Origin of the sequence: Streptomyces sp. NPDC017936 (genome assembly GCF_044328485.1) — a bacterium.
Lineage (GTDB): Bacteria > Actinomycetota > Actinomycetes > Streptomycetales > Streptomycetaceae > Streptomyces.
The window spans coordinates 179561-282225 of sequence record NZ_JBIRHK010000013.1 but is presented as its reverse complement, the minus strand read 5'-3'; the positions used below and the strand labels follow the sequence as shown (position 1 = coordinate 282225).

General features: G+C 73.6%; 95 protein-coding genes, 2 pseudogenes and 1 riboswitch. Of the genes and pseudogenes, 49 read left to right on the top strand and 48 right to left on the bottom strand.

Annotated features, from left to right (window positions below; all coding sequences use genetic code 11):
* Positions 1–341: 341 nt before the first annotated feature.
* Positions 342–992, bottom strand: a complete 651-nt coding sequence (locus ACH4F6_RS26745; RefSeq protein WP_397962880.1) for a DNA-3-methyladenine glycosylase — start codon at positions 990–992, stop codon at positions 342–344.
* A 147-nt stretch (positions 993–1139) separates the two neighbouring features.
* On the opposite strand from ACH4F6_RS26745, the gene ACH4F6_RS26740 reads away from it, so the two are divergent.
* From ACH4F6_RS26740 to ACH4F6_RS26730, 3 genes are all read left to right on the top strand, one after another.
* Positions 1140–1922 carry a sporulation protein gene (locus tag ACH4F6_RS26740; protein ID WP_397962879.1) on the top strand — a complete coding sequence of 261 codons (783 nt, stop codon included), beginning with the start codon at positions 1140–1142 and terminating at the stop codon, positions 1920–1922.
* A 208-nt stretch (positions 1923–2130) separates the two neighbouring features.
* Positions 2131–2670: a YbhB/YbcL family Raf kinase inhibitor-like protein gene (locus tag ACH4F6_RS26735; RefSeq protein WP_397962878.1), complete on the top strand. Its 540-nt coding sequence runs from the start codon at positions 2131–2133 to the stop codon at positions 2668–2670.
* Between the two features lie 211 nt (positions 2671–2881).
* Entirely contained in the window at positions 2882–3388 is a 507-nt protein-coding gene (locus tag ACH4F6_RS26730; RefSeq protein ID WP_397962877.1) for an HNH endonuclease, read from the top strand.
* Positions 3389–3465: 77 nt separating this feature from the next.
* Here ACH4F6_RS26730 and ACH4F6_RS26725 read toward each other — a convergent pair whose 3' ends face one another.
* From ACH4F6_RS26725 to ACH4F6_RS26715, 3 genes are all read right to left on the bottom strand, one after another.
* Positions 3466–4419 (bottom strand): SPFH domain-containing protein, encoded by a 954-nt coding sequence (locus ACH4F6_RS26725; protein ID WP_397962876.1) that lies wholly within the window; start codon positions 4417–4419, stop codon positions 3466–3468.
* Between the two features lie 142 nt (positions 4420–4561).
* The gene (locus ACH4F6_RS26720; RefSeq protein WP_397962875.1) at positions 4562–4993 is read right to left on the bottom strand and encodes an NfeD family protein; all 432 of its coding nucleotides are present in this window, start codon (positions 4991–4993) and stop codon (positions 4562–4564) included.
* 54 nt (positions 4994–5047) lie between these two features.
* Positions 5048–5845: an ABC transporter ATP-binding protein gene (locus ACH4F6_RS26715; protein WP_397962874.1), complete on the bottom strand. Its 798-nt coding sequence runs from the start codon at positions 5843–5845 to the stop codon at positions 5048–5050.
* A 154-nt stretch (positions 5846–5999) separates the two neighbouring features.
* Here ACH4F6_RS26715 and ACH4F6_RS26710 point away from each other — a divergent pair, with 154 nt between their 5' ends.
* On the top strand, positions 6000–6788 hold the full coding sequence (locus tag ACH4F6_RS26710; protein ID WP_397962873.1) for a hypothetical protein: 789 nt from the start codon (positions 6000–6002) through the stop codon (positions 6786–6788).
* A gap of 438 nt (positions 6789–7226) precedes the next feature.
* Here ACH4F6_RS26710 and ACH4F6_RS26705 read toward each other — a convergent pair whose 3' ends face one another.
* The 3 genes from ACH4F6_RS26705 to ACH4F6_RS26695 all read right to left on the bottom strand — a co-directional run bounded on the left by ACH4F6_RS26705 (position 7227) and on the right by ACH4F6_RS26695 (position 9430).
* Complete coding sequence (locus ACH4F6_RS26705; protein ID WP_397962872.1) at positions 7227–7472, bottom strand: chaplin; 246 nt, start codon at positions 7470–7472, stop codon at positions 7227–7229.
* Between the two features lie 178 nt (positions 7473–7650).
* Complete coding sequence (locus tag ACH4F6_RS26700) at positions 7651–8292, bottom strand: response regulator (RefSeq protein ID WP_397962871.1); 642 nt, start codon at positions 8290–8292, stop codon at positions 7651–7653.
* The gene (locus ACH4F6_RS26695) at positions 8285–9430 is read right to left on the bottom strand and encodes a GAF domain-containing sensor histidine kinase (protein WP_397962870.1); all 1146 of its coding nucleotides are present in this window, start codon (positions 9428–9430) and stop codon (positions 8285–8287) included. The genes ACH4F6_RS26700 and ACH4F6_RS26695 overlap by 8 nt, the downstream gene beginning before the upstream one ends.
* Before the next feature lie 572 nt (positions 9431–10002).
* Between ACH4F6_RS26695 and ACH4F6_RS26690 the strand changes: the two genes are divergently transcribed.
* Positions 10003–10737 carry a transglycosylase SLT domain-containing protein gene (locus tag ACH4F6_RS26690; protein WP_397962869.1) on the top strand — a complete coding sequence of 245 codons (735 nt, stop codon included), beginning with the start codon at positions 10003–10005 and terminating at the stop codon, positions 10735–10737.
* Between the two features lie 72 nt (positions 10738–10809).
* Here the strand turns inward: ACH4F6_RS26690 and ACH4F6_RS26685 are convergent, their stop codons facing one another.
* Entirely contained in the window at positions 10810–13353 is a 2544-nt protein-coding gene (locus ACH4F6_RS26685) for an FHA domain-containing protein (protein ID WP_397962868.1), read from the bottom strand.
* Between the two features lie 247 nt (positions 13354–13600).
* Between ACH4F6_RS26685 and ACH4F6_RS26680 the strand changes: the two genes are divergently transcribed.
* Together ACH4F6_RS26680 and serB are read left to right on the top strand one after the other, a co-directional pair.
* Positions 13601–15898: a streptophobe family protein gene (locus ACH4F6_RS26680; protein WP_397962867.1), complete on the top strand. Its 2298-nt coding sequence runs from the start codon at positions 13601–13603 to the stop codon at positions 15896–15898.
* A gap of 152 nt (positions 15899–16050) precedes the next feature.
* The gene (gene serB, locus ACH4F6_RS26675; protein ID WP_397962866.1) at positions 16051–17265 is read left to right on the top strand and encodes a phosphoserine phosphatase SerB; all 1215 of its coding nucleotides are present in this window, start codon (positions 16051–16053) and stop codon (positions 17263–17265) included.
* Positions 17266–17413: 148 nt separating this feature from the next.
* On the opposite strand, the gene ACH4F6_RS26670 is transcribed toward serB, so the two are convergent.
* The 4 genes from ACH4F6_RS26670 to ACH4F6_RS26655 form a co-directional block, all read right to left on the bottom strand.
* Positions 17414–17932 carry a SixA phosphatase family protein gene (locus tag ACH4F6_RS26670; RefSeq protein ID WP_397962865.1) on the bottom strand — a complete coding sequence of 173 codons (519 nt, stop codon included), beginning with the start codon at positions 17930–17932 and terminating at the stop codon, positions 17414–17416.
* Between the two features lie 106 nt (positions 17933–18038).
* Entirely contained in the window at positions 18039–18242 is a 204-nt protein-coding gene (locus ACH4F6_RS26665; protein ID WP_397962864.1) for a hypothetical protein, read from the bottom strand.
* 171 nt (positions 18243–18413) lie between these two features.
* On the bottom strand, positions 18414–18530 hold the full coding sequence (locus ACH4F6_RS26660) for an SGM_5486 family transporter-associated protein (protein ID WP_397962863.1): 117 nt from the start codon (positions 18528–18530) through the stop codon (positions 18414–18416).
* Between the two features lie 43 nt (positions 18531–18573).
* Complete coding sequence (locus ACH4F6_RS26655) at positions 18574–19860, bottom strand: CynX/NimT family MFS transporter (RefSeq protein ID WP_397962862.1); 1287 nt, start codon at positions 19858–19860, stop codon at positions 18574–18576.
* A gap of 70 nt (positions 19861–19930) precedes the next feature.
* On the opposite strand from ACH4F6_RS26655, the gene ACH4F6_RS26650 reads away from it, so the two are divergent.
* A complete protein-coding gene (locus ACH4F6_RS26650; RefSeq protein ID WP_397962861.1) occupies positions 19931–20620 on the top strand; it encodes a FadR/GntR family transcriptional regulator in 690 nt (229 codons plus the stop codon).
* Here the strand turns inward: ACH4F6_RS26650 and ACH4F6_RS26645 are convergent.
* The 7 genes and pseudogenes from ACH4F6_RS26645 to ACH4F6_RS26615 all read right to left on the bottom strand — a co-directional run.
* Positions 20601–20951, bottom strand: a complete 351-nt coding sequence (locus tag ACH4F6_RS26645; RefSeq protein ID WP_397962860.1) for a hypothetical protein — start codon at positions 20949–20951, stop codon at positions 20601–20603. The two genes, ACH4F6_RS26650 and ACH4F6_RS26645, sit on opposite strands and share 20 nt — an antisense overlap.
* Positions 20952–21107: 156 nt before the next feature.
* Positions 21108–21875 (bottom strand): enoyl-ACP reductase FabI, encoded by a 768-nt coding sequence (gene fabI / locus ACH4F6_RS26640; RefSeq protein ID WP_391035376.1) that lies wholly within the window; start codon positions 21873–21875, stop codon positions 21108–21110.
* Between the two features lie 5 nt (positions 21876–21880).
* Positions 21881–22585, bottom strand: a complete 705-nt coding sequence (fabG, locus tag ACH4F6_RS26635) for a 3-oxoacyl-[acyl-carrier-protein] reductase (RefSeq protein WP_397962859.1) — start codon at positions 22583–22585, stop codon at positions 21881–21883.
* Between the two features lie 160 nt (positions 22586–22745).
* The gene (locus tag ACH4F6_RS26630) at positions 22746–23132 is read right to left on the bottom strand and encodes a type II toxin-antitoxin system VapC family toxin (RefSeq protein ID WP_397962886.1); all 387 of its coding nucleotides are present in this window, start codon (positions 23130–23132) and stop codon (positions 22746–22748) included.
* A 5-nt stretch (positions 23133–23137) separates the two neighbouring features.
* A complete protein-coding gene (locus ACH4F6_RS26625; protein ID WP_397962858.1) occupies positions 23138–23422 on the bottom strand; it encodes a type II toxin-antitoxin system Phd/YefM family antitoxin in 285 nt (94 codons plus the stop codon).
* 52 nt (positions 23423–23474) lie between these two features.
* A complete protein-coding gene (locus tag ACH4F6_RS26620; RefSeq protein ID WP_397962857.1) occupies positions 23475–24164 on the bottom strand; it encodes a hypothetical protein in 690 nt (229 codons plus the stop codon).
* A gap of 56 nt (positions 24165–24220) precedes the next feature.
* A pseudogene (locus ACH4F6_RS26615) lies at positions 24221–24385 on the bottom strand (restriction endonuclease); the annotation flags it as partial.
* A gap of 497 nt (positions 24386–24882) precedes the next feature.
* On the opposite strand from ACH4F6_RS26615, the gene ACH4F6_RS26610 reads away from it, so the two are divergent.
* Positions 24883–26406: a TldD/PmbA family protein gene (locus ACH4F6_RS26610; protein WP_397962856.1), complete on the top strand. Its 1524-nt coding sequence runs from the start codon at positions 24883–24885 to the stop codon at positions 26404–26406.
* Entirely contained in the window at positions 26403–27797 is a 1395-nt protein-coding gene (locus ACH4F6_RS26605) for a metallopeptidase TldD-related protein (RefSeq protein ID WP_397962855.1), read from the top strand. The genes ACH4F6_RS26610 and ACH4F6_RS26605 overlap by 4 nt, the downstream gene beginning before the upstream one ends.
* A gap of 142 nt (positions 27798–27939) precedes the next feature.
* On the opposite strand, the gene ACH4F6_RS26600 is transcribed toward ACH4F6_RS26605, so the two are convergent.
* Positions 27940–28224: a GlsB/YeaQ/YmgE family stress response membrane protein gene (locus ACH4F6_RS26600; protein WP_397962854.1), complete on the bottom strand. Its 285-nt coding sequence runs from the start codon at positions 28222–28224 to the stop codon at positions 27940–27942.
* Between the two features lie 201 nt (positions 28225–28425).
* Here ACH4F6_RS26600 and ACH4F6_RS26595 point away from each other — a divergent pair, with 201 nt between their 5' ends.
* Together ACH4F6_RS26595 and ACH4F6_RS26590 are read left to right on the top strand one after the other, a co-directional pair.
* A complete protein-coding gene (locus ACH4F6_RS26595) occupies positions 28426–28833 on the top strand; it encodes a DUF3099 domain-containing protein (protein WP_397962853.1) in 408 nt (135 codons plus the stop codon).
* A gap of 198 nt (positions 28834–29031) precedes the next feature.
* A complete protein-coding gene (locus tag ACH4F6_RS26590; RefSeq protein WP_397962852.1) occupies positions 29032–29247 on the top strand; it encodes a hypothetical protein in 216 nt (71 codons plus the stop codon).
* Between the two features lie 9 nt (positions 29248–29256).
* On the opposite strand, the gene moaA is transcribed toward ACH4F6_RS26590, so the two are convergent.
* The 3 genes from moaA to ACH4F6_RS26575 all read right to left on the bottom strand — a co-directional run bounded on the left by moaA (position 29257) and on the right by ACH4F6_RS26575 (position 32451).
* Positions 29257–30246, bottom strand: coding sequence for a GTP 3',8-cyclase MoaA (gene moaA / locus ACH4F6_RS26585; RefSeq protein WP_397962851.1), 990 nt, complete (start codon positions 30244–30246; stop codon positions 29257–29259).
* A gap of 226 nt (positions 30247–30472) precedes the next feature.
* The gene (locus ACH4F6_RS26580) at positions 30473–32098 is read right to left on the bottom strand and encodes a cation acetate symporter (RefSeq protein WP_397962850.1); all 1626 of its coding nucleotides are present in this window, start codon (positions 32096–32098) and stop codon (positions 30473–30475) included.
* Positions 32095–32451, bottom strand: a complete 357-nt coding sequence (locus ACH4F6_RS26575; RefSeq protein WP_397962849.1) for a DUF485 domain-containing protein — start codon at positions 32449–32451, stop codon at positions 32095–32097. Before ACH4F6_RS26575 ends, ACH4F6_RS26580 begins: the two co-directional genes overlap by 4 nt.
* Before the next feature lie 365 nt (positions 32452–32816).
* On the opposite strand from ACH4F6_RS26575, the gene ACH4F6_RS26570 reads away from it, so the two are divergent.
* Together ACH4F6_RS26570 and ACH4F6_RS26565 are read left to right on the top strand one after the other, a co-directional pair.
* The gene (locus ACH4F6_RS26570) at positions 32817–34346 is read left to right on the top strand and encodes a S8 family peptidase (RefSeq protein ID WP_397962848.1); all 1530 of its coding nucleotides are present in this window, start codon (positions 32817–32819) and stop codon (positions 34344–34346) included.
* Between the two features lie 159 nt (positions 34347–34505).
* Positions 34506–36017: a CoA transferase gene (locus tag ACH4F6_RS26565; protein ID WP_397962847.1), complete on the top strand. Its 1512-nt coding sequence runs from the start codon at positions 34506–34508 to the stop codon at positions 36015–36017.
* Between the two features lie 35 nt (positions 36018–36052).
* Here the strand turns inward: ACH4F6_RS26565 and ACH4F6_RS26560 are convergent, their stop codons facing one another.
* Complete coding sequence (locus ACH4F6_RS26560) at positions 36053–36775, bottom strand: VIT family protein (RefSeq protein ID WP_397962846.1); 723 nt, start codon at positions 36773–36775, stop codon at positions 36053–36055.
* A 303-nt stretch (positions 36776–37078) separates the two neighbouring features.
* Between ACH4F6_RS26560 and ACH4F6_RS26555 the strand changes: the two genes are divergently transcribed.
* From ACH4F6_RS26555 to ACH4F6_RS26530, 6 genes are all read left to right on the top strand, one after another.
* The gene (locus tag ACH4F6_RS26555) at positions 37079–39727 is read left to right on the top strand and encodes an MXAN_6230/SCO0854 family RING domain-containing protein (protein ID WP_397962845.1); all 2649 of its coding nucleotides are present in this window, start codon (positions 37079–37081) and stop codon (positions 39725–39727) included.
* 252 nt (positions 39728–39979) lie between these two features.
* Positions 39980–41032, top strand: coding sequence for a DEDDh family exonuclease (locus tag ACH4F6_RS26550; RefSeq protein ID WP_397962844.1), 1053 nt, complete (start codon positions 39980–39982; stop codon positions 41030–41032).
* Positions 41033–41112: 80 nt separating this feature from the next.
* Entirely contained in the window at positions 41113–41346 is a 234-nt protein-coding gene (locus ACH4F6_RS26545; RefSeq protein ID WP_397962843.1) for a hypothetical protein, read from the top strand.
* A 129-nt stretch (positions 41347–41475) separates the two neighbouring features.
* On the top strand, positions 41476–42270 hold the full coding sequence (locus ACH4F6_RS26540; RefSeq protein ID WP_397962842.1) for an SURF1 family protein: 795 nt from the start codon (positions 41476–41478) through the stop codon (positions 42268–42270).
* A 78-nt stretch (positions 42271–42348) separates the two neighbouring features.
* Positions 42349–44136, top strand: a complete 1788-nt coding sequence (locus ACH4F6_RS26535; protein WP_397962841.1) for a glycoside hydrolase family 15 protein — start codon at positions 42349–42351, stop codon at positions 44134–44136.
* A 5-nt stretch (positions 44137–44141) separates the two neighbouring features.
* The gene (locus ACH4F6_RS26530) at positions 44142–44897 is read left to right on the top strand and encodes an SDR family oxidoreductase (RefSeq protein WP_397962840.1); all 756 of its coding nucleotides are present in this window, start codon (positions 44142–44144) and stop codon (positions 44895–44897) included.
* 12 nt (positions 44898–44909) lie between these two features.
* Here ACH4F6_RS26530 and amaP read toward each other — a convergent pair whose 3' ends face one another.
* From amaP to ACH4F6_RS26505, 5 genes are read right to left on the bottom strand one after another with little or no spacing between them, the layout of a single operon-like run.
* Entirely contained in the window at positions 44910–45488 is a 579-nt protein-coding gene (amaP, locus tag ACH4F6_RS26525) for an alkaline shock response membrane anchor protein AmaP (protein ID WP_397962839.1), read from the bottom strand.
* Positions 45489–45493: 5 nt separating this feature from the next.
* Positions 45494–46138, bottom strand: a complete 645-nt coding sequence (locus ACH4F6_RS26520) for a DUF6286 domain-containing protein (protein ID WP_397962838.1) — start codon at positions 46136–46138, stop codon at positions 45494–45496.
* Complete coding sequence (locus tag ACH4F6_RS26515; RefSeq protein WP_397962837.1) at positions 46135–46554, bottom strand: Asp23/Gls24 family envelope stress response protein; 420 nt, start codon at positions 46552–46554, stop codon at positions 46135–46137. Before ACH4F6_RS26515 ends, ACH4F6_RS26520 begins: the two co-directional genes overlap by 4 nt.
* On the bottom strand, positions 46551–46736 hold the full coding sequence (locus tag ACH4F6_RS26510) for a hypothetical protein (RefSeq protein ID WP_397962836.1): 186 nt from the start codon (positions 46734–46736) through the stop codon (positions 46551–46553). Before ACH4F6_RS26510 ends, ACH4F6_RS26515 begins: the two co-directional genes overlap by 4 nt.
* Positions 46737–46770: 34 nt before the next feature.
* Positions 46771–47250 (bottom strand): Asp23/Gls24 family envelope stress response protein, encoded by a 480-nt coding sequence (locus ACH4F6_RS26505; RefSeq protein WP_397962835.1) that lies wholly within the window; start codon positions 47248–47250, stop codon positions 46771–46773.
* Positions 47251–47337: 87 nt separating this feature from the next.
* Here ACH4F6_RS26505 and ACH4F6_RS26500 point away from each other — a divergent pair, with 87 nt between their 5' ends.
* On the top strand, positions 47338–48054 hold the full coding sequence (locus tag ACH4F6_RS26500) for a nucleopolyhedrovirus P10 family protein (protein WP_397962834.1): 717 nt from the start codon (positions 47338–47340) through the stop codon (positions 48052–48054).
* A gap of 4 nt (positions 48055–48058) precedes the next feature.
* On the opposite strand, the gene ACH4F6_RS26495 is transcribed toward ACH4F6_RS26500, so the two are convergent.
* The 3 genes from ACH4F6_RS26495 to ACH4F6_RS26485 form a co-directional block, all read right to left on the bottom strand.
* The gene (locus ACH4F6_RS26495) at positions 48059–48862 is read right to left on the bottom strand and encodes an enoyl-CoA hydratase/isomerase family protein (RefSeq protein ID WP_397962833.1); all 804 of its coding nucleotides are present in this window, start codon (positions 48860–48862) and stop codon (positions 48059–48061) included.
* Positions 48863–49024: 162 nt separating this feature from the next.
* The gene (locus ACH4F6_RS26490) at positions 49025–49246 is read right to left on the bottom strand and encodes a helix-turn-helix domain-containing protein (RefSeq protein WP_004002281.1); all 222 of its coding nucleotides are present in this window, start codon (positions 49244–49246) and stop codon (positions 49025–49027) included.
* Positions 49247–49581: 335 nt separating this feature from the next.
* Complete coding sequence (locus tag ACH4F6_RS26485; RefSeq protein WP_397962832.1) at positions 49582–51180, bottom strand: ABC-F family ATP-binding cassette domain-containing protein; 1599 nt, start codon at positions 51178–51180, stop codon at positions 49582–49584.
* A 256-nt stretch (positions 51181–51436) separates the two neighbouring features.
* Between ACH4F6_RS26485 and ACH4F6_RS26480 the strand changes: the two genes are divergently transcribed.
* Entirely contained in the window at positions 51437–51850 is a 414-nt protein-coding gene (locus ACH4F6_RS26480) for a VOC family protein (protein WP_397962831.1), read from the top strand.
* A gap of 28 nt (positions 51851–51878) precedes the next feature.
* On the opposite strand, the gene ACH4F6_RS26475 is transcribed toward ACH4F6_RS26480, so the two are convergent.
* The 3 genes from ACH4F6_RS26475 to ACH4F6_RS26465 form a co-directional block, all read right to left on the bottom strand.
* Positions 51879–53315, bottom strand: coding sequence for a hypothetical protein (locus ACH4F6_RS26475; protein WP_397962830.1), 1437 nt, complete (start codon positions 53313–53315; stop codon positions 51879–51881).
* Between the two features lie 160 nt (positions 53316–53475).
* Complete coding sequence (locus ACH4F6_RS26470) at positions 53476–54594, bottom strand: alpha/beta hydrolase (protein ID WP_397962829.1); 1119 nt, start codon at positions 54592–54594, stop codon at positions 53476–53478.
* Between the two features lie 82 nt (positions 54595–54676).
* Positions 54677–55387 carry a class II aldolase/adducin family protein gene (locus ACH4F6_RS26465; protein WP_397962828.1) on the bottom strand — a complete coding sequence of 237 codons (711 nt, stop codon included), beginning with the start codon at positions 55385–55387 and terminating at the stop codon, positions 54677–54679.
* A 339-nt stretch (positions 55388–55726) separates the two neighbouring features.
* Here ACH4F6_RS26465 and ACH4F6_RS26460 point away from each other — a divergent pair, with 339 nt between their 5' ends.
* The 14 genes from ACH4F6_RS26460 to cobC all read left to right on the top strand — a co-directional run bounded on the left by ACH4F6_RS26460 (position 55727) and on the right by cobC (position 74675).
* Entirely contained in the window at positions 55727–56944 is a 1218-nt protein-coding gene (locus tag ACH4F6_RS26460) for an anion permease (protein ID WP_397962827.1), read from the top strand.
* Between the two features lie 34 nt (positions 56945–56978).
* A complete protein-coding gene (locus ACH4F6_RS26455; protein ID WP_397962826.1) occupies positions 56979–57200 on the top strand; it encodes a hypothetical protein in 222 nt (73 codons plus the stop codon).
* A 263-nt stretch (positions 57201–57463) separates the two neighbouring features.
* A riboswitch (cobalamin riboswitch) is annotated at positions 57464–57538 on the top strand.
* A gap of 120 nt (positions 57539–57658) precedes the next feature.
* A complete protein-coding gene (locus tag ACH4F6_RS26450) occupies positions 57659–58612 on the top strand; it encodes a cobalamin biosynthesis protein (protein WP_397962825.1) in 954 nt (317 codons plus the stop codon).
* Positions 58609–60153: a cobyric acid synthase gene (locus ACH4F6_RS26445; RefSeq protein ID WP_397962824.1), complete on the top strand. Its 1545-nt coding sequence runs from the start codon at positions 58609–58611 to the stop codon at positions 60151–60153. Before ACH4F6_RS26450 ends, ACH4F6_RS26445 begins: the two co-directional genes overlap by 4 nt.
* Positions 60150–63806 (top strand): cobaltochelatase subunit CobN, encoded by a 3657-nt coding sequence (gene cobN, locus ACH4F6_RS26440; protein WP_397962823.1) that lies wholly within the window; start codon positions 60150–60152, stop codon positions 63804–63806. The genes ACH4F6_RS26445 and cobN overlap by 4 nt, the downstream gene beginning before the upstream one ends.
* Entirely contained in the window at positions 63803–65800 is a 1998-nt protein-coding gene (locus tag ACH4F6_RS26435) for a putative cobaltochelatase (protein ID WP_397962822.1), read from the top strand. Before cobN ends, ACH4F6_RS26435 begins: the two co-directional genes overlap by 4 nt.
* Positions 65800–66399: a cob(I)yrinic acid a,c-diamide adenosyltransferase gene (gene cobO, locus ACH4F6_RS26430; protein ID WP_397962821.1), complete on the top strand. Its 600-nt coding sequence runs from the start codon at positions 65800–65802 to the stop codon at positions 66397–66399. The genes ACH4F6_RS26435 and cobO overlap by 1 nt, the downstream gene beginning before the upstream one ends.
* Positions 66393–67820 carry a cobyrinate a,c-diamide synthase gene (locus tag ACH4F6_RS26425; protein WP_397962820.1) on the top strand — a complete coding sequence of 476 codons (1428 nt, stop codon included), beginning with the start codon at positions 66393–66395 and terminating at the stop codon, positions 67818–67820. Before cobO ends, ACH4F6_RS26425 begins: the two co-directional genes overlap by 7 nt.
* Positions 67805–68569: a precorrin-2 C(20)-methyltransferase gene (gene cobI / locus ACH4F6_RS26420; RefSeq protein ID WP_397962819.1), complete on the top strand. Its 765-nt coding sequence runs from the start codon at positions 67805–67807 to the stop codon at positions 68567–68569. The genes ACH4F6_RS26425 and cobI overlap by 16 nt, the downstream gene beginning before the upstream one ends.
* A gap of 196 nt (positions 68570–68765) precedes the next feature.
* On the top strand, positions 68766–69584 hold the full coding sequence (cobM, locus tag ACH4F6_RS26415) for a precorrin-4 C(11)-methyltransferase (RefSeq protein ID WP_397962818.1): 819 nt from the start codon (positions 68766–68768) through the stop codon (positions 69582–69584).
* Positions 69581–70831, top strand: coding sequence for a precorrin-6y C5,15-methyltransferase (decarboxylating) subunit CbiE (gene cbiE, locus ACH4F6_RS26410; RefSeq protein ID WP_397962817.1), 1251 nt, complete (start codon positions 69581–69583; stop codon positions 70829–70831). Before cobM ends, cbiE begins: the two co-directional genes overlap by 4 nt.
* Positions 70828–72519 carry a precorrin-3B C(17)-methyltransferase gene (gene cobJ, locus ACH4F6_RS26405; protein WP_397962816.1) on the top strand — a complete coding sequence of 564 codons (1692 nt, stop codon included), beginning with the start codon at positions 70828–70830 and terminating at the stop codon, positions 72517–72519. Before cbiE ends, cobJ begins: the two co-directional genes overlap by 4 nt.
* A 157-nt stretch (positions 72520–72676) precedes the next feature.
* Entirely contained in the window at positions 72677–73624 is a 948-nt protein-coding gene (locus ACH4F6_RS26400) for a sirohydrochlorin chelatase (protein WP_397962815.1), read from the top strand.
* Complete coding sequence (cobC, locus tag ACH4F6_RS26395) at positions 73614–74675, top strand: Rv2231c family pyridoxal phosphate-dependent protein CobC (protein ID WP_397962814.1); 1062 nt, start codon at positions 73614–73616, stop codon at positions 74673–74675. The genes ACH4F6_RS26400 and cobC overlap by 11 nt, the downstream gene beginning before the upstream one ends.
* 373 nt (positions 74676–75048) lie before the next feature.
* On the opposite strand, the gene ACH4F6_RS26390 is transcribed toward cobC, so the two are convergent.
* From ACH4F6_RS26390 to ACH4F6_RS26375, 4 genes are read right to left on the bottom strand one after another with little or no spacing between them, the layout of a single operon-like run.
* Entirely contained in the window at positions 75049–76140 is a 1092-nt protein-coding gene (locus ACH4F6_RS26390) for an amidohydrolase family protein (protein ID WP_397962813.1), read from the bottom strand.
* A 10-nt stretch (positions 76141–76150) separates the two neighbouring features.
* Positions 76151–76954 (bottom strand): amino acid ABC transporter ATP-binding protein, encoded by an 804-nt coding sequence (locus ACH4F6_RS26385; RefSeq protein ID WP_397962812.1) that lies wholly within the window; start codon positions 76952–76954, stop codon positions 76151–76153.
* Positions 76951–77787 (bottom strand): amino acid ABC transporter permease, encoded by an 837-nt coding sequence (locus ACH4F6_RS26380; RefSeq protein WP_397962811.1) that lies wholly within the window; start codon positions 77785–77787, stop codon positions 76951–76953. Before ACH4F6_RS26380 ends, ACH4F6_RS26385 begins: the two co-directional genes overlap by 4 nt.
* Positions 77784–78635 carry a transporter substrate-binding domain-containing protein gene (locus ACH4F6_RS26375; protein ID WP_397962810.1) on the bottom strand — a complete coding sequence of 284 codons (852 nt, stop codon included), beginning with the start codon at positions 78633–78635 and terminating at the stop codon, positions 77784–77786. Before ACH4F6_RS26375 ends, ACH4F6_RS26380 begins: the two co-directional genes overlap by 4 nt.
* A 175-nt stretch (positions 78636–78810) precedes the next feature.
* Here ACH4F6_RS26375 and ACH4F6_RS26370 point away from each other — a divergent pair, with 175 nt between their 5' ends.
* From ACH4F6_RS26370 to thpD, 6 genes are all read left to right on the top strand, one after another.
* Positions 78811–79932 (top strand): pyridoxal-phosphate-dependent aminotransferase family protein, encoded by a 1122-nt coding sequence (locus ACH4F6_RS26370; RefSeq protein WP_397962809.1) that lies wholly within the window; start codon positions 78811–78813, stop codon positions 79930–79932.
* 180 nt (positions 79933–80112) lie between these two features.
* On the top strand, positions 80113–80589 hold the full coding sequence (locus ACH4F6_RS26365) for a DinB family protein (protein WP_397962808.1): 477 nt from the start codon (positions 80113–80115) through the stop codon (positions 80587–80589).
* Positions 80590–80896: 307 nt separating this feature from the next.
* Complete coding sequence (gene ectA / locus ACH4F6_RS26360; protein ID WP_397962807.1) at positions 80897–81406, top strand: diaminobutyrate acetyltransferase; 510 nt, start codon at positions 80897–80899, stop codon at positions 81404–81406.
* Between the two features lie 39 nt (positions 81407–81445).
* Positions 81446–82717 (top strand): diaminobutyrate--2-oxoglutarate transaminase, encoded by a 1272-nt coding sequence (gene ectB / locus ACH4F6_RS26355; protein ID WP_397962806.1) that lies wholly within the window; start codon positions 81446–81448, stop codon positions 82715–82717.
* A gap of 19 nt (positions 82718–82736) precedes the next feature.
* A complete protein-coding gene (locus tag ACH4F6_RS26350; RefSeq protein ID WP_397962805.1) occupies positions 82737–83141 on the top strand; it encodes an ectoine synthase in 405 nt (134 codons plus the stop codon).
* A gap of 6 nt (positions 83142–83147) precedes the next feature.
* A complete protein-coding gene (thpD, locus tag ACH4F6_RS26345) occupies positions 83148–84062 on the top strand; it encodes an ectoine hydroxylase (protein WP_397962804.1) in 915 nt (304 codons plus the stop codon).
* Between the two features lie 67 nt (positions 84063–84129).
* On the opposite strand, the gene ACH4F6_RS26340 is transcribed toward thpD, so the two are convergent.
* The 4 genes from ACH4F6_RS26340 to ACH4F6_RS26325 form a co-directional block, all read right to left on the bottom strand.
* A complete protein-coding gene (locus ACH4F6_RS26340; RefSeq protein ID WP_397962803.1) occupies positions 84130–85200 on the bottom strand; it encodes an aminotransferase class V-fold PLP-dependent enzyme in 1071 nt (356 codons plus the stop codon).
* 124 nt (positions 85201–85324) lie between these two features.
* Positions 85325–86041, bottom strand: a complete 717-nt coding sequence (locus ACH4F6_RS26335; RefSeq protein WP_397962802.1) for a DsbA family oxidoreductase — start codon at positions 86039–86041, stop codon at positions 85325–85327.
* A gap of 111 nt (positions 86042–86152) precedes the next feature.
* Positions 86153–86761 carry a DUF1349 domain-containing protein gene (locus tag ACH4F6_RS26330; RefSeq protein ID WP_397962801.1) on the bottom strand — a complete coding sequence of 203 codons (609 nt, stop codon included), beginning with the start codon at positions 86759–86761 and terminating at the stop codon, positions 86153–86155.
* A 43-nt stretch (positions 86762–86804) separates the two neighbouring features.
* Positions 86805–88334: an aldehyde dehydrogenase (NADP(+)) gene (locus ACH4F6_RS26325; RefSeq protein ID WP_397962800.1), complete on the bottom strand. Its 1530-nt coding sequence runs from the start codon at positions 88332–88334 to the stop codon at positions 86805–86807.
* A gap of 150 nt (positions 88335–88484) precedes the next feature.
* On the opposite strand from ACH4F6_RS26325, the gene ACH4F6_RS26320 reads away from it, so the two are divergent.
* The 3 genes from ACH4F6_RS26320 (at position 88485) to ACH4F6_RS26310 (ending at position 91278) form a co-directional block, all read left to right on the top strand.
* Complete coding sequence (locus ACH4F6_RS26320) at positions 88485–89258, top strand: IclR family transcriptional regulator (RefSeq protein WP_397962799.1); 774 nt, start codon at positions 88485–88487, stop codon at positions 89256–89258.
* A gap of 24 nt (positions 89259–89282) precedes the next feature.
* Positions 89283–89750, top strand: coding sequence for a GNAT family N-acetyltransferase (locus ACH4F6_RS26315; RefSeq protein WP_397962798.1), 468 nt, complete (start codon positions 89283–89285; stop codon positions 89748–89750).
* Between the two features lie 79 nt (positions 89751–89829).
* Positions 89830–91278, top strand: coding sequence for a peptidoglycan D,D-transpeptidase FtsI family protein (locus ACH4F6_RS26310; protein WP_397962797.1), 1449 nt, complete (start codon positions 89830–89832; stop codon positions 91276–91278).
* Positions 91279–91318: 40 nt separating this feature from the next.
* Here ACH4F6_RS26310 and ACH4F6_RS26305 read toward each other — a convergent pair whose 3' ends face one another.
* Positions 91319–92770 carry an NCS2 family permease gene (locus tag ACH4F6_RS26305; RefSeq protein WP_397962796.1) on the bottom strand — a complete coding sequence of 484 codons (1452 nt, stop codon included), beginning with the start codon at positions 92768–92770 and terminating at the stop codon, positions 91319–91321.
* A gap of 281 nt (positions 92771–93051) precedes the next feature.
* Here ACH4F6_RS26305 and ACH4F6_RS26300 point away from each other — a divergent pair, with 281 nt between their 5' ends.
* The 3 genes from ACH4F6_RS26300 (at position 93052) to ACH4F6_RS26290 (ending at position 95414) form a co-directional block, all read left to right on the top strand.
* On the top strand, positions 93052–93621 hold the full coding sequence (locus ACH4F6_RS26300) for a SigE family RNA polymerase sigma factor (protein ID WP_397962795.1): 570 nt from the start codon (positions 93052–93054) through the stop codon (positions 93619–93621).
* Positions 93618–94487: a hypothetical protein gene (locus ACH4F6_RS26295; RefSeq protein WP_397962794.1), complete on the top strand. Its 870-nt coding sequence runs from the start codon at positions 93618–93620 to the stop codon at positions 94485–94487. The genes ACH4F6_RS26300 and ACH4F6_RS26295 overlap by 4 nt, the downstream gene beginning before the upstream one ends.
* 96 nt (positions 94488–94583) lie before the next feature.
* Positions 94584–95414: a pectate lyase gene (locus ACH4F6_RS26290; RefSeq protein WP_397962793.1), complete on the top strand. Its 831-nt coding sequence runs from the start codon at positions 94584–94586 to the stop codon at positions 95412–95414.
* 88 nt (positions 95415–95502) lie between these two features.
* On the opposite strand, the gene ACH4F6_RS26285 is transcribed toward ACH4F6_RS26290, so the two are convergent.
* Positions 95503–96657 carry a right-handed parallel beta-helix repeat-containing protein gene (locus ACH4F6_RS26285; RefSeq protein ID WP_397962792.1) on the bottom strand — a complete coding sequence of 385 codons (1155 nt, stop codon included), beginning with the start codon at positions 96655–96657 and terminating at the stop codon, positions 95503–95505.
* A gap of 304 nt (positions 96658–96961) precedes the next feature.
* Here ACH4F6_RS26285 and ACH4F6_RS26280 point away from each other — a divergent pair.
* A pseudogene (locus ACH4F6_RS26280) lies at positions 96962–99120 on the top strand (family 43 glycosylhydrolase).
* A gap of 70 nt (positions 99121–99190) precedes the next feature.
* Here ACH4F6_RS26280 and ACH4F6_RS26275 read toward each other — a convergent pair.
* The 3 genes from ACH4F6_RS26275 to ACH4F6_RS26265 are packed head-to-tail and all read right to left on the bottom strand — an operon-like array spanning position 99191 to position 102489.
* Complete coding sequence (locus ACH4F6_RS26275) at positions 99191–100348, bottom strand: dienelactone hydrolase family protein (protein ID WP_397962791.1); 1158 nt, start codon at positions 100346–100348, stop codon at positions 99191–99193.
* Positions 100335–101360, bottom strand: coding sequence for a pectinesterase family protein (locus ACH4F6_RS26270; protein WP_397962790.1), 1026 nt, complete (start codon positions 101358–101360; stop codon positions 100335–100337). Before ACH4F6_RS26270 ends, ACH4F6_RS26275 begins: the two co-directional genes overlap by 14 nt.
* Before the next feature lies 1 nt (position 101361).
* Positions 101362–102489 (bottom strand): pectinesterase family protein, encoded by a 1128-nt coding sequence (locus tag ACH4F6_RS26265; RefSeq protein ID WP_397962789.1) that lies wholly within the window; start codon positions 102487–102489, stop codon positions 101362–101364.
* Positions 102490–102665 lie beyond the last annotated feature (176 nt).

The window sequence follows — 102665 nt, the reverse complement described above, 5'->3', positions numbered from 1 at the left end:
CCGATTTCCTCGGCGCTTTCCAGGTTCCCGCTTTTGACTCGCGGTTTCCTTTCCGGCGGTTCCGACTCTATCAGATCCTTTCGGGCCTGATTCCCGGTCGGCGGGTTTTGTCTGCCGGCTTCCGGCTTTCGCCTGTCGGCCTTTCGACATTCACTACGCTAGTCGATTGCCCCGGTAACTCATAATCGAGTTCCTGCGAGCCGAATTCGGGCATACGGACACGCCGAAATCTGTCCCGCTGCGGGATGTCGTAGATAGTGGGTTGGCCGCTTCCGGCTGCTGGCGAATGCCGTACCCGGGTCAAGCGGCTCGGGCTACGTTACGCCCCCGTCAAGGGCGAGTCAACTTCGACGGCGCCGGGGGACGTGGGCCCGGTAGGGGCTCACGGTCGGGTCGTCGGCCACCCAGTAGCGCCAGGGATGGACGTCTCCGTTGCCTCCCTCGCCGGCGACGCCGGTGCGCGGGCCGTTGCGCACCTGGTCGGGAGGGACGGGGGTGCCGGTCAGTACGCGCAGCGGGGTCTCGCCGGGGGTGCAGGCGTCCGTGCCGTCGAGGGCCCGGTCCACGTCCAGGGCGGTGGCCAGGCGGGCCGGGCCTTTGGCCAGTTCCTTGTCGTTGCGGGCCGAGAGCCGGCGGGTGCGGGCCAGCTCGGCGCCCTCGATCACTTCGCCGGCGCGGAGCAGGACCGCGCTCGCGTGGCCGTCCGGGCCGCAGACCAGGTTCATGCAGTGCCACATGCCGTAGGTGAAGTAGACGTACACGTGTCCGGGGGGACCGAACATCACGCTGGTGCGGGCCGTGCGTCCGCGGTAGGCGTGGGATCCGGGGTCGTTCGGACCGTCGTAGGCCTCGACCTCCGTGAGGCGCAGGGTGATCGGACCGTCCGGCGTGTCGCGGACGAGGAGGCGGCCGAGGAGGTCGGGGGCCACTTCCAGGACAGGGCGGTCGAAGAAGGACCGGGGCAGGGGCGTACGGTCGGGGGTCGCGATCATGCCCTCCGAGCGTAATGCAGACGGGTGAGTGCGTCCGGGTGGCCGGCGGGCACCCGACTCGCCGGGGCGTGTCGGCGGAACCGGTCGCGGCCGGATCGCGTTGGTAGGGATCAGGGATCCCGTCGTAGAGGTCGTAGAGGGAGAGTCATGGCGTTCAAGAAGCTGCTCGCGAGTCTCGGGGCCGGTGGGGCTTCGGTCGAGACGGTGCTGACCGAGGTCAACGTCGTCCCGGGCGGCGTCGTCCAGGGTGAGGTGCGGATCCAGGGCGGGTCCGTGAACCAGCAGATCGAGGGGCTGTCGGTCGGGCTCCAGGCCAAGGTCGAGGTCGAGAGCGGCGACCAGGAGTACCGGCAGGACATCGAGTTCACCAAGCTGCGGCTCGGCGGGGCGTTCGAGCTGCAGGCGAACGCGGTGCACGCGGTGCCGTTCGGTCTGGAGATCCCGTGGGAGACGCCGGTCACGATGATCGACGGGCAGGCGCTGCGCGGGATGAACATCGGGGTGAGCACCGAGCTGGAGATCGCGCGGGCCGTGGACTCCGGCGACCTCGACGCGATCAACGTGCACCCGCTGCCGGCGCAGAAGGCGATCCTGGACGCCTTCATCCAGCTCGGCTTCCGTTTCAAGAGCGCCGACATGGAGCGCGGCCACATCCGGGGGACGCGGCAGAAGCTGCCGTTCTACCAGGAGATCGAGTTCTTCCCGCCGGCGCAGTACCGGGGGCTGAACCAGGTCGAGCTGAGCTTCGTGGCCGACGCGCACGCGATGGACGTCGTGCTGGAGATGGACAAGAAGCCGGGGCTGTTCAGCGAGGGCAGTGACACCTTCCGGTCGTTCCAGGTGGGGCTGAACGACTACCAGGGGACCGACTGGGTGGCGTACCTCAACCAGTGGCTGTCCGAGGTCGGCAGCAAGCGCAACTGGTTCTAGTACCGCCTGGCCGACCGGAGTACCGGGACCGCGGAGAGGGTCCGGGCGCCTTGGGCGCTGCGGGCCCTCTCCGCGTTCGTCGCCCGCCGGTGTCGGCGCCCGCGGCGCGTGACCGTTCTCCGGCGCGGCGTGCGCGCCACCGTGGGTGACGCCGTGTTGGCCGTAGGCTCGCTGGTGATCTCTTTCCGACCGATCAGGAGGTATCGAGGTGACCGAGCTGAAGAGGCGGCCGCTGCCCCACGACTTCCATCCGCCGGTGCCGTCGTTCACGGTCACGAGCGAGGACGTGCAGGAGGGTGCGACGCTCAGGAGCGCTCAGGTCCACGCGGAGGGGAACACCTCGCCGCAGCTGCGGTGGGAGGGGTTCCCGCCGGAGACCAAGAGCTTCGCCGTGACCTGCTACGACCCGGACGCGCCCACCGGCAGCGGGTTCTGGCACTGGGTGCTGTTCGACATCCCGGCGGAGGTGACCGAGCTGCCGGCGGGTGCGGGCGGCGGCGGGTTCGAGGGGTTGCCGGAGGGTGCCGTGCACGCGCGCAACGACTACGGGTCGAAGGACTTCGGGGGTGCCGCGCCGCCGCCCGGGGACGGGCCGCACCGGTACGTGTTCACGGTGTACGCCGTGGACCAGGCGAAGCTGGGCCCGGACTCCGACGCCTCGCCGGCCGCCGTCGGGTTCAATCTGCGGTTCCACACGATCGCGCGGGCGCAGCTGATCGGTGAGTACGAGAACCCCGCGCGGGGCTGAAGCGGTGGGCTGAGCAAGCTCATCGTTCGCCCAACGTTTGCCCGCTCCTGGTCTTGGAAGTGATCAGGGGCGGGCATTTTTGTTGCCGGGGGTCGCGGGGGTCACCCCTCGTGGGAGCAGCAGATATTGCGTTGTCCATCTCGGCGTGCCCGGCCAGAGTTGACCCCAGCCCGCCAGGGGGTGGGCCGGTGCGCACGGGAGGTGGGCTGGTATGCGGGACACGCTGGTGCTGAACGCGAGCTTCGAGCCGCTGTCGACGGTGACGTTGAACCGAGCCGTCGTTCTGGTGCTTCAGGACAAGGCCGTCGTCGAGCAGGCCCACCCCGAACTGCGCATGCGCGGAGCCGCGGTCGACATACCGGCGCCCCGGGTGATCAGGCTGTGCCGGTACGTACGGGTGCCCTTCCGAAGACAAGCGCCGTGGTCGCGGCGGGGTGTGCTGGTCAGGGACGGGCACCGGTGCGCTTACTGCGGCCGCCGGGCGACCACGGTGGACCACGTGGTGCCTCGGGCTCAGGGCGGTCAGGACTCCTGGCTCAACACGGTCGCCTCGTGCGCGGAGGACAACCACCGCAAGGCGGACCGGACTCCGGAGCAGGCGGGGATGCCGCTGCTGCGGCAGCCGTTCGAGCCGACTCCGCAGGACGCGATGCTGCTGGCTCTGGGTCAGGAGGACCTGGCGGCGCTGCCGGAGTGGCTCGGCGTCGACGCCGCGTAGCGGGACCTCACATCGACATGACGGTGCCCGCGTTCCCTCCGCTGCGGAGGGGGCGCGGGCACCGTCGTGTCGTGCCGTCAGTCGATCGACGGCTTCTCCCGGCGTTCCGGGATCTTCTTCTCGGTGCCGCCGCCGTTCGAGCCGGAACCGCCGCCCATGGCACCGAAGTTGCCCATGGCTCCGGAGAGGCCCTTGAGGGCGTCGCCGATTTCGCTGGGGACGATCCAGAGCTTGTTGGCGTCGCCCTCGGCGATCTTCGGGAGCATCTGGAGGTACTGGTAGGAGAGGAGCTTCTGGTCCGGGTCGCCGGCGTGGATCGCCTCGAAGACCGTACGGACCGCCTGGGCCTCGCCCTCGGCGCGCAGGGCGGCGGCCTTGGCCTCGCCCTCGGCCTTGAGGATGGCGGACTGCTTCTCGCCTTCGGCGGTGAGGATCGCGGCCTGGCGCGTGCCTTCCGCGGTGAGGATCGCGGCGCGCTTGTCACGGTCGGCGCGCATCTGCTTCTCCATCGAGTCCTGGATGGAGGTCGGCGGCTCGATCGCCTTGAGCTCGACGCGGTTGACGCGGATGCCCCACTTGCCGGTGGCCTCGTCGAGGACGCCGCGCAGTGCCGCGTTGATCTCCTCGCGGGAGGTCAGGGTGCGTTCGAGGTCCATGCCGCCGATGATGTTGCGGAGCGTGGTGACGGTGAGCTGCTCGATCGCCTGGATGTAGCTGGCGACCTCGTACGTGGCGGCGCGGGCGTCGGTCACCTGGTAGTAGATGACGGTGTCGATGTTGACGACCAGGTTGTCCTGGGTGATCACCGGCTGCGGCGGGAACGGCACGACCTGTTCCCGCAGGTCGATGCGGTTGCGGATGGTGTCGATGAACGGGACGACGATGTTGAGGCCCGCGTTGAGCGTGCGGGTGTAGCGGCCGAAGCGCTCCACGATGGCGGCGCTGGCCTGTGGGATGACCTGGATCGTCTTGATCAGGGCGATGAAGACCAACACCACCAGAATGATCAATACGATGATGACCGGTTCCATCGTGCTCCCCGTACCCTTCTCCGCCTCGGCGCTTTCGGAAGATCTTATGGGCTTTCGAAGATCTTGCTGGTCGAGTCTGACAGACCGTCGTGTGGCTCGTGGTGTGTTCGGTTGACTTGCGGCATGCGGGAGTTGTGCCGGGTCAGATGACGATCGCCGTGGCCCCCTCGATGTCCACGACGTCCACTTCCTGGCCCACCTCGTAGGTGCGGTCGGTGTCGAGGGAGCGGGCGGACCAGACCTCGCCGGCGAGCTTGATGCGTCCGCCGGCCCCGTCGACGCGCTCCAGAACGACGGCCTGCTTGCCCTTCAACGCGTCCACTCCGGTGGCGAGTCGGGGGCGCTGCGCGCTGTGCCGGGCCGCGATGGGCCGTACGACGGCGATGAGGGCGACCGAGACGGCGACGAAGACGAGCACTTGGGCGACGGTGCCCAGGCCGAAGCCCGCGGCGACGGCGGCCGCGACGGCGCCGACCGCGAGCATGCCGAACTCCGGCATCGCGGTCACCACGAGCGGGATTCCGAGCGCTGCCGCGCCGACGAGCCACCACACCCACGCGTCTATGTCGTTCACGCGCTCATGGTAGGACCGCGGGTCCGCCGCCGACAGGGCGCGAAAGGGGGGCGGTCAGGACAGGGGCAGGCCCTGGGCGGTCCAGCGGTCGCCGACCTGTTCCACGACGAGGGGGAGGCCGAAGCAGTGGGAGAGGTTGCGGGAGGTGAGCTCGAGCTCGACCGGGCCCGCGGCGAGGACCTTGCCCTGACGGATCATGAGGACGTGGGTGAAGCCGGGGGCGATCTCCTCGACGTGGTGCGTCACCATGATCATCGAGGGGGCGATGGGGTCGCGGGCGAGACGGCCGAGCCGGCGGACGAGGTCCTCGCGGCCGCCGAGGTCCAGGCCGGCGGCGGGCTCGTCCAGGAGCAGCAGCTCGGGGTCGGTCATCAGGGCGCGGGCGATGAGGGTGCGCTTGCGCTCGCCCTCGGAGAGGGTGCCGAACCTGCGGTCGAGGTAGTCGCTCATGCCGAGGCGGTCGAGGAAGGCGCGGGCGCGCTGCTCGTCGACGGCCTCGTACTCCTCCTGCCAGCCGGCCGTCATGCCGTAGGCGGCGGTCAGGACGGTCTGCAGGACCGTCTGGCGCTTGGGGAGCTTGTCGGCCATGGCGATGCCGGCCACGCCGATGCGGGGGCGCAGCTCGAAGACGTCGGTGCCGGGCTTGCCGAGGGTCTCGCCGAGGATGGTGGCGGTGCCCTTGCTGGGGTAGAGGTAGCTGGACGCGACGTTCAGCAGGGTCGTCTTGCCGGCTCCGTTCGGACCGAGGATGACCCAGCGCTCGCCCTCCTTGACCGACCAGGAGACCTGGTCCACCAGAGCCCGGCCCTCGCGGACCACGGATACGTCCTGAAGCTCCAGAACATCGCTCATGAGCGCGTTGTCTCCCCTTGCAGTGTGGCCGGACTCGGTCGTCGCGTACGCCTGTGGCTCGGACCGCCGCGCGCGGGTGGGCGCGGCCCTCCAGGAAAATCTACGCCACCGGCCGGGGCGGCCGTCCCATCGGTCCGGTCCTTAGGGTGGAGGCATGCTCTCGGAACCGCGCTCTGGTCGCCTCGCCGCTTGGGGAAACTCCCTTTTCGCCGGACTTGTCTCTCCTGACGAGGCCGTCCTCGCCGTCGTCGGTGAGGACGCCGTCCACCGGGTGGAGGGACTGCCCGGCGAGACCGCCGCCGTCGGGCTGACGCTCGCGTTGGGGCGGCTGCGGGCGCTGGGGGTGAGGGGGCTGCGGGTGGCGCTGCCCGCGCCCGGGCATCCGCTGGGGCTGAGCGGGCCGCCGGTGTTCAACGCGCGGGCGCTGGAGGCGGAGGAGGCGGTGGTGTGTCACGGGGCCGCGCTGGGGCTGGTGCCCGAGGTGTCCGAGGCCGGGCCCGGGGGCGACGTGCACGTCGAGGTGGTGTGGCACTGCCTCGCGGTGCGGGAGGCGCCGCCGGCGGACGTGCCGTCGCTGGGTGAGGCGGAGCGGGAGCTGGCGGAGGCCTTGCGGGAGGCCACGGCGGTGCTGTCGCGGTTGGACGTGGCGGCGTCGGGGCCGGTGGCCGAGGCGGCGATCGACGCGTACCGGGCGCGGGCCGAGCGGGGGCGGGAGGTGCTGGCGCCGGGGTATCCGCCGCGGGCGGTGCGGGTGCTGGAGCTGGCGCAGCGGGTGGGGTTGTTGATCTCCCTCGCCCTGGAGAGGGGGCACGGGGGTGCGGTGAGTGCGTCGGAGATGGCGGCTCGGGGGGAGGCGTTGCGGCCGGTGGAGCGGACGGCTCGGCGGGCGCAGGTGGCTGCGTACAACGCGTATGTGGAGGAGTTGGAGCGGGGGGTGCGGTGAGGGGGCTGCGGGGCGGGTGGGCGAGGTGGGCGCCGGCTGAGCGGTGGGGGTGCGCTGCGAGGAAGGTCGGCGAGGTGAGCGCCGGCCGAGTGGTGGGGGTGCGCTGCGAGGAAGGTCGGCGAGGTGAGCGCCGGCCGAGTGGTGGGGGTGCGCTGCGAGGAAGGTCGGCGAGGTGGGCGCCGGCTGAGCGGTGGGCGGGGTCGGTGCCGGGGGGTGGGTGCGCGGCCCGGCGCTTGCGGGGTGCTGCCTGCGCCCACCCGTGCCGCCCCAGGCGGCACGCATGCCCGCAGCCTGGCGGCGGGGTGGCTCGGCGCAGGCGGCAGTGACGACTGCCCGTGCGGCACGCAGGGGTGCGGCTCGGCGGGGGTGGGGTGAGGCGGGAGCGGCCTCCTCCGGGGCGGGCCGGGGGAGGCCGGTGGCGCTGGGGGCGGGCAGGGTTCAGCTGTTGAGGCCCGTGTTGCCGAAGGCCGGGTTCAGCACGCCGACGACGTCGACGCTGTTGCCGACGACGTTGACCGGGATGTGCACCGGGGCCTGGACGACGTTGCCCGAGACGACGCCCGGCGAGCCCTTGGCCGCGCCGTGGGCCGTGGCGCCGTCGGCGGCGGAGGCCAGGCCGGCGCCCGCGGCCACCAGCCCGCCGGCCACCATCGTCACGGCCGCTGCCTTCTTCAGGTTCTTCACGTTCTGAGTCCTCCTGACGATGGCCGCGGCAGTCGCCGCGGCACGCACGGGAGAACGCCGGTCACGCGAAGAGGATGCGCCATCCGGGGGACATTCCCACGACAGTATGAATCTCGGATCGGAAGGGACGCCTCCGATTCCGCGCCCCGGGCTGCCGCACAGTGCGCCGGAGCACGTTTCAGCCGGCCACGCCGTGGCGTACGGCCCACAGGGCGGCCTGGGTGCGGTCGGCGAGGTCGAGCTTCATCAGGATGTTCGAGACGTGGGTCTTGACGGTCTTCTCGGAGAGGACCAGGGCGCGGGCGATCTCCCGGTTGGAGCGCCCGTCCGCTATCAGCCCCAGGACCTCGCGCTCCCGCTCCGTGAGCGAACCGCCCCTGCCCTGGCCGGAGTTGCCCTCCTCCTGGGAGAGGAGGGCGCCGGCGACCTCCGGCTGGAGCAGGATGTGGCCGGCGTGGACCGAGCGGATGGCGCCCGCCAGGGCGTCGGGATCCACGTCCTTGTAGACGTACCCGGCGGCGCCGGCGCGCAGGGCCGGGACGACGGTGCGCTGTTCGGTGAAGCTGGTGACGATCAGCACGCGCGCGGGGTTGTCGAGCTCGCGGAGCTTGCGCAGGGCGTCGACGCCGTCCATGCCGGGCATCTTGACGTCCATCAGGACGACGTCGGGCCGGAGCTCCTCGGCGCGGGCGACTCCCCCGGCGCCGTCGGAGGCCTCGCCGACGACCTCGATGTCGTCCTGCACCTCCAGGAAGGTGCGCAGGCCACGGCGGACGACCTGGTGGTCGTCGACGAGCAGCACCTTGATTGGGTCAGCCACCGGGGGCCTCCATCTCGATCGTGGTGCCCTTGCCGGGCGCCGATTGCACCGTCAGGCCGCCGCCGATCCCGCTCGCCCGGTCCCGCATGGACACCAGCCCGAGGTGGCGGCCGGCCCTGCGGACGGCCGTGGGGTCGAAGCCGCGGCCGTCGTCCGTGACGCGCAGGAGCGCGCCGGTGCCGCGCTTGTGGAGGGTCACGTCGACGTGCTCCGCGCCGGAGTGCCGCAGCGCGTTGTGCAGGGCCTCCTGGGCGACGCGCAGCAGGGCCTCCTCCTGGGCGGCCGGCAGGGCGCGGACGCCGTGGCTGGTGAAGCTCACGCGCGCGGAGTGGGCACGGTCGAGGACCTGTATCTGGGTGCGCAGGGTGGCGACGAGGCCGTCCTCGTCGAGGGCCGCGGGCCGCAGCTCCACCACGGCGGCGCGCAGCTCGTCGGCGGCCTCCGCGGCGAGCGCGGCGACCTGCTGGAGCTCCCCCTTGGCGCGGGAGGGGTCGCGGTCGACGAGGGCGGCGGCGGCCTGGGCGGTCAGTCGCAGGGAGAACAGCTTCTGGCTGACCGCGTCGTGCAGCTCGTGGGCCAGCCGGGAACGCTCCTCGGCGATGGTCAGCTCGCGGCTGCGCTCGTACAGGCGGGCGTTGGTGAGGGCGATCGCGGCGTGCTGGGCGAGGATGGCGAGGAGCTCCTCGTCGTCCGGGGTGAAGCCGCAGCTCCCTTCGGGCTTCGGGCAGTTCTTGTTCGCCAGGAACAGGGCGCCGATGACCTCGTCGCCGTCGCGGATGGGCAGGCCCAGGAAGTCGGACATCTCCGGGTGGGCGGACGGCCAGCCCTCGAAGCGCGGGTCCTTGCGGACGTCGGCGAGGCGCTCGGGCCCGGCCTCGTGGAGCATCGCGGCCAGGATGCCGTGCTGGCGGGGCAGGGGGCCGATGGCCTTCCACTGCTCCTCGCTGACGCCGTCGACGACGAACTGGGCGAAGCCTCCGTGGTCGTCGGGGACGCCGAGCGCCGCGTACCGCGCGTCGAGCAGCTCGCGGGCCGAGGCCACGATCGTCTTGAGGACGTCGCGCACCTCGAGGTGCCTGCTCATGGCCAGCAGCGCGGAGCTCACGGCGGCGAGGCCGGACCGGGGGCCTTGACTCATGCCCTCACCGTACCGGCGGGGTGTGACGGCCGGGATCGGACCTGTGGCGCAGCGGAGCGGGGCGGAAGACCTAGGACCCGGCACGGGGCGTGGAGCGAGGTGTGCCGGCGCGGGTGCGGGGCCGGGTCGGGTGCGGGGCGCCGCCGGGGGCCCGGCGCGGGGCTTCGGGCGGGACGCCGTGCGGGCGCCGCCGACGGCACGGCTCGCGGACGCACGCCCCCGGCGCCCGGAGGAAGGCCCTCACGCAGAGCATTGCTCGAGCAACTCGGCGTGAGAACGATCGAGGACCCATGTGAGCCCGCGCATAGGGTGCACATCACCTACGAAGACCAATAGGAGGCAAAAGGGGCGTGTTGAACGGGACTGATGGGGCGGTCTGTCCTATTTTGCCCTTACCTGATCCACTACCGAGGATCGTACGTCACACCTTTGCCACCCATTTTTGCGGCCGCTAACAATGGCTGCCGTCGCTCAGCGCCGTGGGTTCTCCCCCGCGGCGTTCGTGCCGAAAGCACCGGTGTCCGCCGTCGGACAAAGAGCGACCTCCGCGCTACACGAAGAGGTCCTTCCCCATGCCCAAGAACACTCACAAGATCGCGATCGCCGGTGTCACCACGCTCGGTGCCGCCGCCCTCGCCTTCTCCGTGGTGCCGGCTGACGCGCAGACGACCACGACGGAAGCCGTGCCCACGTCCCGTGTCGCCTACAGCTCCGTGCAGGTGAAGGACCTCAAGACCAGCGTGACCGACCAGATGGCCGGTGCCAGCCTGAAGGTGGAGGCCATCGCGGCCAAGAAGAAGGCCGCGGCCGACGCCGTCGCCGCGAAGAAGGCGGCCGCCGAGGCCGCCGCCCACAAGAAGGCCGCGGCCGTCGCCGCGAAGAAGAAGGCCGCCGCCCGCAAGGCTCTCGCCGAGCGCCGGGCCGAGGAGACCGCGAGCCGCGCCGTGGAGCGCGTCGCGTTCAAGAAGGCGGCCGTCAAGAGCTACCCGAACAACCTCGACGGCTGGATCCGCGAGTCGCTGTCCATCATGGCGAAGCACGGCATCCCCGGCTCCTACGAGGGCATCCACCGCAACGTCATGCGGGAGTCGTCCGGCAACCCGATGGCCATCAACGACTGGGACATCAACGCCATCAACGGCATCCCGTCGAAGGGCCTGCTCCAGGTCATCCCGCCGACCTTCAAGGCCTACCACGTCCCCGGCACGTCCTGGAACATCTACGACCCGGTCGCCAACATCACCGCCGCCTGCAACTACGCGGCCGACCGCTACGGCTCCATGGACAACGTCAACAGCGCGTACTGAGCCCCGCGCACACGCCGAAGGGCGGCGCCCCGGTCGGGGCGCCGCCCTTCGGCGTCGTACGGACGAGCGCGACTACTTCCGCATGACCTCGGGCTCGTGGCGGCGCAGGAAGCGGGCCACGAAGAAGCCGCAGACCACGCCGAGGACGATCAGGGCGGCCATGTCCAGGCCCCAGGCGCCGAGGGTGTGCTCCCACAGCGGGTCGTTGTCGGCGCCCTTCTCGGGCGGGCTGATCTTGTTGAAGTCCAGCGTGGCGCCCGCGGCGGCGACCGCCCAGCGCGACGGCATCAGGTACGAGACCTGGTTGGCGCCGATCGAGCCGTTCAGGGCGAACAGGCAGCCCGTGAACACGACCTGGACGATGGCGAACATGACCAGCAGCGGCATGGTCTTCTCGGCCGTCTTCACCAGCGAGGAGATGACCAGGCCGAACATCATCGAGGTGAAGCCCAGCCCCATGATCGGCAGGCAGAGCTCCAGCAGCGGGGCGCCGCCGAGGACCAGGCCCTCCTCCGGGATCTCGCGGCTGGCGAAGCCGATGACGCCGACCAGCAGGCCCTGGAACACGGTGATCAGGCCGAGCACGAACACCTTGGACATCAGGTAGGCGGAACGGGACAGGCCGGTCGCGCGCTCCCGCTCGTAGATCACCCGTTCCTTGATCAGCTCACGGACGGAGTTCGCCGCGCCCGAGAAGCAGGCGCCGACGGCGAGGAGCAGCAGGACGGTGCTGGCCGTGCCGTTGGGGACGATCCGGCCGCTCTGCGGGTTGACCCCGTTGGGCAGCAGGCCCCGGTCGGGGTCGATGAGCAGGCTCACCGCGCCGATCACGGCCGGCAGGATCACCATCAGGCCCAGGAAGCCCTTGTCGGAGACGATCACCGACGCGTAGCGGCGCACCAGCGTGACGAACTGCGACATCCAGCCCTGCGGCTTGGGCGGCTTCATCGCCTGCATCGGCGGCATCTGTACGGACTGCGGCGCGATGGCGTCGATGTCCGCGGCGTACATCTGGTAGTGCTGCGAGCCCTTCCAGCGGCCCGCCCAGTCGTAGTCGCGGTAGTTCTCGAAGGCGGAGAAGACGTCGGCCCAGCTGTCGTAGCCGAAGAAGTTCAGCGCCTCCTCCGGCGGGCCGAAGTACGCGACCGCGCCGCCCGGAGCCATCACCAGCAGCTTGTCGCACAGGGCGAGCTCGGCGACGGAGTGGGTGACGACGAGGACCGTGCGGCCGTCGTCGGCGAGGCCGCGCAGCAGCTGCATGACGTCGCGGTCCATGCCCGGGTCGAGGCCGGAGGTCGGCTCGTCCAGGAAGATCAGCGACGGCTTGGTGAGCAGCTCCAGGGCCACGGAGACGCGCTTGCGCTGGCCGCCGGAGAGGGAGGTGACCTTCTTCTCCTTGTGGATGTCCAGCTTGAGCTCGCGCAGCACCTCGTCGATGCGGGCCTCGCGCTCGGCGGCCGTGGTGTCGGCGGGGAAGCGGAGCTTGGCCGCGTACTTCAGGGCCTTCTTGACGGTCAGCTCCTTGTGCAGGATGTCGTCCTGCGGGACCAGACCGATGCGCTGGCGCAGTTCGGCGAACTGCTTGTACAGGTTGCGGTTGTCGTAGAGGACGTCGCCCTGGTTGGCGGGGCGGTAGCCGGTCAGCGCCTTGAGCAGCGTCGACTTGCCGGAACCGGACGGTCCGATGACCGCGATCAGCGACTTCTCCGGGACGCCGAAGGAGACGTCCTTGAGGATCTGCTTGCCGCCGTCGACCGTGACGGTCAGGTGGCGGGCGGAGAAGGAGACCTCACCGGTGTCGACGAACTCCTCGAGGCGGTCGCCGACGATCCGGAACGTCGAGTGACCGACGCCGACGATGTCGGCCGGGCCGAGCAGCTGCGAGCCGCCCTTGGCGATCGGCTGGCCGTTGACGTACGTGCCGTTGTGCGAGCCGAGGTCGCGGATCTCCATGCGGCCGTCGGGCGTCGAGTGGAACTCGGCGTGGTTGCGGGAGACCTGGAGGTCGGAGACGACCAGGTCGTTCTCCAGGGCACGGCCGATGCGCATGACGCGGCCGAGGGAGAACTGGTGGAACGTGGTCGGGCTGCGGTCGCCGTGGACCGGCGGCGCCCCCGCGCCGACGCCGGGCCCCTGCTGCTGCGGAACCCTCGCCACGGGCGGCTGCGGCTGCTGCCAGCCGGCCTGCGGGGCCTGGGCGGCCTGCGGCTGCGGCTGCGGCGCCTGCTGGGCCCAGCCGGGGTTCGCGCCCTGCGCGGCGTACGGCTGCTGCTGCGGCTGGGCGGCGGGGGCGGGCCCGGCCGCTCCGGCGCCGGCCGCGGCCGCGGCCGCGGAGAGGTTCAGGCGCGGTCCGTCGGTCGCGTTGCCGAGGTGCACCGCCGAACCGGGGCCGAGCTCCACGTGGTTGACCCGCCGGCCCTGCGCGAACGTGCCGTTGGTGCTGCCGTGGTCCTCCAGGACCCAGCCGCGGCCGTTGAAGCTGACCGTGGCGTGACGCCAGGAGACCCTGGCGTCGTCGAGGACGATGTCCCCCTGCGGATCGCGTCCCAGGGTGTAGGCCCTGGACGGATCGAGCGTCCAGGTGCGTCCGTTCAATTCCAGTACGAGTTCCGGCACTCCATGCCCCACTGAGTAGTCCCCCGAGTTACCCCCGTCACAGGGAGTCTAGGGATGTCGAACATCGTCGGGAACTATTTCAGGCGCGGCCCCCTGACCGAAAGTCGGGCCTCACCGAGACCGCGTGCGGACTCATCTCCCGTTGGCGTTGACGGGGTTGAAACCGGACCGGAGAGTGGTAAAAGCACGCGAGGGGGGACGGAAGCGGCGATCTTCGTCGCTCCGCGTCGCGGATCGGGGGGTCTGCATGAGCGCCGGCACGGATGTCGAGGCCTTCGGAAGCGCGGAGCGCGGCGGGGGCGTGCCCTGGGCGGACGTGCTGCTGTCCGCGATCGCCGCGGTGAGCTGGGCGTTGATCGCAATGGCGGGGACCGCGGCCCTCGGGCTGCACCTGCTGGAGGCGGACGGCGCGGGCTCGCTGGGCCCGATGACGGCGGCCGTCGTGGCGCTCGCGGCGGGTGGTTCGGTCACGCCGTCGGGCGACGTGTCGGCCTTCGGTCTCACGGGCGCGCAGGCCGCCACCGCCGTCGAGATCACGCCACTGGGTGTGAGCCTGGTCGGGGCGCTGCTGCTGTCGTGGTTCTTCCTGCGGTCCCTGCGCACGGCCGGAGTCGTCGTCGCGCCGGCCGAACTCCTCGCGCGCGCGGGCTCGGTCGTCGCGCTGTTCGTGGCGACGCTGGGCGGGCTGGCCTGGGCCGGGCACGACGTCATCACGATCGACGGCGGGTCGCTGGGAGCGGACGACCTGCCCGGCGGTGGCGGTGGCGGCGTCGAGATCCCGGGACTGGGCGGTCTCGGGGACGTCGGCGGGCTGCTGCCGGACCGGATCGGGGATCTGGTGGACGCGCAGGCGGCCGTCGGCTTCAGCGTGGACACGGCCGCGACGCTGCTCGGCGGGCTGGGCTGGTCGGCCGGGGTTCTGCTGATCGCCCTGCTGGCCTCGCGCCGTACGCCGCTGCCGCGCGGGTGGGAGGCCGTGCACCGGGCGGTGCGGCCCGCCGTGTCCGCCGTCGTCACGGTGCTGCTGGTGGCCGTCGCGGCCGGGTTCGCCGCGGCCGCGTACGCGGCGATCGGGGACGACCATCCGAAGCGGATCGCGGGAGCGGCACTGCTCGGCGCGCCGAACGGGGTCTGGCTCGGCGTCGGCATCGGCCTGTTCGTGCCGTGGGACGGCCGGGCGACGGGCGCCCTGACCGGCGTGCTGCCCGATCCGCTGGACCGGTTGCTGAGCGGCGGGACCGACCGGCCGGTGACGCTGGGGCGGCTGGCCGAACTCGACGACCGGGTGTGGCTGTTGGGGGTGGCGGCGGCCGTGATGACGCTGCTGGCGGGGGTGTTGGTGGGCGTGCGGACGCCCTTCGGCGGGGTACGGGACCCGGGCGTCGCCGGCTTCGCGGGGCGCTGCGCGCTGCGGCTGGGGATCGTGACCGCGGTGAGCCTGCCGTCGCTCGCCCGGCTGACCGACGTGTCCGTGGACGCCTCCCTGTCCGTGCTCGGCTTCGACGCGTTCGGCGCCGGCCTCGACCTGCACGGGCACCTCGGCACGGCGTTGCTGCTCGGCGCCGCGTGGGGTGCGGGGGCGGGCGCCGCCGGCGCGCTGCTCGCGTGCGCGACCGGGGCGGCGGGAGGACAGGCCGCGCGGTTGGCACGGGGTGACACGGAGGCGGGGATGGCGGGGAGTGCGGGGGTGTCGGGGAGCGCGGGGGGAGCCGGGGTCGGGGGGTCGCGGTACGGGGAGAACCGGCGGGGCGTGGCGGGGGTTTCGGGGGCCGGGCCCTCGGGGGCGGGGGCTTCGGGGGTTCGGGCTTCAGGGGCAGGGGCCTCGGGGGCGGAGGCCGGACGCGCTTCGCACGCGAGCGGGTGGGGGGCGGTGGCCGGGGGCGAGGGACCGGCGGGCGGGGGGCACCGGGACGGCCTGCGCGCGTCGGCGGGGGCTTCCGGGGAGTCGGCCGGGTCGGGAGCTCCGGCGGCGGGGGCCGCGGGGACGGCGGCCGGGCGTCCGGCGTCCGGCGACGACCGGTCCGGGCCGTACGCGCCGAGTGCGCCGTACCGGCCGCCGAACCCGGCGACCAATCCCTATCTGCGGGTGCCGGACGAACTGCGGGAGCCCGAGGACGCGCGGCCGGGGGGCGGAGGCCGGGGGCGGGGGACCCGGCCTCCGGAAGACGGACGGGGGCGCGGGGAGGCACCGCCAGGCGGTGACCGGCCGGGACGGGCCGGGCCGCGTGGCGGGCCGGGGCCGGGCGGGGACGGATCGGGCGGGGACGGGCCGGGCGGCAGGTCGCCCGCGGGCCCTCAGCCGCCCGAGCGCTCCGCCCCGGACGCGGCCGAGCGGGGCCCGGACGGGCCGCCGGCCCTCGGGGACCTGTACGACGCCCCGACCATGGTGCGACCGCTCGGCCCGCCGCCCGGGCCGCCGCGGCGGCCCGCCGGGCCCGCGGGCTCCGGGGAACGGCCGGCGCGGTCCGCCGAGGACGGACCGCCGCCCCCTCCTCCCCCGCCTCCGGCCGCACCCCCGCCGGACCGGCCGAAGCGGCCCCGCTGAGCCGTCCGGCCGTACCCTGGGAGCGACGACGGCCGGCGCCGCCGTGGTCCCGCCGCACGGTTCGCGCCGGACGGACGTGACCTCGTGTTCCGTGTCCGTCAGGCGGACCTCGGAGGCGGTCGGCACTGGGTGCCGGATACGGTGGGTGCACCATGAGCGCTGAGCAGACCTCGCCGACCGATGTGCCCACTCTCCTTGTCAAGATCTTCGGCAAGGACAGGCCGGGCATCACGGCCGGCCTCTTCGACACCCTCGCCGCCTACTCCGTCGACGTCGTCGACATCGAGCAGGTCGTCACCCGGGGCCGCATGGTGCTGTGCGCGCTCGTGACCGAGCCGCCGCGCGGGCTGGAGGGGGACCTGCGGTCGACCGTCCACAGCTGGGCGGAGTCGATGAAGATGCAGGCGGAGATCATCTCCGGTCTCGGGGACAACCGCCCGCGCGGCCTCGGCCGCTCCCTCGTCACCGTGCTCGGCCACCCGCTGACCGCGGAGGCCACGGCCGCCGTCGCCGCCAAGATCACCAAGGTGGGCGGCAACATCGACCGTATCTTCCGGCTCGCCAAGTACCCCGTCACGGCCGTCGAGTTCGCCGTCTCCGGCGTGGAGACGGAACCGCTGCGCACCGCCCTGGCCACCGACGCGGCCGCGCTCGGCGTCGACGTCGCCGTCGTGGCCGCGGGCCTGCACCGGCGGGCCCAGCGGCTCGTCGTCATGGACGTCGACTCCACGCTCATCCAGGACGAGGTGATCGAGCTCTTCGCCGCCCACGCCGGCTGCGAGGACGAGGTCGCCGAGGTGACCGCCGCGGCGATGCGGGGTGAGCTGGACTTCGAGCAGTCGCTGCACGCGCGCGTGGCGCTGCTGGAGGGGCTGGACGCCTCGGTCGTGGAGAAGGTGCGCGCGGAGGTGCGGCTGACGCCGGGTGCGCGCACCCTCATCCGGACGCTGAAGCGGCTGGGCTACCAGGTGGGTGTCGTCTCCGGCGGCTTCACCCAGGTCACCGACGACCTCAAGGAACGGCTGGGGCTGGACTTCGCCCAGGCCAACACGCTGGAGATCGTCGACGGGAAGCTGACGGGCCGGGTCACCGGGGAGATCGTGGACCGCGCGGGCAAGGCGCGGCTGCTGCGCCGGTTCGCCGCCGAGGCGGGCGTGCCGCTGTCGCAGACGGTGGCGATCGGCGACGGCGCCAATGACCTGGACATGCTCAACGCGGCCGGTCTGGGCGTCGCCTTCAACGCCAAGCCCGTCGTGCGCGAGGCGGCGCACACCGCGGTGAACGTGCCGTTCCTGGACACCGTCCTGTATCTGCTGGGCGTCACCCGCGAAGAGGTCGAGGCGGCGGACACCCACGACGAGCAGTAGCCGCCGGGGCGTCGTCGGCGGGGCCCCGGCCGGACTGCCGTCGGCGCCGGGCCGGCGTCGACGGCAGTCGGGCGCGCGAGTGACGGGGCCCGGCGCCCTCGCGGCGCCGGGCCCTCCCGCACACCCGGGGGTGCGGCCCGCCGGAGGGCTACTCGGACGGCGTCCAGTAGTCGAGCAGGGTGCCCACGCCCGGCTCCAGGGACTTCCAGGAGCCGTCGAAGGAGACGACGGCGAAGGCGGCGGCCGGGAAGCCCCGGCGGTTCATCCGCTCGCCAGCGTCCCCCTCGGACGAGCCGGAGAGCACGTCGGCGAGGCCGTGGATGCCCGGGTTGTGGCCGACGAGGAGGACCGTGCGCACGTCGTCCGGGGTCTCGTTGAGCAGGGCGATCAGCTCGCCCGGCGAGGCCTCGTAGATCCGCTCCTCGTAGACGGTTTTCGGCCGCTGCGGGAACTCATGGACGGCGAGCTTCCACGTCTCGCGGGTACGGGTCGCGGTGGAGCACAGGGTCAGGTCGATGGGGATGCCGGAGTCGGCCAGCCTGCGTCCGGCGACGGCCGCGTCCTGGCGGCCCCGCTCAGCGAGCGGCCGCTCATGGTCGTTCACTTGGGGCCAGTCGGCTTTCGCATGCCGGAAGAGGACGATCCTGCGGGGTTCTGCGACGCTCATGGCTCCCAGCTTCGCACGAAACAGGCCACGGGGCGCAGGGAGTTGACATGGGCCTTCACCGGCGGACCCGGGGGTGAAGGGTGTGCCCGGGGCGTGATCGGCACGGCTAGCGCGCGAGCAGGTCCCGCACGCGCTCGACGAGGTGCGTGATCATCGGGTCGTCGGCGGCCGCGTGGGCGTCGGACGGGTTCAGTATGAGCGCGAGCAGGGTGACGAAGGCGAGCGTCGGGAGGGCGAGGGCCCACCAGGGCAGCCGGGTGACGCCGCCCGTGGCGACCGGGTGGGGCCGGGTGTGCGTAGGGGCCGGCATGGGTGCCTCCGCTGGTCTTCGAGTCGTCCGTGGTCCGCCTCGCGCGGTCACGGTTCGAAGGTACGGATCGGGCGGCCCCCGTCCCATCCGGTGATCCACCCACTTGACCCTGACCCTGGCCCCCTAGGGGACAGGGGGGTTAGCCCCACCCCCCACGGACGGGCCGGGGCGTCAGGGAGAGGCGATCGTCGCGATGACGGCGATGATCACGAAGATGAGGAGGAACGAGCCGAAGACGATCAGCATCTTCTTCTGGCCGTTCGGGGGATTCGGGTCGAGCACGGGCATGCGCCCAGTCTCGCACCCGGGGCGGCGAGCGGTGCGCCCGGGGTCAGCGCGCGGCCTCGTCCTCCACGGTGCGGTCCCGGCCGGCCAGCACGCCCACGACCATCTGGGGGATCATCAGCGCGCCCATCAGCGCGAGCGGCAGGCCCCAGCCCCCGCTGTGCTGGTAGAGCACGCCCACCAGGAGCGGGCCCGGGATGGAGATCAGGTAGCCGGTGCTCTGCGCGAAGGCCGACAGCTGCGCCACGCCGGCCCCGGTCCGGGCCCGCATGCCGACCATGGTGAGGGCCAGCGGGAAGGCGCAGTTGGAGACGCCGAGCAGCACCGCCCAGGCCCAGGCGCCGCCGGCGGGCGCGAGGTAGAGGCCGGCGTATCCGGCCAGTCCGCAGACGCCGAGCGCCAGCACGATCGGCCCCTGGTGGGGCAGCCGGGCCGCCACGCGCGGGATGACGAAGGCGAGGGGCACCCCCATCACCATCGTGACGGCGAGGAGCAGGCCCGCCGTGCTCGCGGCCACGCCCGCGTCCCGGAAGATCTGCGCCATCCAGCCCATGGTGATGTAGGCGGCCGTGGCCTGGAGCCCGAAGAAGACGGCGAGCGCCCAGGCGGTGCGGCTGCGGGTGACGCGCAGCCGCACCGGCGTCCTCGCGGGCGCGGAGGCCTCGGCGGCGGGCGCCGTCTCCCGCTTGCGCACCTGCGGCAGCCACGGCAGCACGGCGGCCGCCGCCAGCCCCGCCCAGACGGCGAGCCCCGACTGCCAGCCGCCGCCCAGGGCCTCGGTCACGGGCACGGTGATCGCGGCGGCGGCCGAGGTGCCGAGGGCGAGGGCCATCGAGTACAGGCCGGTCATGGAGCCGACCCGGTCCGGGAACCAGCTCTTGACGATGACCGGCATCAGGACGTTGCTGACGGCGATGCCCATGAGGGCGAGCGCGCTGGCGGCCAGGAACCCCGCCGTGCTCGCGGCGTACGGCCGTATCAGCAGGCCCGCGGCGATGGCGGCCATGCCCGCGCAGACCACCGCGCCCGGCCCGAACCGGCGGGCGAGGCGGGGGGCCGTGACGCCGAAGACGGCGAAGCAGAGCGGGGGCACGGAGGTGAGCAGGCCGGCCACGCTGCCGCTCATGCCGAGGCCGTCGCGGACCTCCTCGAGGAGGGCGCCGAGGCTGGTGATGGCCGGGCGGAGGTTGAGGGCGGACAGCACGATCGCGGCCACGAGCATCCGAGCCGCCCACGTGCGCGCGGGCGCCCGCGGGGGCTCGTCCGCCACCGGGGTGCGCAGGTCCGGGGGCGTCGTCGTCCGGGTTTCCTCACCAGCCATGCCGTCCATCATAGAATCATGGGATGATTGGCTGTCCACCCTCGGGGCCCACCTCCCCGCCCCGCCCGTGCGAAGGTGTGTCATGCCCCTGAGCCATCCCCGCCGCTCGGCGCTGTCCGAGCAGGTCATCGCCGCGCTGCGCACCCAGATCACCTCGGGCGAGTGGCCGGTGGGTTCGCGCATCCCGACGGAGCCCGAGCTGGTCGAGCAGCTGGGCGTCGCCCGCAACACGGTCCGCGAGGCCGTCCGCGCGCTCGCGCACAACGGCCTGCTGGACATCCGGCAGGGCTCGGGCACCTATGTCGTCGCGACCAGCGAGCTGGCCGGCGTGATGCACCGCCGTTTCGCCGACGCCGACCCGCGGCACATCGCCGAGCTGCGCTCCACGCTGGAGTCGGGCGCGGCGGGGCTCGCGGCCGAGCGGCGCACCGAGAAGGACCTCAAGCAGCTGGACGCGCTGCTGCTGCGGCGCGAGGAGGCGTGGGAGTCGGGCGACACGGAGGCGTTCGTCGCGGCCGACGCGACCTTCCACCTGGCGGTGGTGGCGGCCTCCCACAACGACGTCATGACCGCGATGTACGCGGACCTGGGCGAGGTGCTGCGGGACTGGCTGCGCGAGGACGTCGGCGAGGAGCTGACGCCGGAGACCTACATGGACCACGCGCGGCTGCTGGACGCGATCCGGGCCGGGGACGCGGAGCAGGCCGCCGCGGAGGCGGCCAGCTATCCGTTCCTGTGCCGGCCCGGACGGTTCACACCCGCTGGTGACTGACCCAGGCCGTGCGCACCTCCTTCCAGCACCGGCCGGTCAGCCGTACGGTCACGGCGGGTCCGGCGTCGGCGGGCACGCCGTCGGTGTCGAGGTCCCACCAGCGGGCGCACTCGATGTGCAGGCGGACCCGGTCGGTGCCGGCGTAGGGGTTGTGGCAGTGGGCCACGACACGGGAGCCGCGGACGGCGATGCGGCACTCCGCGCCGAACGGATCCGGGGTCGCGGCGGGCTTCGGCGCCCCCACGCGCGCGTGGGGCAGGGCGTCGTACGGCAGGGAGAAGACGAGGCAGACGGCGACGATCACTGGGGCCACGCTGCGAGACAGGCGCACAAAGGGACCTCCTCGGCCGTGCTGGGGAGGAAAGCGAGAGGAACGCGCACCTCAGCGTGCCCGGTCGGGCTCGGCGCCCGCCCGGCCTGGTAGGCCGAACGGGTGACGCCCCGCCCCCGCGGTGCGGGGACGGGGCGTCGGGGACCGGACCGGGGATCAGGCGCCGATGGCGTGCAGACCGCCGTCGACGTGGATGATCTCGCCCGTGGTCTTCGGGAACCAGTCGCTCAGCAGGGCGACGACACCGCGGCCGGCCGGCTCGGGGTCCTTGAGGTCCCACTCCAGCGGGGAGCGGGAGTCCCACACGGAGGCCAGCTCGCCGAAGCCCGGGATGGACTTCGCGGCCATGGAGCCGATCGGACCCGCCGAGATGAGGTTGCAGCGGATGTTCTGCTTGCCCAGGTCGCGCGCCATGTAGCGGCTGGTGGCCTCGAGGGCGGCCTTGGCGGGGCCCATCCAGTCGTACTGCGGCCAGGCGTACTGCGCGTCGAAGGTGAGACCGACGACCGAGCCGCCGTTCTGCATCAGCGGCAGGCAGGCCATGGTGAGCGACTTCAGGGAGTACGCCGAGACGTGCATGGCCGTGGCGACCGACTCGAACGGCGTGTTGAGGAAGTTGCCGCCGAGGGCGTCCTGCGGGGCGAAACCGATGGAGTGCACGACGCCGTCGAGGCCGCCGAGCTCCTCGCCCACGATGTCCGCGAGGCGGCCGAGGTGCTCGTCGTTCGTCACGTCGAGCTCGATGACCTTGGTGGGCTTCGGCAGCTTCCTGGCGATGCGCTCGGTCAGCGTGGGCCGCGGGAACGCGGTCAGGATGATCTCGGCACCCTGCTCCTGGGCCAGCTTGGCGGTGTGGAAGGCGATGGAGGACTCCATCAGCACACCGGTGATCAGGACGCGCTTGCCCTCGAGAATTCCGCTCATGGTGATCAGTGACCCATTCCCAGTCCGCCGTCAACCGGGATGACGGCTCCAGTGATGTACGAGGCGTCGTCCGAGGCGAGGAACCGCACCGTCGCGGCGATCTCCTCCGGCCGCGCGTACCGGCCGAGCGGCACCTGCGAGACGATGCCCGCGCGCTGCTCGTCGGTGAGCACCTTGGTCATGTCGGTGTCGACGAAACCGGGCGCGACGACGTTGAAGGTGATGTTGCGCGATCCCAGCTCCCGGGCGAGGGAGCGCGCGAAGCCGACCAGGGCGGCCTTGGAGGCGGCGTAGTTGGCCTGACCCGCGGAGCCGAGCAGGCCGACGACCGAGGAGATCAGGACGACGCGGCCCTTCCGGGCGCGCAGCATGCCGCGGTTGGCACGCTTGACCACGCGGAAGGTGCCGGTGAGGTTGGTGTCGATGACCGAGGTGAAGTCCTCCTCGGACATGCGCATCAGGAGCTGGTCCTTGGTGACGCCGGCGTTGGCGATCAGGACCTCGACGGAACCGTGCGCGTCCTCGATCTCCTTGTAGGCCTGCTCCACCTGCTCGGGGTCGGTGATGTCGCACTTGACGGCGAGGAAGCCGGCCGGCGGCTCCCCCGAGCGGTACGTGATCGCGACCTTGTCGCCGGCGTCGGCGAACGCTCGGGCGATGGCGAGGCCGATGCCCCGGTTTCCTCCGGTGACGAGAACCGAGCGGCTCAACGGATCACCCTTTCCCTAGGGATCTGACACAACCGCCGGACGCTTGGACGACAGGCGGCTTCCTCGTGAAACCTATCGGTCCCGGTCCGTCCCGGAGCATTCGGGCACCGACAGTGGCTCCCGTGGCCTCCTGTGGGGTTCCTACAGTTCGCACCGCGGGTCAGTCGGCCATGCCCGGTGCGTGAGCCGACAGCCCTTCGGCGCGAGCGGTCTCGAGCATCCTGCGGTCGTAGGTCACCAGGCCGGTCAGGTCGTCCCGCAGGGAGAGAGCGCTGGCCACGTGGATCGCGTCCAGCGTCCTCAGGCGTCCGACCAGCAGAGCCGCCGTGTCGCGCACCTCTCGGGTGAGGAGAATCTCGGTGATCCGGGCGTCCAGGTCCTCCATGGCCTTCGGAAAGTGCCCCATGAGGTCCAGGGTCCGCACGGTCTCCACGAAGCCGAGCGTGCTGGTGGCGAGCGGCTCCGTGGCCCGTTCCTGGAGGAAGGCGTCCATCGCGCCCCAGTGACTGCGCCGGGTCATCCAGGTGACCAGCGCGGACGTGTCCATGTAGATCAACGGTCGTCCTCTTCGCGCTCGGCCAGCAGGAGCGCCACGGGATCGATGTCTTCCGGCACCTCGTAGTGCGGCATGCTGTGGCGGTCGGCGGCGGTGACCGGCTTCAGCTTGATCTTCCCTTGCGCCACCAGGTGCGCGTACCGCTCCATGGGACTGCCGGCCGGTGACAGTATCGCGATCACGTTGCCGTGCCGGGTGACCTGGATCGACTCACCCTTCTCGACGCGGGCGAAGACCGCGCTGGGGTTGTACGAGAACTCGCGGACGGAGATGGTGCTCATACCGCGCTCCCCTCACAGCAGGCGGGTTGTGCGTACATACCTCTGAGGGTACCTACATCCGGCCGCCGCGGCCGTTTCCCTGCGACCCCGTGCTGCGCGCGGTGTCGACCGACTCGGCGAGAGCGTCGGTGTCCGAGGCCAGGTCCCGCCAGGGACGTGAGAGGTCGACGACGTGCCGCCAGATCCTCAGGCGTCCCTCCCCCACCGGCACCTCCACGGCTCCGGGCCTGCCGGAGGCGTGGACGAGATGTCCTTCGGCGAGACCGAGGCGTACGCAGTGGGCGGTCATCTGGTACAGGTCGCCCCGCTGCGGTCTGGTCTTGAACTTGGCGTCGAGCACCACGGCCTGGCGCATCGTCCCGTCGCGCGGCGACGGCAGGTAGTGCACGAGGTCGGGCTCGGGGACGTGCCGGTCGGCGACGTCCAGGGAGAAGTTCCGGTCCCGCGGCTCGGGTCTGCCTCCGATGCGCAGGCGCAGGGCCTCGCCGACGGCACGGGCCAGGTAGGCCCCGAAGAGGCGCCACATGGTCACGAGCATCCCGTCGACGGCGATCTCGCGGCCGTCGCCGAGTTCGCAGGAGGCGCCGCGCAGGACGAGTTCGGCGAGGACGAGGGCGTGGGCGTTGCGCCGGCCGGGGGTCCACCGGGGTGCCGGTGCCCCGGCGGGCAGGAGCCGGACTCCGTCGAGCCGGGCGGTGAGGCGCTGGAGGGCGGAGCGCGCGGCCGGGGCGAGGCCGGGCACGCGCAGGAGGCGGCGGCGAGGAGGAGACGGTTCTCCGGTGTGTCGGGCGTGTGGTCGTCGTAGGCGACTTCCGGGGGCACGGGGACGCCCGGCCTTCGGCGGAGCTGGTCGGCGTGGCGGATGCGGCCCCGGACGACGGGCAGCGTGTCGCGCGTCTCCCGGCAGTCGTGGAGGACGCCGTGCAGCAGGGCGCGTTCGGCGGTGGAGACGAAGGCGTGCACGAGGGCCGGGAGGAGGTCCGGACGGGCGTCGGCGGTGACCGGACGCGGGTCGAAGGCGACGCGTTCGGGGGCGTAGGGGACGAGGTGGAGGAGACGGTATCGGGTGTGGACTTGCCACGCTGCTTCTTCTTGGTCGCCGGTGCGGTCGGGTGCTTCGGCGGGCCTCCGGCCGGGATGACGCGGGTCAGGCGACGAGGGAGCTGGTGAACGCCTCGTACTCGGCGATGAGGTCATGGTGGACACCGAAGACGTCCATAGGTCGGTCGGCCCCCTTGATCACTTACGTTCGCTCGGCCGCGTGCCCCGTCCGGGAAGCAGACCCCCTCGCCGGAAGACGGACCACGCAACTGATCCACCCTGCTGTCCCGCCACCCTCCTCTCGCCGGTGGTTTCCCGTCCTCACGCTCCAGCCTTTTCGGGAGAGCCCGAGGAGCGAGACGTGGTTCACTGCCTCCGACGGTCACCACAGGCAAGCGTCCGAAGGGATCTCTCCCACCGTGCCCCATGACATCGATCAGTCCTTCCTTGCACTCCCCCTACGCGCCCTGGCCGACGCCGCGCTCGCCCGCGCGCGTGCGCTGGGGGCGGAGCACGCGGACTTCCGGTTCGAGCGGGTGCGCAGCGCGTCCTGGCGGTTCCGGGACGCCAAGCCGGCCGGCTCGTCGGACACCACCGACCTCGGGTACGCGGTGCGCGTGGTGCACGGCGGGACGTGGGGGTTCGCGTCGGGCGTGGACCTGACCATGGACGCGGCGGCCAAGGTCGCCTCGCAGGCCGTGGCGATGGCGAAGCTGTCCGCGCAGGTGATCCGGGCGGCGGGGGCCGACGAGCGGGTGGAGCTGGCCGACGAGCCGGTGCACGCCGAGAAGACGTGGGTGTCGTCGTACGGGATCGACCCGTTCACCGTGCCCGACGAGGAGAAGGCGGCGCTGCTCACGGAGTGGAGCGCGCGGCTGCTCGCGGCCGGCGGGATCAACCACGTGGACGCCTCGCTGCTCACCGTCCACGAGAACAAGTTCTACGCGGACACCGCGGGCACGGTGACCACGCAGCAGCGCGTGCGGCTCCACCCGGTGCTGGAGGCGGTGTCGGTCGACGAGTCCAGCGGCGAGTTCGACTCGATGCGGACGATCGCGCCGCCGGCCGGGCGGGGCTGGGAGTACCTGACGGGCACCGGCTGGGACTGGGACGAGGAACTGGAGCGGATCCCGGAGCTGCTGGCCGAGAAGATGCGGGCGCCCAGCGTCGAGCCGGGCCTGTACGACCTCGTCGTGGACCCGTCCAACCTGTGGCTGACCATCCACGAGTCCATCGGGCACGCCACCGAGCTGGACCGCGCGCTGGGCTACGAGGCCGCCTACGCCGGCACCTCGTTCGCCACCTTCGACCGGCTCGGCAAGCTGCGGTACGGCTCGGAGCTGATGAACGTCACCGGCGACCGCACCGCCGAGCACGGCCTGGCGACCGTCGGCTACGACGACGAGGGCGTCGAGGCGCAGTCCTGGGACCTGGTGAAGGACGGCACCCTCGTCGGCTACCAGCTGGACCGGCGGATCGCGCGGCTCACCGGGTTCGAGCGGTCCAACGGGTGCGCGTTCGCCGACTCCCCCGGCCACGTGCCGGTGCAGCGCATGGCCAACGTGTCGCTGCGGCCGGACCCGGCGGGCCTGTCCACCGAAGGCCTCATCGGGGGCGTCGACCGGGGCATCTACGTCGTCGGCGACCGGTCCTGGTCGATCGACATGCAGCGGTACAACTTCCAGTTCACCGGGCAGCGCTTCTTCCGGATCGAGAACGGGCGGATCACCGGGCAGCTGCGGGACGTGGCCTACCAGGCGACGACCACCGACTTCTGGGGCTCCATGGCGGCCGTCGGCGGCCCGCAGACCTACGTCCTCGGGGGCGCCTTCAACTGCGGCAAGGCCCAGCCGGGACAGGTCGCGGCCGTCTCGCACGGCTGCCCGTCCGCCCTGTTCAAGGGCGTCAACATTCTGAACACCACCCAGGAGGCCGGCCGATGAGCGCCCCCACGAACAAGCCGCACGAGGTCGTCGAGCGGGCGCTGGAGCTGTCGCGGGCCGACGGCTGCGTCGTCATCGCCGACGAGCAGTCGACCGCCAACCTGCGGTGGGCGGGCAACGCGCTCACCACCAACGGCGTGACGCGCTCGCGCACCCTCACCGTGATCGCGACGGTGGACGGCAAGGAGGGCACCGCGTCCGGGGTCGTCTCGCGGGCGGCCGTGACCGCCGACGAGCTGGAGCCGCTGGTGCGGGCCGCCGAGGCCGCCGCGCACGGGGCCGGCCCCGCCGAGGACGCGCAGCCGCTGGTCACGGGCGCCGCGGAGTCGCCCGGGTTCACGCAGGCGCCCGCCGAGACCACGTCCGCGGTGTTCGCCGACTTCGCTCCGGCCCTGGGTGAGGCGTTCGCCCGCGCGCGGGCGGGCGGGCGGGAGCTGTACGGCTTCGCCAACCACGAGCTGGTGTCGACGTACGTGGGCACGTCGACGGGGCTGCGGCTGCGGCACGACCAGCCGAACGGCACGCTGGAGCTCAACGCCAAGTCGCCGGACCGTACCCGTTCGGCGTGGGCGGGCCGGTCGACCCGGGACTTCAGGGACGTCGACCCGGCGGCGCTCGACGCCGAGCTCGCCGTACGCCTGGGCTGGGCGGAGCGGCGGATCGAGCTGCCCGCCGGGCGGTACGAGACGCTGCTGCCGCCGACCGCCGTCGCGGACCTGATGATCTACCAGTTGTGGTCGTCGTCGGGCCGGGACGCGGCCGAGGGGCGGACCGTGTTCTCCAAGCCGGGCGGCGGCACCCGGCTCGGCGAGAAGCTGACCGGGCTGCCGCTGTCCCTGCGCAGCGACCCCGCCGAGCCGGGGCTGGAGTCGGCGCCGTTCGTCGTCGCGCACTCCTCCGGCGGCGACCGGTCGGTGTTCGACAACGGGCTGCCGATCGGGGCCACCGAGTGGATCGCCGGGGGCGAGCTCAGGCGCCTGGCGACCAGCCGGCACAGCGCGGCCCTGACCGGGCTGCCGGTGGCCCCCGCGGGCGACAACCTGATCCTGGACGGCGGGGACGACCGCTCCCTGGAGGAGATGGTCGCGGGCACCGCGCGCGGGCTGCTGCTGACCTGCCTGTGGTACATCCGCGAGGTGGACCCGGCCACCCTGCTGCTCACCGGGCTGACCCGGGACGGCGTGTACCTCGTCGAGGACGGCGAGGTCGTCGGCGAGGTCAACAACTTCCGGTTCAACGAGTCCCCGGTGGACCTGCTGGGCCGGGCGACGGAGGCCGGGCGCACGGAGAAGACGCTGCCCCGGGAGTGGAGCGACTGGTTCACCCGGGCCGCGATGCCCGCGCTGCGGGTGCCGGACTTCAACATGAGCTCCGTCAGCCAGGGCGTGTGACGCGGACCCGCGCGGACGGCGGCCGGTGCCGCCGGAAGGGTGACGAGGACCCGGCCGCGGCCGGGGGGTGACCGGTCCTGAGCGGGGCCGTGCCGCGGCACGGCCCCGCGCCCCTTCGGGCGCTCCGGCACGGCGCGCGGGGTCAGACCCGCCGCTGCTGCTTCCTCCTGCCCAGCGTCTGCATGTACAGCATGTCGCCGATCGCCACGATGATGATCGCGGCGATCAGCTGGAAGATGTGCCGGCCCCAGTCGATGCCGGGGGTCTCGTCGATGCCGAAGCCGCGGGCGACCGCGTTGCCGACGATCGCGCCCAGGATGCCGCAGATGGTGGTCAGCCAGAGCGGGCTGTGCTGCTTCCCCGGGATGACCGCCTTGGCGATCAGGCCCAGCACGAATCCCACGATGATCGCCCACAACCAGCCCATGACTGCCTCCCGGTACGGCTCGACGCCGGCGTCTCCCCCAGTCTGGATCCGTACGCCGTACGGCGCATGTCGGGTACGGCCGTACGCGGTACGGCGCAGAGCGCCCGGCGAGGGGGGACGCGACCCGGTCTCGAACGCGGTGGAACGGCGGCGTACCGTGGGTGCGGGGGAGAGTTCGATGCGGGCGGATGGTGGAACGTGATGCGGAAGCAGGGTGGCGGCGGCAACGTCCAGGTGTTCCGGATCACTGGGGCCCGTCAGGGGCTCCAGGAGGACGTGCGGGGCCGGCAGCGGCGGTACGTGATCTCGATGTCGATCCGTACGGTGTCGGTGATCCTCGCGGCGGTGCTGTGGAACGTGGAACGGCATGTGGCTCTGGTGGCGCTGGTCCTCGGGCTGGTCCTGCCGTACATCGCGGTGGTGATCGCCAACGCCGGGCGGGAGAACGCGCCGGGGCTCCCCTCGACGTTCGTCGCCCCGCCGGCGCGGCCGGTGATCGAACCGCCGCGCGCGCAGGACGCCCCGGGCGCGTCCGGCCCCGAAGAGGAGCGCTTCGCGGAATCCGCGCGGAGGGACGCGGGGGCCGGTCCCGCCGAGCGGCGACCGTGAGCCGGCCGTGCGGGGGCTGTGCGCCGAGCTCAGGAAAAGCTCAGATCAATCATGTGGTTCCGGTCCCGTCGGGCAGGTGACCCATGACATACTTCGTACGCGCTCCGCATCCCCCGTCGGAGCGACGGACCGACGCCGGGCAGCTCCCCCCGTGGCTGCTCGGCGTCGCCTTTTGTGCGCACCTGTGGGACGAAACCTGTGACTGACGAGACGCCGATCTGTTCCGCCAAGGGCTGCCGTGCCGACGCCGTGTGGGTGCTGGCGTGGAACAACCCGAAGATCCACACGCCGGAGCGGCGCAAGACCTGGCTCGCCTGCGACGAGCACCGCGAGCACCTGTCGCAGTTCCTCGGGGTGCGGGGGTTCTTGAAGGACGTGGTCCTGCTGGCGGAGTGGGAGGTGCGGGAGGGCTGAGGGGCCGCCTCAGCCGCCGATCGCCGACATGGGGCGGTCCGGCTGGACGAAGGACGGGTCGTCCAGGCCCGCGCCCGCCTTCTTGCCCCACATCGCCAGGCGCCAGATGCGGGCGATCTCCTCGTCGGGGGCGCCGGAGCGCAGGGCCGCCCGCAGGTCGGTCTCCTCACGGGCGAACAGGCAGGTGCGGACCTGGCCGTCGGCGGTCAGCCGGGTGCGGTCGCAGGCCGAGCAGAACGGGCGGGTGACGGAGGCGATGACGCCGACGCGCTGCGGTCCGCCGTCCACCAGCCAGCGCTCGGCCGGGGCGGAGCCGCGTGCCTCCTGGCCCTCGGGGGTCAGCTCGAAGCGGGTGCGCAGGGAGGCCAGGATGTCCCCGGCGGTGACCATGCCCTCGCGCTTCCAGCCGTGCTGGGCGTCGAGGGGCATCTGCTCGATGAAGCGCAGTTCGTAGTCGTGCTCCAGCGCCCAGGCCAGCAGGTCGGGTGCCTCGTCGTCGTTCAGCCCGGGCATCAGGACGGCGTTGACCTTCACCGGGGTCAGGCCCGCCTCGTGGGCGGCCCGCAGGCCGTCGAGGACGTCCTGGTGGCGGTCGCGGCGGGTGAGGGTCTTGAAGACGTCGGGGCGGAGCGTGTCGAGGGAGACGTTGACCCGGTCCAGGCCCGCGGCCTTCAGGGCCGTCGCGGTGCGCCGGAGGCCGATGCCGTTGGTGGTCAGCGACGTCCGGGGGCGGGGGGCGAGGGCGGCGACCCGCTCGACGATGCCGACGAGGCCGGGGCGCAGCAGGGGCTCGCCGCCGGTGAAGCGCACCTCCTCGACGCCGAGCACGCGGACCGCGATGTCGATCAGGCGGACGATCTCGTCGTCCGTGAGCAGGTCGGGCTTGGCCAGCCACTGCAGGCCTTCTTCGGGCATGCAGTACGTGCAGCGCAGATTGCAGCGGTCGGTCAGCGAGACCCTCAGGTCGGTGGCAACCCGGCCGTAGGTGTCGATGAGCACTGGGCCCCCTCCCTCGTAGCGGATCGCATGAGTTCCGTCACCGGCGAGCCTACGTGACGGCGCCGACAACGACAGCGCCCGGTCCCACGACGTGGGACGCGGCCGGGGCGGGGGGCGGGGGGGGGGGGCCCCCCCCCCGGCGCGCGGGGGGGGGGGGGGGGGGGGGGGGGGGGGGGCGGCCCCCCGGGGGCCCCCCCCCCCCCCCACGGCCGGGGAGGGGTGTCCGTCAGTGGGCGCCGGTGCCGGTCAGGGACCGGACCTCCAGCTCCGCGTACTTGCCGGCGTCCGGCTCCTCCTTGGACAGGACGGTGCCGAGCCAGCCCATCAGGAAGCCGAACGGGATGGAGATGATGCCCGGGTTCTTCAGCGGGAACCAGGCGAAGTCGACGTCGGGGAACATCGCCTTGGGGTCGCCGGAGACCACGGGTGAGAAGAGCACCAGGCCGACGGCGACGATCAGGCCGCCGTAGATCGACCACAGGGCGCCCCGGGTGGTGAACCGCTTCCAGAACAGGCTGTAGAGGATGGTCGGCAGGTTGGCGGACGCGGCGACCGCGAAGGCCAGGGCGACCAGGCCGGCGACGTTGAGGTCGCGGGCGAGCGCGCCCAGGCCGATGGAGACGATGCCGATGAAGACGGTCGCCCAGCGGGCCGCCCTCATCTCCTCCTTGTCCGTGGCCTTCCCCTTGCGGATGACGTTGGCGTAGATGTCGTGGGCGAAGGACGACGAGGAGGCGAGGGTGAGTCCGGCGACGACGGCGAGGATCGTCGCGAAGGCCACCGCCGAGATCGTGGCGAGCAGGATGGCGCCCCAGGTCGAGTCGACGCCGCCGAGGTGGAGGGCGAGCAGGGGCGCGGCCGTGTTGCCGGACGGGTTGGAGGCGATGATCTCGTCCTGCGAGATCAGTGCGGCGGCGCCGAAGCCGAGCGCGATGGTCATCAGGTAGAAGACGCCGATGATGCCGATCGCCCAGTTGACGGACTTCCGGGCGGCCTTGGCGTCGGGGACGGTGTAGAAGCGGATCAGGATGTGCGGCAGGCCGGCCGTGCCGAGCACCAGGGCGATGCCCAGGGAGATGAAGTCCAGCTTGGAGGTTCCGGTCGCGCCGTACTGGAGGCCGGGCTCCAGGAAGGCGGCGCCCTTGCCGCTGTTCTCTGCGGCCTTGCCGAGCAGGTCCGAGATGTTGAAGTCGAACTTCAGCAGCACCAGGAAGGTGATGAGGATCGTGCCGCCGATGAGCAGCACGGCCTTGACCATCTGGACCCAGGTGGTGCCCTTCATGCCGCCGATGGAGACGTACACGATCATCAGGACGCCGACGAGGGCGACGATCAGGATCTTGCCGGCGTCGGAGGTGATGCCGAGCAGCAGGGAGACCAGGACGCCCGCGCCGGCCATCTGGGCCAGCAGGTAGAAGATCGAGACGACGATGGTGGAGGTGCCGGCCGCCGTGCGGACCGGGCGCTGGCGCATGCGGTAGGCCAGGACGTCGCCCATGGTGTAGCGGCCGGAGTTCCTCAGCGGCTCGGCCACCAGGAGCAGCGCGACCAGCCAGGCGACCAGGAAGCCGATGGAGTAGAGGAAGCCGTCGTAGCCGAAGAGGGCGATGGCGCCCGCGATGCCGAGGAAGGACGCGGCCGACATGTAGTCGCCGGAGACGGCGAGGCCGTTCTGGAAGGCGCTGAACTGGCGGCCGCCCGCGTAGAAGTCGGCGGCGTCCTTGGTCTGGCGGCCCGCCCAGACGGTGATGACGAGGGTCGCGACGACGAACACCGCGAACAGGGTGATGATCAGCGGCCGGTGTTCGCTGGCCTCGTTGGCGGCCAGGAAGGTGTGCTGTGCGGGGCTCATGCGCCGCCCTCCATCCGGGACTTGATGGCCTCGGCCTTGGGGTCGAGCTTCGCGGCGGCGTGCCGCGCGTACCACCAGGCGATGAGGAACGTGGTGACGAACTGGGCGACGCCGAGGACGAAGGCGACGTTGATGTTGCCGAACAGCTCGGTGCCCATGAAGTCGCCCGCGTAGTTGGAGAGCAGGACGTACAGCAGGTACCAGGCGATGAAGGCGACGGTCAGCGGAAAGGCGAAGGCGCGGTGGGAGCGGCGCAGCTCGCCGAACTCCGGGCTCTCCTGCACCGCGACGAACTCCTCGGTGGAGGGGAGTCGGGTTTCGGTCTTCGAGGGTGGCGGTGTCTCGGTGGCCACGGAGTCTCCTCGCGTTTCGGACGGCGGGTGGACGCGGGTGCTCGATCGTCCTCGGGCTCCCTGCCCAAGGTCACGGCGGCGCACCACCCCCGGTTCAACCCGATCGGGTTGTTTCGGAAGTCGTCGCCGGGTTTCCCTCCGACGCCGTCGACGGGTCCTCCGGGCGGGATCCGCCGGGCCGGCGGGGGTCCTCGCCGGGTTCTCGCGAGCGGACTTCGGCCGGTTCTTCCGGAAGTCGTCGCGGTAGGTCATTGCTGGCCGGCGAGTCAGGAAGATAGTTTCGGGCGAGCACCACCCGTCATGTACCTGCCCACGCGCTACCGGCGTCGCGGGCCGGTCTCGTTTCCGGATGATGTGGAGACCCCATGGCTCATCTGCCTTCCAGACGCCGCCTCGCCCTCGCGGTGCCCGTCGTGCTCTCGCTGACCGCCTCGCTCGGCTTCCTGCCGACGGCGGCCTCGGCGGCCCCGGCCACGGCCCCCGCCGCGCAGGCGGCCGACGCCGGCACCCTGGCGTACGTCGTCAACACGAAGGTGGACCACCGCACGATCGCCTCGGTGAAGAAGGCGGTCGCCGCGGCCGGCGGCACCGTCACCGCGGCGTACGACAAGATCGGCGTGCTCGTCGTGCACTCGGCGAACCCCGACTTCGGCCCGACCATACGGGCGGTGCGCGGGGTGCAGTCGGCGGGTGCGACCCGCACCGCGCCGCTGAGCCTCGCCGGCACCACCGACGAGGGCGCGGCGCAGCTGCTGTCGACGGCGGACGCCGCGAGGACGGCGAGCGCGTCGGCGGCGGCGGGCGAGAGCGAGCCCCTCGAGGCCGACCAGTGGGACCTGCGGGCGATCGGCGCCGACCAGGCCGCCGCGATCAACCCGGGCAGCAGGAAGGTGACGGTCGCCGTGATCGACACCGGCGTCGACGACACCCACCCGGACCTCGCCCCGAACTTCTCCGCGTCCCAGTCGGCCAACTGCGTGGGCGGCGTCGCGGACACCGCCGAGGGCGCCTGGCGTCCGTACACCGCCGAGGACTACCACGGCACGCACGTCGCCGGCGAGATCGCGGCGGCGCGCAACGGCATCGGCGTGGCCGGTGTCGCGCCCGGCGTGAAGGTCTCCAGCATCAAGGTGAGCGACCCGAAGGACGGCCTCTTCTACCCGGAGAACGTCGTCTGCGCCTTCGTGTTCGCCGCCGACCACGGCGTCGAGATCACGAACAACAGCTACTACGTGGACCCGTGGCTGTACAACTGCATGGACGACCCCGACCAGAAGGCCATCGTCGACGCGGTCAACCGGGCGCAGCTGTACGCCCAGAAGAAGGGCACGCTCAACGTCGCCTCGGCGGGCAACTCCAACCACGACCTGGACGCGGACGAGATCGTCGACGACAGCAGCCCGGACGACACCACGCCGGTGACGCGGACGGTCGACCCGCACACCTGCCTCGACGTGCCGACCCAGCTGCCGGGTGTCGTCACGGTGAGCGCGACGGGCGTCAAGGGCACCAAGTCGTACTACTCCAGCTACGGCCTGGGCGTCACCGACGTCGCGGCTCCGGGCGGCGACCGCTACCAGATCCCGGACACCCCGTCGGCCAACGGCCGCATCCTGTCGACGATGCCGAACAACGCGTACGGCTTCCTCCAGGGCACCTCGATGGCGTCCCCGCACGTCGCCGGCGTGGCCGCGCTGCTGAAGTCGACGCACCCGTGGGCCTCCCCGGCGGCCCTCCAGGCGCTGCTGAAGGCGCAGGCGGACAACCCGGGCTGCCCGGCCGAGCCGTACGACGGCAACGGCGACGGCGTGGTGGACGCCACGTGCGCGGGCGGCAAGCGGGTGAACGGGTTCTTCGGCTTCGGCGTCGTGAACGCGTTGCGCGCGGTGAAGTAGGCGAAGGGGGCGAGGGTCTCCACGAGGGCCGGACGGCATCCGTCCGGCCCTTCCCATTCCCTTCCCTTTCCCTTCCCCCTTCCCGCCCGGCGCGGCGTCCCGGCGCCCGGTTCCCCGTCATCCGTGTGCCGGTTCCGATCGGTCATGCATAGTGCCGTCATGAGGGACATCGAGTTCGCCTGGTCGGAACTGGGGGGCGGTCCCGCCCTCCTCCCGCGCGTGGAGACGGTCGTGCGCGAGGGAGCCCTGGCGGCGCGGCTCCCGGTCCGGGAGCTGGCGCGGGCCTGTGTGGGCGCGTGCGCGCTGGCCGGCGCCGAGCTGGGGGCGCGGCGGGCCGGGCTCGCGGAGGTGCCCCGGGTGCGGGTGGACGACGGGGCGGTGGCCACGGCGTTCGTCAGCGAGCGCCACCTGCTCGTCGACGGGCGGACGCCGACCGGTTTCGCACCGCTGTCGCGGTTCTGGCGGACGGCGGACGGATGGGTGCGCACGCACGCCAACTACCCCCATCACCGGGAGCGGTTGCTCCGGGCCCTGGGCCCGGCCGGCGCCTGCGGCGACCCGGCCGCCGTGGCGGCGGCCCTCGCCGGGCGCTCCGCGCTGGAGGTGGAGCGGACGGTGTCCGCGGCCGGGGGCCTGGCCGTCGCGCTGCGCACGCCCGGGGAGTGGGCCGCGCACGAGCAGGCGGCGGAGCTCGCCCGGCGGCCGCTCGTCGAGCGCGCGCGGGCGGACACCCCGCACGCGCGCGCCCTCCCGCCGCTCCCCGACCGGGGTGAGGGCGCCCCCCTGCTGCCCGCCGCGGGACTGCGGGTGCTGGATCTGACGCGGGTCATCGCCGGCCCGGTCGCCACCCGCGTCCTCGCCCTGCTGGGGGCGGACGTCCTGCGCGTCGACGCCCCCCACCTGCCCGAGCTGCCCGACCAGCACGCCGACACGGGCTTCGGGAAGCGGTCGGCGGTCCTGGACCTCACCGCCGGCCGGCGGACGTTCGAGGACCTGCTCGCCTCGGCGGACGTCGTCGTGACGGGGTACCGGCCCGGCGCCCTGGACCGGTTCGGCCTCGCGCCCGAGGCGCTGGCCGAGCGGCACCCCGGGCTGGTCGTGGCCCAGTTGTCGGCGTGGGGGGCGTACGGGCCGTGGGGCGGGCGGCGCGGCTTCGACAGCCTCGTCCAGGCCGCGACCGGTGTCGCGGCGATCGAGGGGACGGCCGAACGGCCCGGCGCGCTGCCGGCCCAGGCCCTCGACCACGGCACGGGCTACCTGCTGGCGGCGGCGGTCCTGCGCGCGCTCACCGAGCGGGCGGCGCGGGGGCGCGGCGCGGTCGTCCGGCTGGCGTTGGCGCGGACGGCGGCCTGGCTGACGGCGGGGGCGCGAGCGGGGGACGTGCCGGCGGGGGACGTGCGGCCGGGGACGGCGGACGTGCCGGCGCGTGGCGTGCGGCCGGGGGCCGGGGAGACCGGAGCGCCCTACGACGGTCCGCGGGCCTGGCTCGGCGAGACCGGCAGCCGGATCGGGCGGCTGCGGTACGCCCTGCCGCCCGTGTCCTTCGACGGCGGACCGGGCGACTGGGCGCGGCCGCCGGGACCGTGGGGCACGGATCCGGCACGCTGGGAGGCGGCTCCCGCGCGCCGAGAGGGGACTTCGGCACGCCGGGCGGGCCGCGGGCGGGCGTGAACCCGGCGCCGCCGGGGGAGGGCGCCGGACCGGCCTCACACCCCCGCCGCCCCCAGCAGGGCCCCCACCGCGTACGTCACCCCCATCGCCAGCGCCCCGCCCCCGACGTTCCTCAGGACGGCCCGTCCCGGCGCCGCGGCCCCCAGCCGCGCGCTGCTCCACCCCGTGCAGCCGAGCGCGACCAGCACCGACACCACGGTCACCGGCAGCCGCCAGGGCGCCGGGGGAAGCACGATCGCCAGAAGGGGCAGCAGGGCGCCCGCCATGAACGCCAGGAAGCTCGCCCAGGCGGCGTGCCAGGGGTCGGTGAGGTCGTCGGGGTCGATGCCGAGCTCCACGCGCGCGTGGGCCCTCAGCGCGTCCCGCTGCGTCAACTGGGCGGCCGCCTCCCCGGCCACCTCCCGGCTCAGGCCCCGCTCCTCCAGCAGCCGGGTCAGCTCCTCGAGCTCGGCGGCCGGCTGCTCGCGCAGTTCCCGCTTCTCCACGGCGAGCGCGGCCTTCTCGGAGTCCCGCTGGGCCGAGACGGACACGTACTCCCCCGCCGCCATCGACATCGACCCCGCCAGCAGTCCGGCCAGACCGGCCGTGAGCAGCGCCGAACGGTCGTCCGTCGCACCGGCCACGCCGACGACGAGGCCCGCGGTGGACACGATGCCGTCGTTGGCGCCGAGGACGGCGGCGCGCAGCCGGTTGAGGCGGGATCCGAGGCTGCCGTCGTGGGTTTCGGCGTGGGGTGGTTCCTGATGCGGTGCCGTCACGGGACAGAGGATCGCACTCCGGCGCCCGGCCCGCGCGGCGTCCGCCCCGCCGTCCCGGAGAACGCTCCGGAGGACGTTCCGGAGGACGTTCCGGAGGACGTCCCGGGACCACGTCCCCGGAATAAACGAGTGGCGGCCGCCCGCGGGGCCGCCTACCTTTCTCGTCACGGGGGCGGCTCCGCCGCGTGCTTCCTTCTCTCTTCCGACGCATCCGTAGCGCGCCCACTCTCCGCCCCCGTTCTCGACCGGCCTTCCGCCCCGCTGTGTCCGGGGACCTCTCACACGCGTTCCGGGGGATTCCGCTTGTCCGTACTCGCGTCCGTGCTGCTCCGCCGTCTCCGTACCGTCTACGTCGACCAGGCCGGGCCACGGCCGGGGGACCCCTCGACGGACGAGGGCCTCGTCGCGCTCGAAGCCGAGCTGCTGGACCGGGGGTTCGCGCCGAACGCGCCGCTGCGGGCGGCGCTGGCGTGGCTGGGGCCCGCGGGGCTGGCCGACGCCGGACGACAGCTGATCGGGCACATCGACGCCGAACTGGGCGCCGACCGGACGCACATGCCGCTGTTCCGCAACTTCCCCGCCTCCGTGCCCGACGACACGTTCCAGCTGTGGATCGACCGGGTCTTCACCCTGCTGCTGCAGTGGCCGAAGCAGCCGTGCGTGCTGTGCGGCACGGTCGGCAGCGTGCACGCGGTGTCGCCGTGCGCGCACCTGGTGTGCCGGGAGTGCTGGGACGGCGCCGACTACTCCGGCTGCCCCCTCTGCCACCGTCGTGTCGACCCCGCCGACCCCTTCCTGGAGCCGGCTCCGCCGCGGCACGCGCGCGAGACGTCCGTGGGCCCGCTGCGGCTGCTCGCCCTGGGCCGGGACGCGCGCGCCGACGCCGTCACGGCGCTGCGGACGCTGCTGGCCCGGCGCACGCCGCTGCCGCCGCGGGACCGGGAGGACCTGGTGGTCCTGCTGGCGCACGCGCCGGCGGGGACGGAGTGGTTCCCGCGGGACGTCCCGGTGCGCGGGACGAAGGCCCTGGTGCTGGGGCGGATGCTGCGGGCGCGGGAACGGCGCGCCGACGCGCTGGAGCTGCTCGACCGGCACCTGACGACCGCGACGGACGTGCTGCGGCTGCTGTGCGTGTGGTCCGGCGGCGAGGCCGACCTGATCGACCCGCCGCGCCTGCGGTCGCTGCCGCGCGGGCTGCGCCGCCGGCTGCTCGCGGTGCTCGACGGCCTGCCCGCGCCGTCGCTGGTGGAGGACGTGCTGCGGCATCCGGTCCTGTGGAAGCGGGCCGGGGAGACGCTGCACCCCTACGAGGGGCACGAGCGGCATCCGAAGGCCGCGGCGGCCTTCGCGGTACTGCGCGGGACGGACGTCTCGCGGGCGGCGGGGGACGGTGCGGGCGCCCCGGGCACGGCGCTCGGCGAGGCCCTGCTGCGGACGGCCGCCGCGCACCCCGGAGCCGTACGCGTCGACGGCCCCCGGCTGCGTGCCGTCACCTGGAGTTCCCGCGTCGAGCAGGCGCTGGCCGAGAAGGACGCCGAGGGCGCCCTGGAGCTGCTGGCGCGACGGCCCGGCGAGCTGCTGCGCCGCCTCGACCACCTGCTGCGGCTGCGCCCCCTCGACGTCCTGCCGGAGGACTTCGCGGACGTGCTGCGCCGTGTGCTGCCCCAGGCGGGCCCGGCGCCGCTGCTGGCCGCGCTCGGGCGGCTGAGGATCCGTCACGGACCGGTGGAGCGCCGGGTGTTCTTCCCGCGCGGCCGGGTCACGCACGCGTACACCGTCGACGACACCCGCGCCCCGCTGGCGCCGGCGGTGACGCGCGCGGTGTGCGCGCTGCTGGAGGCCGAGGCGGTGCGCCGGACGGCCGCCGCGCCGCGCGTGGAACTGGCCGTGCTGGACTCGCAGCTCACCGGCCTCGCGGTGCCGGCCACCGAGCGCGCCGACACCAAGGCCCTGGTCGCGGTGCCCCGCGGGAGCACGCAGCCGCTGCCCGACGGCGAGGTCATGCGCCTGTTCCTGCACTGGACCCAGCCCGCGAAGACCCGCGTCGACCTCGACCTGTCGGTGGCGCTGTACGACGGGGACTGGGAGTTCGCCGGCCTGTGCGACTACACCAGCCTCGTCCACGGCGACCGGTGGGCGGTGCACTCCGGCGACCTGACGTCGGCGCCCGCGCCGCACGGCGCCACCGAGTACGTCGACCTGGACCTCACCTCGCTCGGGAAGCACGGCGTGCGGTACGCGCTGCCCGTCGTCCTCAGCTTCAACGACATCGCCTTCGAGCGGCTCCTCGACGCCTTCGCCGGCTTCATGACGCTCCCCTCGGCCGCCGAGGAGGCACGCGACGCCTCGTACGACCCGCGCACCGTGCGCCAGCGCTACGACCTGGTCGGCGACTCCCGCGTCCACGTCCCGCTCGTGGTGGACCTGCTCCACCGCACGTTCCTGTGGACGGACCTGCACCTCTCGGCCGCCGAGGGCTACCACAGCGTGCGCCGGCACGCGGCCGACCTGGGCCGGGCCGGGCGGGACCTGTACCAGTACTTCGCCTGCGGCCGTACGACGCTGTGGGACCTGGCGGTGTGGCACGCCGCCGCGCGCTCGGACGAGGTCGCGGTGGTCCGGCGCGGGTCCGGACCCGGCGGCGGCGTGGACGACGGCGACGAGCTGTGGCACTACGTCCGGCGCGACGGCGAGGCCGACACGGCGTTCGCGGCACGCGTGCGTGCGCTCGACGCGCCGGAGCGGCGGGAGCGGCCGGAGCCCGCCGGCGCCGGCGCCGACGAACTGGCCGCCGCGGCCGCCGCCGGCCGGCACGTGTTCCTCGCGCTGGTGCACGGCGGCGTGGCGCCGGAGCGCGCCCGCGGGGAGGTGTACCGGCTGCTGCCGGGCCCGGTCGACGGCTGCGGGCTGACGCCCCTCGCGGCCGGGGACCTGGTGACGGCCCTGGGCTGACGGCGGACCTCCCGCCCGCGCCCGCCGCGTCGCGCCCCGGACCGCCCCCCGCCCCGGAGCACCGCGCCCGCCCAGGAGCACCGCGCCCCGCCCGGAGGCCCGGCGGCTCCCGTCCGGACCGGGCCGCCGCACCGCCGAACGCCCGGGCCCCTTCCGTCCGGCTTCGCCCCCCTGCGCGCGCGTGGCCCGTGCGGGCGGCCGCGCCGGGACGCGTGCGCGGGCTGTCAGTGGCGGCCCGTATCCTCAGGGACCATGCTCGAAGACCGCACGACCACAGCGTCCTCCCCCACGGAGTGGCCGGCCGCCTATCCCCAGGGGTACGCGGTCGTTGACGTGGAGACCACCGGCCTGGCCCGCGACGACCGGATCGTCTCCGCCGCCGTGTACCGGCTGGACGCGCGCGGCGAGGTCGAGGACCACTGGTACACGCTGGTCAATCCGGAGCGCGACCCGGGCCCGGTGTGGATCCACGGTCTGACGAGCGAGGTCCTGGAGGGTGCGCCCCTCTTCCGCGAGGTGGCCGAGGAGTTCGCGGCCCGGCTCGCGGGCCGGGTGCTCGTCGCGCACAACGCCGTCTTCGACTGGCAGATGATCGCGCGGGAGTACGCGCGCGCGGAGCGCGAGGCCCCGGTGAAGCAGCGGCTGTGCACCATCGCGCTCTCCAAGGAGCTGGGCCTGCCCCTGCCCAACCACAAGCTGGAGTCGCTCGCGGCCCACTTCGGCGTCGTCCAGCGGCGGGCGCACCACGCCCTCGACGACGCGCGCGTGCTGGCGGAGGCGTTCCGGCCCAGTCTGCGGGCCGCGGCGGCGGGTGGCGTACGGCTGCCGCTGAACGAGTGCCGGCCGCTGACGGAGTGGCAGGACCGGCCCGCGCCCCGGATCGGTCAGCAGGCGGGCGGACCCGGCGGCTACCGGCCCAACAGCTGGCGCCCCTCCCGCAGACGGCCCGCCTGCCCCTACCCCAACCCGGGCCGGTTCGAAGAGGGCAAAAGGCTCAGACAGGGCATGCGGGTGGCCTTCTCGGGAGACACGTCGGTCGAGCGCGAACTGCTGGAGGACCGCGCGACCGAGGCGGGGCTGCACGTGGCGACGAGCCTGTCGCGGCTGACCAGCCTGCTCGTCACCAACGACCCGGACGCGGGGACGTCGAAGGTGGTCAAGGCGCGGCAGTTCGGCACGCCGATCGTCGACGAGGCCGCCTTCGGCCAGCTCCTGCGGGACGTCGAGCCCGCGGCGGGCGACGAGAGGCCCCCGGCCGGAGGCGCGAGGTCCGCGGCGAGGGGTGCGGAAGCCGTCGGCGAGTGACCCGTACGTCCGGGTGATTGCCGCGCGACTCGCCCGTCGCCCGCTCGCCCGCGCCGCCGCGACCGCTCACCCTGTGGCGCATGGCGACATGTGAGGTTTGCGGAAACAACTACGGAATGACCTTCGAGGTGCACGCGCAGGGCTCGGTGCACGTCTTCGACTGCTTCGCCTGCGCGATCCACCGCATGGCCCCGATCTGCGAGCACTGCCGTGTGCAGGTCATCGGCCAGGGCGTCGAGGTCGAGGGCCACTGGTACTGCGGCGCCCACTGCGCACGGGCGGAGGGGAAGGTGGGCATCGTCGACCGCGTCTGAGCGCTCCCCACCGCGCACGCGGCAGGCCGGCGGCGCGCCCGCCGGAAGCGGCCCCCGCACCCGCCCGGCGGCGCACCGGAAGCGCCCCCTGCCGGACGCACCCCGCGGTCCGAGAGGTACGGTCGTGGGGTGTACCGCTTCCTGTTGTCCCGGCAGTGGGTGATCCTCACGCTGGTCGCCCTCCTCCTCATCCCCACGATGATCAGGCTGGGTTTCTGGCAGATGCACCGCTACGAGGAGCGCACCGCGCGGAACCAGCTGGTCTCCGACGCGCTCACCGCCCGGCCCGTGCCGGTGGAGGAGCTGACGTCCCCGGGACACACCGTCACCAGGGACGAGCGGTACCGCACCGTGACCGCCGAGGGCCACTTCGACACCGGGCGGGAAGTCGTCGTCCGCCGGCGCGTCAACGCCGACGAGGAGGTCGGCTTCCACGTCCTCACCCCGTTCGTCCTGAAGGACGGCGAGGTGCTGCTGGTCAACCGGGGCTGGATTCCCGCCGACGGCCCGAGCCAGACGGAGTTCCCGAAGGTCCCCGCGCCGCCCGCCGGCACGATCACCGTCACCGGGCGCCTGATGCCCGACGAGACGACCGAGGCCAGCGGCATCAAGAACCTCCAGGGGCTGCCGGACCGGCAGGTCATGCTGATCGACAGCGAGCGGGAGGCGGAGCGCCTCGGCGCCCGGGTGCTCGGCGGTTACATCGTCCAGACGGCGCCCGAGCCCACGGGCGACACCCCTCAGCTGATCGGCAGGCCCGGCGACGAGGACGCGGCGCTGAACTTCGCGTACGCCGTCCAGTGGTGGCTGTTCTCCGCCTGCGTGCCCGTCGGATGGGTGATCCTGGCCCGCCGCGAACGCCGCGACCGGGCGCAGGCGGCGGAGCGGGAGCGGGCGGAAGAAGCGGAGCCGGCGGCGGTGTAGCGGCCGCCGGGAGCCCCGCGCCGCGCTCCCCCGGCCGCGCCCTGATTGTGCCCCGGTTCGGTTGGGAACCCGCACCCCGTGCACCCCCGCATCGAGGACTACGCGCTCATCGGCGACGAACAGACCGCCGCCCTGGTCGGCGTGGACGGCTCCGTCGACTGGCTGTGCCTGCCCCGCTTCGACTCCGCCGCCTGCTTCGCCCGCCTCCTCGGCGACGAGGACAACGGCCACTGGCGCATCGCGCCCCGGGGCGTCGACGGCCCCTGCACCCGCCGCGCCTACCGCCGCGACACCCTCGTCCTGGACACCGAGTGGGAGACGGACGAGGGCGCGATCCGGGTCACCGACCTGATGCCGCAGCGCGACCGCGCCCCCGACGTCGTGCGCGTCGTGGAGGGCCTGCGCGGCCGGGTCACCGTCCGGTCCACGCTGCGGCTGCGCTTCGACTACGGCTGGGTCGTGCCGTGGATGCGCCGGGTCGACGGCCACCGGGTGGCGATCGCCGGGCCGGACGCGGTGTGGCTGCGCAGCGAACCGGAGGTGCGGACCTGGGGCGAGGACTTCGGCACCCACTCGGAGTTCACCGTGGGCGAGGGCGAGTCGGTCGCGTTCGTGCTGACCTGGCACCCCTCCCACCACCCGCGTCCGCCGCTCGTCGACCCGTACGAGGCGCTGCGGGCCAGCGTCGAGGACTGGCGGGCCTGGTCGGCCCGCTGCCGCTACACCGGACCCCACCGGGACGCCGTCGTGCGCTCCCTGATCACGCTGAAGGCCCTCACCTACATACCGACCGGCGGTATCGTCGCCGCGCTCACCACCTCCCTGCCCGAGGAGATCGGCGGGGTCCGCAACTGGGACTACCGCTACTGCTGGCTGCGTGACTCCACCCTCACCCTCGGCGCCCTGCTGGCGGCCGGGTACCACGAGGAGGCCGAGGGGTGGCGCAACTGGCTGCTGCGCGCCGTCGCGGGCGACCCGGCGGACCTGCAGATCATGTACGGGCTGGCGGGCGAGCGGCGGCTGCCCGAGTGCGAGCTGCCCTGGCTGTCCGGCCATCGGGGCTCGCGGCCCGTGCGGATCGGCAACGACGCCGTGAGCCAGCTCCAACTGGACGTCTACGGCGAGGTCATGGACTCGCTGGCGCTGGCCCGCGCCGTGGGCATGTCGCCCCGGCCGCACATGTGGTCGCTGCAGTGCGCGCTGATGAAGTGGCTGACCGAGAACTGGCGGCAGCCGGACGAGGGCCTGTGGGAGGTGCGCGGCGGCCGCCGCCAGTTCGTGCACTCCAAGGTGATGGTGTGGGTGGCCGCCGACCGGGCCGTCCGCACGCTGGAGGAACACCCGGAGCTGCACGGCGACCTGAAGGGCTGGCGGGCGCTGCGCGACGAGGTCCACCGCGAGGTGTGCGAGAAGGGCTACGACCCCGGGCGCAACACCTTCACCCAGTACTACGGCTCCCGCGACCTGGACGCCTCGCTGCTGCTGATCCCGCGCGTCGGCTTCCTGCCGCCCGACGACCCGCGGGTGACCGGCACCGTCGACGCGGTCCGCGAGGAGCTCGGCCACGGCGGCCTGATCCGCCGTTACAGCACCGACGGCAGCACGGTCGACGGTCTGCCGGGTGACGAGGGCACCTTCCTCGCCTGCTCGTTCTGGCTGGCCGACGCCCTGCACATGACGGGCCGCACGGACGAGGCGCGCGAGCTGTTCGACCGGCTGTGCCGGCTGGCCAACGACGTGGGTCTGCTGGCGGAGGAGTACGACCCGGTGAGCGGCCGCCACCTCGGCAACTTCCCCCAGGCGTTCAGCCACATCGGCCTGGTCAACACCGCTCTCACGCTGTTCGACGGCGAGGAGGCAGGATAGGGGCCATGGATCTTGGACTGAAGGACCGGGTGTACGTCGTCACCGGGGCCACCCGCGGCCTCGGCAACGCCGCCGCGCGCGAGCTGGTCGCGGACGGCGCGAAGGTGGTCGTCACCGGTCGGGACGAGCAGCGCGCCGCCGACGCGGCGAAGGAGCTGGGACCGAACGCCGTCGGGGTCGCCGTCGACAACTCCGACCCCGAGGCGCCCGCGCGGCTGATCGCCGCCGCGCGCGAGCACTTCGGCGGCTTCGACGGCATCCTCGTCAGCGTCGGCGGGCCGCCGCCGGGGTTCGTCGCCGACAACACCGACGAGCAGTGGCAGACGGCGTTCGCGTCGGTGTTCCTGGGCGCGGTGCGGCTCGCGCGGGCGGCCGCCGCCGAGCTGGAGGCGGGCGGTGTCATCGGGTTCGTGCTGTCCGGGTCGGTGCACGAGCCGATCCCCGGGCTGACGATCTCGAACGGGCTGCGGCCCGGGCTCGCCGGGTTCGCCAAGTCGCTCGCGGACGAGCTGGGGCCGCGGGGGATCCGGGTGGTGGGACTGCTTCCGGCGCGGATCGACACGGACCGCGTGCGCGAGCTGGACGGCTTGTCGGCGGACCCGGTGGCCACCCGGGTCGCGAACGAGTCGCGGATCCCGCTGCGCCGGTACGGGGCGCCGGAGGAGTTCGGGCGGGTGGCGGCGTTCCTGCTGTCGCCGGGCGCCTCCTACCTGACCGGGATCATGGTTCCGGTCGACGGCGGGATGCGGCACGGGTTCTGACCCCCGGACCGGTCAACTGACCCGTTCCGCCTTGTGCTTGGCCGTCCTGAGGCGGACCTCGGCCGGGAGCTCCCGCAACGCGGCCGAGTCCCTCGCGTGGGCCAGGGCCTCGGTCGTCAGCCGGTCCAGGGCCTGCGCCGGGTCCACGTGCGGTTCCAGGAGGAGGCGCACGTGGGCCCGGGGGGCGTCCCTGCGGCCGGTCAGCCGGGCGTGGGCGTGGGAGACGCCGTCCGGGCGGGCCGCGTCGGCGGCCAGGACGCCCTCCAGGGCCCGGCCCCGGAGCAGGGCGCCCGCGCCGTCGCCGGTGTCGACCAGGACCTCGCCCAGCCGGCGGCGGCGCAGCACGGCGATCAGCCACCACAGGGCGCACACGGCGAGCAGCGCCAGGGCGGCGATCACCGTCGGCCACCACCACGTCTCGTCGCGCAGGCGGGTGCGTTCGGCGGTGCTGAGCAGGACGTCGTGCGGGCCGTCGTGGATCCACCAGGAGGGCGGGGAGACGCCGAGCCCGACGGCCAGCACCGCGCCGCCGACGACGACCAGGACGAGGCCCACGAGCCCCAGTGCCACGCGGTCGACCACCCTGAGCATCGTCCTCACCCTTTCTTTCCGGGCCGGCGCACCCGCACCGACAGCGCCGGCGGACGGACCAGCCCCAGGCCCCGGACCGCGTCGCCGAGCACGTCGTCCAGGTCGGCGCGTACGTCGTCCAGGTCGCGGAAGTGGGAGACCGCGCGGACGTCGGCCCTGCGGCGGCCCGCGCGCACCCGTACCGACTGGACCCCGGCGACCTCCATGGCCCGGTCGCGCAGCACGAGCGCGGCGGCACCGCGGTGCAGGCCGGCGCGGACGTCGGGGTGGGTGCGCCGCATGGGCAGGAGGGCGCGCAGGCCCGGGGTGACGGCGAGGACGACCAGCCACAGGCCGAGGGCGGCGGCGACGCCCGCGCCGACGAGCACCCAGGTGTCGTCCAGGGGCCGTTCGGCCAGCGCGCGGGCCAGCTCGCGGCGCACCCGCAGGGCGGGACGGTGGGCGCGGACGGCGACGACGTCGTACAGCAGGACGCCCGCGAGGCCCAGCAGGAGGAGCGCGACGACGGCCGCCGGGACGCGGCGCGCCGACCAGAAGCGGCCGTTGTCCGCCACGGGGACGGCGGTCTCGGCCCGCGGCTCGTCCTGGGCGGTCCGCTCCAGGACGGGCAGTCGCCGTGTGGTGCCCTCGGAGCCCCCGGGCTCGCTCATCGCGTCCTCCCGTGTGCCACGCCGTGTGCCGGCGCCGGATGCAGCCGTTCGACCCGGACGGAGACCTCCGGCACCTCCATTCCCGCCAACGCGCTTACCCGCTCGGTGACGTGACGACGCACCGCGTGGCAGCGCGGGCCGATGTCGGTGGGGTAGCCGAGTTCGAGGTGGACGCTGACGCGGGCGGCTTCGACCGGGGCGCCCCCGCTCGCCGGAAGCCGGGCGTGGGGGTGGACGACGACGGTGGCGTGCGGGCGCGCCGCCTCGGGCGGCAGGGAGCCCACGGCCTCGCGCGCGGCCTGTGCCGCGATCTTGGCGACGACCCGGTCGGCGATCCGGGTCGCCCCCCGCTCCCCGGGCGGGACGGCGGCCGGTCCGCGGCCGGGCGCCTCGATGCCCCCGCTCACGGACGTCACCGGCGCCGGTCGCCACGTGCGCGGAACAAGTCGCCGAGCTCCAGGTCCCCTTCCAGGAACCGGCCGACGACGAAGCCGACGGCGCCCAGCGCCGCCACCAGCAGGAAGGCTCCGAACCCGCCGAAGTATCCGGCGAAGCCCAGCGCCATGCCGGCGATCATGCCGACCACGGCCATGCTCAAGGTGTGCTCCCCTCACCGTCGCCCGGACGCCGTGTCACTGGATCCGGGGTTCCGGCTCCTCTTCCTCTTCCTCCGGCAGTTTGACGTCGCTCACCGCGATGTTGACCTCGACGACCTCGAGGCCGGTCATCCGCTCCACGGCCGCGACCACGTTCTCCCGGACGTCGCGGGCGACGTCCGAGATGGAGACGCCGTAGTCGACGACGATCTCCAGGTCGAGCGCGGTCTGCACCTCGCCGACCTCGGCCTTGACGCCGCGGGTGACCGACTTCCCGCCGGGCACCCGGTCCCGTACGGCGCCGAAGGTGCGGCTGATCCCGCTGCCCATCGCGTGGACGCCGAGGACGTCCCGGGCCGCCAGACCGGCGATCTTCTCCACGACTCCGTCGGCGATGGTGGTGCGCCCGCGGCTCGCCGGGTCGCCGCCGCCGCGCCGGGTGGCCTTACGGGTCTGCACCGGCTCCGTGCCCGCCTCCGCGGTCTGCGTCCGGATCTGTTCCGATGTCTCGCTCATCACCGTACGTCCTTTTCGGTTGTCGTCCTTCGACCACGGTAAGCGCGGTTCCCCGGTCGCGCCCTGGGGATGCGGCAGGCTGGAGGAATGACGGCGGACGGATGGACTCGGGCGGTACGGGATCAGCTGGGCCTGGGCAGACTGCTTCCCCTGGGCGGGCCGCGGGACGGCGCCTGGATCACGGAGAGCGCGGCGGAAGCGGTGCTGCGGCGGGCTGCCGGCGGACTGCGGGAGGTGCGTCTGGGCCCGCTGCGGATCGCGCCGGCCGAGCCGGAGGGCGGGCACCGGCCAGTCGTGCCGGCGCCGCCGAGCGCTCTGCCGCCGGGGCCGTTGCGGGTGACGGCGGACTGCGCGGCGACGGCCTCGCAGCCGTTGCCGGCGACGGTGGCCCGGCTGCGCGCGGCGCTGGCGGCGGCCGCGGCGGAGCGGCTCGGGCTGGTGGTGACGGAGGTCGATCTGCGGGTGACCGCGCTCCTGGAGGAGGACGCCGGGGAGGCGGAACCGCGGGACGTGCGGGCCCCGCGGCCGTCCGGGGCGCCACGGGAGGGGGACGAGGCGGGGGCGGCCGCCGCGGCTCTGTCCGTGCCGGGCGTGACCGGGCTGACCGCCGTCCTCGGACGGGCGGTGCACCTGGACGAACGGCCGGGCGGGGCGGCCGCCCTGCCGCGCCGGCACGCGCGCGTGGAGATCGCCGTGGACGCGGACCACCGGGCGCTGGATGTCGCCCGGGCGGTCCGGGTCGCGGTGGCGGACGCGGTGCCGGATCAGCCGACGGTGGCGGTGCTGGTGACGGCGGTGGGCTGAACGCTCACTCGCCCACGCCGGCGAGGTCGCGCAACCGGCGCGCCTGGGCGGCGCGTTCGGCGGCACGCTGCTCGTCGTAGGTGCGGTCGGCCGCGCCGCGCAGCAGCGCCTTGGTCTCGACGGCGGCGTCCCGGGGCGCGGCCAGGATCGCCGCGGCCAGTTCCCGCACGGTCGCGTCCAGGTCGGCCGCGGGCACGGCGATGTTGGCGAGCCCGGAGCTCACCGCCTCCTCGGCGTGGACGAACCGGCCGGTCAGGCAGATCTCGACGGCGCGGCCGTAGCCGACCAGGGAGACGAGGGGATGCGTGCCGGTGAGGTCCGGTACCAGGCCGAGGCTGGTCTCGCGCATCGCGAACTGCACGTCGTCGGCGACGACGCGCAGGTCGCAGGCGAGTGCGAGCTGGAAGCCCGCGCCGATGGCGTGGCCCTGGACGGCGGCCACGGACACGAGGTCGTTCCGTCGCCACCAGGTGAAGGCGTCCTGGAACCCGGCGATGGCGGCGTCGAGTTCGGCGTCGCCACTGCGCGCGAGGTCGATGAAGGACGGCTCGCCCTCGATCCCCTCGGGCGTGAACATCTGCCGGTCGAGGCCGGCGGAGAAGGACCGGCCCTCGCCGCGCAGCACGACCACACGGACGGAGCCCGGCAGCAGGCGCCCGGCTTCGGCGAGCGCGCGCCACATCGCGGGGCTCTGCGCGTTGCGCTTGGCCGGGTTGGTCAGCGTCACCGTGGCGAGCGCGTCGTCGACGGTGAGCCGTACGCCGTCCTTGTCGAGCAGGGGAACGAGTTCCTGGTCGGGCGAAGCCATGGGGCGCCTCCGATGGGTGCGGTCAGCAGAGCGAATGCTGCGAGCGTTGCCAAGTGACTGCACAGTAACCATCCGGTCGGCCCGGTCTCCCCCCGGGGCCCTCACGGGGTCCGGGGGGAGACCGGCCGGCCGGCAACCATCGGAGCCGGTGAGCCGCCCTGGTCAGGACGAAGCGGCCTTCTTTCCCCGCGTCGCCCCGCCACGCCCACGGAGCGTGACGCCCGACTCACTGAGCATCCGGTGTACGAAGCCATACGAGCGGCCGGTCTCCTCGGCCAGTGCCCGGATGCTCGCACCGGAGTCGTACTTCTTCTTCAGGTCTGCCGCGAGCTTGTCGCGCGCGGCGCCGGTCACCCGGCTGCCCTTCTTCAGAGTCTCGGCCACCCGTGCCTCCTCATGGGAAGTGCGCTCTGGTCTCCTCATGATCACCCCTCCGGGCCCCGATGGCCACCCATTCGGCAAGGTCCGTGCGACAGGGTCGTGACGACAGGAGCACGTCCCCACAAGCGGAATCTGTTATTCCCGCCACATGCGTTCGTACGGCCGAACGGGTTCTTCCGGGAATCAGCAGGTCAGCAACGCGTCGCGGCCGGCCCCCCGTCGACGAGGGGGCCGGCCGCGAAATGAATGTAGGACACACCTCGATACGAGGAGATCTCACACAGATGGGGGATCACCGGTGGGCCGAATGATCCATACGCCGTGGATCACTCATTCGATCAAGCCAGGGCGACGAGATCCGCGTAGTCGGAGCCCCACAGGTCCTCGACGCCGTCGGGCAGCAGGATGATCCGCTCGGGCTGCAGCGCCTCGACGGCGCCCTCGTCGTGGGTCACCAGGACGACCGCGCCCTTGTAGGTGCGCAGCGCGCCGAGGATCTCCTCGCGGCTGGCCGGGTCGAGGTTGTTCGTCGGCTCGTCGAGCAGCAGCACGTTGGCCGAGGAGACCACCAGGGTGGCGAGCGCGAGACGGGTCTTCTCACCGCCGGAGAGGACACCGGCCGGCTTGTCGACGTCGTCGCCGGAGAACAGGAACGAACCGAGCACCTTGCGGACCTCGACCAGGTCCATGTCGGGGGCGGCGGAGCGCATGTTCTCCAGGACCGAGCGCTCGGGGTCGAGGGTCTCGTGCTCCTGGGCGTAGTAGCCGAGCTTGAGGCCGTGGCCGGGGCGCACCTCGCCGGTGTCGGGCTTCTCCACGCCGCCGAGCAGGCGCAGCAACGTGGTCTTGCCGGCGCCGTTGAGACCGAGGATGACGACGCGGGAGCCCTTGTCGATGGCCAGGTCGACGTCGGTGAAGATCTCCAGCGAGCCGTACGACTTCGACAGGCCCTCGGCCGTCAGCGGGGTCTTCCCGCAGGGCGCGGGCTCCGGGAAGCGGAGCTTGGCGACCTTGTCGGAGGCCCGTACGGCCTCGAGTCCGGCGAGCAGCCGGTCGGCCCGCTTGGCCATGTTCTGGGCGGCGACCGTCTTGGTGGCCTTGGCGCGCATCTTGTCGGCCTGCGAGTGCAGGGCGGCGGCCTTCTTCTCGGCGTTCTGCCGCTCGCGCTTGCGGCGCTTCTCGTCCGCCTCGCGCTGCTGCTGGTACAGCTTCCAGCCCATGTTGTAGATGTCGATCTGGGAGCGGTTGGCGTCCAGGTAGAAGACCTTGTTGACGACCGTCTCGACCAGGTCGACGTCGTGGGAGATGACGATGAAGCCGCCGCGGTAGGTCTTGAGGTAGTCCCGCAACCAGATGATCGAGTCGGCGTCGAGGTGGTTCGTCGGCTCGTCGAGCAGGAGCGTGTCCGCGTCGGAGAACAGGATGCGGGCCAGCTCCACGCGGCGGCGCTGGCCGCCGGAGAGCGTGTGCAGCGGCTGGCCGAGCACGCGGTCGGGCAGGTTGAGCGCGGCGGCGATGGTGGCGGCCTCGGCCTCGGCGGCGTACCCGCCCTTGGTGAGGAACTCCGTCTCCTGGCGCTCGTACTGCTTGAGGGCCTTCTCCCGGGTGGCGCCCTGGCCGTTGGCGATCCGCTGCTCGTTCTCCCGCATCTTGCGGATCAGGACGTCCAGGCCGCGCGCGGAGAGGACGCGGTCGCGGGCGAGGACGTCGAGGTCGCCGGTGCGGGGGTCCTGCGGGAGGTAGCCGACCTCGCCGGAGCGGGTGACGGTGCCGCCGGCCGGGATGCCCTCGCCGGCCAGGACCTTGGTCAGCGTCGTCTTGCCGGCGCCGTTGCGGCCGACCAGGCCGATGCGGTCGCCCTTGGCGACGCGGAAGGAAGCGTTCTCGATGAGGATGCGGGCACCGGCGCGCAGCTCGATGCCGGAGGCGGAGATCACGGTCAGACTCCTGTGCGGGGTCGGTGGCGGGATGGGCGGCTGAGGACGTTCCCGCCGTCTAATGCGCGAGGAGAATGGCCATGGGGCCAGTCTAACGGGGCCGTGCAACCACTTTTTCTGCGCGCGGACGTCCGATCTCCGCGTCCCACCGGGGAAAACCGCCGGGGAGGGCGTCATCAGGGGGCGTTGTCAGTGACGGCTGCCACACTGGGCGGCGGATGACCTTTCCGGCAGGGATCACGAGGGAGTGATCGGCATGGCAGGGACGAACGGCGGACGTCCGAGCGTCTTCCCGACGGTGCTGTACCGCGACGCGAAGGCCGCGGTCCGCCAGCTCACGGAGGCCTTCGGGTTCACCGAGCTGTCGGTGTACGAGGGCGAGGACGGCACCGTGCTGCACGCCGAACTGGCGCAGGGCGGCGGCGCGGTGATGCTGGGCTCGAAGGGCCGCGGCGGGGTCTTCGACAGCGCGATGAAGGACGCCGGCCCGGCCGGGGTGTACGTCGTCGTGGACGACGTCGACGCCCACCACCGGCGGGCCGTGGAGCACGGCGCGGAGATCCTGATGCCCCCGACGGACCAGGACTACGGCTCCCGGGACTACATGGCCCGGGACGCCGAGGGCAACGTCTGGAGCTTCGGCACGTACGCGCCCGAGATACAGGGCTGACCGCCCTCCCCGCGCCCGTCCCGGGAGGTCAGCTGCCCCCGGTGTGGACCTGGAAGGCGGCCCGGCGGACGGCCTTGGCCAGCGCCGGGTCGGGGTGCGCGGCGGCGAGCGCGACCAGGACCTGCACCGTGCGCGGGTGGCCCACGGCGCGCACCTCGTCCAGGAGCGCGGGGACCGTCGGCTGCACCGCGGACTCCAGGTGCCGCACCAGCATCGGCGCCTCGCCGTGGTCGGCGACGGCCGCGGCGGTGTCGACCCACAGCCAGGTGGCCTCCTCCCGGGTGAGCACCTCGTGCGCGTCCTCGGGGTCCGCGCCGTCGTGCTCGGCCAGCCAGAGCAGGGCGTACGGCCGCAGGGCGGGCTCCTCGACGACGGCGTGGACGTCCGGCTCGGCGGGGGCGCCGACGACGCGCAGGGCCTCGAAGGCGAGGCCGCGCAGCAGGGCGTCCTCGCCCCGGGCGGCCGACAGCAGCTCGGTGACGGCGCTGCCGACGGGCCGGGCGGCGAGCCAGGCGCGGTACTCGGCGCGGGCCGCGTTCGGGCGGAGCTGGGCACAGCCGCGGAGCATCTCCTCGGCGGAGACCTCGATGTTGCCGGCGGGACTCTGCGCGGCGACGCAGATCTGCTCCAGCTTGACCCAGACCGCCCAGCTGCCCAGGGGGGTGAGCGTGGCCTGGGCGTCGTCGCAGGTGAGCGCGCCCACGGAGGCGAGGGCGCCCAGGGCCCAGTCGAGGAGGGGGGCGAGCTCGCGGGCCTGGGCGGGCTCCGCCGGGTCGGCGTCGGCGGAGGGGGCCGGGGTCTCGGGGCTCGCGGTGCCGGCCTCGGGGCCGTAGGAGACCTCGCAGCGCTCGGTGCGCAGTTCGGTGACGCGCTGGCGCAGGAGGTCGAGGAGCTGCTCCACGGGGACGGGGCCGGCGGACAGCTGGAGGAAGGAGAGCACCTGGGGCATGGCCGAGACGACCTCGGCGACCGCGGCGGGTTCCTGGTCCGCGGGTTCCGGGGTGGCGAGGGACCAGGCGTCGAAGAGGGCGACCCAGCCGCGCAGCACGGCGCTGTCGTCCCGGTCCCAGGCGCGCAGACGCCAGCCGGGGCGGGCGCTGTCGCCGTGCACCTCGATGAGACCGGCGAGGCGGGCGGTGTCCCAGTCCGCGCGGACCTGGGCGGGGGTCAGCCCGAGGTCGCGGGCCGCCCGTTCGGCGGTCGCGTCGGAGAGGGTGGCCTTGCCGTCGTCGGTCCCTCCGGCGCGGCCGGGGCCGAGGGCGGCGTCGGCCCAGCGGGCGACGCGGGCGGCCGCGGCCAGTCCTGAGCGCGCGATTCCGGCCAGCTCCGCCGGGGCCGGGGTGCCCTCCGGAGGGCGGGGCGCGGGGCGGCGCGGGCGCCGTCCGTTCACAGCTGTGGGGGCGGCGGCCAGGGGTCGTGGGCGGACGAGTCGAAGCCTGGAGTCGCGCGGGATACGGGACGTCACGGGTGCAGTCTTCCGGTTGACGGTCCGAAAACCCAAACGGAATGTCACGGCGGGCCACCGGACTGGCCAACGCACGGGGCGCGGAGAGGGGCGGGGAGGCGCGATCAGGCCAGTGGTACGGGCTTAAACGGAACCTCCGCGCCCGGTACCGGGGCGTGCGTTACATCAGGGGTGTCAGGAAGCGTCGCAGGGCCTCCTCGTAGGCGTCGGGGTCGGCGTTCCACATGGCGGCGTGGGCCGCCTGGGGGACGGTGTGGAGGGTGACCAGGTCGGGGCGGCTGCCGGCGAGACGGCGGCTGGCCGACCAGGGGGCCACCGCGTCGTCGGGGCCGTGCACGAGGAGGGTCGGGACCCTCAGGTCCGCGGCCTCGTCACGGCGGTCGGCGGTCAGGCCCGTGCGGCCCTGGGCCGCGCGGACAGCCAGGGGCAGCAGCGCGCCCGGCGTGTGGCGGGCGGCGGCGAGGGCGCGCAGGGTCGCCGGCCAGTCGAGGACCGGGGAGTCCAGCACGAGCCCCGAGACGAGGTCGCGCAGGCCCGAGTGGACGGCGGCGCGCAGGACCATGGTGGCGCCGGTGGACCAGCCGAGCAGGACGACGCGTTCGGCGCCGTAGCGGACGGCGTACCGCATCGCCGCGTCCACGTCACGCCATTCGGCCTCGCCGAAGTGGTTCAGGCCGTCCGGGGGGCGGGGCGCTCCGAGGTCTCCGCGGTAGGACAGGGCCAGCACCGGGAAGCGGCGGCGGTGCAGGAAGCCGACGAGGTTCAGGGCCTGCTCCCGGGTGGCGCCCAGGCCGTGCACGGCGATCACCCAGGTGCGGCGGGCGCCGGGGACGAACCAGGCGGGCAGCGGACCGAGCTCGCCGGGGACGTCGACGTCGGCGTGGTCGAGGCCGAGCGCGCCGCTCGGGTTGCCGACGTGCAGGTTGGGCGTGAGCCACACCGCGTCGCCGGCGCTCAGCGTGCCGTGCGTCACCCGTTCCAGGCGGCGGACGACGGTGTCGGCGGAGGGCGGCGCGGTGGTCAGGACGGGGCCGACGACCGCGTGGGAGCCGTCGCCGGAGAGGCCGTAGGTGCCGGGGCGCAGGGTCGCCAGGTCGCGGGTGAGCACGATCTGGCCGGCGGCGGTGGCGTGCACGGTGAGCCGGGGTTCGGTGGGCAGGGGACGGCCGGGCGGCGCCTTGAGGGCGGCGTCGCTGGCGAGCCGGCCGGCGGCGACACCGACGGCGCCGGCGGCCAGGGCTGCGGTGACGGCGGCGGCCGTCGCGGTGACAGTGCGCACCCGTCCAGTGTCCGGTGCCGCGGCCGTCCCGGCCAGTGGTGGGGCGGGGCCGCGCTCGGCCGCGCTCGGGGCGGGGCCGCGCTCAGCTCCGCTGCCCGTATCCCCGCAGCCGCTCCCCCGCCTCGGCCAGCTGTTCGTCGGTCAGCACGGTCGGGGTCCGGCCGGGTACCGACGACGCCGTCAGCCACAGGCGGCACATCCACTCCAGCTGGGCGGTGCGGTCGTAGGCCTGGTCGAGGGTGGTGCCGTGGGTGAGGGTGCCGTGGTTCTGCAGGAGGCAGCCGGAGCGGCCGGCGAGGGCGCGGAGCATGTTCTCGGCCAGCTCGTCGGTGCCGTAGGTCGCGTAGGGGGCGACCCGGACGGGGCCGCCGAGGGCGGCGGTCATGTAGTGGACGGGCGGGAGTTCGGTCACCAGGGTGGAGACCGCCGTGGCGTGCACGGCGTGGGTGTGGACGACGGCGCGGGCGTCGGTGGTCCGGTAGACCGCGAGGTGCATGGGCAGCTCGCTGGTCGGGGCCAGGGTGCCGAGCACCTGCCGGCCGTCGAGGCCGACGCCGGTGATGTCGTCCGGCGCGAGGCGGTCGTAGGGCACGCCGGACGGGGTGACGAGCACGGTGTCGCCGATCCGGACGGAGACGTTGCCGGAGGTGCCGACGACCAGTCCGTCGGCGACGGTGCGGCGGGCCGCCGCCACGAGCGCCTCCCAGGCCCGCCCCGCCTCCTCGCCCGGTGCGCCGTCCGTGCCGTCCGTGCCGTCGCGGAGGTCCCGCTCGTCGTGTCGCTGCTCAGCCATGACGCGATCCTGCCAGGGGTGCGGCCGACGGCGCGGCGCTTCGGGACCGGTGCCCGTCCGGCGCGGGGCGCCGCCCGCCGGACGGCCGTCGTCGAGCCTCCCGCGGAGGAGCGGCGGGAGGGCGGCACGGCGGGTGACCGACATCTCTTCCCCGGCTCCGCGGCCGGGTCCGGGCGGTTCGCCGGGGGCTTTCGGCCGTGCGGCGTCCGGGTCGTCGCGGTGGGGCGGAGCGCGATCCGCCGGACACGGTCATCACGATGCCCGCCCCAGTTCACCTTCCGTTCACTCAGGTTACCTACGTTCATCCAGCCAATGACGCTCGAACGATTGCCTGGGTAAATGGAAAGCTTCTCGCTGATCCTCGCGATTGTGGTCGTGACCGCACTCGCGTTCGATTTCACGAACGGTTTCCACGACACCGCCAACGCGATGGCCACCACCATCACCACCGGTGCACTCAAGCCCAAGGTCGCGGTGGCCATGTCCGCCGTGCTGAACCTTGTGGGCGCCTTCCTCTCCGTGGAGGTCGCCAACACGATCTCCAAGGGTCTCGTCGACGAGACCGGCATCCGTCCCGAGGTCATTTTCGCCGCCCTGGTCGGCGCGATCCTCTGGAACCTGCTGACCTGGCTCGTGGGCCTCCCCTCCAGTTCCTCCCACGCCCTCATGGGCGGCCTGATCGGCGCCACCGTCGCCTCGGCCGGCGTCGGCGCGGTGCACGGCGACGCCCTCGTCACCAAGGTCCTCATCCCCGCGGTCGCGGCCCCGCTGGTCGCGGGCATCGCCGCGATGCTCGCCACCCGCCTGTCGTACGCCCTGGGCAGGAAGGCCGACGGCGAGGCGGCCCAGAAGGGGTACCGCGCCGGGCAGATCGCCTCCGCCGGCCTGGTCTCCCTCGCGCACGGCACGAACGACGCGCAGAAGACGATGGGCATCATCACCCTCGCCCTGGTCGCCGGCGGCGCCGTCGCCCCCGACTCCGACCCGCCCCTGTGGGTGATCCTCTCCGCGGGCCTCGCCATCGCGCTCGGCACCTACCTCGGCGGCTGGCGCATCATCCGCACCATGGGCAAGGGCCTGACCGACCTCCAGCCGCAGCAGGGCTTCGCCGCCCAGACCAGCGCGGCCACCGTCATCCTCGCCTCCTCCCACCTCGGCTTCTCCCTCTCCACCACGCACGCGGTCTCCGGTTCGGTGATGGGTACGGGCCTCGGCCGCAAGGGCGGTGTCGTCCGCTGGTCGACGGCCACCCGCATGTTCGTCGCCTGGGGCCTGACGCTGCCGGCGGCGGCCCTCGTCGGCGCGGTCGCCGAGTACGTCACCGGCTTCGGCGACTGGGGCACGGCCGTCGTCGCCGTCTTCCTCGTCGCCTCCAGCGCGGCGATCTGGAAGATCTCCCGCCGGGAGGTCGTCGACCACACCAACGTCAACCACGACGAGGAGCCGGCCGGTGTCGTGACCACGGCGATCGTCATGGTCACCCCGCCCCCCACGGGCACGGTGCCGGACGACCTCACCGTCGACCAGGCGGCCCCGCCGGCCGCGACCGCCGTCTGAGCCCCGCCCACCCGGTTACGAAGGAAGCATCACCATGAAGATCGACTGGGCAGCCCTGGGCTCCGTCTTCGGCGTCAGCCTCGTGGTCACCGTGGCTCTCGTCGCCCTGTTCACCCTCGGCATCATGGGCCTGTCGCGCCGTGAGCGGGCCGCCGAACAGGGAGATCCGGCCGTGCTCGCGGTGACGGGCGCGTACGCGTGCTTCGCGGCCTGCGCGGCCGCGGTGGCCTACGGGATCTCGCTGATCGTCGCCTGACGCGCACGACACCTGCCGTCCGCCCTGCCGGAGCCGGTCACCGGCCCCGGCAGGGCGGACGCACGTCCGCGTCCGGGCGTCCGACCGGCGCGGGCCGGGTCCGGCGGACGCCCTGGTCGGGGGCTCCCGGACCTGTGGCTGCCACCCGCGCGTCCCCGCGCCGGCGGTGTGGGTTTCTGCACACTCTCCTGTTGCAGGTCAACAGCAAGTTGACGGCCCTTCCGGGCCCGTGGTGGACTTCCGGAGCCATGTACGGCGGCAGGAGAGGAAGCCGGTGCGAATCCGGCGCGGTCCCGCCACTGTCACCGGGGTGGGCACACCCCGGGAGCCAGGAACTCTCACCGCCGGTCTCGTCGAACCAGGGCGTGGACACCCTGAGTGAGGACATACAGCCATGCTCGGCCGCCGTTCGAGGTTCAGCACCCTGTCGTTGCCCGACTCCGCGGTCGGCTGAGCCGATGGGTGCCGATCGCGTTCACGCGTACGGTGCCGCCGCCGGCCTCCTGGGGGACCTGCTCCTCGGCGATCCGCGCCGCGGGCATCCGGTCGCCGTGTTCGGGCGGGCCGCGGCCGGCGTGGAGCGGGTGCTGTGGCGGGACCACCGCGGGTGGGGCGCGCTGCACACCGCCGTGTGCGCCGGGGGCGCCGTGGCGCTGGGGGCCGTCGCCGCACGCGCCGTACGGGCCTCCACGGCCGGCTCCGTCGCCCTCACCGCCGCCGCCACCTGGGCCGTCGTCGGGGGGACCTCCCTCGTGCGGGAGGCCCGGGCCGTCGGGCGGGCCCTGGAGGCGGGCGACGTCGAGGCCGCGCGGGAGCGGCTGCCGCATCTGTGCGGGCGGGATCCGCAGGCCCTGGACGCCGACGGCATCGCCCGCGCCGTCGTGGAGTCCGTCGCCGAGAACACGTCCGACGCCGTCGTCGGGGCGCTGGTGTGGGGGGCCGTGGGCGGGGTGCCGGGGCTGCTCGGGTTCCGGGCCGTCAACACCCTCGACGCCATGGTCGGCCACAAGTCGCCGCGTCACCGGCGGTACGGGTGGGCCTCGGCGCGGCTCGACGACCTCGCCGGGTGGCCGGGGGCCCGACTGACGGCCGTACTGGCCGCCCTCGCGGGGGACGATCCGCGCGGCGCCGTACGGGCGTGGCGGGCCGACGCCCGCCGGCATCCCAGTCCCAACGCCGGGCCGGTGGAGGCCTCCTTCGCGGGCGCCCTCGGGGTGCGGCTGGGCGGGACCCTGTCGTACGGCGGCCGGGTGGAGCACCGGCCCGTGCTGAACGGGGCGGCGGGACGGCCCGTCGTGCCCCACGACATCGAACGCGCCGCACGGCTCTCCCGCCGTGTCGGTCTGCTCGCGCTCGGCGTCACCGTCGCCGCACGCGCGGTCGCCACGAAAGCGAAGGGGCGTACGTCATGAGCGGGGGTCTCCTCGTCGCCGGCACCACCTCCGACGCCGGCAAGAGCGTCGTCACCGCCGGGATCTGCCGGTGGCTGGTGCGCCAGGGCGTGAAGGTGGCGCCCTTCAAGGCGCAGAACATGTCCCTCAACTCGTTCGTGACGAGGGAGGGCGCCGAGATCGGGCGGGCCCAGGCGATGCAGGCGCAGGCCTGCCGGGTCGAGCCGACCGCCCTGATGAATCCCGTGCTGCTCAAGCCCGGGGGCGAACAGAGCAGCCAGGTCGTGCTGATGGGGAAGCCGGTGGGCGAGCTCAGTGCCCGCGGCTACCACGGCGGCCGGCAGCAGCGGCTGCTGGGCACCGTGCTGGAGTGTCTCGAGACGTTGCGGGGCACGTATGACGCGGTGATCTGTGAGGGGGCCGGCAGTCCCGCCGAGATCAATCTGCGGCGGACCGACATCGTCAACATGGGGATCGCCCGGAACGCCGGGCTGCCGGTGCTGGTCGTCGGCGACATCGACCGCGGCGGGGTCTTCGCGTCCTTCTTCGGGACGGTGGCCCTGCTGTCGCCCGAGGACCAGGCGCTCGTCGCCGGGTTCCTCGTCAACAAGTTCCGCGGTGACGTCTCGCTGCTGGAGCCGGGGCTCGAGATGCTGCACGGCCTCACCGGGCGGCGGACGTACGGCGTCCTGCCGTTCCGGCACGGGCTCGGCATCGACGAGGAGGACGGGATGGGGGTCCCCCCGCTCGAGCGAAGCCGAGAGTGGGGGAGGGTGTCCCTGCGCGGGACCGTGCGCGAGTCGGACGTCTCCCCGCCCGTCGGCGAGGACGTGCTGCGGGTCGCCGTCTGCGCGGTCCCGCTGATGTCCAACTTCACCGACGTCGACGCGCTCGCCGCCGAACCCGGGGTCGTGGTGCGGTTCGTGGACCGGCCGGAGGAACTGGCGGACGCCGACCTGGTCGTGGTCCCGGGCACACGCGGGACCGTACGGGCCCTGGAGTGGCTGCGCGAGCGGGGGCTCGCCGAGGCCCTGCGGCGCAGGGCCGCCGAGGGCCGGCCCGTCCTCGGCGTCTGCGGCGGTTTCCAGATCCTCGGCGAGCACATCGAGGACGAGGTCGAGAGCCGGCGGGGGCACGTCGACGGGCTCGGTGTGCTGCCCGTGCGGGTGCGGTTCGCCCGCGAGAAGACCCTCACCCGGCCCGTGGGGGAAGCCCTCGGCGAGCGGGTCGAGGGGTACGAGATCCACCACGGGGTCGCCGACGTGCAGGGGGGCGAACCTTTCCTGGACGGCTGCCGGGTCGGGCAGACCTGGGGCACGCACTGGCACGGCTCGCTGGAGTCGGACGGGTTCCGGCGGGCCTTCCTGCGCGAGGTGGCGGCCGCCGCGGGCCGCCGGTTCGTGCCGGCGGCCGACACCTCCTTCGCCGCGCTGCGCGAGGAGCAGCTCGACCGGCTCGGCGACCTGATCGAACAGCACGCGGACACGGACGCGCTGTGGCGGCTCATCGAGTCGGGCGCGCCGCAAGGACTGCCTTTCATTCCACCGGGAGCGCCCGCATGAGCACAGTGTTGTTGTTGTCGACCGCCGACACCGATCTGCTGGCGGCCCGGGCCGCCACCGGCGCCTCCTACCGGATCGGCAATCCGACCCGGGTGGACGTGGAACGGGACCTGCCCGGGCTCGTCGAGGGCGCCGACATCGCCGTCGTACGGCTGCTCGGCGGCAAGCGGGCCTGGGAGGACGGGCTGGCCGCGCTGAAGGCGTCCGGCGTCCCGACCGTGCTGCTGGGCGGCGAGAGCGTGCCGGACGCGGAGCTGATGGCCGAGTCGTCGGTGCCGGCCGGCGTGGTCGCCGAGGCGCTGAAGTACCTGGTCGAGGGCGGGCCCGACAACCTGACCGAGCTGGCGCGGTTCCTGTCCGACACCGTGCTGCTGACGGGCGAGGGATTCGTCGAGCCGCGGAAGATGCCCGAGTACGGGGTGCACGGGGAGCGTGCCGTCACCGAGGGCCGGCCCACCGTCGGCGTGCTCTTCTACCGGGCCCACGAGCTGAGCGGCAACACCGCGTTCGTGGACACGCTGTGCGACGCGATCGAGGCGCGGGGGGCCGACGCGCTGCCCGTGTACTGCGGTTCGCTGCGCGGGGCGGACGCCGGGCTGTACGAGATCCTCGGCCGGACGGACGCCCTGGTCGCCACGGTGCTCGCGGCCGGCGGCACGCACGCCTCGCAGGCCTCGGCGGGCGGTGACGAGGAGGCGTGGGACATCGGGGCGCTCGCCGAGCTGAACGTCCCGGTGCTGCAAGGGCTCTGTCTGACCTCCTCGCGGCAGGCCTGGGACGAGTCCGACGCCGCCCTCTCCCCCATGGACGCGGCGATGCAGGTCGCGATCCCCGAGTTCGACGGCCGTCTCGTCACCGTCCCGTTCTCCTTCAAGGAGCAGGGCCCCGACGACGTCCCGGTCTACGTCGCCGACCCGGAGCGCGCCGGGCGGGTCGCCGGGATCGCCGTGCGGCACGCGCGGCTGAAGCACAAGGCGAACCGCGACAAGAAGCTCGCCCTCGTCTTCACCGCCTACCCGACCAAGCACTCGCGGGTCGGCAACGCGGTCGGTCTCGACACGCCCGCGTCGGCGGTCCGCGTCCTGGACGCGCTCAAGGAGGCCGGGTACTCGCTCACCGAGTACCCCGACAACGGGGACGAGCTGATCCACCGCCTCATCGAGGCCGGCGGCCACGACGTCGAGTGGCTGACCGAGGAGCAGCTCGCCGCCGCGCCCGCGCGGGTGCCGCTGGCCGACTACCGGGCGTGGTTCGACCGGCTCGACCCGGAGCTCAGGCAGGGCATGCTCGACGCGTGGGGCGAGCCGCCGGGCGGCCTGTACGTCGACGGCGACGACATCGTGCTGGCGTCCCTGCAGTTCGGGAACGTCGTCGTGATGATCCAGCCGCCGCGCGGCTTCGGCGAGAACCCGATCGCGATCTACCACGACCCGGACATGCCGCCGTCGCACCACTACATGGCGGCGTACCGGTGGCTGGAGAACAGCTTCGGCGCGGACGCCGTCGTCCACATGGGCAAGCACGGCACGATGGAGTGGCTGCCCGGCAAGGGGCTCGGGCTCAGCGGCGGCTGCGCCCCCGACGCCGTCCTCGGGGACCTCCCGCTGATCTACCCGTTCATCGTCAACGACCCCGGCGAGGGCACCCAGGCCAAGCGGCGCGGGCACGCCACCGTCGTCGACCACCTGGTGCCGCCGATGGCCCGCGCGGACACGTACGGCGACCTGGCGAAGCTGGAGCAGCTGCTCGACGAGTACGCGCTCGTCTCCGACCTGGACCCGACGAAGGCGCCGGCGGTCCGCGCGCAGATCTGGACGCTGGTGAAGGCGGCGGAGCTCCACCACGACCTGCACGTCGACGAGCAGCCGGACGACGACACGTTCGACGAGTTCGTCATGCACATCGACGGCTACCTGTGCGAGATCAAGGACGTCCAGATCCGCGACGGTCTGCACGTCCTGGGCGGCGGTCCGGTCGGCGAGCCGCGGGTCAACCTCGTGCTGGCCGTGCTGCGCGCCTCGCAGGTGTGGGGCGGGCAGGCGAACGCGCTGCCGGGGCTGCGGGCCTCGCTGGCCCGGCACTTCGGGCTGGTGGAGAAGGACCTGCTGGCCGAGCCGGGCGCGCCGGTGAAGGTGCCGGTGGAGCTGACGGACCTGGTCGAGGGGCCGTCCCGTACGGCGTCCGACGCCGTCGACCTGCTGGAGCAGCTGTGCCGGCGGTTCGCGGAGGGGATGGAGGCACGGGCGTGGGACGTCACGTCGGTGGCGCCCCTGGTCCGTGAGGTGCTGGGCGCCGAACTCCCGGACGCCGTCGCGGTGCTGGAGTTCGCGTGCCGCGAGGTGGTGCCCCGGCTCGCCCGGACGACCGACGAGATCGGTCACATCCTCAAGGCGCTGGACGGCGGTTACGTCCCCGCCGGCCCGTCCGGCTCCCCCACCCGCGGTCTGGTCAACGTCCTGCCGACCGGCCGGAACTTCTACTCCGTCGACCCCAAGGCGATTCCGTCGCGGCTGAGCTGGGAGGTCGGCCAGTCCCTCGCCGACTCGCTGGTGCAGCGGTACCTCCAGGACACCGGCGAGTACCCGAAGTCCGTCGGCCTGACGGTCTGGGGCACCTCGGCCATGCGCACCCAGGGCGACGACATCGCCGAGATCCTGGCGCTGCTGGGCTGCCGTCCGGTGTGGGACGACGCCTCGCGCCGGGTGACCGGCTTCGAGGTGATCCCCCCGGCGGAGCTGGGCCGGCCGCGCATCGACGTCACGGTCCGCATCTCCGGGTTCTTCCGGGACGCGTTCCCGCACGTGGTGGGCCTGATCGACGACGCCGTCCGCAAGGTCGCCGAGCTGGACGAGCCGGCCGAGTCCAACTTCGTGAAGGCGCACGCCGACGAGGACACCGCCGAGCACGGCGACCGGCGGCGCGCGACGGCCCGGATCTTCGGCTCCAAGCCGGGGGCGTACGGCGCCGGTCTGCTGCCGCTGATCGACGCCCGCAACTGGCGCTCCGACGCGGACCTCGCCGAGGTGTACGCGGTGTGGGGCGGCTACGCGTACGGGCGCGGGCTCGACGGGCGGGCGGCGCGCGGGGACATGGAGACGGCGTTCAAGCGGATCGCGGTGGCGGCGAAGAACGTCGACACGCGCGAGCACGACCTCGTCGACGCCGACGACTACTTCCAGTACCACGGCGGCATGGTCGCCATGGTGCGGCACCTGACCGGCGCCAACCCCGAGGCGTACGTGGGGGATTCGGCGACTCCGGACCAGGTGAGGACGAGGACGCTGGGCGAGGAGACCCATCGTGTCTTCCGCGCCCGGGTGGTCAACCCGCGCTGGATGGCGGCGATGCGGCGGCACGGCTACAAGGGCGCGTTCGAGATGGCGGCGACCGTCGACTACCTCTTCGGCTACGACGCCACGGCGGGCGTGGTCGACGACTGGATGTACGAGAAGCTCAGCGCCGAGTACGTCTTCGATCCGGAGAACCGGGACTTCATGAAGAAGTCCAACCCCTGGGCGCTGCGCGGCATCACCGAGCGGCTCCTGGAGGCGGCCGACCGCGGGCTGTGGGCGGAGCCGGACGCGGACACGATCGAGCGGCTGCGGGCCACCTACCTGGAGCTGGAAGGCGACTTGGAGGGCGACGAGAAGTGAGTACCCCGTTCCCGTTCACCGCGGTCGTCGGACAGGACGACCTGCGGCTCGCGCTGCTGCTGAACGCCGTCTCCCCGGCCGTCGGCGGTGTGCTGGTGCGCGGCGAGAAGGGCACCGCGAAGAGCACGGCGGTGCGGGCCCTCTCGGCGCTGCTGCCGGAGGTCGGCGTCGTCGCCGGGTGCCGCTTCTCGTGCGATCCGGCGGCCCCGGACCCGTCCTGCCCGGACGGGCCGCACGAGGCGGGCAGCGGCGTGCGGCGCCCCGCCCGGATGGTCGAACTGCCCGTCGGCGCCTCCGAGGACCGGCTGGTCGGCGCGCTCGACATCGAGCGGGCGCTGGCGGAGGGCGTGAAGGCCTTCGAACCCGGCCTGCTCGCCGACGCGCACCGCGGGATCCTCTACGTCGACGAGGTCAACCTCCTCCACGACCACCTGGTGGACCTGCTGCTGGACGCCGCCGCCATGGGCGCCTCCTACGTCGAGCGCGAGGGCGTCTCCGTGCGGCACGCCGCTCGCTTCCTGCTCGTGGGCACCATGAACCCCGAGGAGGGCGAGCTGCGGCCGCAGCTGCTCGACCGGTTCGGCCTCACGGTCGAGGTGGCCGCCTCCCGTGAGCCCGACCAGCGGGTGGAGGTCGTGCGGCGGCGGCTCGCGTACGACGACGACCCCGCCGGCTTCGCCGCCCGGTGGGCGGACGAGGAGGCCGGCGTACGGGCGCGGATCGTGGCGGCGCGGAAGCTGTTGCCGTCGGTGCGGCTGGGTGACGGCGCGCTGCGGCAGATCGCGGCGACCTGTGCGGCCTTCGAGGTGGACGGCATGCGGGCCGACATCGTGATGGCCCGTACCGCGACCGCGCTGGCCGCCTGGGCCGGGCGGACCGACGTGCTGGCGGAGGACGTGCGGCAGGCGGCGCTGCTGGCGCTGCCGCACCGGCGGCGCCGCAACCCCTTCGACGCGCCGGGGCTGGACGAGGACAAGCTGGACCAGGCCCTGGAGGAGTTCTCCGGCGAGGACGACGAGGATCCCGACCCCGACGGTCCCGGTGGCGGTGGCGGCGGCGGGCAGCCCCCGCGGGGCGACGGCGACCCGCAGGGCGGGGACACCGGCGCGCGCCCCGAGGCCGGTGAGGGCGGGGAGCCGCAGGCGTCCGGCGCCGGGGCGGGCGAGCAGGCCCCGGTGCGGGCCGCCGAGCCGTTCCGCGCCAAGGTGCTCAGCGTTCCCGGCATCGGCGAGGGCGCCGCGGGCCGGCGGTCGCGGGCGCGGACCGAGCACGGACGGACGACCGGTGCGCGGCGGCCGCGGGGCACGCTGACCAAGCTGCACCTGGCGGCGACCGTGCAGGCCGCCGCGCCGCACCAGCGGGCGCGCGGGCGGTCCGGGCCGGGGCTGGTGGTGCGACGGGACGATCTGCGGCAGGCGACCCGGGAGGGGCGCGAAGGGAACCTCGTGCTGTTCGTGGTCGACGCCTCCGGGTCGATGGCGGCCCGGCAGCGGATGAGCGCCGTGAAGGGCGCCGTGCTGTCCCTGCTCCTCGACGCCTACCAGCGGCGGGACAAGGTGGGGCTGGTGACCTTCCGGGGGAAGGACGCGCAGGTCGCCCTGCCGCCGACCTCCTCCGTCGACGCGGCGGCGGCCCGGCTCGAGTCCCTGCCGACGGGCGGGCGGACCCCGCTCGCCGCCGGGCTGCTCAAGGCGCACGACGTGCTGCGGGTGGAGCGGCTGCGGGATCCGGCGCGGCGGGCGCTGGTCGTGGTGGTGACCGACGGGCGGGCCACCGGTGGCCCGGAGCCGGTCGCGCTCGCGGGGCGGGCGGCCCGGCTGTTCGCGGCCGAGGGGATCGCGTCGGTGGTCGTGGACTGCGAGTCGGGGCCCGTGCGGCTGGGGCTCGCCGGACAGCTCGCGGGCGAGCTGGGGGGCACGGCGGTGACGCTGGACGAGCTGCGGGCGGACAGCATCGCCGGACTGGTGAAGGACGTACAGAGGAGGGCCGCGTAATGCCTCAGGGACAGCCGAGTGTGGTGCCCGACGACGGGCTGACCACGCGTCAGCGCCGCAACCGTCCGCTGGTGGTCGTGCACACGGGCATCGGGAAGGGCAAGTCGACCGCCGCCTTCGGGCTCGCCCTGCGCGCCTGGAACCAGGGGTGGCCCATCGGGGTGTTCCAGTTCGTCAAGTCGGCGAAGTGGAAGGTGGGCGAGGAGAACGCGCTGCGCGTGCTCGGCGCCTCCGGCGAGGGCGGGACCGTCGACTGGCACAAGATGGGCGAGGGCTGGTCCTGGGTCCAGCGGGACGCCCAGATGGACAACGAGGAGAAGGCCCGCGAGGGCTGGGAGCAGGTCAAGCGGGACCTGGCGGCCGAGACGTACAAGCTGTACGTGCTCGACGAGTTCGCGTACCCGATGCACTGGGGGTGGGTCGACACCGACGAGGTGATCGACGTGCTGCGCGACCGGCCCGGCACCCAGCACGTGGTGATCACCGGGCGGAACGCGCCCGAGAAGCTCGTCGGCTTCGCCGACCTCGTCACCGACATGTCCAAGGTCAAGCACCCCATGGACGCCGGTCAGAAGGGCCAGAGGGGCATCGAGTGGTGACAGCCGTACCCCGGCTGGTCATCGCCGCGCCCTCCTCGGGCAGCGGCAAGACCACGGTCGCCACGGGGCTGATGGCCGCGTTCGCCGCGCGGGGGCTCGCCGTGTCCCCGCACAAGGTCGGACCGGACTACATCGACCCCGGGTACCACGCGCTCGCCACCGGGCGCGCGGGGCGCAACCTCGACGCGTACCTGTGCGGGCCGGAGCTGGTCGCTCCGCTGTTCCTGCACGGGGCGCGCGGGTGCGACCTCGCCGTCGTCGAGGGGGTGATGGGGCTGTACGACGGGGCGGCCGGCGAGGGGGAACTGGCGTCCACCGCCCATGTCGCCAAGCTGCTGCGGGCGCCGGTGGTGCTCGTCGTGGACGCCTCGTCGCAGTCGCGGTCGGTGGCGGCGCTGGTGCACGGGTTCGCGTCCTGGGACCCGGAGGTGCGGGTCGGGGGCGTGATCCTGAACAAGGTCGGTTCGGACCGGCACGAGGAGCTTTTGCGGGAGGCGCTGGACCAGGCGGGGGTTCCCGTTCTCGGGGTGCTGCGGCGGGCGGCCCAGGTGGACACGCCGTCGCGGCACCTGGGGCTGGTGCCGGTCGCCGAGCGGCGGGCCGACGCGGTGGAGGCCGTCGCCGCGATGGCCGCTCAGGTCGACGCCGGGTGCGATCTGGAGGCCCTGGCCTCGCTGGCGCGCAGTGCGGGGGCGTTGCCGGGTGCGGCCTGGGACGCGGCCGGGGTCCTGGCTCCTTCGCCCCCGCCGGGGGGCTCGGCCCCCTGGACCCCCGATCGGCCCGAGCCGGACGGGGCGGGTGAAGGCGGTCGGGGTTCGACGGTGGTCGTCGCCCTCGCCTCCGGGTCCGCCTTCACCTTCTCCTACGCCGAGCACGCCGAACTGCTCGCCGCCGCCGGCGCCGAGGTCGTCCCCTTCGATCCGCTGCGGGACGAGCGGCTGCCCGAGGGGACGGCCGGGCTGGTGATCGGGGGCGGGTTCCCCGAGGTGTACGCCTCCGAGTTGTCCGCCAACGAGCCGCTCCGCGAGGCGGTCGCCGGGCTCGCCCTCGGCGGCGCTCCCGTCGCCGCCGAGTGCGCCGGGCTGCTCTACCTGTGCCGGGAGCTCGACGGGCAGCCGATGTGCGGGGTGCTGGACGCGACCGCCCGGATGTCCGAGCGGCTCACCCTCGGCTACCGGGACGCCGTGGCCGTGAGCGACAGCGCGCTGGCCGCCGCCGGGACGCGGATGCGGGGGCACGAGTTCCACCGGACCGTCGTCGAGCCGGGGGCGGGGGCGGCTCCCGCGTGGGGGGTGCGCGCCCCTCGGCGGGGCGTCGAGGGTTTCGTGGAACGCGGTGTGCACGCGAGCTATCTGCACACGCACTGGGCGGCCGAGCCCGGTGTGGCCCGTCGGTTCGTGGAGAGGTGCCGGACGTCATGAGCAACAGCAAGCTGATCGGGGTCGGCGTGGGTCCCGGGGATCCGGAGCTGGTGACCGTCAAGGGCGTCAACGCGCTGCGGGCCGCCGAGGTCGTCGTCGTGCCCGTGATGGCCGCGGCCGACGGACAGGACGGCGGGGAGCCGGGGCGGGCCGAGGCGACCGTGCTGCACTACGTGTCGCGGGAGAAGGTCGTCCGGGTCGTGTTCGCGCTCAACGAGCGGGCCGACCGGGCGCGGCGGGAGGCCGCCTGGGACGCGGCCGGGGAACGGGTCGCCCGGTTGCTGAGGGAGCACGGGACCGTCGCCTTCGCGACCATCGGTGACCCGAACGTGTACTCCACCTTCACCTACCTCGCGCAGACCGTCGCCGAACTGGTGCCGGGGACGGCCGTCGAGACCGTCCCCGGGATCACCGCCATGCAGGACCTCGCCGCCCGGTCGGGCGCCGTGCTGACGGAGGGCACCGAGCCGTTGACGCTGGTGCCCGTCACCGCGGGGTCCGCCGTGCTGAAGGACGCGCTGGCCGGTCCGGGGACCGTCGTGGCGTACAAGTTCGGGCGGCAGTCCGCCGAGGTCGCCGAGGCGCTGCGGGAGACCGGGCGGATCGGGGACGCCGTGTGGGGGTCGGCGCTCGGGCTGGCGGAGGAGTCCATCCGGCCCGCCGGCGAACTGGGCGGGGAGCCGCTGCCCTACCTCTCCACGCTCATCGCGCCCCCCCGGCGCGAGGGCGGGCGGGGCGGCAAGCTGTGAGACCGTCCGCGTCACCCGGCCGGGCCCGGCACCGGGTGCCGGCGGTCGGTCACGCGGTGCGCCGCCCGGCCGCCGGCCGACGTCGTCAGGAACGCGCCGAGCGCGACGGGCACCGCCGGCTGCCCTTCGTATCCGATCGAACCCCGGCCGCGCACGTCCGGCCGTACCCCATCCCGTCATGAGAGGACCCGAACCCATGGCCGACGCTCCCACCGGCAAGGTGACCTTCGTCGGCGCCGGCCCCGGCGCCGCCGACCTGCTGACGTTCCGCGCCGCGCGCGCCATCGCCGAGGCCGACGTCGTGATCTGGGCCGCGAGCCTGGTCCAGGCGGAGGTCCTCGAGCACGCCCGCGAGGGCGCCGAGATCCTGGACTCGGCGACCATGTCCCTGGAGGACGTCGTCGCCGTGTACGAGCGGGCCCGGGACGAGGGGCTGCGCGTCGCCCGGATCCACTCCGGCGATCCCGCGCTGTGGGGCGGTACGCAGGAGCAGCTCGACCGGTGTGCCGGGATCGGGATCGCCACGGAGATCGTGCCGGGCGTGTCCTCCTTCTCGGCGGTCGCCGCGCTCGCGCAGCGCGAGCTGACGATCCCCGAGGTGGCGCAGTCCGTGATCCTCACCCGGCTGGGCGGCGGCAAGACGCCGATGCCGCCCGGCGAGGAGGTGCGGGAGTTCGCGAAGCACGGCACGACCATGGCGGTCTTCCTGTCGGCCGCGCGCAGCGGGCAGCTCGTGCGCGAGCTGCTGGAGGGCGGCTACCCGACCTCCACCCCGGTCGTCGTCGCCCACCAGGCGACCTGGCCGGAGGAGCTGGTCGTGCGCTGCACGGTCGGCACGCTGGAGGAGACCGTCAAGGAGCACAAGCTCTGGAAGCACACCCTGTTCCTGGTCGGTCCCGCCCTCGACGCGCACGGCACCCGCTCGCACCTGTACCACCCCGGCCACTTCCACGGATTCCGCAAGGCCGATCCGGCCGCCCGCAAGGCGCTGCGCGAGCGGGGTGCCGGTACGTGAGCCGGCCGATCACCGTCTTCGGCACGGGGACGGGGGCGCCGCCCGGCCCCGGTGAGCTGGCCGGTGCCGGGCTCGTCGTCGGCGGGCGGCGCCACCTGGACGCGGTGACCCTGCCCGCGGGCGCCGAACGCGTCGTGCTCGGGCCGCTCGCGCCCGCCCTCGACGCCGTCGAGGAGTACGTCGCCGAGGAGCGGCGGGTGGTCGTGCTGGCGTCCGGGGACCCCGGGTTCTTCGGGATCGTGCGGGCGCTCGCCGAGCGGTTCGGGGCGGACCGGCTGGACGTGCGGCCGGGTGTGTCGTCCGTCGCCGCGGCCTTCGCCCGGCTCGGGCTGACCTGGGACGACGCCGTCGTCGTCAGCGCGCACGGGCGTGATCCGCGGACGGCCGTGCAGGTGTGCCGGGCGCATCCGAAGGTGGCCGTGCTGACCGGGCCCGGCGCCGGGCCCGCCGAACTGGGCGCCGCGCTCGCCCGGACCGCGCCCGGCCGGGTCCTCGTCGTCGCGTCGGCGCTGGGCGACCCGGTGCGCGAGCGCGTGGAGCGGGTCACCCCGGCCGAGGCCGCGGCCCGCGACTGGGGCGTGGCGGTGAACGTGGTGCTGTGCCTGGACGGGACGCGGGCGCCCGGTCCGGCGCGGACCCTCGCGGGGCCGGCGCCGGGGCCCGCCGGGTGGGCGCTGGACGAGCGGGAGTTCGCCCACCGCGACTCGATGATCACCAAGTTCGAGGTGCGGGCGCTGGCGCTGGCCCGGCTGGGCCCGCGCCTCGGCGACCTGGTCTGGGACGTCGGCTCCGGGTCGGGGTCCGTGGCCGTGGAGTGCGCGCGGCTGGGGGCCGCCGTCAGCGCGGTCGAGAAGACCGAGGACGGGGCCGCCCGGATCCGTGCCAACGCCGCCGCGTACGGCGTCGACGTGCACGTGGTGCGGGGCGCCGCGCCCGAGGCGCTGGCCGGGCTCGACGATCCCGACGCCGTGTTCGTCGGGGGCGGCGGGCGGGAGCTCGCCGACATCGTCGGGGTGTGCGCGCGGCGCGCCCGGCGGACCGTGGTCGTCGCCCTGGCCGCGCTGGACCGGGTGCCGGCGGCGCGCGCCGCGCTCACCGGCGCCGGGCTGGACTGCGACGGCGTGCTGGTGCAGTCCGCGCGGCTCGCGCCGCTGCCGGGGGACGTGACCCGGCTGGCGGCGGCCAATCCCGTTTTCCTGCTGTGGGGCGTCAGGCCCCGCACGAACCGAGAAGGAGTCGCTCTGTGATCGGCCTCATTTCCGCCACCGCGGCGGGGGCGGCGGCACGCGACCGGCTGGCCGCGGCGTGGCCGGACCGCACGCGCGTGTACGACGGTCCCGTCGGGGACGCCGTACGGCGGGCGTTCGCGGAGTGCGAGCAGCTCGTGTGCTTCCTGGCCACCGGGGCCGTGGTGCGGCTCCTCGCGCCGCTGCTGGGCGACAAGGCGACCGACCCGGGTGTGGTGTGCGTCGACGAGGCCGGCCGGTTCGCCGTCTCGCTGGTCGGCGGGCACGGCGGCGGCGCCAACGACCTGGCGCGCGCCGTGGGCGGGTTGCTGGGCGCCGAGCCGGTGGTGACGACGGCCACGGACGCCGTCGGGATGCCCGGCCTGGACACCCTCGGGCTGCCCGTGGAGGGCGACGTCGCCGGGGTGAGCCGGGCCCTGCTCGACGGGGAGCCGGTCGCGCTGGACGCGGAGGTGGCCTGGCCGTTGCCGCCGGTGCCGTTCGCGGAGCGCGGCGCGTACACCGTCCGGGTGACGGACCGGGCGGTCGAGCCCGGCGCCCGCGAGGTGCTGCTGCGCCCGCCGTCCCTGGTGGTGGGGGTCGGCGCGTCCAAGGGGGCGCCCGCCGAGGAGGTGCTCGACGTCGTCGAGGAGGCCCTGCGGGACGCGGGACTGTCCGCGCGGAGCGTGGCCGAGCTCGCCACCGTCGACGCGAAGGCCGGCGAGCCCGGCGTCCTCGCGGCGGCCTCCCGGCTCGGCGTGCCCGTGGTGACGTACTCCGCCGGGGAGCTGGCCGCCGTCGAGGTGCCCAACCCGTCCGGCGCGCCCCTCGCCGCCGTCGGCACCCCGTCCGTCGCGGAGGCCGCGGCGCTGGTGCGCGGCGGGGAACTCCTCGTGCCCAAGCGGAAGTCGCGGCGCGCGGACGGCCGGCCCGCCATGGCGACCTGTGCCGTCGTACGGCGTCCGGGGCGCGGGCGGCTCGCGGTCGTCGGGCTCGGGCCCGGGGCCCGGGACCTGCTCACGCCGCGCGCGCAGGCCGAGCTGGCGCGGGCCTCGGTGCTCGTCGGGCTCGACCAGTACGTCGACCAGATCCGCGACCTGCTGCGGCCCGGCACCCGGATCCTGGAGTCGGGGCTCGGCGCCGAGGAGGAGCGGGCCCGGACGGCCGTCGCGGAGGCGCGCCGGGGTCAGGCCGTCGCGCTGATCGGCAGCGGGGACGCGGGCGTGTACGCCATGGCCTCCCCCGCGCTCGCCGAGGCCTCCGACGACATCGACGTGGTCGGGGTGCCGGGGGTGACCGCCGCGCTGGCCGCCGCCGCGCTCCTGGGCGCGCCGCTGGGCCACGACCACGTGTCGATCAGCCTGTCCGACCTGCACACGCCGTGGGAGGTCATCGAGCGCCGGGTGCGGGCCGCGGCCGAGGCGGACCTCGTCGTGACCTTCTACAACCCGCGCAGCCGGGGCCGCGACTGGCAGCTGCCGAAGGCGCTCGCGATCCTCGCCGGGCACCGGGAGCCGTCGACGCCGGTCGGTGTCGTGCGCAACGCCTCACGGCCGGACGGGTCGAGCCGGGTGACGACGCTCGCCGGCCTCGACCCGGCGACCGTCGACATGATGACGGTCGTGACGGTGGGCAACACCGCGACCCGCACCGTCGCCGACCGCATGGTGACGCCGCGCGGCTACCGCTGGCAGGAGGGCGCCCGGTGACCCGGGCCGGGCGCCCCGTCGTGCGCCGGGCGACGCCGCCCGCGCGCCCGTCGCCGGCCCGCGCCCCGGGCGCCGGGCCCGTGAAGGGCGGGCCGGCGGTCGCCGCCGCGCCCGCCGCCCTGTCGTACCACCCCGTTCCGCACTCCGAGGAGACATCGTGACCACCCCGCCGCCCGCCCTGCTCATCGCCGGCCACGGCACCCGGGACGACGCCGGGGCCGAGGCGTTCCGCGACTTCGTCCGGGAGCTGGGACGCCGCCACCCCGAGCTGCCCGTCGCGGGCGGTTTCATCGAACTGTCCCCGCCGCCGCTGGGCGAGGCCGTCACCGAACTGGTGGAGCGGGGCGTGCGGCGGTTCGCCGCCGTGCCGCTGATGCTGGTGTCCGCCGGGCACGCCAAGGGGGACATCCCGGCGGCCCTGGCCCGGGAGAAGGAGCGGCACCCGGGCGTCTCGTACACGTACGGGCGGCCGCTGGGCCCGCACCCGGCGCTGCTGAGCGTCCTGGAGCGGCGGCTGGACGAGGCGCTGGGCGGGGCCGGCCGCGCCGCCGGGGACCGGTCCGACGTGACCGTGCTGCTGGTCGGGCGCGGCTCGACCGACCCGGACGCCAACGCCGAGGTCTGCAAGGCGGCCCGGCTGCTGTGGGAGGGGCGCGGGTACGCGAACGTCGAGACGGCGTTCGTGTCGCTGGCGGCGCCCGACGTGCCGAGCGGGCTCGACCGGTGCGCGCGGCTGGGCGCGCGGCGGATCGTCGTCCTGCCCTACTTCCTGTTCACCGGCATCCTGCCGGACCGGGTGCGGCGGCAGACCGAGGAGTGGGCCGCGGCGCACCCGGAGGTCGAGGTGCGGTCGGCGGACGTCATCGGGCCCGAGCCGGAGCTGCTGGACCTGGTGATGGAGCGGTACGCGGAGGCCGTCAAGGGCGATCTGCGGATGAACTGCGACTCGTGCGTGTACCGCGTCGCGCTGCCGGGCTTCGAGGACAAGGTGGGGCTGCCGCAGCAGCCGCACTTCCACCCGGACGACGACGGCCACCACCACCACGGTCACGGGCACGGTCATGGGCACGGGCACGGAGGGCACACGCACTCCCATGCGCACTGACGGGCACGACCTGCGCCACCACGGTGACGCGGAGGTACGCGACGACGGCTCGGCGCTGGTCGACCTCGCGGTCAACGTCCGCGCCGGCACCCCTCCGGACTGGCTGCGCGAGCACATCGCCGCGTCCCTGACCGGCCTCGCGGCCTACCCGGACGGGCGCCGGGCGCGGGCGGCGGTGGCGGCGCGGCACGGGGTGCCGGCCGGGCGGGTGCTGCTGACGGCGGGTGCGGCGGAGGCGTTCGTGCTGCTCGCGCGGGCCCTGGAGGTGCGCCGGGCGGTGGTGGTGCACCCGCAGTTCACGGAGCCGGAGGCGGCGCTGCGGGACGCCGGGCACGCGGTCGGACGGGTGCTGCTGCGCGAGGAGGACGGCTTCCGGCTGGACCCGGCGGCCGTCCCGGAGGACGCCGACCTGGTGGTCGTCGGCAATCCGACGAACCCGACGTCGGTGCTGCACCCGGCGGCCCTGCTGGCCCGGCTGGCCCGTCCGGGGCGGACGCTCGTGGTCGACGAGGCGTTCATGGACGCGGTGCCGGGCGAGCGGGAGGCCCTGGCGGGGCGGACGGACGTGCCCGGGCTGGTCGTCCTGCGCAGCCTCACGAAGACCTGGGGGCTGGCCGGTCTGCGCATCGGGTACGTCCTCGCGGACCCGGACACGATCGCCGCGCTGGAGCGGGCCCAGCCGTTGTGGCCGGTGTCCACGCCGGCGCTGGCCGCGGCGGAGGCCTGCGTGTCCGCGCGCGCCCTGGCCGAGGCGGACCGCGCGGCGCACCGGGTCGCGGCGGACCGGGCCCACCTCGTGGCGGGGCTGGAGGAGTTCGCCGGGGACGGGGTGCGGGTGGCGGGGCCGGCGGAGGGGCCGTTCGTCCTCGTCCGGCTGCCGCGGGCCGCCGCCGTCCGCCACCGGTTGCGCGCCCTGGGCTTCGCGGTGCGCCGTGGGGACACCTTTCCCGGGCTGGACGAGGAGTGGCTGCGGCTGGCGGTGCGGGACCGGGGGACGGTGAACCGGTTCCTCCAGGCACTGGATCAGGCGCTGGCGGCGACGTCGCGCTGAGCGGGGTCCCTCCGGGGTGGTCTCGGGGGGTGCCCCGCCGCCCCTGCCCGTCCTGTCTCCAGGGGCTCCGCCCCTACGACCCCGCCAGGGGGCTCCGCCCCCTGGACCCCCGGCCTTCGCCCGCCCACCACCCGACTCGGTCGGCCGAAAGGTCACCCGGCCCGCCGACTCCCGGGCTTCCGGGCTTCCGGGGGCGCAACGGCGTGCGGGCGGGTGGGGGCTGTCGCAGTTCACGGTGTGGGCCCCCGGGGAGAGCACGCTCGGGGCCTTAAGAGGACGGCGCGGCGCCAGCCGTCCGACAGCGGTCCCGCCGGAGTTCACGCCACCGCGGCGCGCCCGTGCGCGTCGTCGCGTCCGCGTCCCCCGCGGGGCGTCACCCCACCACCCGTCCGTTCACCACGACCCGCTTCGGGGCCCCCAGCACCCGTACGTCCGTGCGGGGGTCCCGGTCGTACACCACCAGGTCGGCCGGCGCGCCCTCCTCCAGGCCGGGGCGGCCGAGCCAGGCGCGGGCGGACCAGGTCGTCGCCGCGAGCGCGTCCACCGCGGGGATGCCCGCCGTCACCAGTTCCGCGACCTCCTCGGCCACCAGGCCGTGGGGCAGGGAGCCGCCCGCGTCGGTGCCGACGTAGACCGGGATGCCGGCGTCGTAGGCGTTGCGGACGGTGTCGTAGCGGCGGGCGTGCAGCCGGCGCATGTGGGCCGACCAGCGCGGGTACTTCGCCGCGCCGCCGTCGGCGAGCTCCGGGAACGTGGCGATGTTGACCAGGGTCGGGACGATCGCCACCGCACGCGACGCGAACAGGGGGATCAGGTCGTCCGTGAGGCCCGTCGCGTGCTCGATGCAGTCGATGCCCGATTCCACCAGGTCGCGCAGCGAGTCCTCGGAGAAGCAGTGGGCCGTGACCCGCGCGCCCAGGCGATGGGCCTCCTTGACGGCCGCCTCGGCGGCCTCGCGCGGCCAGCAGGCCGACAGGTCGCCCGCCTCGCGGTCGATCCAGTCGCCGACCAGCTTGACCCAGCCGTCGCCGCGCCTCGCCTCCCGGGCGACGTGGGCGACCAGTTCCTCCGGTTCGACCTCGTGGGCGTAGCCGCGGAGGTAGCGGCGGGTGCGGGCGATGTGCCGGCCGGCCCGGATGATCTTCGGGAGGTCCTCGCGGTCGTCGGTCCAGCGGGTGTCGGAGGGCGAGCCCGCGTCGCGGATGAGCAGCGTCCCGGCGTCCCGGTCGGTGAGCGCCTGCCGCTCCGCCACGTCCCGGTCGACCGGCCCGTGGGCGCCGAGGCCGACGTGGCAGTGCGCGTCGACCAGGCCGGGCAGCGCCCAGCCGTCCACCCGGCGGACGTCGCGGGCGCCGGGTGGACGGTCGTAGGAGATCCGGCCGCCGACGACCCACAGGTCGTCGCGGACGTCGTCGGGTCCGGCCAGGACCCGGCCCTTCACGTGCAGCACCGGCTCATCGCTCATGCACCGCACCCTAGTCACCCGGCTGTTCGGTCCTGCCCACCTGGTCGGACGTCTCCTCCTCCACCTCCGCCATCGCGGGGTCGAGGAGGCGGGAGAGGAAGTGGCGGGTGCGTTCGTGGGCGGGGTCGCCGATGACCTGTGCGGGGGCGCCGTCCTCGACGACCACGCCGCCGTCCATGAAGACGACCCGGTCGGCGACCTCGCGGGCGAAGGTCATCTCGTGGGTGACCACCATCATCGTCATGCCCTCGTTCGCCAGCATGCGCATGACCGCCAGGACGTCTCCCACCAGCTCCGGGTCCAGCGCCGACGTCGGCTCGTCGAACAGCATGACCTCCGGGCCCATCGCCAGCGCGCGGGCGATGGCGACCCGCTGCTGCTGGCCGCCGGAGAGGGAGGAGGGGTAGGCGTCCGCCTTCTCGGACAGGCCGACGCGTGCCAGGTTCTCGGCGGCGACCCGCGCGGCCCGCGCCTTGTCGCGCCGGAGCACCCGGCGCTGCGGCAGGGTGAGGTTCTCGGTCACCGTGAGGTGCGGGAAGAGGTTGAACTGCTGGAAGACCATGCCGATCCGGCGGCGCGCGGCGTCGATGTCGACGTCGGGGTCGGTCAGCTCGGTGCCGCCGACGAAGACCCGGCCCTCGGTGGGTTCCTCCAGGAGGTTGACGCACCTCAGCAGCGTCGACTTGCCCGAACCCGACGGGCCGATGACGCAGACGACCTCGCCCTGACCGATCTCCAGGTCGATCCCGCGCAGCACCTGGTTGTCGCCGAACGACTTGTGCAGGCCGCGTACGTCGATCTCGGGTCGGCTCATCTCACGGCCTCCTGTGCCTTCGCCTCCATGCGGCGTACGACGAAGCCGAGCGGGATCGTGACCAGCAGGTAGCACAGGCCGGCGACGAGGATCGGCGTGGAGTTGGCGGTCGTACTGGCCAGGTCGCGGCCGTACTTGGACAGTTCCCGCTCCTCCAGGGTGACGCCGAGGAAGAGGACCAGCGAGGAGTCCTTGAACAGGAGCACCAGCTCGTTCGTCAGCGGCGGGAGGATGATGCGGAAGGCCTGCGGGATGATGATCGAGATCATCGCGCGGGCCGGGGAGAAGCCCAGGGAGCGGGCCGCTTCCATCTGGCCCCTGGGGACCGCCTGGATGCCCGCGCGGATCGTCTCCGCCATGTACGCGGCCGCCACCAGGCCGAGCGCCAGGGCGACCTTGCCGTACGTGCCGCCGACGATCTCGGTGCCGGGGAAGGCCAGCGGGACGGCCACCCCGATGAAGATGAAGATCAGCAGGGCGGGCAGACCGCGGAAGATCTCGATGTAGATCCCGGCGAGCCAGCGGTAGGGGCCCACGGACGACAGCCGCATCAGCGCGATCACCATGCCGAGGGCCAGTCCGACGGCGAAGCCGGTCACCGTGTAGAGCACGGTGTTCTTCAGCGCCAGCGTGATGACGTCCGGGAACATCCGCTCGGCGATGTCGGCCTGCGCGAACTGGTTCTGCAGCCGGCCCCAGTCCGCCGAGACCGCGAGGGCGGTCACGGCGGCGACGAAGACGACGTACTGGACACCGCGCGAGACCCTGCGCTTCTGGCGCCGGGTCAGGCCCTTGCGGCGCGGGACCGACTCGAGCGTCGTGTCCTCGCTCATGAGGCGGACGGGGAGGCAGCGGCCGCGTCGTACGGGCCGATCCACTGCTCGTACAGCTTCTTGTACGTGCCGTCGGCCTTGGCGTCGGCGATCGCCTTGTTGATGGCCTCGACCAGCTTCGTGTTGCCCTTCTTCACCGTGAAGCCGTACTGCTCACCGGTGTTGAGGTTGTCGACGACCTTGAAGGCGTCCGCGTTGGCCTTGTCCTTCAGCCAGCCCTGGACGACCGGGTAGTCGATGACGACGGCCTTGACCTGGCCGGTGCGCAGGCCGTTGAGGACGGCGTCGGAGGACTCGAAGGAGACCGGGTCGAAGCCCTGCTTCGTCACGTAGTCCTCGCCGGTGGTCTGCGCCTGCGCGCCGAGCTTGACGTTCTCGGACTTGATCTCGGCGAGGGAGTTCACCCCGGCGTCCTTGTCGACCAGGACGGCCTGCGTGGCGTCGAAGTACGGGTCGGAGAAGTCGACGTTCTTCTTGCGTTCCTCGGTGATGGTCATGCCGGCGGCGGCCAGGTCGCACTCGCCGGAGTTGAGGAAGGCGCCGGTCTTGAAGTTCTCGAAGGGGGTGTCGAGGATCTCCTGCTTCACGCCGAGGTCCTCGGCGACGAGGTCGATCAGGGAGACGTCGAAGCCCTGCACCTTGCCGTCGATCTCCGACTGGAACGGCGGGTACGGCAGGTGGGTGCAGGTGGTGAGCTGTCCGGCCTTGACCAGCTCGACACCTCCCGCGGCGGTCTTGGTGCCGCTGCCGCCGTCGTCGCTGGAGGTGCAGGCAGCCGTGAGCATCAGCCCGGCCGTCGCGGTGATGGCGGCCAGGGTGCGCGTCCGGCGCCCGGAGAGCGTGTTCACGACGGGCCTTCCTGTAAGGAGACGATGGAGTTCTGATTATAAGGATGTGTTTGACTTCCCCCAACCGAACCGATGGTCACCGAGGCTTTCCGCCTGGGAAGTCACCGGTCGCGGCGGTGGGGGACGTGCCGGTTACTCTCGTCACGTCTACCCCGTGAGCAAAGAGAGCATTGCCGTGACGCATCCGTTCCTGGACCTGGCCCCGCTGACCGCCGCCCGTTTCGCCTCGATCGAGGACCGTGTGGCGCGCCTGCTGAGCACCCGGCAGGACGTCGTGATCATGCAGGGTGAGGCGCTGCTGCCGCTGGAGGGCGCGATCCGGGCGACGGCCGGTCCCGGCACGACCGCCCTGAACGTCATCACCGGTCCCTACGGGCAGACCTTCGGCGACTGGCTGCGGGACTGCGGCGCCACGGTGATCGATCTGGCGGTGCCCTTCCACACGGCGGTCGGCGCCGAGCAGATCCGCGACGCCCTCGCCGAGCACCCGGAGATCGACTTCGTGTCCCTGGTGCACGCGGAGGCGGCCACCGGCAACACCAACCCGGTCGCGGAGATCGGCGAGGTGGTGAAGGAGCACGGCGCCCTGTTCTACCTGGACGCGGTGGCCTCCGTGGGGGCCGAGCCGGTGCTGCCGGACGTGTGGGGCGTGGACCTGTGCGTGATCGGCGCGCAGAAGGCGATGGGCGGCCCCGCGGGCGTGTCGGCGGTGTCGGTGAGCGAGCGGGCCTGGACGCGGATGGCCGCGAACCCGCGGGCGCCGCGCCGCTCCTACCTCTCCCTCCTCGACTGGAAGGAGCGCTGGGTCGACGGCGGCCGCAAGGCGCTGCTGCACGCGCCGGCGCAGCTGGAGATGCTGGCGCTGGAGGCCTGCGTGGAGCGGATCGAGGCGGAGGGCCTGGAGAACGCGATGGCCCGGCACGCGTCCGCCGCGGCGGCGACCCGCGCGGGCGTGGCGGCCCTGGGCGGCGGCGTGGAGCCGTACGTGCACGAGGCGGCCCAGGCGGCGCCGGTCGCGACGACCCTGCGCACCCCGTCCGGTGTCGTGGCCTCGGAGCTCGTGGCGCGGGCCCTGGCGAAGGACCCCGCGCTGCCGCTGGCCGCGGGCGGGGGCGCGCTGGCCGGGGAGATGATCCGGGTCAACCACTACGGCGCCGACGCGACCCCGGGCGCGGTCCGCGGCAGCCTGACGGCGCTGGGCGGGGCGCTCGCGGAGCAGGGACGGACCGTGGACCTGGCGGGCGCGCTGCGCGCGGCCGAGCAGGCCTGGGACCAGGGCGCGGCGGGCGCCCGGTAGCCCCCGCGGTCGCGACGCCGGGGCCGGAGGCCCCGGGCGGTCCCGGCGGGAACGGGGGCCCGGCACCGCGTCCCCGTCAGTCGCGCAGCCGGGCGTGCGCCCGGACCCGGCGCGGGTGTCGGTGGGCGCTGCCGTGCTCGCGGGACGACGACTCTTCCCGACGGCCGCCCGGTCCCCCCGATGACGGGTGACGAACGGCCCGTGCTCGACAGCCGGCCCGACTTCCACCGCGCCACCCTGGAACTCAAGTGCGCCGGCCTGAACGACGCGCAGCTTCGGCGCGCGTCGGCCGAGCCCTCCTCCCTCACCCCGCCCGGCCCGGTCCAGCACCTCGCCGAGGTCGAACGGAACCGGTTCCAGCGGGTCCTCGCCGGGCGCGACGTGCCGCCCCCGTACGGGGAGGGGACCGGGTACGCCCTCGACCCCGGCCGGGGGCTCGCCGAGGCCCTGGCCGACCGGCGCCGCGAGACGGCGCTCGGGCGGGAGCCGACCGCCGGGCGTCCGCCCGACGACACCGGACGGATCACCGACGGCCCGATGGCCGGCCGGGAGGCCGGTCCGCGGTGGCTGCTGATTCACCTCATCGAGGAGCACGCGCGGCACAACGGCCACGCGGACATTCTGCGGGAGCGTATCGACGGAGTTACCGGAGCCTGAATTCAGGGTAATTCGCCGACAATTCGAGCGGGTGGATTTCCGTTACTCTTCTGCCCGCTCTCCCCGACGCCAAACGCAAAGATTTCGCGAACGTTCCGAGACCTTGTCCGGGCGGATCCCGTGAGGATTTCCCCGTGTGACACGTTCCACAGGGCGCCCGTTCTGCGGCATTTGCGCCACCCAAATCACCCCATAGACGACACCGCTCGCGCCCGATCGCCCGCTCGCGCGGATAACACGGGAACAGCCGTCCCGTAACCCCCGCAGCCCATGCATTTTTCTCTTTCCCTCGGTAAATTCGATCCGCATGACTGCCACACAAGCAGACCTGCGGATCGACCGCCCCTCGGTGGCCGACGGGGCCGCGCTCTGGCGTATCGCCAAGGAATCCGGGAAGCTCGACCTGAACTCGTCCTACAGCTATCTGCTGTGGTGCCGTGACTTCGCCGGCACCTCGGCGGTGGCCCGTGCCGAGGACGGGGAGCCGGTCGGCTTCGTCACCGGGTACGTCCGCCCCGAGGCACCGCACGTCCTGCTGGTCTGGCAGGTGGCGGTCGACCCCGCGTACCGCGGCCGCGGCCTCGCCGCCGCCCTGCTCGACGGGCTGACCGCACGGCTCGCCGCCGAGCGCCCCCTCACCACCGTCGAGACCACCGTCACGCCGGGCAACACCGCCTCCGAGCGGCTGTTCACCTCCTACGCCGCCCGGCACGGGGCGGACGTCACCCGTGAGGTGCTGTTCGACGCGGGCCTGTTCCCGGACGGCCCGCACGAGACCGAAGTCCTGTACCGCATCGGCCCGTTGACCTCCGCCTGACCCAACCCCCCACACCGTCGCACCGAGGAGCGTTTCGCCGTGACCATCACCCAGCCCGACCTCAGCGTCTTCGAGACCGTCGAGTCCGAGGTGCGCAGCTACTGCCGCGGCTGGCCCGTCGTCTTCGACCGTGCCCGGGGCAGCCGCATGGAGGACGAGGACGGCAACCGGTACCTCGACTTCTTCGCCGGCGCCGGGTCGCTCAACTACGGCCACAACAACCCCGTGCTGAAACGGGCGCTGATCGACTATCTGCTGCGCGACGGCGTCACCCACGGGCTCGACATGTCCACCGTCGCCAAACGGTCCTTCCTCCAGACCTTCCAGGACCTGGTGCTGCGGCCCCGCGACCTGCCGTACAAGGTCATGTTCCCGGGCCCGACCGGCACCAACGCCGTGGAGTCGGCGCTGAAGCTGGCGCGGAAGGTGAAGGGGCGCGAGGCGATCGTGTCGTTCACCAACGCCTTCCACGGGATGTCGCTGGGCTCGCTGGCCGTCACCGGCAACGCCTTCAAGCGGGCCGGCGCGGGCATCCCGCTCGTGCACGGCACGCCGATGCCGTTCGACAACTACTTCGACGGCACGGTCCCCGACTTCCTCTGGTTCGAGCGACTGCTCGAGGACCAGGGGTCCGGGCTGAACAAGCCCGCCGCCGTGATCGTCGAGACCGTGCAGGGCGAGGGCGGCATCAACGTCGCCCGCCCGGAGTGGCTGCGGGCGCTGGCCGGGCTGTGCGAGCGGCAGGACATGCTGCTGATCGTCGACGACATCCAGATGGGGTGCGGCCGCACCGGGGCGTTCTTCTCCTTCGAGGAGGCCGGGATCGTCCCCGACGTCGTCACCGTGTCCAAGTCCATCAGCGGCTACGGACTGCCCATGTCGCTGTGCCTGTTCAAGCCCGAGCTGGACGTGTGGGAGCCGGGCGAGCACAACGGCACCTTCCGCGGCAACAACCCGGCCTTCGTCACCGCCACCGCCGCCCTCGAGACGTACTGGGCCGACGGCTCCGCCATGGAGAAGCAGACCCGCACCCGCGGCGAGCAGGTCGAGCGGGGGCTCATCGCCATCACCGAGGAGAACCTCGCCGACGTCAAGGAGTACCGGGGCCGCGGCCTGGTGTGGGGCCTGGAGTTCCACGACAAGGGGCGCGCCGGCCGGGTGGCGCGGCGCGCCTTCGAACTCGGGCTGCTGGTCGAGACGTCCGGCCCCGAGAGCGAGGTCGTCAAACTGCTGCCGGCCCTCACCGTCACCCCCGAAGAGCTCGACGAGGGCCTGGACGTCCTCGCCCGGGCCGTCCGAGAAACCGTCTGACCGGAGGAAGTGCACCACCGTGATCGTCCGCTCGTTCAAGGACATCGAAGGCACCGACCGGCACGTGAAGGCCGCGTCCGGCACCTGGGAGAGCAAGCGCGTCGTCCTCGCCCGGGAGGGGGTCGGCTTCTCCCTCCACGAGACGATCCTCTACGCCGGCACCGAGACGTCGATGTGGTACGCGAACCACATCGAGGCCGTCGTCTGCGTCGAGGGCGAGGCCGAACTGACCGACCACGAGACCGGGCTGACCCACGCCATCACGCCCGGGACCGTGTACCTCCTCGACGGGCACGAGCGGCACACGCTGCGCGTCGAGGAGGACTTCCGCTGCATCTGCGTGTTCAACCCGCCCGTGACCGGACGGGAGGACCACGACGAGAACGGCGTCTACCCCCTGCTCACCGAGCCCGAGGAGGTGTGAGGACCCATGGCCACCCGCCTGACCGCACCCGCCGCGACCGCCTTCCCCGACCTCTACCCCAGCCGCGGCGCCACCGAGGTGACCCGGCCCCGCCAGGACCCCGTCGTCTGGGGCGCCCCCGACGCGCCCGGCCCGTTCGAGCCGCTCGACCTCCAGTCGTTCGAGCGTGACGGCTTCACCACCGTCGACCGGCTGCTCACGGACGACGAGGTCGCCGTCTACCGGCGGGAACTGGACCGCCTGGTGAACGATCCGGCGGTCCGGGCCGACGAGCGGTCCGTCGTCGAGCCGGCGTCCCGGGAGATCCGGTCCGTCTTCGAGGTGCACCGGATCAGCGAGGTGTTCGCGCGGCTCGTGCGGGACGAGCGGGTCGTCGGCCGGGCCCGCCAGATCCTCGGCTCCGACGTGTACGTCCACCAGTCGCGGATCAACGTCAAGCCGGGCTTCGGCGCCTCCGGCTTCTACTGGCACTCGGACTTCGAGACCTGGCACGCCGAGGACGGGCTGCCCCGGATGCGCACGGTGTCGGTCTCGATCGCGCTCACCGAGAACCACGACACCAACGGCGGGCTCATGATCATGCCGGGTTCGCACAAGACGTTCCTCGGCTGCGCCGGCGCCACCCCGAAGGACAACTACAAGAAGTCGCTGCGGATGCAGGACGCGGGCACGCCCTCCGACGAGGCGCTGACCGAGATGGCGTCCACGTACGGCATCAAGCTGTTCACGGGCCGGGCCGGCTCGGCGACCTGGTTCGACTGCAACTGCATGCACGGCTCCGGCGACAACATCACGCCGTTCCCGCGCAGCAACGTCTTCATCGTGTTCAACAGCGTGGAGAACACGGCGCTGGAGCCGTTCGCGGCGCCGGTGCGCCGGCCGGAGTTCATCGGGGCGCGGGACTTCACGCCGGTGAGGTAGGCGCCCTCCAGGACCCCGGGCCGGGCCCCCTCAGGTGGGACGGGGGGCCCGGCCCGGTCCCGTGCGCTCAGCCGGAGAGCACGTCCAGCAGGCGGTCGACGTCCTGCGGGGTGTTGTACAGGTGGAAGGCGGCGCGCAGGTTGCCCGCGCGGTCGGAGACCTGGATGCCGGCCTTGTCCAGCTCGGGCTGCCGGTGGCCGAGTCCGGGCACCGAGACGATCGCGGAGCCGGGGGCGGACACGGGTGCGTGGCCGAGCTCCGCGAGTCCGGCCCGCAGCCGCTCGGCGAGGGCCGTGTCGTGGGCGTGGACGCGGTCCACGCCCAGCTCCTCCAGCAGGTCCAGGGAGGCGCGCAGCCCGGCGTACGTGAACAGGCTGGGGCTGATGTCGAACCGCCGTGCGGAGCGGGCGAGTTCGGTGACGGGGCCGTAGCAGCTGGCCCAGGGCTCCTCCCCCGCGGCCCAGCCGGCCAGCAGCGGTGTCAGTCCGCCGAGGTCCTCCGGCACGACGAAGAAGGCGGCCCCGTGCGGGCCGAGGAGCCACTTGAAGCCGACGGCGGCGACGAAGTCGTCCGCGCCGGCGGTGAACGGCAGCCAGCCGGCCGACTGGGAGGCGTCGACGTACAGGCGCGCCCCGTGGGACCGGGCCGCCTCCCGCACCGCGGCGAGGTCGACGAGGCGGCCGTCCGCGGACTGGGCCGCGCTGACCGCGACGAGCGCGGTGCCGGGGCGGACGGACTCGGCGATCCGCTCCAGCGGGACGGCCCGCACCTCGAGGTCGGCACGCATGTGGAACGGGTTCACCAGGGAGGAGAAGTCGCCCTCGGCGGTGAGGACTCCGGCTCCGGCGGGCAGCGCGGCGGCGATCAGACCGCCGTACTCGGCGACCGAGGCCCCGGTCGCCACCCGTGCGACGGGCACCCCGGCCAGCCGGGCGAACGAGGCGCGGGCGGCCTCCACGTCCTCGTACAGCGGGCCCAGCGGCACGCCCTCGGCCCGCATCCGCACCGCCCGGTGCAGGGCGGTCACCGTGCGGGCCGGCAGCAGGCCGTTGCTCGCGGTGTTGAGGTAGGTGTTCTCCGGGGCGAACTCGGCGCGGACGAGGCTCTCGAAGGTCTCCGTGTGCTCCGTGGTCTCCATGGCTCCACTGTGGGGCCCGCGGAAGTCGCAGTCCATTGCGCATTTCTACGCGGTGTCCCCAAGGAACGCTTATGCGTGCGCCTCCGCCTGCGCTTCCGTGCCCGCCCGCCGCCGGAGCCCGCGTTCAGTGCCGCGGGACCGCGCACCCGTCCGGCCCACACGCCTCGGCGTCGCCCTGGTCGATCAGGGTGAGCGGCGAGCGCTCGCCCCAGGCCTGGGTCAGCGCCCGCGCGAAGACCTCGGCGGGCTGGGCGCCGGAGACGCCGTACGTGCGGTCCAGGACGAAGAACGGCACGCCGTTGGCGCCGAGCTGGGCGGCCTCCCGTTCGTCGGCGCGGACGTCGTCGGCGTACGCGGACGCGTCGGCGAGCACCGCGCGGGCGGCCTCCGCGTCGAGTCCTGCCTCCCCGGCCAGCTCCACCAGGCGCTCGTCGCCCTCGGTGAAGACGGACCGCTCGTCGGCGAAGTTGGCCCGGTACAGGATCTGGATCAGCTCGTCCTGCCGGCCGTGCTCCTTGGCGAAGTGCAGGAGCCGGTGCATGTCGAAGGTGTTGCCGTGGTCGCGGCCCCGGGTGCGGTAGTCCAGGCCCTCGGCGGCGGCCTGGGCGCGGAGGTTCTCCTCGCCGGCCCGGGCCTGGGCCTCGCTCATGCCGTACTTCCGGGTGAGCATCGTGATCACCGGCTGGACGTCGCCCTTGGCGCGGCCGGGGTCGAGCTCGAAGGAGCGGTGCACCACCTCGACCTCGTCGCGGTGCGGGAAGGCCTCGAGCGCCTTCTCGAAGCGGGCCTTGCCCACGTAGCACCAGGGGCAGGCGATGTCGCTCCAGATCTCGACGCGCATGTCTCGGCTCTCTCCAGGTCGTACGGGTACGGAGACGTCCTCCGCACGGAGGCTTCCTCCGCCGAGTGCATGAACGTTCAAACAGCCTGGGCCATTCCCCGCTCCCCGCGCTCAGCTCCCGTCACGCAGTTCGTCCGGCCAGCTGGGGCGGAACTCCAGGTGGTCGTAGGTGACGACGCACCCCTCCCCCAGCGGCGCCTGCGCCATGAAGCCGACCAGGGCCGCGCCCGTCTCCTTCTCCTCCCCCAGCGTGAACAGCCGCACGAAGGTCCAGCGCTCGCCGTCCCGGGAGGCGTGGAAGGCGAAGGCCCGCCCGGTCCGGCTCACCCGCAGCCAGACGGAACTGCCTTCCACGGTGAAGGAGTTGGCGTCGTCGGAGTGTCCCCGGGTGACCACCGTGCAGACGATGGGCACGTCCGGGGAGTACTCCAGGCACAGCTTGGCCCAGGCCCGCTGCCCGACGTGGACGTACAGCACCCCCGCGTCGAAGGCGCCGTTGAACCCCACGGTGACCCGGGCGATGAGCTGGAAGTCCCCCTCGGGCGCCCCGAGCAGCCGGGGCGCGTCGGAGGCGGGGTCCAGGGCCTCCCCGGTGGGCGGCACGAACCGGTCCTGCCGGGGGCCGGCCCATCCGGTGAGGACACCGTCCTCGTAGGACCAGTTCCCGTCGGGGCCGTAGGTGCGCAGGGGAAAGGGGAGTTCGGGGAGTTCGACGTCCATCCTCGGGGTCTTCCGGTCTCCTTCGTCGCGTACGGTTCCGGGGTCAGCGCTCGAGGTGGTTGTTGAAGCGCCGGGGCAGGCCGAGCGGGTTGTCGTCCCGCAGCTCGGGCGGCAGCAGCGCCTCGGGGGCGGCCTGGTAGACCACCGGACGCAGCCACCGCTCGATCGCCGTCCCGCCCACGGAGGTCGACGTGGACGTCGTGGCCGGGTACGGCCCGCCGTGGTGCTGGGCCGGCGCGACGGCGACCCCCGTCGGCCAGCCGTTGACCAGCACGCGTCCCGCGAGCGGCGTGAGCTCCGCGAGGATCTCGGCGCCGCGGCCCTCGCCGGCCGCTTCCTCGCCGGACAGCTGGACCGTGGCCGTGAGGTTCCCCGGCAGGCGCGAGAGGACGGCCTTGACCTCGCTGTCGGAGGCGTAGCGGGCCACCACGGTGACCGGCCCGAAGCACTCCTCGAGGAGCAGGTCGTGCTCGCCCTCGTCCGCCAGCCGGGCCGCCGGCACGGTGAGGAACCCGGCGCTGACGGTGTGCTCCCCGCCCGCGCCCGGCGTCACCGGCGAGTCGACCTCCGGCAGCCGCGTGCGCTCGGCGACGCCCGCGATGAAGTTGTCCCGCATGCGGTGGTCGAGCAGCACGCCCGCGTCCGTGTCGCTGACGGCGTCCGTCAGCGACTTGACCAGCCCGTCGCCGGCGGCGCCGGACGGCACCAGCACGAGCCCCGGCTTCACGCAGAACTGCCCGACGCCCAGGGTCATCGACCCGGCGAGCCCCGCGCCGATCTCCTCGGCGCGCTCGGCGGCCGCCGCCTCCGTCACGACGACGGGGTTGAGCGAGCCCAGTTCGCCGTGGAACGGGATCGGCACCGGCCGGGCCGCCGCCGCATCGAACAGCGCCCGGCCGCCCCGGACGGACCCGGTGAAGCCGGCCGCGGCGACCAGCGGGTGCTTGATGAGCTCGACGCCCGCCTCGAAGCCGTGGACCAGGCCCACCACGGCCTGGTCGATGCCGTGCTCGGCGGCCGCGGACCGCAGGACGTGGGCGACCAGCTCGGACAGGGCCGGGTGGTCGGGGTGGGCCTTGACGACGACCGGGCAGCCCGCGGCCAGCGCGCTCGCGGTGTCGCCGCCGGCGACGGAGAAGGCGAAGGGGAAGTTGGAGGCCGAGTAGACGGCGACCACGCCCAGCGGCACCTTGTAGCGGCGCAGGTCGGGGACCGGCGGGGTGGCGGTGTCGTCGGGGTGGTTGATGACGACGTCGAGGAAGGCGCCCTCGTCGACGATGCCGGCGAACGCGCGCAGCTGGTAGCAGGTGCGGGCGAGCTCGCCGGTCAGCCGGACCGGGCCGAGGGCGGTCTCGGCGTCGGCGACCTCGACCAGCTGCTCCTTGGCCGCCTCGAGGCGGTCGGCGGCGGTGCGCAGGAAGGCCGCGCGGACGGTGCGGTCGGCGAGGGCGTCGCGCGTGGTGTGCGCGGCGCGGACGACGGCGTCCACCTCCTGGGCCGTGGCCTCCACCGCAACCTGTTCCCGCTGCTTCCCGGTTCGGGGGTCGACACTCCAGACTGGTGCTGCTGCCACCGCGGTCCCTCCACGTTTGTTGCCGCATGCCCTATGCGCAATGCCGCGTCCGTACGCCGCCACCAGGCTCGTTCGATATACTGAACGCTGTCTCTGATGGTGAATATGCTGTTGGAGACTATTTCCCGTCGAACGAAGGGGTCAAGGGCGATGTCGGCTGGCGAGACGGGGGGCGGGGCCCAGGTCAAGTCCGCGGTGCGGACGGTTGAACTGCTGGAATACTTCGCCGGCAGCCCCGGCATGCACTCCCTCGCGTCGGTCCAGGAGGCCGTCGGCTATCCCAAGTCCAGCCTCTACATGCTGCTGCGCACGCTCGTGGAGCTGGGCTGGGTGGAGACCGACGCGACCGGCACCCGCTACGGCATCGGCGTGCGGGCCCTGCTGGTCGGCACCTCCTACATCGACGGCGACGAGGTGGTCGCGGCCGCCCGTCCGACGCTGGACCGGCTCTCGGACGACACCACCGAGACCATCCACCTGGCCCGTCTGGACGGCACCAACGTCGTCTACCTCGCCACCCGGCAGTCCCAGCACTACCTGCGCCCCTTCACCCGCGTCGGCCGCCGCCTCCCGGCCCACTCGACCTCCCTCGGCAAGGCGCTGCTGAGCACCTGCACAGACGAGCAGGTCCGCAAGATGCTCCCGGAGACCCTGCCCGCGCTCACCGAGCACACGATCACCGACCGCGAGAAGCTCATCGAGGAGCTGCACCAGGTGCGCGAGCAGGGCTTCGCCGTGGACCGCGAGGAGAACACGCTGGGCCTTCGCTGCTTCGGGGTGGCGATCCCGTACCGCACCCCGGCGCGGGACGCGATCAGCTGCTCGGTGCCGGTGGCCCGGCTGACCCCGGCGCACGAGCAGATGGTGAAGGACGCGCTGTTCGACGCGCGCGACCGGCTGACGCTGGCGACGCGCCGGCTCTGAGGCGCGCCGACGTAGGCTCGGGGCATGCGGATCGACCTGCGTCCCGTCCACGACAGTGATCTGCCGGTGTTCTACCGGCAGATGAACGACCCCGAGGCCCTGCGGATGGCCGCGTTCACCCCGGAGGACCCGTCCGACCGGTCGGAGTTCGACGACCGCTGGAAACGGATCAGGTCCGCCTCCCTGGTCCGCACGGTCCTGGGCGACGGGGACGTCGTCGGGCACGCGGCGGTGTACGGGGAGCCGGGCGAGCGCGAGGTGACGTACTGGGTCGACCGCGCCCACTGGGGCAGGGGCATCGCGACGGCGGCGCTGCGCGCGCTGCTGGCCGAGGTCCCCGAGCGCCCGCTGTACGCGCGGACGGCGGCCGACAACGCCGGCTCCCTCAGGGTGCTCGAGAAGTGCGGCTTCCGCGTCACGGCCCACGCCTCGGGCTTCGCGCACGCGCGCGGCGAGGAGACGGCGGAGCTCGTCCTCAAACTGGACGCGTGACCGTGCGCCGTATGAACGTACGATGAGAAAACCGGCGGTGGGGAACGATCCCCTTCCGCCCGTTCGTCATCCGACCGCGATGAACAAGACGATCAGGCGCGCCTCGGTCTTCGCGCTGCTGCTGGTGTTCGCCCTGCTGGTCCGGGCGACCTGGGTGCAGTTCTACGAGGGCCGGGCGCTGGCGGACGACCAGGACAACCGGCGCAACGCGATCGAGACGTACGCGGAGCCGCTCGGGAACATCATCGTGGCCGGCCGGGCGATCACCGGCTCGGCGGCCACGACGGACGGCGACCTGAGGTACCGGCGCACGTACACGGACGGCGAGCTGTACGCGGCGGTCACGGGCTACGCCTCGCAGAGCTACGCCCCCACCCAGCTGGAGGGCGTCTACGCCGACCTGCTCAACGGCACGGACGACCGGCTGCGGACCGTGACGGACACGGTCACCGGCAAGCGGGCCGACCCGGGTGACGTGGTCACGACGATCGACCCGGACGTGCAGAAGGCGGCCCACGACGCGCTCGGCGGCAAGAAGGGCGCGGCCGTCGCGATCGACCCGGCGACCGGCCGGATCCTCGCCGTCGTGTCGACACCGTCGTACGACCCGTCGTCGCTCACCGACGCCGACACCGCCGGAACGGCCTGGAAGAAGCTCACCGCCGACCCGGACGAGCCGCTCACCAACCGCGCGCTGCGGCAGCCGCTGCCGCCGGGCTCCACGTTCAAACTGGTGGTGGCGGCCGCCGCGCTGGAGAACGGGCTGTACGCGTCCGTGGACGAGAGGACGGACAGCCCGGACCCCTACACGCTGCCGGGCACGACCACGGTCCTGCGCAACGAGAACACGTCCGCGCCGTGCGAGGACGCCTCGATCCGGGTCGCCCTCCAGTACTCCTGCAACAACGTCTTCGCGCGCATGGCCGTCCGGCTCGGGCAGGACGAGGTGAAGGCGACGGCGGACAGGTTCGGGTTCGACGACGAGACGCAGGACGTCCCGGTGCGGGCCTACCCGAGCGTGTACCCGACCGGCATGGACGAGTCGTCGACCGCCCTGACCGGCATCGGCCAGTACGACGTGACCGCGACGCCCCTCCAGATGGCCATGGTCTCCGCGGTCATGGCCAACGACGGCAAGCTGGTCTCGCCGCACATGGTCTCGCAGATCACCGACGGCGGCGGCGTCCTGGCGGACTACGACGACGAGGCGTCGACCACGCAGGTCGTCAGCTCCCGCACCGCCGAGCAGCTGCGGTCGGCGATGCGGACGGTCGTCGAGCAGGGCACCGGGACGAACGCGCTGATCGACGGCGTCACCGTCGGCGGCAAGACCGGCACCGCCCAGCACGGCGAGAACAACAGCGAGACGCCGTACGCCTGGTTCACGTCCTACGGCGAGGCCGGCGGCGAGGAGGTCGCCGTGGCGGTGGTGGTGGAGCAGTCGGACGCGGCGCGCTCGGAGGTCAGCGGCAACGGGCTGGCGGCACCGGTGGCCAGGGCGGTGATGGAGGCGGCGCTGAAGAGCTGAGGTGCGCCCCGGGGCGCCGGGACGCACCTCGCCCGGACGGCTACTTCACGCCCAGCGCCTGCTCGATCGGGTCGATCGCGAAGTACACCACGAACAGCGCCGAGGCCCCCCACAGCAGCCAGTGGACCTCCTTCGCCCTGCCCAGCACCGTCTTGATCAGCACGTGGGCGAGGAAGCCCGCGCCGATGCCGTTGGTGATGGAGTAGGTGAACGGCATCACGGCGATCGTCAGAAAGGCGGGGACGGCGACCTCGTACGTGTCCCAGTCGATGGACCTGACCCGGGTCATCATCAGGAAGCCGACGGCGACCAGCGCGGGGGCCGCCGCCTGGAGCGGGACGATGGTGAGCAGCGGCGTCAGGAACAGGGCGAGGGCGAAGAGTCCGCCGGTGACCAGGTTGGAGAAGCCGGTGCGGGAGCCCTCGCCGACGCCGGCCGCCGACTCGATGTAGGAGGTCGCGGAGGAGGACGAGGCCGCTCCGCCGGCCACCGCCGCCGCGCCGTCGATGAGCAGCACGCGGCCCAGGTGGGGCACCTTGCCGTCCTCGTCGAGGAGGCCGGCCTCCGCGCTGACGCCGACGACGGTGCCCATGGTGTCGAAGAAGTCGGACAGGATCAGCGTGAAGACGAGCAGGACGACCGTGACGACGGTGACCTGGCCGAACGCGCCGAACAGGCTGAAGTGGCCGAGCAGCCCGAAGTCGGGTGCGCCGACGAGCTTTTCGGGCCACTCGGGCGTGGTCAGGCCCCAGGACTCGACGTCCGCGAGCGAGTTGACGACGAGCGCGAGGAGCGTCATCAGCACGATGCTGATCAGGATCGCGCCCTTGACCTTGCGGGCGAGCAGCCCGATCGTCAGCAGCACGCCGAGGCAGAAGACGAGCATCGGCCAGCCGGTGAGGGTGCCGGAACCGCCGAGCTGCACCGGAACGGTGGTGTGCGCGGCGTCGGGGACGCGGCTGACGAAGCCGGCGTCGACGAAGCCGATGAAGGCGATGAACAGACCGATGCCGACGCCGATCGCCTGCTTGAGCGGCTGCGGGACGGCGTGCATGACGGCCTCGCGCAGGCCGGTCACCACGAGCACGCAGATGAGCAGGCCCTCCAGCACGATCAGGCCCATCGCGTCGTCCCAGCTCATCAGCGGGGCGATCTGGAAGGCGACGACGGCGTTGAGGCCGAGACCCGCGGCGAGCGCGAGGGGCAGATGGCCGGCGACGCCCATGACGACCGTCATGACGGCGGCCACCAGGGCGGTGGCGGTGGTGAGCCGGACGGGGTCGAGGGACTCGCCGAACTTGTCCTCGGCGCTGCCCAGGATGAGGGGGTTCAGGACGAGGATGTAGGCCATCGTGAAGAACGTGGCGAAGCCGCCGCGTATCTCACGGCCGAACGTCGACCCCCGTTCGGAGATCCTGAAGAACCGGTCGACCCTGTTCGCCCCCGGGGACGGGGGACTCGGCCGGTCGGTCGCCCTCTGCGTTGCGGACATGGCGGACACTCCTCGTGGCCCGGTGGATCGGTGCGCGGATGCTGGCTGGATTGTTCCCTCGTCGAACCCCCCGCAGGTTTTCGCCGTGTTACGGAAATGGGCTCGGACGGTGTTCGTCCTGCCATACGGTGTTCGAACCCCCGTACCAAACCGGTTGGTAGGTCACTGCTACGCTTCCGGATCTCGTCCCGGCCCTCTCGGGACATCCCTATGTCATTCACATGACACGCACAGCGAGGCGCCCCCACGGGGTGCCGGAAGTCATCGAGAAGAGGTCGCCCGTGGGCACAGTCGTCGACGACGCCGCCTCGGTGGAGTTCCATGCCTTCTTCGAACGCCACTACGCCGAACTGTCCCGCCTCGCCCACCTGCTGACCGGCGAGGCGGACGCGGCCGACGACCTGGCGGCGGACGCGCTGCTGGCCCTGTGGCACCGCTGGGACCGGGTGCGCGCGGCCGACCACCCGGTGGCGTACGCGCGCGGCGTCGTCGCCAACCTGGCCCGCACCCGCATCCGCAGCGCCGTCCGGGAGCGCCGCAGGATCTCCCTGTTCTGGCAGCAGCGCGAGGAGAAGACGGAGAACCCCGATGTGGCGGGCGTGGTGGACGTGCAGTCGGCGCTGCGTAGACTTCCCTTCCGCAAACGGGCCTGCGTGGTGCTCCGGCACGCCTTCGACCTGTCGGAGAAGGACACCGCGCTCGCCCTCGGGGTGTCGGTGGGTACGGTGAAGAGCCAGACCTCCAAGGGGATGGCCGAGTTGCAGAAACTGCTCGGCGCACAAGGAGCTCCGCGAAAGATGCACGCCGTGATGGCGGCGCGTACCGGTGGGACCGGAGGAAGGGACCGATGACGATGCAGCGGGACGTGCACGACGAGCTGCGCGCCCGGCTGCACGAGGCGGCCGACGCGCACCAGCCGAACCGCGAGCGGATGCTCGCCCGGATCGAGCGCGGCATGGCGGGACAGGAGCGCACCGATCACCGGGCGACGCGCCCGCCCCTGTGGGGCTGGGCGCGGATCGTGAGCGCCACGGCCGCGGTCGCGGGCATGCTCGCGGTCGGCGGCTACGCGGTGGCGTCCGCGGTGAAGGACGAGCCCCCGGCGCGGCAGACGGTCTCCGTCTCGCCGGCGCCGGTCGAATCCCCGCAGGCCACGAGCCGCCCGCCGGCCTCCCCCGAGGTCACGCCGAGCAGCGGCGGCGGGGAGCGGGAACCGGACGAGCCGAGCAGCCCCCCGTCGAAGACGGCGAAGGCGTCGCCGTCCGGGACGCCCGCGGCCGACCTGCTGCCGGCCACCGACGACACCGAGAACGGCCCGTTGTGGTCGGACGGTTCGGTGGACCCGCACAGCAACGACTTCTGGGCGCAGAGCAACGTCACGATCAAGACGTCCGAGCAGCTCACGGCGCTGACCGTGCAGTTGAGGATCGCTCAGACCGGCGGGGTGTCCTCGACGGGCGCCTGGCGCTCGCCGCCCGAGGACGACTTCGCCCTCACGGTCGCCGAGCGGGACGGCTTCCTCGTCTACACCTGGGTGCTCAAGGAGGGCCGTACCGTCCCGAAGGGCGAGTGGGTGTTCGCCGGGCAGTACGACCACGACCGCGGCGGCCGGGACGCCAAGGACGACACGTACACCGTCAGCGCCGCGTGGGACGGCGAAGAGGGCCTGGTCGGCGGCGACTTCGCGGCGCATGACGACGACGAGGGCGACTCGTAGGAGCCGGGCGAAAAAATTCCGCGGACGCGGCAACCCTTTCCCCGCCGGTGGCGACCACCAGACGCAAGAGTCACCACCCACTTGAGGAATCGGTACATGACTGCACCAGCAGAACCGCGCGCCCGGCACCGTCGCAAGGTCACCAGGCGACGGGCGCTGATCGCCGGATCCGCCGCCTTCGCGCTGTCCGGCGCGGCGATCGTCACCACGACGATGCTGTCGTCCGCGGGGGCCGCGTCCACCTGGCCGACGGCCACCGGCAGCAAGTCCGTCTCGTCGACGATCAAGGTCTCGGGGACCTACGACGGCAAGCTGACGAAGTACGTCGGCTCCGGCGACCTGGGCGGCAGCGGCCAGGACGAGGGCCAGGACCCGATCTTCGAGCTCGCCGACGGCGCCGTCCTGAAGAACGTGATCATCGGCACGCCGGCGGCGGACGGCGTGCACTGCAAGGGCTCCTGCACGCTGCAGAACGTGTGGTGGCTGGACGTCGGCGAGGACGCGGCCAGCTTCAAGGGCACGTCCTCCTCGGCCCAGTACAAGGTCATCGGCGGCGGCGCGAAGAACGCCGACGACAAGGTCCTGCAGTTCAACGGCGCGGGCAAGCTGACCGTGACCGGCTTCCGGGTCGAGAACTCCGGCAAGCTGGTCCGCAGCTGCGGCAACTGCAAGACGCAGTACAAGCGCACGATCGTGCTGAGCGACATCGACGTCGTCGCGCCCCTGAAGGCGATCGTCGGCGTGAACGCCAACTACGGCGACACCGCCACGCTGTCGAAGATCCGCATCCAGGGCGACAGCAAGAAGAAGACCAAGACGTGCGTCCGCTTCAAGGGCAACAACACCGGCAAGGAGCCGACCGAGATCGGCACCGGCGCCGACGGCACCACCTGCAAGTTCTCCTCGTCCGACATCACCTACAAGTGATCTCGGAGTCACCGGCCTGAGCCCCTCTCCGGCCGGTGGGACGCCCCCGCCGTCGCCCGTCGGCGGGGGCGTCCTCCGTGTCGGGCCGCTAGTCCATCGTGGCGCCGACGGTCGTCGAGCCCGTGGTCAGGAACGTCGTCGCCGGCAGCGAACCGTCCGCCGCCCGGGCGCCGTACGCGGTGGTCGCGTCCGTCGACCTGAACGAGGGCGTCGCCACCCCGCTGTCCCAGTTGTTCGCGGCCGAGACGGTCGACGCGCCCAGCTCGGACGGTCCGCCCTCGTCGCTCACCGCGAGGTTGCGGGCCAGCCGGGCCTTGCCCGTGGCGAAGGAGAACCCCGCCCGGGCGTTCGCGTACGCCGTGTTCCGGTGGAGCACGATCGCGCCCGTGTTGGAGTTCTCGGTGAAGCCGTTGAGGGTGTTGTCCCAGGCCGCGTTGTCGTGGACGACGTGCGCCACCGCGACGCCCCCGCCGCCCAGCTTGAACCCGTTGCCGTTGCCCTCGAACGCGGCGTCGTTCCACCGGTTCTCGCCGTTGCCGAAGGCCCACGAGTGCTCGATGGTGACCGGCGTGGAGAACTGCCACAGGTCGAGGCCGTCGTCGGAGTTGTCGTACAGGCGGGCGCCGGTGATCCGGTTGCCGCTCCCCGACCCGAACTTGACGGCGATCCCGTCCGCGTTCTGGCCGTGCCCGGCGGCGTCGTAGTTGCTGTGGCTGTCGAGGTTCTGGACGAGGTTGTTCACGGTGTTGTCGCCGCGCAGGGTGAACCCGGAGTCGCCGTTGTCCGCGGTGACGAGGTTCTTGAAGACGCCCCCGGTGGAGGAGGTCACCACGAACCCCTGGGCCGGCGCGTTCTGGAAGGTCAGGTTCTGCACGGTCCAGTAGCTGCCGTAGATCCCCGCGAGCCAGGAACCGGCGGCCAGCTTCGACCCGTCGATCTTCACCTTCTCGCCGCCGTACGCCTGGAGCGTGATCCGGCTCGAGGAGGTGCCGCTGGCCGTCGACTTCAGGGTGGCCGCCGGGTAGTAGGTGCCGCCGCGCACCTGGATGACCGTGCCGGCGACGGCGCTGCGCACGGCCGACTCCAGCTGCGCGGTGGTGGAGACGGTCACCGTCGTCGACGCGGCCTGCGCGCCGTCGTCGGCCAGGCCGAGGCAGACGCCGCCCGCCCCCGCGGCGACGGCCACCGAGGCGGCGATCGAGAGGATGCGCGTCCTGCGGTGGCGTCCGGTGCTCAAGCGCACGGGGCGTTCCTTTCCTGAGGGGACATGGGAGGAGGCGGGCCGGAGCAGCCGCCCCGGCCCGTCCGCGCACACCAGTCGCCGCCGTGGCCGGAAAGGGTTGCCGGGCGCCCGGCGAAAGGGAGCGAAACTTTCGCTCCCCTCCCGCCCCGCCCCCGGCGATTGACGTCCCCGGCCCGCGCTGGTGAGACTCCCCGGGGCAGCCCGTCCGACAGAATCCCCCACACTCGCACAGGAAGCGCCAGACGCGCCCAGGCGCCCCAGGCGCCGGCACGCTCCCGGCCCCCGCCCTCCCCCACTCCTGCCCCTGCCGGCCTCACCGCCCCGTACCGCGACCACCGGAGCACCCCTGTGACACACCCGACGTACGCCGGCTACCTCTTCGCCTACTTCACCGGCGAGGGCACCGCCGACGGCGAGCAGATCCGCTACGCCCTCAGCCGCGGCGACGACCCCCTGCACTGGCGGGAGCTCGACGGCGGGCGGCCGGTCCTGACCTCCGCCGTCGGGGAGAAGGGCCTGCGCGACCCGTTCCTGGTCCGCTCCCCCGAGGGCGACCGGTTCCACCTGCTCGCCACCGACCTGCGGATGCACCGTGACAGCAGCGGCGGCTGGGACGAGGTCCAGCGGCACGGCAGCAAGTCGATCGTGGTGTGGGACTCCGCCGACCTGGTCCGCTGGACCGACCGGCGCCTGGTGCGGGTCGCCCCCGGCAACGCCGGCAACGCCTGGGCCCCCGAGGCCCACTGGGACGACGGCCTCGGCGCGTACGTCGTCTTCTGGGCGTCCAGGCTGTACGCCGACGACGACCCGGACCACTCGGGACCGGCGTACAACAGGATGCTGTACGCGACCACGAAGGACTTCCGCACCTTCGGCGAGCCGCAGGTCTGGCACGACCCGGGCCACTCGGTCATCGACTCGACGGTGGTGCGGCACGGGGACACCTACTACCGGTACACCAAGGACGAGCGGGATCCGGCGTCCTCCTCTCCGTGCGCGAAGTTCATCACCGTGGAGAAGTCGACGAGCCTGACGTCGACCGCGTACGAGTTCGTCGCGGACTGCGTCGGCAGCGGTGCGCTGGAGCGGGGCGAGGGCCCGGTGGTCTTCCGGTCGAACACCGGGGACGAGTGGTACCTGTTCGTCGACGAGTACGGCGGCCGCGGGTACGTCCCCTTCGAGACCACCGACCTGGACTCCGGCCGGTGGACTCCGTGCGCGGACCACCGGCTGCCCGCCGGCGCGCGGCACGGCACGGTGCTGCCGGTGACGCGGGAGGAGTACGACCGGCTGCTGGCCGCGTATCCGGCGACGCCCGCCTCCGTGGTGGACGCGACGGCGCAGGGCCAGAAGGGGTACGCGATCGTCACGGAGAGCGCCTCGAAGGTCGTGCTGCCGATGGAGCCCGGCGCCGACCTGGCGCGGCTGGCGCCGAGGCTGTGGGTCGGCGAGGGGGCCGCGGTGAGCCCCGCGCCGGGCACCCCCCGCGACTTCCGCACCCCGCGGACGTACACCGTGACCGCCGCCGACGGCACGCGGCGCACCTGGACGGTGGAGGCGGCGGTGACCCGCACTCCCGTGCTGCCCGGCCTCCACGCCGACCCGGACGCGCACCACCTGGACGGCGCGTACTGGATCCACCCGACGACGGACGGCTTCCCGGGCTGGGGAGGGACACGGTTCACGGCGTACTCCTCGACGGACCTCGTCCACTGGAAGGACCACGGGGTCGTCCTGGACCTCGGGACGGACGTCGACTGGGCGGACGGGTACGCCTGGGCCCCGGCGATCGCCGAGCGCGGCGGCAGGTACTACTTCTACTTCTGCGCCGAACAGCAGATCGGCGTGGCGGTGGCGGACTCCCCGGCGGGGCCGTTCGCGGACGCGCTGGGCAGGCCGCTGATCGCGAAGGACGGGGCCTGGAGCGGCCAGATGATCGACCCGGCGGTCTTCACGGACGACGACGGGCAGGCGTACCTCTACTGGGGCAACGGCCACGGGTACGCCGTCCCGCTCCACGACGACATGGTGTCGTTCGACGCGGCGGAGGTGCGGGACATCACCCCGGACGGCTTCCGCGAGGGCTCCTTCGTGATCAAGCGGAAGGGCACGTACTACTACATGTGGTCCGAGGACGACACCCGCAGCGAGGACTACCGGGTGGCCTACGCGACGGGACCGTCCCCGCTCGGCCCGTGGACGAAGCGGGGCACGATCCTGTCCAAGCGCCCCGAGTACGGCATCCTCGGCACCGGCCACCACAGTGTGGTGAACGTGCCCGGCACCGACGACTGGTACGTCGTCTACCACCGCTTCGCCCTCGACGGCCCGGGGCGGCCGGGCGGCGACGGCACGCACCGGGAGACCACCGTCGACCGGCTGCGGTTCGCCGCCGACGGGACGATCGAGCCGGTGGTGCCGACCCTGGAGGGCATCGAGCCGGTCGGGCGCCGGCCGGCCTAGTTCCTCCTCGCGCCGTGCGGCCCGCCGCGGGCGGTGGCGTTCTCGCGTCGTGCGGTGCGCGCAGGGCACGTCACAGGACGCGGTCCAGCCAGGTGAAGACCTCGTCCTGCATGCGGTCGACGAAGACATGGCCGAGGTCGGGCCACGTCCTGAGGTGCAGGCGCTCCTCGGCGCGGCGGGAGCGCCAGACGGCGCGCAGCTTGTCGTGGGCCACGCGGACGCCGTCGGCCGGGAACAGCGGATCCAGGCCGCCGTGGAAGAAGAGCATCGGCCGGGGGGCGGCGATGCTCGCCACGTCGGGGAAGTCGAGGTGGCGGGGCAGTCCCGGATGGAGCATGCAGTAGGCGGACTGCCCGCGCAGGGTGTTGTTGCCGGGGACCATCATCTCCTTCAGCCCGGTCATCCAGCAGACGGCGGCCGTGGCGGCGACGTCGTCGCTGAGCGCCGCCGTCTGCCAGGCTCGGAAGGCCCCCATGGAGAAGCCGACGGCCGCGATCCGCCGCCGGTCCACCCGGTCGAGCCGGGCGAGGAAACCGGCGGCGCGGGCGTCCTCGCGGGCCATGAGACCGGCCAGGGAGGAGCCCAGGTGGAAGAAGTTGCTCGCCAGGGCCTGCTGCTGGTCGTAGGCGAGCGGTCCGCGGTCGCCCCAGCCGAGGGCGTCGGCGGCCAGGACCACGTATCCCCGCCGGGCCAGTTCGTCGCCGACGAAGCGCCCGCTGAAGTACTTCTGCGTCCAGGCCTCGGCGGAGGCGAGCCGCGTGGCGTCGTACCAGGGCCGGACCAGCTTCTCCTTGCCGATGTCGAACTTCGCCCCGTGGTCGTGCAGGAGCAGCACGGCCGGGAAGGGGCCGGGGCCGTGCGGGGTGAGCAGGGCGGCGCGGACCCGTTCGTGGCGGGTGAGGGAGAGCGTGACCGTCTCCGCCGTGTAGCCGTCCTGTTCGCGGCGCTCGCCGAACTCGGGGGCGTAGGGGGTGGTGTCCTCGCGGTCCACGATCAGCGCCTTCTCGACCTGGGCGCGGGCCGCCCGGCGCCAGGCGCCGAAGTCGCGGACCGGGGAGTTCCCCCAGGCCAGCGGGAAGGTCAGGGCGTCCTTCAGGGCGGGGTGGAAGTCGGGGAGCGGGCCGTCCACCACGGCCGCCTCCGCGCCGCCCGCCGCTCCCCCGGCCAGCAGTGCCGCTCCCGTGCCGGCCACGAACGCCCGGCGCCCCAGCCGGTCACGGGCGCTCATACGGCCTCCAGTCGCCGAGGTAGGTCCGCCGGGTGTGCGCGGCCGCCTCGTCCGCCGTGAGCTGCGGCCGGTTCTCCGGCCGGGAGACCGCCGCGCCGGGGCCGGTGTTGGCGTGCTCCCGGAACCGCATCGTCTGCCACGGGTAGGCGTCCCGCATGTCGGTGTACGGGGCGGCCGCGTCGACGCCGGGCCCGATCCAGGTGTTCCGGACGACCAGCGAGGGCCAGGCGGTCGTCTCGTACGACGGCACCCAGGGCCGGGCCAGCTTGTACGCCCCGTCCTCGGCGCCGGAGGTGATCCGGCCGTGGACGGCGAGGAAGCCGTAGGGGTTGGCGCGGGCGGTGGCCGGGGCGAAGACCATGCCCTTGGGGGTGAAGGCGACGTCCCGTGGGAGGGTGTGGAAACGGCAGGCGTCGAAGACGGCCCGCGCCCGCCCGAAGACGAAGTCGACGTCGCCCTCGATGTGGCAGCGGCGGTAGTAGTGCCGGTCGAAGGCGTCCAGGGCGGTGGTGTCCGCGAAGAGGGTGTCCTGGTGGGCCAGGAAGCGCACGTTGTCGAAGTGGGAACGGTCGCCGGTGACGTACGCGGCCACCGCCTGGGTGCCGGTGACGTCCGGGTGGTCGGCGCGCAGCCAGTCGTTGGCGAGGGTGAGGTCGCGGACGGTCAGGCCGGGGGCGGCGGAGGTGAAGGTGGCGGAGCCGGCCGTGCCGTACGTGGTGCCGTCGGGCTTCGTCGTGCCGTTGGCGCGGTCGAAGACGAGGACGGCGGCGCGGGGGTCGCGCGAGGCGCCCCGCAGGGTCAGCTCCGCCTTGTCCGCGGGGACGGAGACGACCTCGCGGTACGTGCCGGGGTGCACGACGATCGTCCGGCCGGGGCCGTCGACGGCGTCCACGGCGGCCTGGACGGAGTCGCCGGGGCGCACGTGCAGGACGCGGCGGGGGTTCGCGTGGGCGGGGGCCGCCACCGTCAGGGTCCCGGCGGCGATGCCCGCGAGGAGGGTGCGCCGGCGCATGTCAGCAGTCCTCCTTCCAGGGCTGCCAGTCGCCGAGGTGGGTCTCGCGGGTCGCCGACGCGGCCTGCGCGCGGGTGAGCTGGGGCCGGTTCTCGGGGACGGTGATCCGCGCGCCCGGTCCGGTGTTGCGGTACTCGGCGAAGCGCTGCTCCTGCCAGGGGAAGGAGGCCGACATGTCGGTGTACGGGGCGGCCGCGTCGATGCCGGCGTCCAGGTGGGTGTCGCGGACGGTGAGCATGGGGCGGGCGGTGGTGTCGGAGCTGGGCACCCAGGGGCGGGCCAGCTTGTAGAAGGCGTCCGGGGCCTCGCTCGTGACGCGGCTCCCGGTCACCAGGTAGCCGCGCGGGTTGGCGCCCGCGGTGGAGGGGGCGAAGACGAAGCCGTAGGGGGCGGCGGCCAGGTCGGTGCGGGTCAGGGTGTGGAAGTGGCAGTGCTCGAAGACGGCGGTGGCCCGGCCGAAGACGAAGTCGACGTCCCCCTCGGCGTAGCAGCGGGAGAAGTACTGGCGGGCGAAGACGCCGAGGGACGTCGAGTCGGCGTACAGGGTGTCCTGGTGGCCGAGGAAGCGGCAGTGGTGGAAGGCGGACCGGTCGCCCTGGACCTTGAGGGCGACGGCCTGGGTGCCGGTGACGTCCGGGTGGTCGGCGCGCAGCCAGTCGTTGGCGAAGGTGATCCAGCGGGCGGTGAAGCCGTCGGCCTGCACGGTGGTGGTGGCCGACCCGGTGGTGCCGTAGGTGCCGCCGCCGGGCTTGGGGGTGCCGGCCGCGTTGTCGTACACGATCACCACGTCCCGCGGGTCCTCGGAGGCGCCGATCCAGGTCGCCTCGGTGCGGGTGACGTCGACGGCGACCGTCTCGCGGTAGGTGCCGGGGGCGATGACGAGGGTCCGGCCGGTGCCGGTGGCGGCGGCCACGGCGTCCCGGACGGAGGTGTGGTCGCCGCGGCCCCGCGGGTCGACGTACAGGGTCTGCGGGGTGAGGCGGGCGGACGGGGAGCCGTAGCGGCCGAAGGGCCGGCGGGTGCCCGCGCGGGCGGGGGCGGCCGGCAGGCCGAGCGCGGCGCCCGCGCCGGCGGTCGCCGTCAGGAAGCCCCTTCGGGACAGGGGGAGTCGGGGGTGGGGCGAGGGCATGCGGGTGCTCCTAAGCGGTGCGGCTCGTCAGGCGGGGTGCCTCGGGGTGCGGGGGTGGGGGGGGGGGGGGCGGGGGGGGGGCCCCCGCCCCCCCCCCCCCCCCGCGCCCCCCCCCCGCCCCCCCCCCCCCCCCCCCCCCCCCCCCCCCGCCCGGGGGCGCCCCCCGCCCCCCCGCG

Coding starts and splice junctions, on each gene's coding strand:
- ACH4F6_RS26745 (WP_397962880.1), bottom strand. CDS start 992: ATGATCGCGACCCCCGACCGTACGCCCCTGCCCCGGTCCTTCTTCGAC.
- ACH4F6_RS26740 (WP_397962879.1), top strand. CDS start 1,140: ATGGCGTTCAAGAAGCTGCTCGCGAGTCTCGGGGCCGGTGGGGCTTCG.
- ACH4F6_RS26730 (WP_397962877.1), top strand. CDS start 2,882: ATGCGGGACACGCTGGTGCTGAACGCGAGCTTCGAGCCGCTGTCGACG.
- ACH4F6_RS26725 (WP_397962876.1), bottom strand. CDS start 4,419: ATGGAACCGGTCATCATCGTATTGATCATTCTGGTGGTGTTGGTCTTC.
- ACH4F6_RS26715 (WP_397962874.1), bottom strand. CDS start 5,845: ATGAGCGATGTTCTGGAGCTTCAGGACGTATCCGTGGTCCGCGAGGGC.
- ACH4F6_RS26710 (WP_397962873.1), top strand. CDS start 6,000: ATGCTCTCGGAACCGCGCTCTGGTCGCCTCGCCGCTTGGGGAAACTCC.
- ACH4F6_RS26695 (WP_397962870.1), bottom strand. CDS start 9,430: ATGAGTCAAGGCCCCCGGTCCGGCCTCGCCGCCGTGAGCTCCGCGCTG.
- ACH4F6_RS26690 (WP_397962869.1), top strand. CDS start 10,003: ATGCCCAAGAACACTCACAAGATCGCGATCGCCGGTGTCACCACGCTC.
- ACH4F6_RS26680 (WP_397962867.1), top strand. CDS start 13,601: ATGAGCGCCGGCACGGATGTCGAGGCCTTCGGAAGCGCGGAGCGCGGC.
- serB (WP_397962866.1), top strand. CDS start 16,051: ATGAGCGCTGAGCAGACCTCGCCGACCGATGTGCCCACTCTCCTTGTC.
- ACH4F6_RS26670 (WP_397962865.1), bottom strand. CDS start 17,932: ATGAGCGTCGCAGAACCCCGCAGGATCGTCCTCTTCCGGCATGCGAAA.
- ACH4F6_RS26665 (WP_397962864.1), bottom strand. CDS start 18,242: ATGCCGGCCCCTACGCACACCCGGCCCCACCCGGTCGCCACGGGCGGC.
- ACH4F6_RS26660 (WP_397962863.1), bottom strand. CDS start 18,530: ATGCCCGTGCTCGACCCGAATCCCCCGAACGGCCAGAAGAAGATGCTG.
- ACH4F6_RS26655 (WP_397962862.1), bottom strand. CDS start 19,860: ATGATGGACGGCATGGCTGGTGAGGAAACCCGGACGACGACGCCCCCG.
- ACH4F6_RS26650 (WP_397962861.1), top strand. CDS start 19,931: ATGCCCCTGAGCCATCCCCGCCGCTCGGCGCTGTCCGAGCAGGTCATC.
- fabI (WP_391035376.1), bottom strand. CDS start 21,875: ATGAGCGGAATTCTCGAGGGCAAGCGCGTCCTGATCACCGGTGTGCTG.
- ACH4F6_RS26630 (WP_397962886.1), bottom strand. CDS start 23,132: ATGGACACGTCCGCGCTGGTCACCTGGATGACCCGGCGCAGTCACTGG.
- ACH4F6_RS26625 (WP_397962858.1), bottom strand. CDS start 23,422: ATGAGCACCATCTCCGTCCGCGAGTTCTCGTACAACCCCAGCGCGGTC.
- ACH4F6_RS26605 (WP_397962855.1), top strand. CDS start 26,403: ATGAGCGCCCCCACGAACAAGCCGCACGAGGTCGTCGAGCGGGCGCTG.
- ACH4F6_RS26600 (WP_397962854.1), bottom strand. CDS start 28,224: ATGGGCTGGTTGTGGGCGATCATCGTGGGATTCGTGCTGGGCCTGATC.
- ACH4F6_RS26595 (WP_397962853.1), top strand. CDS start 28,426: ATGCGGAAGCAGGGTGGCGGCGGCAACGTCCAGGTGTTCCGGATCACT.
- ACH4F6_RS26580 (WP_397962850.1), bottom strand. CDS start 32,098: ATGAGCCCCGCACAGCACACCTTCCTGGCCGCCAACGAGGCCAGCGAA.
- ACH4F6_RS26570 (WP_397962848.1), top strand. CDS start 32,817: ATGGCTCATCTGCCTTCCAGACGCCGCCTCGCCCTCGCGGTGCCCGTC.
- ACH4F6_RS26565 (WP_397962847.1), top strand. CDS start 34,506: ATGAGGGACATCGAGTTCGCCTGGTCGGAACTGGGGGGCGGTCCCGCC.
- ACH4F6_RS26550 (WP_397962844.1), top strand. CDS start 39,980: ATGCTCGAAGACCGCACGACCACAGCGTCCTCCCCCACGGAGTGGCCG.
- ACH4F6_RS26545 (WP_397962843.1), top strand. CDS start 41,113: ATGGCGACATGTGAGGTTTGCGGAAACAACTACGGAATGACCTTCGAG.
- ACH4F6_RS26530 (WP_397962840.1), top strand. CDS start 44,142: ATGGATCTTGGACTGAAGGACCGGGTGTACGTCGTCACCGGGGCCACC.
- amaP (WP_397962839.1), bottom strand. CDS start 45,488: ATGCTCAGGGTGGTCGACCGCGTGGCACTGGGGCTCGTGGGCCTCGTC.
- ACH4F6_RS26520 (WP_397962838.1), bottom strand. CDS start 46,138: ATGAGCGAGCCCGGGGGCTCCGAGGGCACCACACGGCGACTGCCCGTC.
- ACH4F6_RS26505 (WP_397962835.1), bottom strand. CDS start 47,250: ATGAGCGAGACATCGGAACAGATCCGGACGCAGACCGCGGAGGCGGGC.
- ACH4F6_RS26500 (WP_397962834.1), top strand. CDS start 47,338: ATGACGGCGGACGGATGGACTCGGGCGGTACGGGATCAGCTGGGCCTG.
- ACH4F6_RS26495 (WP_397962833.1), bottom strand. CDS start 48,862: ATGGCTTCGCCCGACCAGGAACTCGTTCCCCTGCTCGACAAGGACGGC.
- ACH4F6_RS26480 (WP_397962831.1), top strand. CDS start 51,437: ATGGCAGGGACGAACGGCGGACGTCCGAGCGTCTTCCCGACGGTGCTG.
- ACH4F6_RS26465 (WP_397962828.1), bottom strand. CDS start 55,387: ATGGCTGAGCAGCGACACGACGAGCGGGACCTCCGCGACGGCACGGAC.
- ACH4F6_RS26460 (WP_397962827.1), top strand. CDS start 55,727: ATGGAAAGCTTCTCGCTGATCCTCGCGATTGTGGTCGTGACCGCACTC.
- ACH4F6_RS26455 (WP_397962826.1), top strand. CDS start 56,979: ATGAAGATCGACTGGGCAGCCCTGGGCTCCGTCTTCGGCGTCAGCCTC.
- ACH4F6_RS26450 (WP_397962825.1), top strand. CDS start 57,659: ATGGGTGCCGATCGCGTTCACGCGTACGGTGCCGCCGCCGGCCTCCTG.
- ACH4F6_RS26445 (WP_397962824.1), top strand. CDS start 58,609: ATGAGCGGGGGTCTCCTCGTCGCCGGCACCACCTCCGACGCCGGCAAG.
- cobN (WP_397962823.1), top strand. CDS start 60,150: ATGAGCACAGTGTTGTTGTTGTCGACCGCCGACACCGATCTGCTGGCG.
- cobO (WP_397962821.1), top strand. CDS start 65,800: ATGCCTCAGGGACAGCCGAGTGTGGTGCCCGACGACGGGCTGACCACG.
- cobM (WP_397962818.1), top strand. CDS start 68,766: ATGGCCGACGCTCCCACCGGCAAGGTGACCTTCGTCGGCGCCGGCCCC.
- cobC (WP_397962814.1), top strand. CDS start 73,614: ATGCGCACTGACGGGCACGACCTGCGCCACCACGGTGACGCGGAGGTA.
- ACH4F6_RS26390 (WP_397962813.1), bottom strand. CDS start 76,140: ATGAGCGATGAGCCGGTGCTGCACGTGAAGGGCCGGGTCCTGGCCGGA.
- ACH4F6_RS26385 (WP_397962812.1), bottom strand. CDS start 76,954: ATGAGCCGACCCGAGATCGACGTACGCGGCCTGCACAAGTCGTTCGGC.
- ACH4F6_RS26380 (WP_397962811.1), bottom strand. CDS start 77,787: ATGAGCGAGGACACGACGCTCGAGTCGGTCCCGCGCCGCAAGGGCCTG.
- ACH4F6_RS26365 (WP_397962808.1), top strand. CDS start 80,113: ATGACGGGTGACGAACGGCCCGTGCTCGACAGCCGGCCCGACTTCCAC.
- ectA (WP_397962807.1), top strand. CDS start 80,897: ATGACTGCCACACAAGCAGACCTGCGGATCGACCGCCCCTCGGTGGCC.
- thpD (WP_397962804.1), top strand. CDS start 83,148: ATGGCCACCCGCCTGACCGCACCCGCCGCGACCGCCTTCCCCGACCTC.
- ACH4F6_RS26340 (WP_397962803.1), bottom strand. CDS start 85,200: ATGGAGACCACGGAGCACACGGAGACCTTCGAGAGCCTCGTCCGCGCC.
- ACH4F6_RS26335 (WP_397962802.1), bottom strand. CDS start 86,041: ATGCGCGTCGAGATCTGGAGCGACATCGCCTGCCCCTGGTGCTACGTG.
- ACH4F6_RS26330 (WP_397962801.1), bottom strand. CDS start 86,761: ATGGACGTCGAACTCCCCGAACTCCCCTTTCCCCTGCGCACCTACGGC.
- ACH4F6_RS26320 (WP_397962799.1), top strand. CDS start 88,485: ATGTCGGCTGGCGAGACGGGGGGCGGGGCCCAGGTCAAGTCCGCGGTG.
- ACH4F6_RS26315 (WP_397962798.1), top strand. CDS start 89,283: ATGCGGATCGACCTGCGTCCCGTCCACGACAGTGATCTGCCGGTGTTC.
- ACH4F6_RS26310 (WP_397962797.1), top strand. CDS start 89,830: ATGAACAAGACGATCAGGCGCGCCTCGGTCTTCGCGCTGCTGCTGGTG.
- ACH4F6_RS26305 (WP_397962796.1), bottom strand. CDS start 92,770: ATGTCCGCAACGCAGAGGGCGACCGACCGGCCGAGTCCCCCGTCCCCG.
- ACH4F6_RS26295 (WP_397962794.1), top strand. CDS start 93,618: ATGACGATGCAGCGGGACGTGCACGACGAGCTGCGCGCCCGGCTGCAC.
- ACH4F6_RS26290 (WP_397962793.1), top strand. CDS start 94,584: ATGACTGCACCAGCAGAACCGCGCGCCCGGCACCGTCGCAAGGTCACC.
- ACH4F6_RS26275 (WP_397962791.1), bottom strand. CDS start 100,348: ATGAGCGCCCGTGACCGGCTGGGGCGCCGGGCGTTCGTGGCCGGCACG.
- ACH4F6_RS26270 (WP_397962790.1), bottom strand. CDS start 101,360: ATGCGCCGGCGCACCCTCCTCGCGGGCATCGCCGCCGGGACCCTGACG.
- ACH4F6_RS26265 (WP_397962789.1), bottom strand. CDS start 102,489: ATGCCCTCGCCCCACCCCCGACTCCCCCTGTCCCGAAGGGGCTTCCTG.